At 38.9% G+C, this 115,343-nt stretch carries 108 protein-coding genes, 3 tRNA genes, 1 other RNA gene and 1 pseudogene (1 of these 113 running past the window's edge); 40 read left to right on the top strand and 73 right to left on the bottom strand.

Annotated features, from left to right (window positions below; translation table 11 throughout):
- Nucleotides 1-507, bottom strand: the start of a protein-coding gene (locus tag G626_RS0110465; RefSeq protein ID WP_022932737.1) for a methyl-accepting chemotaxis protein. 1,344 nt of this gene lie to the left of the window's left edge; 507 of the gene's 1,851 nt are visible here — the first part of the coding sequence; its start codon is at nucleotides 505-507; its stop codon lies off the left edge, out of view.
- A 155-nt stretch (nucleotides 508-662) separates the two neighbouring features.
- Nucleotides 663-2,264: a carboxylesterase/lipase family protein gene (locus tag G626_RS16250; protein WP_022932736.1), complete on the bottom strand. Its 1,602-nt coding sequence runs from the start codon at nucleotides 2,262-2,264 to the stop codon at nucleotides 663-665.
- Nucleotides 2,265-2,495: 231 nt separating this feature from the next.
- Here G626_RS16250 and G626_RS0110455 point away from each other — a divergent pair, with 231 nt between their 5' ends.
- Genes G626_RS0110455 through G626_RS0110440 form a run of 4 tightly spaced genes read left to right on the top strand, consistent with a single transcriptional unit; the run spans nucleotide 2,496 to nucleotide 6,539 of the window.
- Nucleotides 2,496-3,770 (top strand): ABC transporter substrate-binding protein, encoded by a 1,275-nt coding sequence (locus G626_RS0110455; RefSeq protein WP_022932735.1) that lies wholly within the window; start codon nucleotides 2,496-2,498, stop codon nucleotides 3,768-3,770.
- Nucleotides 3,770-4,783, top strand: coding sequence for an ABC transporter ATP-binding protein (locus G626_RS0110450; RefSeq protein WP_022932734.1), 1,014 nt, complete (start codon nucleotides 3,770-3,772; stop codon nucleotides 4,781-4,783). The genes G626_RS0110455 and G626_RS0110450 overlap by 1 nt, the downstream gene beginning before the upstream one ends.
- The gene (locus tag G626_RS0110445; RefSeq protein ID WP_022932733.1) at nucleotides 4,780-5,688 is read left to right on the top strand and encodes a carbohydrate ABC transporter permease; all 909 of its coding nucleotides are present in this window, start codon (nucleotides 4,780-4,782) and stop codon (nucleotides 5,686-5,688) included. The genes G626_RS0110450 and G626_RS0110445 overlap by 4 nt, the downstream gene beginning before the upstream one ends.
- Nucleotides 5,685-6,539 carry a carbohydrate ABC transporter permease gene (locus G626_RS0110440; RefSeq protein ID WP_022932732.1) on the top strand — a complete coding sequence of 285 codons (855 nt, stop codon included), beginning with the start codon at nucleotides 5,685-5,687 and terminating at the stop codon, nucleotides 6,537-6,539. The genes G626_RS0110445 and G626_RS0110440 overlap by 4 nt, the downstream gene beginning before the upstream one ends.
- Nucleotides 6,540-6,619: 80 nt before the next feature.
- Here G626_RS0110440 and G626_RS0110435 read toward each other — a convergent pair whose 3' ends face one another.
- The gene (locus tag G626_RS0110435; RefSeq protein WP_022932731.1) at nucleotides 6,620-8,476 is read right to left on the bottom strand and encodes a hypothetical protein; all 1,857 of its coding nucleotides are present in this window, start codon (nucleotides 8,474-8,476) and stop codon (nucleotides 6,620-6,622) included.
- Between the two features lie 143 nt (nucleotides 8,477-8,619).
- Between G626_RS0110435 and G626_RS0110430 the strand changes: the two genes are divergently transcribed.
- The 4 genes from G626_RS0110430 (at nucleotide 8,620) to G626_RS0110415 (ending at nucleotide 13,120) form a co-directional block, all read left to right on the top strand.
- Complete coding sequence (locus tag G626_RS0110430; RefSeq protein ID WP_022932730.1) at nucleotides 8,620-9,834, top strand: sensor histidine kinase; 1,215 nt, start codon at nucleotides 8,620-8,622, stop codon at nucleotides 9,832-9,834.
- Between the two features lie 10 nt (nucleotides 9,835-9,844).
- Nucleotides 9,845-10,459 carry a response regulator transcription factor gene (locus tag G626_RS0110425; protein WP_156003303.1) on the top strand — a complete coding sequence of 205 codons (615 nt, stop codon included), beginning with the start codon at nucleotides 9,845-9,847 and terminating at the stop codon, nucleotides 10,457-10,459.
- A gap of 113 nt (nucleotides 10,460-10,572) precedes the next feature.
- Nucleotides 10,573-12,435: a hypothetical protein gene (locus G626_RS0110420; protein ID WP_022932728.1), complete on the top strand. Its 1,863-nt coding sequence runs from the start codon at nucleotides 10,573-10,575 to the stop codon at nucleotides 12,433-12,435.
- Nucleotides 12,436-12,544: 109 nt separating this feature from the next.
- Nucleotides 12,545-13,120, top strand: coding sequence for a hypothetical protein (locus tag G626_RS0110415; RefSeq protein WP_022932727.1), 576 nt, complete (start codon nucleotides 12,545-12,547; stop codon nucleotides 13,118-13,120).
- Nucleotides 13,121-13,156: 36 nt separating this feature from the next.
- On the opposite strand, the gene G626_RS0110410 is transcribed toward G626_RS0110415, so the two are convergent.
- Nucleotides 13,157-13,714: a DUF2812 domain-containing protein gene (locus G626_RS0110410; protein WP_022932726.1), complete on the bottom strand. Its 558-nt coding sequence runs from the start codon at nucleotides 13,712-13,714 to the stop codon at nucleotides 13,157-13,159.
- 2 nt (nucleotides 13,715-13,716) lie between these two features.
- Entirely contained in the window at nucleotides 13,717-14,028 is a 312-nt protein-coding gene (locus G626_RS0110405; protein ID WP_022932725.1) for a PadR family transcriptional regulator, read from the bottom strand.
- Nucleotides 14,029-14,199: 171 nt separating this feature from the next.
- Between G626_RS0110405 and G626_RS0110400 the strand changes: the two genes are divergently transcribed.
- The 5 genes from G626_RS0110400 (at nucleotide 14,200) to G626_RS0110380 (ending at nucleotide 20,094) form a co-directional block, all read left to right on the top strand.
- Nucleotides 14,200-14,730 carry a GrpB family protein gene (locus tag G626_RS0110400; RefSeq protein WP_022932724.1) on the top strand — a complete coding sequence of 177 codons (531 nt, stop codon included), beginning with the start codon at nucleotides 14,200-14,202 and terminating at the stop codon, nucleotides 14,728-14,730.
- Nucleotides 14,731-14,793: 63 nt separating this feature from the next.
- Nucleotides 14,794-17,097: a methionine--tRNA ligase gene (metG, locus tag G626_RS0110395; protein ID WP_022932723.1), complete on the top strand. Its 2,304-nt coding sequence runs from the start codon at nucleotides 14,794-14,796 to the stop codon at nucleotides 17,095-17,097.
- Nucleotides 17,098-17,151: 54 nt separating this feature from the next.
- On the top strand, nucleotides 17,152-17,901 hold the full coding sequence (gene nadE, locus G626_RS0110390; RefSeq protein WP_022932722.1) for an NAD(+) synthase: 750 nt from the start codon (nucleotides 17,152-17,154) through the stop codon (nucleotides 17,899-17,901).
- Between the two features lie 52 nt (nucleotides 17,902-17,953).
- Nucleotides 17,954-19,222 carry a lipid II:glycine glycyltransferase FemX gene (locus tag G626_RS0110385; RefSeq protein ID WP_022932721.1) on the top strand — a complete coding sequence of 423 codons (1,269 nt, stop codon included), beginning with the start codon at nucleotides 17,954-17,956 and terminating at the stop codon, nucleotides 19,220-19,222.
- The gene (locus tag G626_RS0110380; protein WP_022932720.1) at nucleotides 19,222-20,094 is read left to right on the top strand and encodes a DUF5718 family protein; all 873 of its coding nucleotides are present in this window, start codon (nucleotides 19,222-19,224) and stop codon (nucleotides 20,092-20,094) included. The genes G626_RS0110385 and G626_RS0110380 overlap by 1 nt, the downstream gene beginning before the upstream one ends.
- 18 nt (nucleotides 20,095-20,112) lie before the next feature.
- On the opposite strand, the gene G626_RS0110375 is transcribed toward G626_RS0110380, so the two are convergent.
- Nucleotides 20,113-21,234: an alkaline phosphatase family protein gene (locus tag G626_RS0110375; protein ID WP_022932719.1), complete on the bottom strand. Its 1,122-nt coding sequence runs from the start codon at nucleotides 21,232-21,234 to the stop codon at nucleotides 20,113-20,115.
- Between the two features lie 11 nt (nucleotides 21,235-21,245).
- On the bottom strand, nucleotides 21,246-22,067 hold the full coding sequence (locus G626_RS17555; protein ID WP_022932718.1) for a class I SAM-dependent methyltransferase: 822 nt from the start codon (nucleotides 22,065-22,067) through the stop codon (nucleotides 21,246-21,248).
- Between the two features lie 357 nt (nucleotides 22,068-22,424).
- Here G626_RS17555 and G626_RS0110365 point away from each other — a divergent pair, with 357 nt between their 5' ends.
- Nucleotides 22,425-23,021 (top strand): helix-turn-helix domain-containing protein, encoded by a 597-nt coding sequence (locus G626_RS0110365; RefSeq protein WP_022932717.1) that lies wholly within the window; start codon nucleotides 22,425-22,427, stop codon nucleotides 23,019-23,021.
- 2 nt (nucleotides 23,022-23,023) lie between these two features.
- Here G626_RS0110365 and G626_RS0110360 read toward each other — a convergent pair whose 3' ends face one another.
- The 4 genes from G626_RS0110360 to G626_RS0110345 all read right to left on the bottom strand — a co-directional run bounded on the left by G626_RS0110360 (nucleotide 23,024) and on the right by G626_RS0110345 (nucleotide 27,885).
- On the bottom strand, nucleotides 23,024-24,241 hold the full coding sequence (locus G626_RS0110360) for an ATP-grasp domain-containing protein (RefSeq protein WP_027727115.1): 1,218 nt from the start codon (nucleotides 24,239-24,241) through the stop codon (nucleotides 23,024-23,026).
- A gap of 146 nt (nucleotides 24,242-24,387) precedes the next feature.
- Nucleotides 24,388-25,842 (bottom strand): hypothetical protein, encoded by a 1,455-nt coding sequence (locus G626_RS0110355; RefSeq protein WP_022932715.1) that lies wholly within the window; start codon nucleotides 25,840-25,842, stop codon nucleotides 24,388-24,390.
- Nucleotides 25,826-26,911, bottom strand: a complete 1,086-nt coding sequence (locus G626_RS0110350; RefSeq protein ID WP_022932714.1) for a DUF58 domain-containing protein — start codon at nucleotides 26,909-26,911, stop codon at nucleotides 25,826-25,828. The genes G626_RS0110355 and G626_RS0110350 overlap by 17 nt, the downstream gene beginning before the upstream one ends.
- Nucleotides 26,912-26,931: 20 nt before the next feature.
- Nucleotides 26,932-27,885 carry an AAA family ATPase gene (locus G626_RS0110345; protein ID WP_022932713.1) on the bottom strand — a complete coding sequence of 318 codons (954 nt, stop codon included), beginning with the start codon at nucleotides 27,883-27,885 and terminating at the stop codon, nucleotides 26,932-26,934.
- A 237-nt stretch (nucleotides 27,886-28,122) separates the two neighbouring features.
- Between G626_RS0110345 and G626_RS0110340 the strand changes: the two genes are divergently transcribed.
- The 6 genes from G626_RS0110340 (at nucleotide 28,123) to G626_RS0110315 (ending at nucleotide 34,626) form a co-directional block, all read left to right on the top strand.
- Entirely contained in the window at nucleotides 28,123-28,347 is a 225-nt protein-coding gene (locus G626_RS0110340; protein WP_022932712.1) for a hypothetical protein, read from the top strand.
- A complete protein-coding gene (locus tag G626_RS0110335) occupies nucleotides 28,347-29,693 on the top strand; it encodes an MATE family efflux transporter (RefSeq protein WP_022932711.1) in 1,347 nt (448 codons plus the stop codon). Before G626_RS0110340 ends, G626_RS0110335 begins: the two co-directional genes overlap by 1 nt.
- 35 nt (nucleotides 29,694-29,728) lie before the next feature.
- Nucleotides 29,729-30,655 carry a ribonuclease Z gene (locus G626_RS0110330; protein WP_022932710.1) on the top strand — a complete coding sequence of 309 codons (927 nt, stop codon included), beginning with the start codon at nucleotides 29,729-29,731 and terminating at the stop codon, nucleotides 30,653-30,655.
- Nucleotides 30,656-30,744: 89 nt separating this feature from the next.
- Nucleotides 30,745-31,488 (top strand): ABC transporter ATP-binding protein, encoded by a 744-nt coding sequence (locus tag G626_RS0110325; RefSeq protein ID WP_022932709.1) that lies wholly within the window; start codon nucleotides 30,745-30,747, stop codon nucleotides 31,486-31,488.
- Nucleotides 31,485-33,728 carry a GldG family protein gene (locus G626_RS0110320; RefSeq protein WP_022932708.1) on the top strand — a complete coding sequence of 748 codons (2,244 nt, stop codon included), beginning with the start codon at nucleotides 31,485-31,487 and terminating at the stop codon, nucleotides 33,726-33,728. Before G626_RS0110325 ends, G626_RS0110320 begins: the two co-directional genes overlap by 4 nt.
- Before the next feature lie 67 nt (nucleotides 33,729-33,795).
- Nucleotides 33,796-34,626: a DUF4340 domain-containing protein gene (locus G626_RS0110315; protein WP_196800482.1), complete on the top strand. Its 831-nt coding sequence runs from the start codon at nucleotides 33,796-33,798 to the stop codon at nucleotides 34,624-34,626.
- On the opposite strand, the gene G626_RS0110310 is transcribed toward G626_RS0110315, so the two are convergent.
- A complete protein-coding gene (locus G626_RS0110310) occupies nucleotides 34,596-35,309 on the bottom strand; it encodes a CPBP family intramembrane glutamic endopeptidase (RefSeq protein WP_081647528.1) in 714 nt (237 codons plus the stop codon). The genes G626_RS0110315 and G626_RS0110310 overlap by 31 nt on opposite strands.
- Nucleotides 35,310-35,349: 40 nt before the next feature.
- On the opposite strand from G626_RS0110310, the gene G626_RS0110305 reads away from it, so the two are divergent.
- The 8 genes and pseudogenes from G626_RS0110305 to G626_RS18390 all read left to right on the top strand — a co-directional run.
- Nucleotides 35,350-36,630, top strand: coding sequence for a flagellar brake protein (locus tag G626_RS0110305; RefSeq protein ID WP_022932705.1), 1,281 nt, complete (start codon nucleotides 35,350-35,352; stop codon nucleotides 36,628-36,630).
- Between the two features lie 21 nt (nucleotides 36,631-36,651).
- On the top strand, nucleotides 36,652-37,824 hold the full coding sequence (locus tag G626_RS0110300) for a hypothetical protein (protein ID WP_022932704.1): 1,173 nt from the start codon (nucleotides 36,652-36,654) through the stop codon (nucleotides 37,822-37,824).
- On the top strand, nucleotides 37,815-39,065 hold the full coding sequence (locus G626_RS17550) for a ComEC/Rec2 family competence protein (RefSeq protein WP_022932703.1): 1,251 nt from the start codon (nucleotides 37,815-37,817) through the stop codon (nucleotides 39,063-39,065). The genes G626_RS0110300 and G626_RS17550 overlap by 10 nt, the downstream gene beginning before the upstream one ends.
- Before the next feature lie 15 nt (nucleotides 39,066-39,080).
- Nucleotides 39,081-39,941, top strand: coding sequence for a 16S rRNA (adenine(1518)-N(6)/adenine(1519)-N(6))-dimethyltransferase RsmA (gene rsmA / locus G626_RS0110290; RefSeq protein ID WP_022932702.1), 861 nt, complete (start codon nucleotides 39,081-39,083; stop codon nucleotides 39,939-39,941).
- Nucleotides 39,938-40,657: a YggS family pyridoxal phosphate-dependent enzyme gene (locus tag G626_RS0110285; RefSeq protein WP_022932701.1), complete on the top strand. Its 720-nt coding sequence runs from the start codon at nucleotides 39,938-39,940 to the stop codon at nucleotides 40,655-40,657. Before rsmA ends, G626_RS0110285 begins: the two co-directional genes overlap by 4 nt.
- Nucleotides 40,654-41,163: a hypothetical protein gene (locus tag G626_RS16235; RefSeq protein ID WP_022932700.1), complete on the top strand. Its 510-nt coding sequence runs from the start codon at nucleotides 40,654-40,656 to the stop codon at nucleotides 41,161-41,163. Before G626_RS0110285 ends, G626_RS16235 begins: the two co-directional genes overlap by 4 nt.
- Complete coding sequence (locus G626_RS0110275; protein WP_022932699.1) at nucleotides 41,163-42,146, top strand: RluA family pseudouridine synthase; 984 nt, start codon at nucleotides 41,163-41,165, stop codon at nucleotides 42,144-42,146. The genes G626_RS16235 and G626_RS0110275 overlap by 1 nt, the downstream gene beginning before the upstream one ends.
- A 25-nt stretch (nucleotides 42,147-42,171) precedes the next feature.
- Nucleotides 42,172-42,795: pseudogene (locus G626_RS18390) on the top strand (pseudouridine synthase); the annotation flags it as partial.
- A 111-nt stretch (nucleotides 42,796-42,906) separates the two neighbouring features.
- Here the strand turns inward: G626_RS18390 and G626_RS0110270 are convergent.
- The 4 genes from G626_RS0110270 to G626_RS0110255 all read right to left on the bottom strand — a co-directional run bounded on the left by G626_RS0110270 (nucleotide 42,907) and on the right by G626_RS0110255 (nucleotide 45,051).
- Nucleotides 42,907-42,990, bottom strand: a tRNA-Leu gene (locus G626_RS0110270).
- A gap of 79 nt (nucleotides 42,991-43,069) precedes the next feature.
- The gene (locus G626_RS0110265) at nucleotides 43,070-43,486 is read right to left on the bottom strand and encodes a zinc ribbon domain-containing protein (RefSeq protein WP_022932698.1); all 417 of its coding nucleotides are present in this window, start codon (nucleotides 43,484-43,486) and stop codon (nucleotides 43,070-43,072) included.
- A 2-nt stretch (nucleotides 43,487-43,488) separates the two neighbouring features.
- Nucleotides 43,489-44,052: a hypothetical protein gene (locus tag G626_RS0110260; protein WP_022932697.1), complete on the bottom strand. Its 564-nt coding sequence runs from the start codon at nucleotides 44,050-44,052 to the stop codon at nucleotides 43,489-43,491.
- A gap of 15 nt (nucleotides 44,053-44,067) precedes the next feature.
- The gene (locus G626_RS0110255; RefSeq protein WP_022932696.1) at nucleotides 44,068-45,051 is read right to left on the bottom strand and encodes a hypothetical protein; all 984 of its coding nucleotides are present in this window, start codon (nucleotides 45,049-45,051) and stop codon (nucleotides 44,068-44,070) included.
- Between the two features lie 51 nt (nucleotides 45,052-45,102).
- On the opposite strand from G626_RS0110255, the gene mfd reads away from it, so the two are divergent.
- Complete coding sequence (gene mfd, locus G626_RS0110250; protein ID WP_022932695.1) at nucleotides 45,103-48,738, top strand: transcription-repair coupling factor; 3,636 nt, start codon at nucleotides 45,103-45,105, stop codon at nucleotides 48,736-48,738.
- Between the two features lie 159 nt (nucleotides 48,739-48,897).
- Here mfd and rodA read toward each other — a convergent pair whose 3' ends face one another.
- The 18 genes from rodA to G626_RS17545 form a co-directional block, all read right to left on the bottom strand.
- Complete coding sequence (rodA, locus tag G626_RS0110245) at nucleotides 48,898-50,211, bottom strand: rod shape-determining protein RodA (protein ID WP_022932694.1); 1,314 nt, start codon at nucleotides 50,209-50,211, stop codon at nucleotides 48,898-48,900.
- An 11-nt stretch (nucleotides 50,212-50,222) separates the two neighbouring features.
- Nucleotides 50,223-52,106: a penicillin-binding protein 2 gene (mrdA, locus tag G626_RS0110240; RefSeq protein WP_022932693.1), complete on the bottom strand. Its 1,884-nt coding sequence runs from the start codon at nucleotides 52,104-52,106 to the stop codon at nucleotides 50,223-50,225.
- Entirely contained in the window at nucleotides 52,099-52,623 is a 525-nt protein-coding gene (gene mreD / locus G626_RS0110235; protein WP_022932692.1) for a rod shape-determining protein MreD, read from the bottom strand. The genes mrdA and mreD overlap by 8 nt, the downstream gene beginning before the upstream one ends.
- A gap of 5 nt (nucleotides 52,624-52,628) precedes the next feature.
- Nucleotides 52,629-53,504, bottom strand: coding sequence for a rod shape-determining protein MreC (gene mreC / locus G626_RS0110230; RefSeq protein WP_022932691.1), 876 nt, complete (start codon nucleotides 53,502-53,504; stop codon nucleotides 52,629-52,631).
- A 26-nt stretch (nucleotides 53,505-53,530) separates the two neighbouring features.
- Entirely contained in the window at nucleotides 53,531-54,568 is a 1,038-nt protein-coding gene (locus tag G626_RS0110225; RefSeq protein WP_022932690.1) for a rod shape-determining protein, read from the bottom strand.
- Between the two features lie 30 nt (nucleotides 54,569-54,598).
- On the bottom strand, nucleotides 54,599-55,555 hold the full coding sequence (locus G626_RS0110220) for a tetratricopeptide repeat protein (RefSeq protein WP_022932689.1): 957 nt from the start codon (nucleotides 55,553-55,555) through the stop codon (nucleotides 54,599-54,601).
- Nucleotides 55,556-55,590: 35 nt separating this feature from the next.
- An RNA gene (gene rnpB / locus G626_RS17590) (RNase P RNA component class A) lies at nucleotides 55,591-56,020 on the bottom strand.
- A gap of 31 nt (nucleotides 56,021-56,051) precedes the next feature.
- Entirely contained in the window at nucleotides 56,052-57,023 is a 972-nt protein-coding gene (locus G626_RS0110215) for a zinc ribbon domain-containing protein (protein ID WP_022932688.1), read from the bottom strand.
- 47 nt (nucleotides 57,024-57,070) lie between these two features.
- A complete protein-coding gene (gene rpoD / locus G626_RS0110210; RefSeq protein WP_081647527.1) occupies nucleotides 57,071-58,930 on the bottom strand; it encodes an RNA polymerase sigma factor RpoD in 1,860 nt (619 codons plus the stop codon).
- A gap of 11 nt (nucleotides 58,931-58,941) precedes the next feature.
- Nucleotides 58,942-60,759 carry a DNA primase gene (dnaG, locus tag G626_RS0110205; RefSeq protein WP_022932686.1) on the bottom strand — a complete coding sequence of 606 codons (1,818 nt, stop codon included), beginning with the start codon at nucleotides 60,757-60,759 and terminating at the stop codon, nucleotides 58,942-58,944.
- 9 nt (nucleotides 60,760-60,768) lie between these two features.
- Nucleotides 60,769-61,836: an endolytic transglycosylase MltG gene (gene mltG / locus G626_RS0110200; RefSeq protein WP_022932685.1), complete on the bottom strand. Its 1,068-nt coding sequence runs from the start codon at nucleotides 61,834-61,836 to the stop codon at nucleotides 60,769-60,771.
- Nucleotides 61,833-62,024, bottom strand: a complete 192-nt coding sequence (locus G626_RS0110195; protein ID WP_022932684.1) for a hypothetical protein — start codon at nucleotides 62,022-62,024, stop codon at nucleotides 61,833-61,835. Before G626_RS0110195 ends, mltG begins: the two co-directional genes overlap by 4 nt.
- Nucleotides 62,021-62,953 carry an MBL fold metallo-hydrolase gene (locus G626_RS0110190; protein ID WP_027727110.1) on the bottom strand — a complete coding sequence of 311 codons (933 nt, stop codon included), beginning with the start codon at nucleotides 62,951-62,953 and terminating at the stop codon, nucleotides 62,021-62,023. Before G626_RS0110190 ends, G626_RS0110195 begins: the two co-directional genes overlap by 4 nt.
- Nucleotides 62,954-63,173: 220 nt before the next feature.
- Nucleotides 63,174-63,255, bottom strand: a tRNA-Tyr gene (locus G626_RS0110185).
- A gap of 6 nt (nucleotides 63,256-63,261) precedes the next feature.
- A tRNA-Thr gene (locus G626_RS0110180) sits at nucleotides 63,262-63,334 on the bottom strand.
- Nucleotides 63,335-63,405: 71 nt separating this feature from the next.
- Entirely contained in the window at nucleotides 63,406-64,977 is a 1,572-nt protein-coding gene (locus tag G626_RS16230) for a glycogen synthase (RefSeq protein ID WP_081647526.1), read from the bottom strand.
- Between the two features lie 9 nt (nucleotides 64,978-64,986).
- Nucleotides 64,987-65,406 (bottom strand): chorismate mutase, encoded by a 420-nt coding sequence (gene aroH, locus G626_RS16225; protein ID WP_022932681.1) that lies wholly within the window; start codon nucleotides 65,404-65,406, stop codon nucleotides 64,987-64,989.
- Nucleotides 65,407-66,123, bottom strand: a complete 717-nt coding sequence (locus G626_RS17545; protein ID WP_022932680.1) for a hypothetical protein — start codon at nucleotides 66,121-66,123, stop codon at nucleotides 65,407-65,409.
- A gap of 25 nt (nucleotides 66,124-66,148) precedes the next feature.
- On the opposite strand from G626_RS17545, the gene G626_RS0110160 reads away from it, so the two are divergent.
- Nucleotides 66,149-66,523 carry a hypothetical protein gene (locus tag G626_RS0110160; RefSeq protein WP_022932679.1) on the top strand — a complete coding sequence of 125 codons (375 nt, stop codon included), beginning with the start codon at nucleotides 66,149-66,151 and terminating at the stop codon, nucleotides 66,521-66,523.
- The gene (locus G626_RS0110155) at nucleotides 66,520-67,956 is read left to right on the top strand and encodes a CCA tRNA nucleotidyltransferase (protein ID WP_022932678.1); all 1,437 of its coding nucleotides are present in this window, start codon (nucleotides 66,520-66,522) and stop codon (nucleotides 67,954-67,956) included. Before G626_RS0110160 ends, G626_RS0110155 begins: the two co-directional genes overlap by 4 nt.
- Before the next feature lie 33 nt (nucleotides 67,957-67,989).
- On the opposite strand, the gene G626_RS0110150 is transcribed toward G626_RS0110155, so the two are convergent.
- From G626_RS0110150 to G626_RS16215, 3 genes are all read right to left on the bottom strand, one after another.
- Nucleotides 67,990-68,607 (bottom strand): response regulator transcription factor, encoded by a 618-nt coding sequence (locus G626_RS0110150; protein ID WP_022932677.1) that lies wholly within the window; start codon nucleotides 68,605-68,607, stop codon nucleotides 67,990-67,992.
- A gap of 108 nt (nucleotides 68,608-68,715) precedes the next feature.
- A complete protein-coding gene (locus tag G626_RS0110145) occupies nucleotides 68,716-69,519 on the bottom strand; it encodes a sensor histidine kinase (RefSeq protein WP_022932676.1) in 804 nt (267 codons plus the stop codon).
- A gap of 2 nt (nucleotides 69,520-69,521) precedes the next feature.
- Nucleotides 69,522-70,130: a hypothetical protein gene (locus G626_RS16215; protein WP_022932675.1), complete on the bottom strand. Its 609-nt coding sequence runs from the start codon at nucleotides 70,128-70,130 to the stop codon at nucleotides 69,522-69,524.
- A gap of 64 nt (nucleotides 70,131-70,194) precedes the next feature.
- On the opposite strand from G626_RS16215, the gene G626_RS16210 reads away from it, so the two are divergent.
- Complete coding sequence (locus G626_RS16210; protein ID WP_022932674.1) at nucleotides 70,195-71,202, top strand: ATP-dependent helicase; 1,008 nt, start codon at nucleotides 70,195-70,197, stop codon at nucleotides 71,200-71,202.
- 6 nt (nucleotides 71,203-71,208) lie between these two features.
- On the opposite strand, the gene G626_RS16205 is transcribed toward G626_RS16210, so the two are convergent.
- From G626_RS16205 to G626_RS0110035, 21 genes are all read right to left on the bottom strand, one after another.
- Entirely contained in the window at nucleotides 71,209-71,595 is a 387-nt protein-coding gene (locus tag G626_RS16205; RefSeq protein WP_022932673.1) for a hypothetical protein, read from the bottom strand.
- Nucleotides 71,595-72,158: a Panacea domain-containing protein gene (locus G626_RS0110125; RefSeq protein ID WP_022932672.1), complete on the bottom strand. Its 564-nt coding sequence runs from the start codon at nucleotides 72,156-72,158 to the stop codon at nucleotides 71,595-71,597. The genes G626_RS16205 and G626_RS0110125 overlap by 1 nt, the downstream gene beginning before the upstream one ends.
- Nucleotides 72,159-72,262: 104 nt before the next feature.
- Nucleotides 72,263-72,919: a glycosyltransferase gene (locus G626_RS17540; RefSeq protein ID WP_051142226.1), complete on the bottom strand. Its 657-nt coding sequence runs from the start codon at nucleotides 72,917-72,919 to the stop codon at nucleotides 72,263-72,265.
- On the bottom strand, nucleotides 72,894-73,364 hold the full coding sequence (locus G626_RS17535; RefSeq protein WP_051142225.1) for a glycosyltransferase: 471 nt from the start codon (nucleotides 73,362-73,364) through the stop codon (nucleotides 72,894-72,896). Before G626_RS17535 ends, G626_RS17540 begins: the two co-directional genes overlap by 26 nt.
- 22 nt (nucleotides 73,365-73,386) lie before the next feature.
- Nucleotides 73,387-74,157 carry a glycosyltransferase family 32 protein gene (locus G626_RS0110115; RefSeq protein WP_022932671.1) on the bottom strand — a complete coding sequence of 257 codons (771 nt, stop codon included), beginning with the start codon at nucleotides 74,155-74,157 and terminating at the stop codon, nucleotides 73,387-73,389.
- Nucleotides 74,154-74,951, bottom strand: a complete 798-nt coding sequence (locus tag G626_RS0110110) for a glycosyltransferase family A protein (RefSeq protein ID WP_022932670.1) — start codon at nucleotides 74,949-74,951, stop codon at nucleotides 74,154-74,156. Before G626_RS0110110 ends, G626_RS0110115 begins: the two co-directional genes overlap by 4 nt.
- Before the next feature lie 66 nt (nucleotides 74,952-75,017).
- Nucleotides 75,018-75,899, bottom strand: a complete 882-nt coding sequence (locus tag G626_RS0110105) for a glycosyltransferase family protein (protein ID WP_156003300.1) — start codon at nucleotides 75,897-75,899, stop codon at nucleotides 75,018-75,020.
- Between the two features lie 124 nt (nucleotides 75,900-76,023).
- Nucleotides 76,024-77,547, bottom strand: coding sequence for an IS3 family transposase (locus G626_RS0110100; protein WP_022932668.1), 1,524 nt, complete (start codon nucleotides 77,545-77,547; stop codon nucleotides 76,024-76,026).
- A 36-nt stretch (nucleotides 77,548-77,583) separates the two neighbouring features.
- Nucleotides 77,584-77,862, bottom strand: coding sequence for a hypothetical protein (locus tag G626_RS0110095; RefSeq protein WP_022932667.1), 279 nt, complete (start codon nucleotides 77,860-77,862; stop codon nucleotides 77,584-77,586).
- A gap of 20 nt (nucleotides 77,863-77,882) precedes the next feature.
- Nucleotides 77,883-78,977 carry an EpsG family protein gene (locus G626_RS0110090; protein WP_196800481.1) on the bottom strand — a complete coding sequence of 365 codons (1,095 nt, stop codon included), beginning with the start codon at nucleotides 78,975-78,977 and terminating at the stop codon, nucleotides 77,883-77,885.
- A gap of 51 nt (nucleotides 78,978-79,028) precedes the next feature.
- On the bottom strand, nucleotides 79,029-80,099 hold the full coding sequence (locus tag G626_RS0110085; protein ID WP_022932665.1) for a glycosyltransferase WbsX family protein: 1,071 nt from the start codon (nucleotides 80,097-80,099) through the stop codon (nucleotides 79,029-79,031).
- On the bottom strand, nucleotides 80,092-80,649 hold the full coding sequence (locus G626_RS18355; protein WP_022932664.1) for a CatB-related O-acetyltransferase: 558 nt from the start codon (nucleotides 80,647-80,649) through the stop codon (nucleotides 80,092-80,094). Before G626_RS18355 ends, G626_RS0110085 begins: the two co-directional genes overlap by 8 nt.
- A gap of 4 nt (nucleotides 80,650-80,653) precedes the next feature.
- Nucleotides 80,654-81,622, bottom strand: coding sequence for a glycosyltransferase family 92 protein (locus G626_RS16190; RefSeq protein WP_022932663.1), 969 nt, complete (start codon nucleotides 81,620-81,622; stop codon nucleotides 80,654-80,656).
- Nucleotides 81,623-81,646: 24 nt separating this feature from the next.
- A complete protein-coding gene (locus G626_RS16185) occupies nucleotides 81,647-82,822 on the bottom strand; it encodes a Coenzyme F420 hydrogenase/dehydrogenase, beta subunit C-terminal domain (RefSeq protein WP_081647524.1) in 1,176 nt (391 codons plus the stop codon).
- 3 nt (nucleotides 82,823-82,825) lie between these two features.
- The gene (locus tag G626_RS16180) at nucleotides 82,826-84,343 is read right to left on the bottom strand and encodes a lipopolysaccharide biosynthesis protein (protein ID WP_022932661.1); all 1,518 of its coding nucleotides are present in this window, start codon (nucleotides 84,341-84,343) and stop codon (nucleotides 82,826-82,828) included.
- The gene (locus tag G626_RS0110060) at nucleotides 84,343-85,440 is read right to left on the bottom strand and encodes a polysaccharide pyruvyl transferase family protein (RefSeq protein ID WP_022932660.1); all 1,098 of its coding nucleotides are present in this window, start codon (nucleotides 85,438-85,440) and stop codon (nucleotides 84,343-84,345) included. The genes G626_RS16180 and G626_RS0110060 overlap by 1 nt, the downstream gene beginning before the upstream one ends.
- Nucleotides 85,441-85,456: 16 nt before the next feature.
- Nucleotides 85,457-86,560 carry a DegT/DnrJ/EryC1/StrS family aminotransferase gene (locus G626_RS0110055; protein WP_022932659.1) on the bottom strand — a complete coding sequence of 368 codons (1,104 nt, stop codon included), beginning with the start codon at nucleotides 86,558-86,560 and terminating at the stop codon, nucleotides 85,457-85,459.
- A 4-nt stretch (nucleotides 86,561-86,564) separates the two neighbouring features.
- The gene (locus G626_RS0110050; protein WP_022932658.1) at nucleotides 86,565-87,512 is read right to left on the bottom strand and encodes a glycosyltransferase family A protein; all 948 of its coding nucleotides are present in this window, start codon (nucleotides 87,510-87,512) and stop codon (nucleotides 86,565-86,567) included.
- Nucleotides 87,512-87,919, bottom strand: coding sequence for a sugar 3,4-ketoisomerase (locus G626_RS0110045; protein ID WP_022932657.1), 408 nt, complete (start codon nucleotides 87,917-87,919; stop codon nucleotides 87,512-87,514). The genes G626_RS0110050 and G626_RS0110045 overlap by 1 nt, the downstream gene beginning before the upstream one ends.
- A gap of 400 nt (nucleotides 87,920-88,319) precedes the next feature.
- Nucleotides 88,320-88,838 (bottom strand): transcription termination/antitermination NusG family protein, encoded by a 519-nt coding sequence (locus G626_RS0110040; protein ID WP_022932656.1) that lies wholly within the window; start codon nucleotides 88,836-88,838, stop codon nucleotides 88,320-88,322.
- Nucleotides 88,825-89,172 carry a hypothetical protein gene (locus tag G626_RS0110035; RefSeq protein ID WP_156003297.1) on the bottom strand — a complete coding sequence of 116 codons (348 nt, stop codon included), beginning with the start codon at nucleotides 89,170-89,172 and terminating at the stop codon, nucleotides 88,825-88,827. Before G626_RS0110035 ends, G626_RS0110040 begins: the two co-directional genes overlap by 14 nt.
- Before the next feature lie 165 nt (nucleotides 89,173-89,337).
- Between G626_RS0110035 and G626_RS16175 the strand changes: the two genes are divergently transcribed.
- The gene (locus G626_RS16175) at nucleotides 89,338-89,676 is read left to right on the top strand and encodes a helix-turn-helix domain-containing protein (RefSeq protein ID WP_022932654.1); all 339 of its coding nucleotides are present in this window, start codon (nucleotides 89,338-89,340) and stop codon (nucleotides 89,674-89,676) included.
- 33 nt (nucleotides 89,677-89,709) lie between these two features.
- The gene (locus G626_RS16170) at nucleotides 89,710-90,954 is read left to right on the top strand and encodes an ATP-dependent helicase (protein WP_022932653.1); all 1,245 of its coding nucleotides are present in this window, start codon (nucleotides 89,710-89,712) and stop codon (nucleotides 90,952-90,954) included.
- Between the two features lie 97 nt (nucleotides 90,955-91,051).
- On the opposite strand, the gene G626_RS16165 is transcribed toward G626_RS16170, so the two are convergent.
- From G626_RS16165 to G626_RS0110005, 4 genes are all read right to left on the bottom strand, one after another.
- Nucleotides 91,052-92,890 (bottom strand): ABC transporter ATP-binding protein, encoded by a 1,839-nt coding sequence (locus tag G626_RS16165; protein ID WP_022932652.1) that lies wholly within the window; start codon nucleotides 92,888-92,890, stop codon nucleotides 91,052-91,054.
- Between the two features lie 42 nt (nucleotides 92,891-92,932).
- On the bottom strand, nucleotides 92,933-94,783 hold the full coding sequence (locus G626_RS16160) for an ABC transporter ATP-binding protein (RefSeq protein WP_022932651.1): 1,851 nt from the start codon (nucleotides 94,781-94,783) through the stop codon (nucleotides 92,933-92,935).
- A gap of 192 nt (nucleotides 94,784-94,975) precedes the next feature.
- On the bottom strand, nucleotides 94,976-95,704 hold the full coding sequence (locus tag G626_RS0110010; RefSeq protein WP_196800480.1) for a sensor histidine kinase: 729 nt from the start codon (nucleotides 95,702-95,704) through the stop codon (nucleotides 94,976-94,978).
- A gap of 79 nt (nucleotides 95,705-95,783) precedes the next feature.
- A complete protein-coding gene (locus G626_RS0110005) occupies nucleotides 95,784-96,557 on the bottom strand; it encodes a LytR/AlgR family response regulator transcription factor (protein ID WP_156003294.1) in 774 nt (257 codons plus the stop codon).
- A gap of 62 nt (nucleotides 96,558-96,619) precedes the next feature.
- Here G626_RS0110005 and G626_RS17530 point away from each other — a divergent pair, with 62 nt between their 5' ends.
- Nucleotides 96,620-97,825: a GGDEF domain-containing protein gene (locus G626_RS17530; RefSeq protein ID WP_022932648.1), complete on the top strand. Its 1,206-nt coding sequence runs from the start codon at nucleotides 96,620-96,622 to the stop codon at nucleotides 97,823-97,825.
- A gap of 136 nt (nucleotides 97,826-97,961) precedes the next feature.
- On the opposite strand, the gene trpS is transcribed toward G626_RS17530, so the two are convergent.
- Nucleotides 97,962-99,062: a tryptophan--tRNA ligase gene (gene trpS / locus G626_RS0109995; RefSeq protein ID WP_022932647.1), complete on the bottom strand. Its 1,101-nt coding sequence runs from the start codon at nucleotides 99,060-99,062 to the stop codon at nucleotides 97,962-97,964.
- A gap of 242 nt (nucleotides 99,063-99,304) precedes the next feature.
- Here trpS and G626_RS0109990 point away from each other — a divergent pair, with 242 nt between their 5' ends.
- Nucleotides 99,305-100,645, top strand: coding sequence for a bifunctional folylpolyglutamate synthase/dihydrofolate synthase (locus G626_RS0109990; protein WP_022932646.1), 1,341 nt, complete (start codon nucleotides 99,305-99,307; stop codon nucleotides 100,643-100,645).
- Between the two features lie 59 nt (nucleotides 100,646-100,704).
- Here the strand turns inward: G626_RS0109990 and G626_RS16150 are convergent, their stop codons facing one another.
- Both G626_RS16150 and alr read right to left on the bottom strand, forming a co-directional pair.
- Nucleotides 100,705-101,727, bottom strand: coding sequence for a DUF1566 domain-containing protein (locus G626_RS16150; protein ID WP_022932645.1), 1,023 nt, complete (start codon nucleotides 101,725-101,727; stop codon nucleotides 100,705-100,707).
- A gap of 52 nt (nucleotides 101,728-101,779) precedes the next feature.
- Nucleotides 101,780-102,928 (bottom strand): alanine racemase, encoded by a 1,149-nt coding sequence (gene alr, locus G626_RS0109980; RefSeq protein ID WP_022932644.1) that lies wholly within the window; start codon nucleotides 102,926-102,928, stop codon nucleotides 101,780-101,782.
- A 134-nt stretch (nucleotides 102,929-103,062) separates the two neighbouring features.
- Here alr and G626_RS0109975 point away from each other — a divergent pair, with 134 nt between their 5' ends.
- Nucleotides 103,063-104,025 (top strand): hypothetical protein, encoded by a 963-nt coding sequence (locus G626_RS0109975; RefSeq protein ID WP_022932643.1) that lies wholly within the window; start codon nucleotides 103,063-103,065, stop codon nucleotides 104,023-104,025.
- Between the two features lie 19 nt (nucleotides 104,026-104,044).
- Complete coding sequence (gene thrC / locus G626_RS0109970; RefSeq protein ID WP_022932642.1) at nucleotides 104,045-105,457, top strand: threonine synthase; 1,413 nt, start codon at nucleotides 104,045-104,047, stop codon at nucleotides 105,455-105,457.
- Here thrC and G626_RS0109965 read toward each other — a convergent pair.
- From G626_RS0109965 to G626_RS0109930, 7 genes are all read right to left on the bottom strand, one after another.
- Nucleotides 105,454-106,470 (bottom strand): glycoside hydrolase family 5 protein, encoded by a 1,017-nt coding sequence (locus G626_RS0109965; RefSeq protein ID WP_022932641.1) that lies wholly within the window; start codon nucleotides 106,468-106,470, stop codon nucleotides 105,454-105,456. The genes thrC and G626_RS0109965 overlap by 4 nt on opposite strands.
- A 39-nt stretch (nucleotides 106,471-106,509) precedes the next feature.
- Entirely contained in the window at nucleotides 106,510-107,055 is a 546-nt protein-coding gene (gene cmk, locus G626_RS0109960; protein WP_022932640.1) for a (d)CMP kinase, read from the bottom strand.
- Between the two features lie 110 nt (nucleotides 107,056-107,165).
- Nucleotides 107,166-108,038, bottom strand: a complete 873-nt coding sequence (locus G626_RS0109955; protein ID WP_022932639.1) for a YicC/YloC family endoribonuclease — start codon at nucleotides 108,036-108,038, stop codon at nucleotides 107,166-107,168.
- Between the two features lie 75 nt (nucleotides 108,039-108,113).
- On the bottom strand, nucleotides 108,114-109,691 hold the full coding sequence (locus tag G626_RS0109950) for a UDP-N-acetylmuramate--L-alanine ligase (RefSeq protein WP_022932638.1): 1,578 nt from the start codon (nucleotides 109,689-109,691) through the stop codon (nucleotides 108,114-108,116).
- 107 nt (nucleotides 109,692-109,798) lie between these two features.
- Nucleotides 109,799-110,506, bottom strand: a complete 708-nt coding sequence (locus G626_RS0109945) for a DUF3800 domain-containing protein (protein ID WP_022932637.1) — start codon at nucleotides 110,504-110,506, stop codon at nucleotides 109,799-109,801.
- A gap of 686 nt (nucleotides 110,507-111,192) precedes the next feature.
- Entirely contained in the window at nucleotides 111,193-111,756 is a 564-nt protein-coding gene (locus tag G626_RS0109935) for a hypothetical protein (protein WP_022932635.1), read from the bottom strand.
- Between the two features lie 91 nt (nucleotides 111,757-111,847).
- On the bottom strand, nucleotides 111,848-112,951 hold the full coding sequence (locus tag G626_RS0109930) for an Lcl domain-containing protein (RefSeq protein ID WP_022932634.1): 1,104 nt from the start codon (nucleotides 112,949-112,951) through the stop codon (nucleotides 111,848-111,850).
- A 190-nt stretch (nucleotides 112,952-113,141) separates the two neighbouring features.
- On the opposite strand from G626_RS0109930, the gene G626_RS0109925 reads away from it, so the two are divergent.
- A complete protein-coding gene (locus G626_RS0109925) occupies nucleotides 113,142-113,771 on the top strand; it encodes a response regulator transcription factor (protein ID WP_022932633.1) in 630 nt (209 codons plus the stop codon).
- Between the two features lie 18 nt (nucleotides 113,772-113,789).
- Nucleotides 113,790-115,013, top strand: coding sequence for a sensor histidine kinase (locus G626_RS0109920; protein ID WP_081647523.1), 1,224 nt, complete (start codon nucleotides 113,790-113,792; stop codon nucleotides 115,011-115,013).
- A 28-nt stretch (nucleotides 115,014-115,041) separates the two neighbouring features.
- Here G626_RS0109920 and G626_RS0109915 read toward each other — a convergent pair.
- Nucleotides 115,042-115,343: IS3 family transposase (locus G626_RS0109915; protein ID WP_027727106.1), on the bottom strand; the 302-nt coding region annotated here is incomplete at its 5' end.

Below are 115,343 nucleotides of genomic sequence, written 5' to 3'. Positions count from 1 at the left end.
ACAGAGCTTACCTGTATTTACATCAACATATGGAGTAGAGAAGGTTGTTTTTCCCTGATTTTTTACAGCTTCTTTAAACCATACTCTTTCTGTCGGCTCAAAGCCTTCTGGTGGAACCCAACCAATATTATTCAGGAATTTTCCGCCTTCAGAAAGTTTTTTTACCGGAGCAAAATAAAGCATTGAAGCATAGTCATCCAGTTTGCTTGAAAAAGCATTAAGCAGCAGGGTAAGTATTTCTTCATCATTATAATCTGCAGAAAAAGTAACAAAGTTATCTACATTAATGATTATTGGCTCCATGCTGTCTGAAACATTTGTATTGAGCTTTTCTACAGACAGTTCAAGCTGGCTTTTCATATATTCTTTCAGAATAGCATCTGAAACATAGTAGAAAAAGGAGCAGGCTGAAATCGTTACAATTAAAAGAGGTCCAAGCATTCCCCAGAAAAGTTTCTTAGCCTTTTTCTGCTTAAGCATTTTGCCAAAATTATTTAATCCTGACATATAAATCTCCAAAATACTAATAGTTTGTTATATTCTTATATTATCCATCAGTATTTTGGATTTGTAAAATTTAAAAAAAAAGCTCCCCGTTATTGCGAGGAGCCGTAAGCAAGCGTACCGTCATTGCGAGGAGCCGGAGGCGACGTGGCAATCCATTAATTCAAATAATCATAAATATAAGCAAATGGATCTTCTACCATACTGCAGCTGTCGCCGAATTCCATGAGAAGGCCGCCACTTTCTTTACTTGTCTGCCAGAGTGGAAGCTCTTTGCCGGCAGTGTCCTTACCATTCGGATTTCCGTATTTTACAAAGTTCAGCCAGTAAGAGCTCATGATTTCTTCAAGTTCGTAATCGCGGGCCTTGTAATTTTTTGTATGCGGCACATTCCTGTAAGCATAAATCATTTCGCCGGAATGATTGGTTCCAATTTCTCCATTTTCGCGGCTGAAGTAATATTCATAAACAGGCTTGCCCTGGGCCTGCAGTGTTTTTGTCCACTGGTCATGAGGGTAGGTAAAGCATACTGCAGAGAAGACATCGTTATACAATGACTTCAGCTCTTTTTTATTTTTACTGCCATATTTTTCGAGGAAGGCAGCAGACTTATCCTTCATACTAGGTTCAAGAAGGGATGCAATATTTTTTTTATCTACTTTTGTAAAGAAAGTAAAACCAAATGCTTCGCGTTTATTAAAACCGTTCATCAAAGCTTCTTCATGATTCAGGCCTTTCTGATAAATCTCATAAGGAGTTTCAGGCAGGGCATAGCCGTCTACTGTCATAGAAGAGTTTTTATATTTTGTTTTGATGAGTTTTGCGGCAGGAAGAGTACGGAGTTCTTCCATATTTTTACAGCCAAATTCCTTTTTAATATCATCTCCCATTTTTAAAGCGGCTTCCATTGTACGGAAGGTATGAGGAGGAGTCTGCTGAATTACTGATGAACTTTCACCGATTGCACGGCGGAAAAAGCCTTTTGTAAGAGGGCTGGCACAAAGTGCGTTTACAGAAGAAGAACCAGCTGATTCACCGGCGATTGTAACATTTCCTGCATCTCCGCCAAAGGCTGCAATATTATTGTGAACCCATTCAAGAGCCTTTATCTGATCCAAAAGTCCGTAGTTGCCGGTTGTTCCGTTTGGGGATTCTTTGGCAAGCTCTGCATCTGCAAAGTAACCAAATACACCAACGCGATATGCTATATTAACAACAATAATTCCATTGGCAGCAAGATTTTCTCCGTCGTATTTTTCATACCAGCTTTGTCCGGTAAGAAGGGTACCGCCATGAACATATACAAGTACAGGCCAGCCGCCTTGGGGAGCCTTTCCGACAGGTCGCCATACATTAAGGTAAAGGCAGTCTTCGCTCATAGGGCCGCCATAGGTTCGGCTTTTTTTAGAATGAGTATATGCATTGAAAAGAAAATTATAAACAGGTCCGTTTTCCAATTGCATTGCCATAGGAGCAAAATGATCTGCTTCAAGAATGCCTTTCCATGGAATTACATCTTGAGGTTCTTTCCAGCGCAGGTCTCCTACAGGAGGGGCAGCAAAAGGAAGTCCGGCAAATATTTCTACAGTACCATCTTTATTAACAATTCCGCGAACATCACCACCAGTAACGGTGATTACTTCTGTTCTGGTCTGTTCTTTTAATCCGGTTGGATTAGTTTTTTTGAGATTAGTTGATGCACAGGAAGATAAAATTAATAAAATTGATAGAAAAGTTATAAGTTTAATTCTTGTTTTCATGTTTATAATATAATAATTATTTTTGATTTTGTAAAATACAATTGTGTAATAGGTTGATATGGATTGCTTCAATTAATTGAATAATTAAACGATTAATGCTAATATGAGCCATCCCGCAGTGATGAACTCCACATCACTTTCCCTGCCTCACGACGGCAACGCGAATCAGATCCCCGGGTCAAGCCCGAGGATGACATTATTTCCGCAAAACGCGGACTCAGGAGTATCTCAATGAAAAAAATTACAACTCTCTTACTTTCAATGGTAATGGTATCTGGCCTTGTATTCGCAGCCGGTGCTAAAAAATCAAAAAACAAAATTACAACTGTTGAAATCTGGCACACTTACAATGGTAAGCAGGCAGCAGCCCTCAATGACGCTGCAGACCGCTTTAATGTAAGCCAGACAAAATACAAGGTAGAAGTAAAGAATCAGGATTATGCAGGCTTTGCTGACACAGTTTACAATGCTGTTGCAAACGGAATTGGCCCTAGTATCATTTTCAATTATGGAACTACAGCCGTAGATTATGCTAACGAAGGTCTTGCAATCGATATCCGCAAGTATATCAAAAAGGATCTTAAGAAAGGCGATAAGACAATGCAGAACATCATCGACTCATTGCCAGAAGCAATGAAAACTGATGTTCTCGGCTTTGAAGATGGTGGAATCTATTATCTTCCTGGTTGTACAACTGGTCCTGTTTTTTTCTATAATAAAACAATCTTTAAGGAACTTGGTCTTAATCCACCAACTAACTGGGATGAACTTGTTGCAGTTTCAAAGACAATCAAAGAGAAGAAGGGTATTCCAGGCTTCCATTCAGACGGTCTTGTAGACAACATTCAGGAGCTGATTATGCATAACGGCCTTGGCTATATTGATGTTGCTAACAAGCGTGTAAACTTCTGTGGTCCAAAGCTCGAAGAAATCTACCAGTGGTATGCTGATAACTGTAAAAAAGGTTATTTCTCTTTCAACACAATCGGCCGCTATTCTTCTGAGGATTTGGCAAATGGTGATATTGCTTCCTTCTCTGGTTCTTGTGTAAACGATCAGTACATTCAGATGGTTGAAGGTAAGGGTGAGTTAGGCATGGCTAAGTGGATTGCAGGTGATTTCTATACTGCATGGAACCGTGGTCCTATCTTCCTTCACAGAAATGATGCTGTAGATGAAGGTGCTTATGAATTTGTTAAGTTCTTCCTCAACCGTGAAAATGCCGCTAAGTGGGCTATTGCAAACTCTGCACTTTGTCCTTATGGTACATCAGCTGATTATCCTGAATATGTTGCTTATCTTAAGAATCTTCCTGCAACTTCCGCTCTTCCTTATGTTCAGGCTAACATGCCGGTATCAGGTTCTTTCCCTAACGTAACCGGTTCTGCTGCTGTTCGTAAGATTCTTGAAGAATACTTGAACTATGTAGTTGATGGTAAGATGTCAGCTAAGGAAGCCGTTGCTGCAATTGAAAAGCAGTGTAACGACGCTTTGAATGGTAGATAATGCGCGTTCGAATCGATAACGTAACAAAAACTTTTGGTCACACCACAGCGGTTAGTAACTTTTCCGCAGAGCTTGAAGACGGGCATTTGATTTGTCTGCTCGGACCTTCAGGCTGCGGAAAATCAACTTTGCTCAATATGCTTTGCGGAATTATTCCGGTTACTCAAGGTCAGATTTTTTTTGATGACAAGAATGTAACAAAGCTTCCTCCTGACCAGAGAAATATCGGCATGGTATTTCAGAACTATGCACTTTATCCTCATATGACGGTTGCCGAAAACATTGCTTTTCCACTGGAAGTTTTAAAAGTGAAAAAGGATGAGCGTAAGGCAAGGGTAGAGGAAATTGCAAAGCTTGTTCATGTTGATAATCTTTTGCGACGTTATCCTTCCGAACTCAGCGGTGGCCAGCAGCAGAGAGTTGCAATTGCCCGTGCAATGGTAAAAAAGCCTCAGCTGCTTTTGATGGACGAGCCGCTTTCAAATCTTGACGCCAGACTCCGCCTCGAAATGCGCGAAGAAATCCGCCGCATTCAGAAAGAGACTGGCGTTACTACTGTTTTTGTAACTCACGATCAGGAAGAGGCAATGTCTATTTCTGATTCAATTCTTTTGATGAAGGACGGACTTTTGATTCAGAGCGGCCTTTGTCAGGAATTGTATGTTAATCCTAACTGCCTTTTTGTAGCAGAGTTTTTGGGTAATCCTCCGGCAAACAAACTTCCGGCCTCGGTGGTTGAGTGCGAGCAAAGCGAGCGTATCGAAACCACCGCAACTACCGTCGCCATCCGCCCGGAAGCTTTTACTCTTGATCCAAACGGAATCGAAGCAGAAATCCAATTCATCAGCGAAATGGGAAAAGACCAGATTGTTACAATGACATATCTTGGAAATACCGTGCGCGCTATTTTGAATCTGGAAGATTCTGCCCTGGCCACCGGTTCAAAAATAAAGGTTAGCCTAAAGAAAAAAGGCGTCTTCACTTTTGATAAAGAAGGCAGGAGATTGTCTTGAGTTTTTCACCAAAACGTCGTGAGTTATTTTCCAAAATAGAGCCCTGGCTTTATCTTTCTCCCTTTTTAATTTTCATAATCATTTTTACCCTTTATCCTGTAATCAATGTTTTTACAATTTCTTTTAAGGAAAACTACAGCTATCTTCGAGGCACCTTCAAAGCTTGTAATTTTGAGAATTATAAATATGTTTTAACAGATGATAAGTTTACATCAGGCTTAAAAAATACAGCTCTTTACGTTTTATTCGTTGTTCCTGTCAGTACCGCAATCGCACTTTTCTTTGCAAATCTTTTGAACAAAAAGGTGAGGGGCTCCGCTATTTTTCAGACAGCTTTCTTCTTACCAATGGTAACTTCTGTAACTGCCGTTGGTCTTATCTGGCGCCTTATGTATAACCAGCAGTACGGAATTATCAACTGGCTGCTTTCTAAATTTGGAATTGAAAAAATCGGCTGGGTGACTGAATCACGCTGGTCACTTTTAGCTCTTATCATATTCGGTACCTGGAATATTCTTCCTTTTACAATTATCATTCTGCTCTCGGACATGCAGAATATCAACGAAACTTATTATACAGTAGCCCGCGTGGACGGTGCAAAGCCTGTGCGTATTTTTTTCCGCATTACAGTTCCGCTCCTTTCGCCTACAATCTTCTTAGTCTGCATTGTAAACACCATCAGCTGCTTTAAGGTTTTCAGCGAGCTTTATCCGCTCTTCTACGGAAAGCCTGGACCTTACTATAATCTCTATACCGTTGTTTATTACATCAGATACGCAATGATGGAAAAACGAAAGTACGGTTATGCCGCCGCCGCTGCCGTTATTCTTTTCCTCTGTATTTTTGTAGTTACTCTGCTTGAATTGTATCTCAAAAAGCGGATGGGAAGGAAGGGGCTCAAATGAAAAAAATCACTTCTGGAACAAAACCTGACTGGCGCGAAGTCCTTCGAAAAACACCAGTCTATCTCTTCCTCATCCTCGGCTCCCTCTTAATGATTTTCCCCTTCATCTGGATGATTCTCACATCCTTCAAAACTCACGCCGAAGCAATAATGTTTCCGCCGAAATTCTGGCCTGCAAGCTTTTCTTTTGTAAATTACCGCGAAGCCTTTTCTATGGCTCCCTTTGGAAAATATTTTATTAACTCTGTAATTGTAATGGTGCTTTCTGTTCTCACAACAACCACCACAACAATTCTTGCAGCCTTTGCCTTTTCAAAAATGAAGTTCCCGGGCCGCAGCCTTATCTTTTCAATTCTGCTCAGTCTGATGATGATTCCTTTTGAAATGTTAATCATCACTAACTATACCACAATCGTAAAGATAAAGCTCTACAACACAATTCCGGCTCTTGTAATGCCTTTTATTTCGAGCATCTTTTACACTTATATTTTGAAGAATTTCTTTGATACGATTTCTGACAGTCTTTATTATTCAGCCCGCATAGACGGGGCAAGCAACTGGATCTATTTGTGGCGCATTATGGTGCCGATTGCAAAGCCTTCGATTTTTACAATTATTCTTTTGAATGCACTTTCTTCATGGAACAGCTTTATGTGGCCTCTTTACGTAACATCTGATGCAAAGAGCCGCACGCTGCCTTACGGACTTCAGGTTTTTACAACCGAAGCCGCAAGTTATTCAGAATATTTAATGGCCGCCTCAACCATAGTCGTTCTGCCAATGATTATTCTTTTTATTCTTACAAGAAAATACATTGTAAACGGCGTAAGTACGGGCGGCCTGAAAGGCTAGTGGATTGCTTCGCCTTCGGCTCGCAATGACGGTTATGACCACGTCATTGCGAGGAGCGCAGCGACGTGGCAATCCATGGCTTACTCTACTTTAACATACTCAATAACAGTTTTCTTGCCTTCTTTGAAAACTCCGTTTGTAGGAAGAAGTAAAACTTCACCACCTTCTGAGAAATCAAATTTTTTGGTCTGACTTGTCCAGTTTGGCTCTTTTTTACTGCCATTAGCGCGTAGCATTTTCTTTGTTTTCAAATCAATGCGGAAGATATGAGAACCATCATCAGTCCATTCTGCCTCATTTTTCTTGTTATCACGTATTTTCAGATTTAAAGGAACATCTGTTGATGTTACTTTTACTTCGAGAATATCCCCTTCAAGTTTTTCAACTCTCCAGCCAAATTCTTCATACTTTTCTTTTGCCCAGTTAATTGCATAATCATCATCAAGCCATGAAGTAGAAGGCCATTTCCTTGAACCAAGCTTTGCACCATTCAAAAGAAGTCTATCCGGCAACTGTGGTCCTTCTCCAGCTTTTACTAAAGTAACAGATTTTACAATAGATTTCTGATTTTCAACACCAGATTTCTGCCACCACAAGCGGATTTGAATTTCATTAATACCTTTTGATGAATCCCATTTTGCTCCATCTGGCCAGGACCAGCTGTATCCGCTTCCATCAAGATTAGCTTCAATAACAGTTGGAGATGTAAAATTATATCCAATATGACAATCATCCTGTGTCATTCTGATTTCATAAGGAAGCTTTGCTGATTCAGGATCTAATTCAATTCGAATCTTTTCGTAACCAGTAAAGTCTATACCTCTAACATTCCAGCCGGCACATGCATCCCAGTCTTTCTTTGGTAAAATCCATTCAACCTTACCACCATCAGAAATATAAGCACTTCCACGACTTGATCCGAAATCAGAACCAAGCAATTTCAGATTTTCATTAATCTGTCTTTTACCTTTCAAAAGCTGAACGCTTTTTACAACAGTATGCATATCCTTTGTTCTTGGTTTTCCACCATTATATTGATGAATATATACATACAGTCCATCAGATTTATCCAAAGGAAGTGAATCATCATTTTTATATCCGGCACCTTCACCTGTTAAATCAGCTTCAAGAACATTTTGCTCCAGCTCATAGAAGGTATGGTAATTTTTCCAGTCTTTACTATTAAGTGAGAGTTCAATGTTAGTTGCGTCATTACTTTCTAGTTCAACACGGATTCTGTCATATTCAGAAAGGTCAACTTCTGTAAAATTCCAACCGGCATTACCATCAATTTCACCCTTTAACCAGGTTATTTCTTTTCCCATAATATGAGTTTGCCAGGATTGACTTCCAAATGGAACACCCATCAATTCAAGATCTGAAGCATCAGGAATATCTTCTTTATTTATAAGTTCAATACTTTTAATGACTGTTTTTGGCATATTTGCTTTTTTTGCTAAAAATCTAATCTCGTATCCTTCTTCAGGATCCGGATTTTTCATATCTCCATACCATCTGCCAGAACCATCAAAGAAAACATAACAGATACCGTCTTTTTCAAATGCAAATGTAGCGTCGCCTAAACTTGCAGGATTTGCCATTTCTACACGTAAATCTTCTCTATCAGTAAATGATGCAATTTCAATGCGGAGTGCACCATACTGACTCAAATCAGTACCGCGAAGATCCCATCCAAAATGAAGCCAATCGTCACTTTTATCCTTATTCCAGATAAGTTCCCCTTTAGCGGTAAGCTTTGCATCATCCTGACACCATTCAAGACTTCCCAGCTCCACGCCTTCAATGGCAAACTTCTTTTTTGGATCCAGTTTGACATAGTTTGTTTTTTTCTCATCAGCTTTTTCTTTCTTTGGTGCAGCGAAACTAAGTACAGCTAACGAAGAAAACAGCACAATTGTAAATAATAGTTTTTTCATTAAATTTCTCCTTAATTTTAGTTGACTAATTTTACTTCAAATTAATTGATTTGTAGTGAGAACAAAATAATCAAATTTTGATGAATTTATTCACCGTTTTTCGTAATGGCAATCTGTAAAATTCCATGATATAATTAAACGATATGAAAAAAAAATATCGTCGTGCTGAACTTATATTTTTACTTTTACCCTTATTTATTTTTTCGTCCTGCAGCAAGAATTCTTCATCCAGTAACAATCAGACTTCTTCTAATAAAATCACAGAACTCGGTACAACAGATTCAATTTTTCTCGAACAGATGTATATAACAGAAAGTCTTGATTTTGCACTTTATAATGCCTGGCTCCGCCTTGATCAGGTTCTCTCAAGTGATGCAGATCAGAAAATAATAGCTGCTGCACAAAAAGATTTCTTAAATGAACTTGAAAGAGAAAAGGGCCTCAAAACCTATAAAATTGCAAACTCAATGTTTGGAGTACATAATCAGATTTCCGATATGGAAGAAGCCTGTAAAAACCGCGATGCACAAGAACTATCCCGCCTTGTAACAGCCTTTTATATTTCTAAAGGTTTGATTTATCAAAAAAGCGGAACAGTTTTTATGCAGCTGATTATTTTGATGGGAGTTTTGATTCTTTTAGTAATGGCTCTCTTGTTTTTCTATCAGTTTACTTATGCAAGAAGAATTGAAGTTGAAAAAATTCTTAAGGCAACAAACAAAGGACAGGAAGAAGAACGCCGCCGCATTGCACTTGAGCTCCATGATTCTGTTGCCCAACAGATGCGTTATGTTTCAATTCTTGCAGAAAAAGTTTCGGATACTGAACTTGCAAAAGAGATTAAAACAAACCAGACCGAATGCATAGAAAATATCCGCAACACCTGTTACACACTTTCATCAATAAATATGGATAAGGGCAATTTTCCACAGGCTTTAAAAAATGCTATAGACAATTACCAGAAGCGAACCGGAATTGAAACTTCCCTTGTAATTACTCCAGATGCAGATTTTGATTCGCTGCCGCAGATAACCTTCCATCATCTTTTTAGAATAATTATGGAGCTGCTTACAAATATTGAAAAACACAGCGGAGCAGGTGAAGTAACGGTTTTAATTCGAGGTCCTTCTAATAGTGACAAACTTAAAGGCGGACTTTTGATTTTTATTTCTGATGATGGAAAAGGTCTTGATTCAAAGCTGCTCGAACAGATGAACTCTACAAAAATCACAAGTATAAAAAATCTTCATTTCGGCTTGCAGAATATTAAACTTCGTCTGAACGAAATTGGAGGAAGTATAAAATATCTTTCCGAACCTGGAGAGGGTACTGAAGTTCAAATCAAAATTGGGAAATAATGGTGAAAAAATGAATTATATAATGATTGAAGACCACAATCTTGTGCGACAGGGTGTAAGTAAAATTATCGAAGAAAAAAGTGATTTTCATTGTGTGGGAACTTTTGCAAGTGTTAGCGACACAAAGACTTTTCTTTCTGATTACTGCAAAACTGAATACCAGCCTCTTATCTGCATTGTCGATATCAACCTTGGAGATGAAGACGGACTTTCACTTATCCGCTTTATTAAAGAAAATTATAAGAATATTTACTGCATCTGCTATTCAATGTTCAAAGGAGCCGGAATTGTTGAGCAGGCGGTAAGGGCAGGTGCTGTTGGTTATGTTTCTAAAAATGCAGATTTAGAAGTTCTGCTGCAGGCGATGGAAAAGGCTAGTACTGGCACTTTCTTTATGGAAGAAAGCCTAACATCAGATTATGTAATTTACACAAATCTTTTTCAAAGTCTCACAAAACGCGAAAAAGAACTTGCAGGCTTATTTTTCCAGAATAAAAATGAAGAAGAAATTGCAAAGCAGATGGGAATTACAACACGCGCTGTAGATAATTATATGACACGTATTCTTTCAAAGCTTGCAGTAAGCAGTAAGAAAGAATTGATTAACAAATTTGGTGATCTATAAAAGACTTATATAATTGAAGATTTTTAAATGATGATTTTTTTCATCAATTTTTAATGAAAACTCTCTCACTACAAAATTTTTCTTTTGTTTTATAATTCCCTTTGGAGGAAAAAATGAAAAAATCTTTTTTAACGATTATTGCAGTTCTGGCATTTATGACAACTACCAGTATTTTTGCGGAAGAAGCAAAATTTATTAGAGATTACAATTATGGTGCTCGTTTCTATGAAAATGCGGAATATCTTAATGGTAACTACAGAAGCAATTTTGTTTCAATTCCACAAAACCGTATGTTGAATTATAAAGATGGTTTTGAAAGAAAGATTGGAGTTTTTGAACTGGAAGGCAATACTCTTTTTGTAGGTTATAGTGAAGATGGTAGTGGAGCCCTGCAGCTTTGCGATGAAAATGGCAAAATGTGGATTAGTAAAGAGTCCTACAGGGAAAGGGAAGAATCTTATTTTAAGTATCAGGGCGGTGGCTCTGGCGGAGTTATCACTCAGATAGAACTTAAAGGCAAAAAATACACATTAGTAATTGCAGGAATAAGCAGTAATAAGGCAGGAATATATTCTGATTATGACGGCTTTAGAATGTGGGTGGAAAATGAAGCTCCAAAGGATTCTGCTGCATCAAAAACTATTGACAAAGCTGTTTGTTATGATGCTGCTGACATTTGCGAAGGAATTTTTAAGCCAGGCTATACAAGACTTTGGGGAGAAGTAATAGAAAGACCTGAAAATGCAGGTTTTATCTATAAATATTCTTACAAAGGTACAGATTTTATTTTTAATGGAAATAGTAATGATGGCAGCAAATGGCTACAAAATACAGACGGAAGCCTTATACCTTTAAACATAGTTTCTGTTTTTTATATGTATACAGAAGCTAATGGAAAACCTAGTGGCAGACTTGGAGTTGGTGTTGAAGCAGATATTCAGCTTGGAAATAATAAAGTCAGAATTGTTTTTTCTCAGTATGATGGAGCTAAAAGAGTCTGGGTTAAAGATACAAGCAATTATCCTGTAATTCAGAATGAAAAATCTAGTAAGGCAAATTCAAAAACAAAAGCAAAAAAAACTGAAAAAACAAAGAAATCAGGAAAATCTGCGGCTTTTACCAGAGATTATGAAAACTACAGAAGAATTTATTCAGACTCAGATATTTCCAAAGGAATTTATAAATCAAACTATAAAAATATTCCACAAAACGGAAGTGAAGATGTTTCATTTACCGTTAATATGAAAGAAAAAGGAGAAGTAGAACTTTCCTGCAAGACAGGTATTTTTGACATTGATAATTATAAAATTTCGATTTTTTACAATCCAGAAAAAGGCTGGCAGATAATACCAAAGAGTGAAAATATAAAAAGTTTGAGTTATACGACTAACAACAGATTTGATCTTTCAAGTGCAAGTGAAAAAAATCGTATTGGAATGCAAGCAGAGGTAGAAGTAAGTATTAACAAGAATAAATATGATTTAACATTTGTCTGTTTGAATGCAGGTAAGGGAGATTATAGAGCTTTCATTAAAACCGGTCCAAACGAAGAAACTGCATTGTTTGAAAATGATAATTTTGGAATCGAATACTATGATATGGTTGATATTAGAGCTGGAGTTTATAAGCCAGGCTTTGAACCTGTTAATAGATATCTGTTTAAGGATGACTCAAATAAAGCTCTTTTTGAAAATGTGACAGAAGATGAACCTGTATATATTTTTGATTGGAATGGAAATAGATTCCTTATAGGAGCAACTCAGGATCCTGCAAATTATGTAAAGAAACTTGATGGGTCTGTAATTTATAATCCGGAAATTCAGATTCGTTGTAAAACAATTGGTAATGATGGTTCTTTCCATTGTTATCCTTGGCTAACATACGGTTGGGAAGGTAAAGTTCATCTTGGAGATAAAGATGTAACTCTGGCGTATTTTAAGTGGGGTGCTGGCGTTTTTGTTTTTGTAAAGGAATAATAAAGCAGGGTTTTAGGGGCTGCTAAAGCCCCTAGGCGAGAGGGTAGCGAGCAACGAAGTGCGAGCGCAGGGGGAGACTTCCCCCTCTTTTTTATTTATAATATATACAATGACCTTTCAAAAATATTCAATAAAAACACAAATTATTCTTGGACTCATTTTTACTGTATGTAATATTCTTGTTGCATATGTGGCACAAAGTTTTCAGTGGCCTTTTTTTATGGATATGATTTTTGTGTATGTTGGAAGTTTTTTTGGAATTCCTTGTGGTCTTATTGTTGGACTTGGACATTCATTCTGGACCATTTTTTATCATCATAATTTTCTATACATTTTCTACGGAATCTGTTGCATAACAGGCACTTTGCTGACAAAAGCTCTCGTAACACGACATGAAGATTTTTCCTGGATTCGGCTATCTATTTTATTCTTTCTTTCAACCGTTATTATAAGCTTTGAAGGTTCTATTATTTATTCAGTTTTCTTTGCAGAAAAAGTAGGAGATAATGAAAATACAACAATTATGTTTCTAACCTATACTCTGATTATGCAGAATCTTAGTGTGCAGTTGAGTGCCTTTCTTGCAAGACTGCCTGTAAATCTTATTGATAAGGCAATTGCAGTTTTCGGAGGCTTTGGAATATTTCATTTTTCAAGCAGATTACTATCAAAGCAGAAATATTAATAAAAGCCAAAGCCTCGTATTTTTACATATTATAACTTACTGCAACTTCTCTTTAAGCTTTTTTATCTTTATAAAACTCTTTATGAAAACATAAGTGTAAAGAATAAACATAATTCCAAAGAAAACTGTAATTACAATGTCACCGATTGTATTACCAAATTCCCCGCCGATTCCTTTAACAAAGTTTGGAAGAATTGCACAAAGGAAAATTGTAATAAGAGGCAGGAGTCTGCGCTGCTGGATTTTCTGAAGCATCTGAAGCTTTGATGCATTGTCAGTAAAGATTTCGTTATTGCCCTCACTGGCAGAAAAACCTTCTTTTCTAAAGATTGAAAAACCGTTTACAGACCAGAGGAACTCCCAGCCATTGTCTGCAAAGATTTGCTGGTATTCAGCATTCTTTGCTCCGTTTTCGTTTGTAAAATCAATTCTGTAAGTCATATCCTCAGGTTCGCATTTTTCAAATTTGTAAAAGCCTGGGAGTTTAAAGCCGGTAACCTTCCAGCCATTTTTATGCTGCTTCTCAAGAAAAGCTTCTTCTTCCTCATATTCAAAAAGTGTAAAAAATCTAAAAAGTGTTTTCGTATTTTTCATATTTATTTTCCCTCGATATTTCTATAAAGTCTTTTGATTCTTGCAATCTCTAACTGCAGAATTTCCTGGCCAAGAGGTGTGATTTTATAAAGCTTTCGTTTTTCTTCCTCGCGAACAAACTCAATCAAACCATCTTTTTCCATTTTTCCCAAAGAACCGTACATTGTACCCGGACCAATTTCGACTTGACCCTCAGTCATCTCTTTTACCTTTTGAGTTATATTGTAGCCATGCATTTCTTCCTGAAGGCAAAAGAGAATGTAAAAGCCTGTTTCTGTCATTGGAACATAAACACGCTTTATTTTTGCATCCATTTCAACTCCTTAGTAAGCGGGCAGGCCGAAGTCCGCTTTTAGTATTGCATTTCGATATATCGCACCTCGCTATAGCGAAGTTAGATATAATATATCGCAGTGTGATATATATGTCAAGTTTTTTTTTATAGGGAAATTGTTTATTTGTAATTTATATGAAATAATAAAAATATGAGTATTGTTGTAGTTGAATATGATAAAAAGTGGCCGGATGATTTTTTGAAGATAAAAGGCCAGTTGCAGAAGGTGCTTATAATGCCCTGCCAGGTACAGCATGTCGGCAGCACTTCAATTCCCGGAATGAAAGCAAAACCGATTATTGATATTGATGTGGGACTGGATAATTGGGCTGATTTTGAAACGGTAAAAAAGTCGCTTGCGTCAATCGGTTATGATCATGAAGGCGATAGGGGAATCAAAGGGCGGGAGGCATTTGGAAGAAATGGCCCGGTGCATAACGAAATTCTTGATTCGATTGATCATCATCTTTATGTGTGTTCCTTTGATAACGAAGAATACAAGCGCCATATTTTATTCCGCGATTATTTGAGAAGTCATGATGAAGCACGAGACAAGTATAATCAAATCAAAGAAGAAATTCTGAAAAAGGTTGGCTCAGACAACAGGGCTGGCTACGTACAGATGAAGGAAGAAGAATACAGGGATTTTTTTGAGGAGATTATTGAAAAAGCAAAACGGTGATGGAATATATTCTCAAAAAACACTATAATATTGTAATTATTTTTTAATGATTTTGAGGAAAAAATGAACAGACGACTTATCACAGCAGCTTTACCCTACGTTAATAACATTCCGCATTTGGGAAATATAATTCAGTCGCTTTCGGGCGATGTTTTTGCGCGCTTCTGCCGCAGCCGTGGTTACGACACTCTTTATGTTTGTGGTGTTGATGAATACGGTACTGCAACCGAAACTAAGGCTCTTGAAGAAAAGACTGAGCCTCGTGCACTCTGCGACCACTACTATGGTGAGCACACAAAAATCTATGAATGGTTTAAAATTGATTTTGATAAATTCGGCCGCACTTCTAACGAGCAGTGTACAGAAATTACACAGTCGCTTTTCAATGATTTGGACAAGGCTGGCCTCATTCACGAGCATGTAAACAAGCAGCTTTTCTGTCCTCACTGTAATATGTTCCTTGCAGACCGCTATGTTGACGGAACTTGTCCTAAGTGCGGTTACGAAAAGGCCCGCGGTGACCAGTGCGATAAGTGTGGTTCGCTCCTTGACCCGACTGAACTTAAAGAGCCTCGCTGTCATACCTGCGGCGGAACTCCAGAAGTTCGCGAAACAAAACACTTGTACATTGACCTTCCTGCAATGAGCGGCAAGCTCAACGAATGGATGGAAAAGGCTAGTGTAGAGGGACGTTGGGCAGACAATGCCATCAACATGACTAAGGCCTGGATCCGTGATGGTCTTCAGGAACGTGCAATTACCCGCGACCTTAAGTGGGGTATTCCTGTTCCAAAGCCTGGTTATGAAAACAAAGTATTCTACGTTTGGTTCAATGCACCAATCGGATATATTTCTATCACAAAGCAGTTGGCTGATGAGCTTGTAAAGGCCGGCAAGCAGAGTTTTGACTGGAAGAGCTGGTGGATTCCAAGTGAATCAGAAGAAGGTAAGAATAAGCCTAAGGTAGATCTCTTCCAGTTTATCGGAAAAGACAACATTCCTTTCCATACTGTAATTTTCCCTTCAACATTGTTAGGCTCACCTCACGAGTGGACAAAACTTCATCACATGTCTTCTACTGAGTTCCTTAATTATGAGGATGGAAAGTTCTCTAAGAGTCTTGGAATCGGTGTGTTTGGAAGCGACGCAATTGAGAGCGGAATCCCAGCTGATGCATGGCGTTTCTATATCTTCTATAACCGCCCGGAAAAGCAGGACTATCAGTTTACATGGAAAGACTTTATGGAAAAACTTAACGGCGAGCTGATTGGTAACCTCGGAAATCTTGTAAACCGCACACTCTTGTTTGTAAATAAATATTATGAAGGAAAGATTCCTGACGCACCAGTTGATGAAGAGCTCTGGACAAAGGTTCGCGAGCTTGAAGCTAAGGCAACTGCTAGCCTTGAATGGGCTGATTTGAAGGATGCTTTCCACACAATGTTTGAAATTTCTGATATCTGTAATAAGAAGTTCCAGGCAACTGAGCCTTGGAAGGCACGTACAGAAAATCCTGCAGTAGCAGAAAGCCTGATTCACAATCTCTGCTATGTAATTAAGGATTTGATGATTATGATGAATCCTTATATGCCACAGTATACTCAAAAAATTATGAGCTACTTTGGAAAGTCTATTCAGGTGAAGAAGGTTGGAATGGAAACTCAGCCTGGTTATACCTGGGAAGACCTTGGCAAGCTCGAAGGCCTTACAACTGTCGGACCAACAGAAGTTTACTTCAAGCCAATGGATCAGAAGACTATGCTTGCCTTCCGCGAGAAATTTGCAGGTAAGCAGCAGAAGGCTGAAAAGAAAGAAAAGAAAGCTGATAAGAAAAAGGCCGAGCCAACTGTATTGCCAGTAGACCAGCAGGCTGATTTCTTCAACAAAAATATCGAACTCACTGTAGCAAAGATTGTTGACGTAAAGCCAAATCCTGAAGGAGAAAAACTTTATATCGAAACTCTTGATGACGGAAGCGGTACACCTCGTACAATTCAGAGCGGCCTCCGCATGTACCTGAAAGAGAGTGACCTGCTTGGAAAGCATGTAATTATCGCAAGCAATCTCGCACCTCGCACAATGCGTGGTGTTGAAAGCCGCGGTATGCTTCTTGCCGGAGACTATAAAGATGCTGATGGCAAGGACTGCGTTGAAGTTCTTGATGCAGGCTGGGCTGCACCTGGTACAAAAGTAGTTCTCGAAGGCGCTGATGTAAATGCCGCAAAGAAGGAGCAGATTACAGGTGATGAGTTCTTTGCAGTTCAGATTGCCGCAAAAGACGGCCTTGTTCAGATTGCCGGAAAGAAGCTCCTCGCTGACGGAAAAGAAATTAAAACAGAGAAAGCACTTAATTCGGAGATAGGCTAAAAGTACGGTGGTTGAGTAGGCGAAGCCGTATCGAAACCACCGCAGAGGACAAATATGAGCATTAAAGACGAAGCAATTGCATGGGTACGCGACTATTTTGAAAAGAACGGCAATTCTCAAACCAAGGCCGTAATCGGAATCTCGGGTGGTAAGGACTCATCTACAGTTGCCGCTCTCTGTTGCGCCGCCCTTGGCAAAGACCGCGTTATCGGCGTGATGATGCCAAACGGCGTTCAGTCTGATATTGAAGATTCTAAAAAGCTCTGTGCTCACCTTGGAATCAAAAATTACACTGTAAACATTGCCGACGCCTATAACGGACTTACCCGCGCTATAAAAGATTCTGTCGGAGCTGATGAAGTTCCTCCTCAGTATAAAACAAACACCCCGGCACGCCTCCGCATGGCAACTCTCTACGGAATTGCGGCCCTGGAAGGAAATGCCCGTGTTTCAAATAACGGAAACCTGAGTGAACGCCTTGCAGGCTACTTTACCTTGTGGGGAGACGGAGCAGGAGACTTTGCAGCCCTTGCAAATCTTTATGTTGATGAAGTAGTGGAGCTTGGAAAATCGCTTGGCCTCCCAGCAGAGCTTTGTGATAAGGCTCCAAGCGACGGTATGTCAGGTAAGACTGATGAAGACAATCTTGGCTTTACTTATGCTGATTTGCGTGCAGTAGCAGAAAGCAAAACAGATGGCATGGACACTGCAAAAGTTGAAACTATCAAAAAAAGAATTGACGGAATGGCTTTTAAGAAGAAGCTGTTGAATCTTCCATGCTTCCTGCCGTCGATAAGAAAATAAATACAAATGTGTCATTCCCCGGCTTGACCGGGGAATCTAATATAAGGAACTTATGTTTAATATTCAAATCCGCAAAATAGAAAAATCTTCTCACGAAAACGACGGAACTTTTTTACAGACTCCCTTCTGGTGCGAGTTCAAAGCCCGCCACGGATGGACTTACCGCCGTTTTGAAATTGAGTATAACTTGCCGCCCTTGAATGCAGAAGAAGGGTGTGATAAATCGAAATCTGCGGTGGTTTCGACAGGCTCAACCACCGTATGTAGTGAAGTCGCAGTTCTCAACCGTAGCTTTGCAAAAGGAATATTTTCAATTGCATATATTCCTCTGTTTCCAAAACTGCCTTATGAGTGCACACCGGAAGAATTACTGGATAAGGCTTTTGATGATGAAGGGGATGCATCAGCTCTCGCAGGTCAGGAAATCATAACCCCTGAAACTCAGACAATCGAGTTCGCACACTTTTTAAGCGAGCTTGCAACAGCCCTCAAACCAGAGCTTCCATCAAATACAATCGCAATCCGCTTTGACCCGGATGTAAGCTTCAGCACACCAGAAGATCGCGACCTCTTTAATTACGGAATGAAAATGGTGTCTTATGCGGACCGTCTTAAACTCCGTAAGAACTCGGTAGACATCCAGCCCCCGGACAGCACTCTTGTAGACCTCACAGATACAGAAGAAGAAATCCTTGATAAGATGCATTCTAAGTGGCGCTATAATATCCGCCTTAGCGAAAGAAAGGGCGTTACCATTCACCGTTACCTAGGAAATGATATTAACTTGTCTGAAAAAATAGACAAGTTTTATGAGCTTACAAAGATTACAAATGCCCGCGACGGAAATGCAAGCCACGCAAAGGCATATTATGCGGATCTCATAAAATCCTCTGCAGAGAAAATCAGCAAGGGCCGCGATGTTCCTGTAATCAGTCTTTATATTGCAGAACACGAAGGTGAGGAAATTGCTTCAATCATGACACTTTTCAGCCATGACGAAGCAATCTATCTTTACGGAGCCAGCAGCAATAACAAGCGCAACCTTATGCCAAATCATCTTTTGCAATGGACAGCCATAAAGGATGCTAAGGCATACGGCAGTAAGTATTATGATATGTACGGAATGCCTCCGGAAGGCAAGGATGAAAATCATCCTATGCACGGCCTTTATATGTTCAAGGCAAACTTCGGCGGAAAGAATATCCATCGCACAGGAAGCTGGGACATTCCGCTCAAGGCAATTTACCGCCCATACAGCGCCGCAGAAAAACTCCGTGCCTTCTGGCATAAAAAAGTAATCAAGAAGTTGAAGGGTAGATAATGAACTTTTACGACACAAATGATATTCCATGCTTCGGTGTGGCTGGAAATTTTACAGGACACCTGGAGCAGGCAGGAGAAGCTTCTGACTTTAAAAACGTTAAGACGCTCGAGCAAAACGCCCCAAAGGCCATTTTTCCAACCTTTTTACCCAAAAAAGAGGCAAATTCGGCCTCAGACGCTTCAGTAATTCCGGATTTTCTTACAATCTTCCCCTTTGACCCTAAACGCATAATTTTCCCAAAGGGCGAAGAAAAACTTCAGATAGAGCCGGAATGTGCAATCATTTTTGATGCAAGCTGGCAAGGCGACCAGTTAGTAAAACTCAGGCCTGTAAGCTTTGGCGCCTCAAACGACTGCTCAATCAGAAAACAGGGCGCAAAGAAAATCAGCGAAAAGAAAAACTGGGGTGCTTGCACAAAAGGCTTTTCAGAAAATCAGATAGCCTTCGACTCAGAAAGTTTTACAGAAAAGAGCAATCTCAACGACTACCGCATTGCGAGCTTCCTTATCCGTAATGGTGAAGTTCACGACTACGGCGAAAACTCCGCAGTCCGCGACTACAGCTACATCTACAAAAAACTGACTGACTGGATGCTGGACAAATTCAACCACCAGCTCAACGAAGGTCCCGCAGAAGACATTCACAGCTACCTTGTAGCCGCAGGCCGCCCGTCACGCATACTAGTTTCAATCGGAGCAACACGCTACACAGCCTGGGGCGAATCAAACTTCCTTCAGAACGGCGACAAGGCTGTAGTAGTAGTTTACCCTGAATCAAAGTACAAGCCGGAAGAAATCAAAAAAATGGCAGAAAAAGGCGACTTTTCAGACCGCTCAATTTCTGCCTTAGTTCAGACTGTAGAAATGTAAATCGCTGACGTCACTGCGCTAAGGATACACAATCAGAGGAATCTCCATTTCATCCGGAGTAAGGCTTCCGTGCAGCGACACAAACTTTTGTCCATTTGCATAAATTGAAAGGTCACTGGTAGCAATCGCAATATAATCTCCCAGCATCGAGCGGAAAGTTTTATGATGTTTACCAGTCCCCATCAGATTTTTTGCAATCACTTCTTCAACCGGCATCAGAATGAATTTTTCACCAAAGAGGCGATTGAATTCCTTTTCGAAAAACTCCTTTTTACCATCTTTAATAAAGAGATTTAAAACACGAGGCTCAAGTGAAGGCTTACGAACAAGGCAATCAAAAAGCTTCGGGTAATCCTGAATATAAACATAATTTGTATCGATGTGTCCATGGTCTGCGGTTACGACGATAAGACTATCTTCAAGTTCTGCTGCGAGCTCCGCAACATCTTTCTCAAGAGTAACAATACACTCATGCGCCTCTTTAGACCCGCAGCCATAGGTGTGCAAAAGTCCGTCCGGCTGATTCCAGTAAGCGTAAATGTATCTTGGGCTATCCGATACGCCAGTTCCCTCAGCTTCCAATCTACATATATTTTTTATATGTTGGCAAATCTTATCAAAGCTGTCGATTTCAGAATCAAGAAAGGGAGCAAGGAGATAAGCTTCTTTTCCAGCTTTTTTGATTTTTTCGGTTACATTCTCGTATGGAGTCAAAGTCCAGGCAACATTGTAATCTGCAGCAGGCTTTTCTGTTCCCTGAATCTTATTGAGAAAAACAGTTACGTTTTCACCTACCTGAGGATAATAACAGTCCCAGCCAAGCCAGGCATGCTGGCAAGGCTGTAAGCCTGACATAACAGAAGTTGTCGCCGCAACCGTAGTTGAAAGAAAAGTAGAAGAATAGATTCCCGCAAGATGAGTCCTGAAACTTCCCTCAGCTTTAAGATGCCGCTCAAGAATTGCTTTTCCCATTCCGTCCAGAAGGATTACAACTATGTTCTTGTAATCCTTTTGAAGATATTTATCCAGAAGAGGAAGGGTATCTCCATTGGTCGTCAGCCCCAATTTTTTCAAAATTGAGTTAGGTAGGTTTGCAATACAGTTTTTATAATCCGGTAATACGATTTTATGTTTTTCCATGTTCAGTCCTTTTATTTTTTTCTTAAAATCCAGATCAGATTACTCTGATTTTTTGCGGCGCTCATAGGATCATTCAAATCTTCCTTGTCGCCCTTGTAGCCCCGGTAGATATCCACAACTTCAAAGCCGCAGAGCTCTGCAAGAAGAAAGATTTCCCAGCGGTAAGTCTGACGCATTTTGAGTGGGCGAATCCGCTCTCCAATCACTTTGCCGTCTTCATCATAAGTTTCAAACTTCCAGTTGCCGCTCATAATCTGTGTCCAGGGATTATAGGAAATCGCATTGTAGATTTTTTCGCGCTGCCCCTGGCTATTTACATATTCCAGACGGAAAGAGTAATCATCCGGCTTTGTATTCATCTGCTGAGCCTGTACGGCCGGCCAGGGGTCAAAAGTATTAAGTGTAAGAATGCCGCCAGGAACAAGATGCCGACCAAGATTTTTCAAAGCCGCAATCTGAGACTTCTGGTCCGGCAAATGCATAAAACCGCTTCTTGCAATTATGACAAGTGAATATTTTCTGCCCGTATCAAAATCAGTCATGTTACCAGGAAAGATTCTCAAGTCCAGATTTTTAGCTGCAGCCTTTTCTGAACAGACACGGCACATTTCCTCAGACAAATCAGTGCCGTCAGCAATTACACCATGCTCAGCAAGATAGAGCAGAACCGCGCCGGTACCACAAGCCACATCAATCACACCATTTTTGCCATACTTTTTTGCAAGCTCCAGATAAAAATTCTGAAAGCCTTCATGAGCGTCAAAATCTCTGTACATAACCTCAAGATACCTGTCGTAGTTTTCAGCTACATCCTTAAAATCGTGTAAGTCCATATAAAACCTCCTTTTGCATTTTGCTGCGGGCCCTGCGAGCAAAAAAAAGCCACTTACCCGAAGGCAAGTGGCCGATTATCCAGATTAAAAAATGTTCAATCTATCGAACTATCGCACTTTGTACCCCGGGCATACGCTAATCTCGCCATCATCATTTGTGGTGGTTGTGGTAAGAGAACGTGTATCCTGAGTCATAAAATTGAACATCATAAAGCCAACATACAGAAAAAGTTTAATTACGTCAAGTCTATTAATTTCTTTCTGTTCCACGAAGCGTAGGTTGTATCCAAGACTTTGCTGTGCTAATCTAAAATCACAATTTAATCTGTTGGCCGGCAGTTTTTTAAGGAGATTTTTATGGACAACTATGTAACAGGAGCGGTAATTAAAAGACTCCGCGAAAACAAGAAGATGACTCAGGAAGAACTTGCCCAGAAGATTTTTGTAACAAGCAAGGCCGTGAGTAAATGGGAAACAGGAAAAGGATTTCCGGATGTGGGACTGCTTGAAGCTCTTGGAAAGGCACTGGATGTTTCTGTGATTGAACTTCTTTCCGGCGAGGATATTACAAATCTGAATAAAGCCTGCAATATGGCAAAGGGAAAATTTTATGTCTGCCCGGTTTGCGGAAATGTGATTCAGACTACCGGCGAGGCTGTAATTTCCTGCTGTGGAATTACCTTGCCGCCACTGGAAGCCGAAAGCCCGGACGAGGAACATTCTCTGAAAGTCAAGATTGTCGAAGACGAATATTTTGTGACTCTCAATCATCCGATGACAAAGGAACATTATATTTCCTTTATTGCGGCTATTTCTGATCAGGGAGTGCAGCTGGTAAAACTTTACCCGGAAGGTAATGCAGAAGCACGCTTCAAAATCAACCGGGTACGCAAGCTTTACGCCTACTGCAACCGCCACGGGATTTTTGAAGCGGATAGAAAGGCTTTGCGTTAAACCTAACTAATGCAAAAGTCTTCTGATTCAATAATCTTCATAGCCTGAAGAATAATTGCATCGCCGGGAAAGAGTTCTTCGAACCTGGCGACTGCATTCTGTAGAATTGATTTTTCATCTGCAGCAATTATACACTCGCAGAATCCTTTTTCACGTTCCTGTTTTGCAGCAAGGTCGTTAGTTTGATTTAAGAGTTTGACACCTTCAAGTAGCAGGATTTCTTCCATTTGTTTTTCTGACATCAAAGGAAGCTTGAGGCTTAAAACAAAAGGTTTGAATCCTGCGGTGATTTCGACAGGCTCAATCACCGCCTTATACATCATCTCAAAAACAGAAAGCCCGCATGCAGCCGCATAGGTATAAGTCATTCCGCTAAGGCGTGGGTTTATTTCAATAATGTGCCATTTACCATCATCATCTAAAATCAAATCAACCTGAGCAGCCCCGCAAAGCCCAAGCCCATGGGCAAGCTTCAACATCATCTCCCGCAAAACCTCAGGTAGTTCACAAGGCCCGTATTTCACACTCTGTTTAGGACTGGTAATTCCATACTGATTTACACTGAATTCAAAAGGCGGCAGCACAGTGTAAGCCCCAGGCGCACCGTAAATCTCCAAACCGAACTGACGGCCCTTTATAAACTCTTCTATCAATCTGTTTGAATTATTTCTTTTAGAATTAAGATAACCTGCAACCTCGCCGTAGGTATGGGCAACCGTCATTCCATAAGAACTCAAGCCTGTTGTATCTTTTATGATAACAGGTAACTGCAGCCTCCGAATCTGAGCCAGCACACTTTCCTTATAAACATTGCGTAATACTTCTTTATTGCTTCCTGCGCAAAAATATAAATCATGATCGCAGAAAACTCCCGCCGCCACTTCAAAGCCCAGCCGCGCCAGCTGGTTATGGGTCCGCCATTTATCAAAGCAGATCAGCGCAGTCTGTACCGGATGACAGATTGTCCGAACCCCGGCAGCCTTCAATTTTTCACCCACAAGTGCATCACTAACAGGCAGCCAGTCGTAGGGCTCAATCCAGAAGGTCATGGCAATTGCAAGATCTGGCTTTAGTTCTAAAAGAGCATCGGTAAAAGTCTGACTGTCAGTCTCTAGTGGAAGATATCGGATATTGGAGTGCAAAGATGCCACCCCGTGTGAGCCTGAAGTTTTTGAGTTTTCTTCTGAAGCCCCCTGTGAGTTCTCAAATTGCTCAGGCATAAACATACCCGGCTTTTGCGTCAGACAGAAAAACTCATACTCGGGATGAGCTGCACAAAAATCCCCAAAAGACACCTCATTCCGCGGCATCACAGAAATCTTGAAAGTATTCTCATCAAAAACATTTGAATTAGTAGAGTAAAAAACTATTCGCATTGCAAAACCTTTTTAATTGATTCAATAAAAAGCTTTTCTTCTTCCGCCGTAAGAACTTCTTTATCATACAGTGCTTTTTCAAAAAGCTGTCCTGCATTTGAGGCAGCTTCTTTATTATCTTCAGTTTGAAAATATTGTTCAATGAGCTTTGTATATTCCGCCGGTGCCAGGTTTGCACGGTAATGGATTTTATGAGTCTCTCCCCAGTCAATAAGACGCATAAACTGCTTTGTGAGACGGTCAATTTCAGCAGTCTTTTCCTTACTGCGTTTTGCCTTTTTCAAAAAGTCCAGCATTGAATCCTGAAAGCTTTTTGCCTGAACCGTAGAGTAGGCCTGGCTGGAATCATCCTTTGAAAAAATAAATCTGAAAAAGCTTTTAATATCAGACCAGACATCCCGCAGGAATCTGATTAGTTTTCCTTCGCTCCAGAATACTCTCCAGTGTCTGGTAAAAAAAGGCTTTATGAAAAAGTAGAGAACCGCGCCGGCAATAGCCACAATTGCAGCATATTTAATGAATTCAAAAATTATTTCAAGAATAAGATTTGGTCTTACTTCTGGTCCAAAATCATCTCCCATATTTAATTCCGGAAGCGGAATATAACCAAAATCATCTTCGTGAACAGGCATATTATCATTCAACTGTTCGTCATATTCACTCAAAAAATAATTGATTTTGATAAGAGCCTTATTTGATGAAAGCAGAGCCGCAAATACAGAAGCAAGCAGTATAATCAAAAATACAGAACGTAAAATCTTCTTTTTGTCCGCGATGTAATTCTTAAAGCCAAGGAAGGCATAAAAAACATCATTCTTAAATAAGCCTAAAGTATAATAACAAAGCATAATACTCAGGTAAAATACAATAACCAGCATAGTAATAATCTGGTTAAAATAACCTTGAGAAAGCTTTCCAAAAACAAGAATTATAAACATTACAACAGAAAGTCCGAATAAAACTGCCTGCTGGCCTTTTGTTTTTTCTGTCAAATCGATTGCGACGAGGTTATTATGAAAAAGATAAGTTTCCAGTTCTTTCCCTTCAAAGCCTTCGCATTCATATATAAACCTGTCATGATAAATAAACATGTCATTAATTCCAACGCCGATAAAATATTCAACTAAAAGAGCCGGAATCAATATATAAGGAGCATAACCTTCGCCCAAAAGTGCCGCAAGCACAAGAACTGCAATCTCATAAAAAACTATGAAAACAACATGCATTGCGGACTTTATTTTTTCAATGGCAAAAATCTGAAGTACAAGAGAAAATATCAGGCCCGAAGCACCAAGAACAATGTAGACAAATAAATCAACAAAAACTTTATCAACTTCGTAATTATTAAGCACTGTAGAAAAGATTCCGGCTGCAGCCAGCATAAGAGAAGAGGAAGTTGTAAAAACTAAAATCCGTTCAAAGATTCTCTCAAAGTTTCCCTGCATAATTCTTCATTATTCCTACATTCTGAGTATTAATATCCTGCTTATTGGCTTCTACCTTTGCAAAATACTTATCAACTTCTTCAGGACCTATTTCAAAAAAGAGGGTTCCATGTGGCAGCTGATTTTTAAAACGGGTTCTTGGGTTATAATTTATCTTACCTTGTGCACTTTTTATGACAGATAATATATCCAGAATTGAATCTGCCTGATTTTGATGTGGCGGAAGGTATGGAAAACCTTCGGCATAAGCCGCAAATCCACAGCGCTGTCTGAGGAAACGAGACTTTTCAACAATATTTGCCGCTATTTCGATGGCTTTTTCCATATGAAAGGTTCGGGTGTGCAGGTCGTAATCCTCCAGAGCAAGATTCAAAAAGACAAAAAAGGGTGCGTCAAAAGAAGCTTCATATTGATTTGTAAAAAGAGCATCAAACTTAGCGCTTGCCCGCCAGTTAATCCGCTTCTGTTCGTCGCCATTCATATACTCACGGATAGAACGGCGCATGGTGATATCTTCGTAGCAGGGGTTATTGATTTTGATGTTGCCCTGAGGAAAGCCCGGAACAGCCTCAGTAATCAGCTTTATTCGGGCAGGACGCACAGTGATTTCCAGGGGAGCAGGAACTTCCATATCAATTAAAAAAAGTCCAAGCGGGTCACTAGTCCTGAAACGCACAGGTCCTGCATGAAAAAGCCCCCTGTCACGCGAAGTTACCTCGTAAGTAATTTTTTTGATTTCATGAGGCCTGAGCCTGGTAATTCCCCTGTTACCATCATTAAAAATCTGAAAATAGGGCACTTCATCAAAAAAATAGCAGACATGAGCTGTAAGAGGCGAAAAGTTTTTGATTGTAAACGATATTTCTGAGTGCTCTTTACAGGCAAGTTTAAGTTTTTGTGTATTTCTTTCAACCTTAATACTGTTTTTAAGTATCAGGGCATAGAAAAAAGAAATCAAAAAGACAAAAAGTATTCCAAGGCATATAAACTGCAGCAATTTATACGGACTTACCAGAAAAAAGATGAGGCTTATTGCAGTTGAAACATATACCAGGGACGAAACTTTCATAAATAACTGTCGCCCTGTAATTAAAGGTGGGCCTTAAAAGCCGGGAGCGGAACCTGTTCAATTAAATCTTTGATTATAGATTCTGCGTTGTAGCCTTTTAATAATGAATCACTTGTAAGTATAATTCGCTTTCTGAAAACAGGCAGGGCAAGCAGTTTTACATCTTCTGGAGTGATAAAAGTTCGTCCCTGAACAGCGGCATAAGCCTGGCAGACCTTGTAGAGTGCAATAGAACCGCGAGGAGAAATACCGGCTGCAATTCTAAGATCGTTGCGGGATGCACGGGAAAGAGCAATCAGATAGGCAAGAACAGCTTCATCTACATGGATTTCTACAGCTTCCTTCATGGCGTCCAGAATATCATCTTTTTCAACAACCGCTTTTACCTTTTCTACCGGATGAACAAGTGAACGCTGGGCAGTAATGATTTCTGCTTCCTGAACTTCATTTGGATAGCCCATAGAAAGAGTCATCATAAAGCGGTCTTTTTGAGCTTCCGGCAGAGGGAAGGTTCCTTCTGATTCCACAGGGTTTTCCGTAGCAAGCACAAAGAAAGGCTTTTCCAGTTCGTGGCGGCTACCGTCCACACTGACCTGACCTTCGGCCATACATTCAAGCAGGGCAGACTGGGTGCGGGGAGTTGCACGGTTAAGCTCATCTACAAGAACAATACTTGCCATCACAGGGCCGGCCCGGAATTCAAAGACCTTGGCATCCGGCAGCCAGACAGAAGATCCCGTAACATCCGAAGGCATAAGATCCGGTGTACACTGAATACGGCTGAAGGCAAGACCGGAAGCCTTTGCAACTGCTTTTGCGAGAACTGTTTTACCTGTACCCGGAACATCTTCCAAAAGAACGTGACCGCCCGCAAAAAGGCAGGCAAGCACCATATCTACAACGTCAGTATTCCCTTTGAAAACCTGACAAACTTCGTTTTTGATTTTATCTGCTGTTTCTTGTATTTTTGTCATAATCAAAGTATAGCATATTAAATATCAGTTGTCATTGAAAATGGATTGCTTCGCTGCGCTCGCAATGACGGTATTGTCACGTCATTGCGAGGAGCGTAGCGACGTGGCAATCCGAATGGTCAAGGCACGCTATCGCTTAAAGCCTTGACTCATTCGTTTTGCGACTTGATTTGGTATTATCAAGCCGCAATCCATTTTATATTGCGACTCATTAGAATTTTCAATAAAATACACTCAATGACTAAAGATGATTTCCTGTTTCTTGTAGAAACCGAGACTATTCACGACTTTCTCTATAAGGGTAAAACCTATACCATAACTTATGACAAAAGCCCGGATGGACGTAAATGGATTGTCTTTGGCGACATTGCAGACAAGCAGAAATATGACTCAGTAGGCGAGTTTCTCAACAAAGCAAAAATTGAAAATCATTTCTTTAAGGACATGCTGGATATCTTTTAATGACCCGTTCAAATCAAATAAACATGACCGAGGGGCCTATTTTTTCAAAGCTCCTCAAATTTTCAATTCCTCTTATTCTTTCGAGTGTACTGCAGCTGCTTTTTAATGCGGCTGATGTTGTCGTAGTCGGCCGCTTTGCCGGAGACAATTCACTGGCTGCCGTAGGCTCAACAGGCTCTCTTGTAAATCTTTTGATTAATCTTTTTATGGGCCTTTCTGTCGGAACTAACGTAGTTGCCGCAAACTATTTTGGAGCTAAAAAATTTCAGGAGCTCCAGGATACAGTTCATACGGCAATTCTGGTTTCGGTTTACAGCGGCCTTATTCTTACGGTTGTAGGTGTCCTGGGTGCAAAGCCGATTCTCACATTCATGCAGTCCCCGGCAGAGGTTTTGAACCTGGCAGCTCTTTATCTTCGCATTTACTTTGGCGGAATTACAGCCACAATGGTTTATAATTTTGGTTCCGCCTTGCTCCGCGCAAAAGGCGACACCCGTCGTCCACTTTACATTTTGCTTGCCGCCGGAATCATCAATCTGATTTTGAATCTGATTTTCGTAATCTGCTTTAAGATGGATGTAGCAGGAGTAGGGCTTGCAACAGTTATTTCTCAGGTCATTTCCGCAGTTGCCGTTCTAATCATTTTGATTAGAGAAAAGGATGATTTTAAGCTGAATCTTAGAAAACTTCACATAAACCGCATGATTTTCACAAAAATCGTAAAAATCGGCCTTCCAGCGGGCTTTCAGGGAATCATGTTCAGCTTTTCAAACGTAATCATTCAGAGCTCAGTAAACGGCTTTGGCGCCACCTTAATTGCCGGAAACGCCGCCGCAGTAAACCTTGAATCTTTTATCTATACCGCAATGAACGGCTTTTCCCAGGGCAGTCTTACCTTCTGTTCCCAGAACATGGGAGCCGGCCGCACCGACCGAATTAAAAAAATAGTCTGGATTTCACAAGGCTGCATAATCGTAATTGGCGGAATTCTCGGAGCAATCTTCCTTTACTTTGGAGACGAGCTTTTAGGAATCTTCTCTCCAAATCCTGAAGTTATAAAAGCGGGTATGGGCCGCCTCTGGATAATTTTTACAACCTATTACCTCTGCGGCATGATGGACGGAATGGCAAACTCCATCCGCGGAATCGGCCACTCACTTATGCCTGTAATTTCTTCACTAATCGGTGCCTGCATCTTCCGCATCATCTGGCTCTTTACAATTTTCCTGATTCCACAGTTCCACACACCGGCAACAATCTTCCTGTCATACCCAATCAGCTGGATACTGACCTTTGCGGCAAATGTGGTATTTTATAATAAGTATATGAGGAAAATTTCAAACTAGTTTTATTTTTCCACGATTTCTGCTATTATACCCTCATGAACATGGAAGCTTTTATTCTGGGTTGCGGGGGAATGCAGCCTTTACCATATAGACATTTGACATCTGTTTTGCTGCGACGCGAGGGTGACCTTTTTCTTTTTGATGGCGGCGAGGGCACACAGGTTAGCCTTAAGAGGCTGAATCTCAAATGGAAAAAAATCGACGCAATTTTTGTTTCTCATACACACGCAGATCACGTAACCGGGCTTCCGGGCATTCTTATGCTTTCCAGCCAGGTAGACAGAACTGAGCCTCTTTACATTTACGGTCCACCGAAAATCAAGGAATACATCGAAACCAGCCGCAAAGTGCTCGACATGTATATAAACTATCCGATTGTCGTAAAGGAAATCACCGCGCCTTGCATCGTTCATTCCGGAAAGGATTTTTACATCCGCGCCTTTCCGCTGGATCACACTAAGGTTTGCGTAGGTTATACTCTTGAGGAAGCAGACCGCCCAGGTGAGTTTCATCCGGATAAGGCGCGAGAGCTTGGTGTTCCCTGCGGACCTCTCTGGTCTGATTTGCAGAAGGGCTTTGAAGTAACAACCCCGGACGGCAAGGTTGTTAAGCCTGAAGATGTTATGGGCGAAAAACGCAGCGGACGAAAGTTTTCTTTTGTAACCGATACGCTTTTTAAGCCTTCTATTATTGATGAAGTTCGCGGTTCTGACCTTTTGATTTGCGAGGGAATGTTTGAAAAAGAACTCGAAGATCAGGCAAAAGAAAAAAAGCACATGACAGCCGTTCAGGCCGCAACAATTGCCCGCGATGCAAACGTTCGCCGTATGTGCATGATTCACTACAGCCCTCGCTACACCGACAAAGAGCTGCAGAAGCTTTTAGACGAGGCAAGGGAAGTGTGGCCAAAGGCCGAGCTTTCCAAGGACAGAATGCATATAGAGATTCCGTTCGTTGATTAACGGGTGAAAGGTGTCATTCCGAACTTGTTTCGGAATCTTTTACAATAGATGCTGAAACAAGTTCAGCATGACATGCTTATTGAGCTTTTATGATTGAATTAAGTAATTTTTCAAAATCTTACACCTCAAAATCTGCCCCGGCCGCAGCCGACGTATCTCTCACAATCTCAGACGGCTCCATCACCGGGCTGCTCGGCCCAAACGGATCCGGCAAAACAACAATCATGAAGGCTATCTGCGGTTTCCATTTTCCGACCTCAGGCAGTATTACAATCAGCCTGCCGGATGGCAACTCTTTTACAACAGACGAAAATCCCGAACTCTGCATGAAATATATCGGCTACGTGCCGGAAATCCCGCTGCTTCCAAAGGATATGAGGGTTCTTGATTTTCTGCGTTATGCGGCAGATACTCACGGAATCTCAAAAGAGAAAAGAGAAGAAGCCTGCGAACTTGTAATCAAAGAATGCTCAATAGAAAAACTGCTTTCTAAAAAAATCAAAACTCTTTCAAAAGGTCAGCAGCAGCGTGTAAGCTTTGCTCAGGCAATCATACATAATCCACCTAATCTGATTCTGGATGAGCCTGTAAGCGGGCTTGACCCGGCACAGATTTTGCAGATGCGAGATTTAATCAAAAAGCTTTCAAAAACAAAGGCAGTGTTAATGTCTACTCATATTCTGCAGGAAGTTCGCTCACTTTGCGATTCGCTTTATATTATGAGCAATGGAAAGATTACTGCCAGCGGTAGTGAAGAGGAGATTACAAAGCAGGCTGGAAGTAAGTCTCTGGAAGAGGCATTTATAAAATTGACACAAGGAGTTTCTGAATGAAAAATTTTCTCATTCATAATCTGAAAAACAGTCTCAGAACTCCTTCCTTTATTATCATTTCCATTCTTTATGAAGTCTTCGTCGCCATAAACTTTTTTATTCGCCAGCAGTTTTTTACCGGAAGTGGCACAACAGACCTCATTCTTTTTTTCTCTGCAGTTCCATATATCTGCATAATCAATATTCCGGCTCTTTGTTATAAGCAGAACTTTAGTATATATGATGATTTTATTCCGCTTTCGAGTCTCAAGCGGGAAACAGCAGTTTTCCTTACAAGACTGATTTTATACTGCATTCAGATAATCCTTCTTCTGCCTGCTATTCTTCTGGTAAATCTTTTTGGAACAACAGATGGCGGACAGATTTTTTCAAGCCTTATCTGCCTGCTTTTTTATGGAGCGGCAGTTATCTCACTTTGCGGCTTTATTCAGAATGCAATTTCAAACAAGGTTTCAAGCCTGATAATCAGCGCCCTTATACTTGGCATTTTCAACAGTGCCCATCTTTTTGCAGTCTACGTGAATCTCCCGGACTTTCTTACCAGCCTTGCCAGGAGCTTGAGTTTTGCCTGGCATTTTGATGCGGCTGGAAAAGGCATTTTAGATACACGGGACCTTCTCTGGCTGGCAGGTTCAGCAGCCTTCTTCCTCTTTTTGAGCGATACTCTTATTCAGATAAAAAAGGGCAGAAGGTTAAACAAGAATCTGAAACTGCGCCATATTCTTCTTCCTGTAATCAGTCTGCTAATTATGCTGAACGGAAGCCGCTGGTATACCCGCTTAGATTTTTCAAAAAACAAAACATATTCAATCTCAAAATATACAAAAGCTCTGATCAGCCGGATTGAAAGCCCTGTAAAAATAACTTACTACCGTTCGTCAGCCATTGCAAAGCTTTATCCTCAGATTCGGGATGTAGCAGATTTCCTTACAGAGTATGTTGACCAGAGCCGCAAAATCAGCCTTATTATTAAAGACCCGGATAAAGACGCCGGCGTACGTACAATGCTCGAAAATTACGGAATTGCAAGCCAGCAGCTACGCACTGTTTCAGGCACAAGCACAGAGTTCCTCACGGTTTATTCTGCAATCGTAATTGAACAGGAAGGAAACACAGAAACAATTCCTTTTACCATGGCGGCAAATACTCTCGAATACGACCTTGATGGTCGCCTGCACCATCTGCTTTCAGGACAGGCACGCACTGTAAATATCATTGTTGGAAATGGCCTCAGTCTTGCAGATGACTACAGCTACGTAATTCCCTGGCTGCAGTCCCAGGGCTTTATCTGTAATCCTCTTTATACTGAGGATCCGGCCTTTGCAGAAGAACTCGATAATTCACAGGGACCGCTTCTGGTCCTGGGTGACAGCGAAATCAATATTGAACAGGCTATTGCCATTGAAGCATATATTTTAAGCGGGCGGGGTGGTTCTCTTCTTGCTATCAGCCCTTATACAACAGACATTGAAAACTCCTGGTACATTACAGCAGCTCCCCATACAAACCTTATTGAAATGGCAGAGAACTGGGACATCAGATTCCTGCCTCAAATTACAGGCGATCTTTCCTGCGCCCGAATTACAATGTATGCAGATGATAATAATGAAACTCAGCTTTTAAATTATCCTCTCTGGCCAAGCCTTATGGCCCAGCAGAATGCTCCTCTGGGAATGACACTTTTCTGGGCAAGCCCTCTGGAAATCAATTCTGATGATTCCAAGCCTTTTACAATAACTCCATATTTACTGACTTCTCCAGCCGCCTATTCAATAGACGAAGATAAGGCTAGTCCAGAAAAGCTTTTTGAAACAAATCCGTTTCTCTTGAGCCAGCAGCAGGGTAAAAAGACCAGCTCTGAATATTCAACAAAAATTATCGGTGCAGAAATCAGGGGCTCTCTCCCAGGTCTGTACAATGCAGCCTCTTCTGAATACTCACACATAATCGTTATTCCAGACCAGTATTTTGTAAGCACCCTTATGAACGGCTATATAGGTGGTGATACAGGAGATTACCGCAACTTTGAGTTCCTTACAAATGCACTCTTAAAACTTAATGGAGAAGAAGAGCTGGCTGCCTTGCAGAGCCGGGCAAGCCGTGACACAAGCCTTTATAAGGTTACAGATGTACTCCAGTTCAATACATTACGTCTGGTTACCTTTATTATACTATTTGTAATTTTACCGCTTTTACTCATCGCTATAGGGGTAATTTTGAATGTTAAACGCGAAAAATAGCTCAAATTTCACTAAAAATACTAAAATACTCATCGGACTTACAGCATTTTTAAGCCTCCTGTATCTGATGTCATTTACAAAAAGCTGTACTTCAAAAGACAGTCGGGAAAGGTTAAAAACTTCACTTGTAAATCCTAAATACAAAGATTCAATTACAAGCTTTGAATTAGAAGATTCAGCAGGCACACTTACGATAAATAATAATGGACAATTCTGGACAGCAGGAAGTCTTCCCGCATCGCCAGAGCGTATTCAAAATCTTCTTGAAGACCTGACAACAATTCGTAACTTGTATAAAATTTCAGACAAAATAAGCCAAAAATCAACCTTTGGCCTTACAAACGGCACAGAATTCCATCTGAGGTATAACACAGAAGATTCTTTTCACGAGCTGATTTTTGGTAATCAGGATTTTTCTCTTTCATCCAGATATCTTATGACAGAGAAAAATACACAGGTTTACGAAATAGATAATACACTTGATAAATATCTTTCAACATCTCTACAAAGCTGGGCAGAGCCTTTTATCATCTCCCAGGTTGTTCTCGGGAAAATTAAAGCAGATGACATTCAGCGTACACAAGTCATAAACCATGAAGAAAATCATATCAGTTCTATATCAGACCCGCAGAAGCTTTTAGATTTGAGACACGGGGGCTATCCGGATTTTACCCCTGATGAACTAAATGAAGTTACATCAGAAAAGCCTCAGATCACAATCAATCTGGAGTTAGGAAATAAAAACGAAATTGAAATTCAGCTCTATAAATCAAAAAATGAAAATGACTTTATTGTTCTGACAGAATACAAAAGCCAAAAAGACACAAGACCAGTTTTCACATCAGCATCAAAAATCAGCAGCTGGACTTATAACAAAATCAAAGAAAATACATTGTAAATAAAATGAGCAGTAAAGCCCGGCCATATCTTACCGGTTTTTTTATAGCAGAGCCTGAGAAAAATATGGGCATAAGCCGCATTAATTACCGAAAGCCAGCCCAGATACAGATGAGCAAAAGAAAAGCACAGGAGACCAAGAAGCTCGCAAAGCAGGCCCAGCCACTTACCACTTTTATCCTTAAATCCAGAAGCGGGCAGATGATCAAGCAGATGCTTTAATTCATCAGTAAAGTAAAAACGATATAAAACCTCTTCATAAAAGGCGGCACATACAAAATTCAAAAGGCAAAAAAGCCACTGCAAGGCTCCCTGGGGATGATTAAAAGACACACCATCAGAAACAAGCCCAAAGGCAAGGCCAAAGTACTGGATAAAAAGAGAACCTGAAAAAAGCATCCCAAAAGTAAAAATCACGGGGAAAACTTTTAGTTTAGACCATAAAGCAAACATCCCTTGAGCAGACTCTTTTACATCATTTTTTTCGACACTCCGAAAATCATAATAAAAAAATAAAAGAGCAAATGAAAGAAGTGCAAGAACAAGAGGACGCCATGGAAAAGACCAGTCTGCAAAAAGTGAACTTCCGTCAAGAGGCACAGAAGAAAAGAAAGGAGGTACTATAAATAAGAAAATAATAAGCAAAAATACTGCTAAATCCGATAATAAAGTATGCTTTTTCATTCTAAATGTGTTATAATATTATAAACAAAAAGAGGGAATCTTGTACACAGTTACTTTTATAATCATTATATTAGTTATTCTTGCTGTAATGGGTGCTGTCTATACAGCCTTTAAGCCCAGAATAAATTTCTTTATAACAGGGCTTGATTCAGGCTTTTCATTTGCAGAAATTTCCCTTTTATGGACAGCCGCAGAACTATGCAGTCTTGAACAGCCGACAGCTCTCTTTTATTCTCTTCCGGCCCTTACAAAATGCATGACTCAAATTTCAAACATGACAAGCGCAGACAGCTCAGATAAAAATCAGCTTATCATGACAAAGCTTTTTAACTACCGCACAAAAATTCAGAATGAAGCAGATGATAAAAAGGGCATGACAACCACCCATTCTCTGGATAAGGGCCAGACTCTCCGAATCATTTTACCGGGTAAGGGAGTTTTTACTTCGGAAATTGTCGGTAACGGAAACTTTCTTGTAATTAATGTACCGCGCCAGAAAAATCTTATTCCATATTCAGGAGAAGACTGGGTAGGAAAAGTAATAAGTGTATACCTTTGGAAAAAGGGTGATGCCCGCTACGTTTTTGATACCACAGTAACTCAAAGCGGACTTTTCCTTGGAAAGTCTTCTTTGTTCCTTAAGCATTCTTCAAACCTTGTAAGAACTCAGAAAAGAAAATCAGTTCGCGTAAAATGCGAAATTTATGGAATGCTTTATATTATTAAAAAAGATAAAATTGATGTAAATGCAATTGAAACCCAGAACGGTTTCCGTTGTTTAATTGAAGACATCTCTGAATCTGGAGCACTTATCCGGATTGGAGGCAAGGGTGTTCAAAATGTAAAGCTTAAGCTTCAGTTTAATATTCATAACAAGTTGATTCTTATGGTTGGAGTAGTAAGAACAGTTGAATACAATGAGGAAAAGAACCAGTCACTCTTACATTTTGAATGTACACATATTGAAACACCAATGCGAAATGAGGTGCTTAAATTTGTTTATAATATGATGCCTGAAAATGAGAAGGAAGTTCTTGAAGCACTTGAGCAGACAGAAGATGATGAAAAGGCAGAAGAGGCTGTAACAGATGCAAATGGAGAGGCTGCTAAAGAAGCTGACGGAAATAATTCAGAATCTGCAGGGACTGATAAAAGTGAAAAATCAGAAGGAGATGCAATTGCACAGGATATTTCCGCTGCAAACGGCAAAGATAATGCTGCAACAGAATCTCCAGCCGCATCTTCTGAAAATACTTCAGGAAAAATTACAGATTCAAATGATAACATACCAAACAAAGCAGATGAAATAAATGTTTTTTAAGGACTTAATGAGGTAATGATTATGAAGAAAACACTTAACCTTATTTTTGTATTTTCAATGGCATTTCTGGCCTTTTCTCAAACAAGTAAAATCAAATTCATAAAGGGAAATTTAGCTGATAAAACTGCTGCCGTACGTGAAGCTGAAAATTCAGATTCTCAGTGGATCTCTGAACAGGCAGTTGCTTTTTGTCTCGAAAATAAAGAAGCCCTTGGAAATGACCGTGAACTGGATGGACTTGCAGTAGCCGCAATTCTTTCTTATTCTCCAGAAAACGTAAGAAAATTTAGTGATTCACAAAAGCAAAAACTGACGGAAAATCTTATTGCTTTATTTACTCAATTCAATAAGAGCAGCACAGTTCAAATTGCAGTTATTTCGAAAGCACTTGCCTTAAAGGACACAATTTCAAACGCACCTTTTACAGCCTTATTAAACAGCTACCTTAAAACCCAGGATGTAAAAGCAACAGATAGTGGAGTATTCAAGGCCAGCGTGAGTGCCCTTGAAGCAATTGGTAATGAAGAATCATTTACAATTTTATATGGATTTTTAAATGATAATTCCTATTCTTCTTATAAAAAAGAAATTGAAGCAACCACAATAGCACTTATTCCGAATGCAATGAATGAAGTAATTACTCTTATAAAAGGTGCTGATTTTAAGAAAATTTCTTCCATTTTTGCTTTAATGCAAAAAAATTCACAAATTTCGAAAAAAAATCTCTGTGAAATTGCCGAAAACATGCTAAGTGAGTCTATATTATTAGTAGACAATTCTACAGGCATTTCTGCAGAGAATATTAAGTTTCAGATTGATGTACTTTCTATTCTGAGTGAAAACAACTGGACCCGGGCATCAGCTGTTGCTCTTTCATACTTTGATCTTTCAAAAAAGCTGTATGAAAAAAAGGCCATGAACGAAGAGCAGTTTAAGACTGTAATCATCGCACTCAGAAACATTGCGCCACTTGATGCTGTAGCTCCGCTTATAAGTGTCCTGGAAGAATTGAACGACCGCACAGAAAAAGGAAGCAGAGTGTCTTCCGAAATTACGCTGGCCGTAATCAATACTTTAGGTGCTATCGGCGACAAAGCTGCCTTTGACTCACTGCTTGCTGTGACTTATCTTAACTACGAGGAATCGGTTCTGACTGCTGCCCGAGATGCACTGTCAGGACTCAGATGGCAGTAAAAGATTTTTTAAAACCAGTTTTTCTTTCAAGCTTAATCTGCATTTTCGTATTTTATTCAGGATTTTTTACAATCCCTGATAGAACAAGACCGCATAGTCTTTTAAATCCGCAGGATATTACCACTATTTCCGGCAAGCTGATTTCATCTCCTGCAAGAACAGGCAATGGCTCCTACTACACAGCCACTTTTTCACTCGATTCTGCTGCCGATACCCGCAACGTAAACTCAACTGCAAAGGGCAGGGTTAAAGTAATGATTCCCTCAGGTCTTGCAGAAGCCTATTCACCGGGTAAACTCTATTCATCTTCTAAACAAAATGCCTTCCTCTATGAATCGGGCGGTCACTGTACCTTCAAGGGCCGCCTTTCCCAAAGCGGCTTTTACGTCCGCGAATGCAGCGCGGCCTGGTGGCCTCCAACGTGCCGGGGCCGCCTCGCACACCTGCGCGCTCTATGCCGCTTACACTTCAAAAGACTTATGTACAGCTGGGGCAGTGGAGGCGGCCTCCTCCTGGCGCTTCTCTGCGGGGCCCGCGAATACACAGAGGCCGCCACCCAGGACTCTTTCCGCCGCGCCGGCCTCTCACACATCTTAGCACTTTCCGGCATGCATCTTTCAATGTTTTCCGCAATTGCAATGTTTTTTGGCAAAAGAGCCGGAATCAAAAAGCTCACTTTTATCCTCCGCATAGTTACATTGTTTGCTTTTGTATGGTTTGCAGGTTTTTCGCCGTCATTGACCCGAGCCTTTATCTGTGCCATGCTTATGATAGCCGCTGCCATAGCGGGGGCCCGTAAGCCAGACATGCTTTCTATTCTGGGCTTTTCATTTTTACTGCAAAGCGCAATCTGCCCTCAGGACATACACAGCGTAGCTTTTATTCTTTCTTACGGAGCACTTGCAGGCATTTTGCTTACCAGCCGCTTTTTCAATATATTTTATTCAAAGTTTTCACCGAGAATGATTGCTTCTTCGCTTTCTGCGGCCACAGGAGCCCAGACAGTAACAGCACCAATTTCCCTCAAAATCTTCGGGTCTTTCAGCCCTATTGGAATTGTTTCTTCTACCATAGTTTCTCCGTTTGTGACGGTATTTATCTACAGCGGCTTATTTCTGATTCTCCTCAGCCTTATATTTCCATTCCTGGCCAAACCTAGTGGAATTTTTATCAATTTGCAGTATACTGTAATTACTTACATCGTGAGTTTTTTCTCACTTGTACCAAACTGGCATTTATAAATTATGGAGTCAAAATTGAAGCATCCAGACTATAATTCTCCTGCAGAACTCAAACAGGTATTAGACGCAAAAGGCTTTTCAATGCAGAAAAAATTCGGTCAGAACTTTCTCATTAACGAAGATGCCCGCCGCCGTCTTGTAGATGCTCTTGAACTTACAGAAGGCATGAAGGTTTGGGAAGTAGGTCCCGGTCTTGGTGCCATGACAAACACAATTCTGGAGCGCGGTGCAGATCTTACTGTTTTTGAAATTGACCGCGGCTTTGCCTCTTTAATCAGTGAGTTTTTTGAAGACTATAATAAAAAGGGCAGTTTCCGGATTATAGAAGGCGATGTAATGAAAACCTGGAAAGGTCACTTTAAAGAAGCAGGCCAGCCAGACCGTTTCTTCGGAAATCTCCCTTATAACATTGCCGCAACCATAATTGCAGACACAATCGAAAACAACGTTCGCTTTGATAAATGCGTCTTTACAGTTCAAAAAGAAGTTGCCCAGCGTATGTGCGCAAAGCCAGGTACTTCAGACTATTCTTCTTTTTCGGCTCTCTGTCAGTGGGCTTATGATGTTAAGCCTCTGCTTGATTTAGCCGGTGGAAACTTCTGGCCAAAGCCAAATGTAGATTCACGAGCTGTTGTATTTACAAAGAAAGCTGATTTCCCATGCTGTAAAAATCCTGCTACCTTTGTAAAAGTACAGAGAGCTTTATTCAGTTCCCGCCGTAAAACTGTACGTAATAATCTTTCACAGTATCTTAAAAACAACGACCTTGCCGTTGCCTGTCTCGAAAAGGCAGGAATTGATATTATGAAAAGGGCAGAAGTTCTTACCTTACCAGAACTCCTGAAACTTTCTGATGTAATTGAGGATTCAAAATGAGCGTAGACATCAGTATAAAAAATAACCTTGAAAGAATAAAAAGCAGAATTGCTGCAGCTGAAAAAAAATCTGGCCGCCCACAGGGCTCTGTTAAACTAATGGCCGTTAGTAAGTTTCATCCGGCTGAGGCTGTAAGCCAGGCTTTCGAAGCAGGTCAGTTACTCTTTGGTGAAAACCGTGTCCAGGAAGCTTCAGAAAAGTTTCCGCCGCTTATCGCAGAAGCTCCAGAAATTGAAGTTCACATGATTGGTCAGCTGCAATCAAATAAAGTAAAGAAGGCTGTTACTTTTGCTTCCTGCATTCAGTCTGTAGACCGCCTTGAGCTTCTTCAGGAAATTGAAAAACAGTGTTCAAAACTTAACCGCAGTATAAAAGTTTTATTTGAATATCATACGGGCGAAGATTCAAAGTCCGGGTATACATCAGAAGTCGAACTTATAAAATCTCTTGAAGAGTGTGCAGAAGGTTCTTTTCCTCACATAATTCCCTGCGGCTTTATGACAATGGCACCTTTTACAAATGACGAAAAATTAATCCGCAAATCATTTATAACATTACGAGAGCTTTCCGAAAAACTTAAGCCACAATTCCCAGACCTTCCTCTTACAGAACTTTCAATGGGCATGTCCGGAGATTTTGAAATAGCAATTGAAGAGGGCTCAAGTCTTGTTCGTGTTGGAACTGCAATTTTTGGAGAGAGGGATTACACAAAATGAAAAAAAGAATCATTGCAAAAATCCTTCTGCTTTCTTTATTCATAAACTTTTCTTTACCGGCATTTTCAGAGGACACTAGTCCAAAGCCTTACGATGATGATGAATTTCCTCAGACATTAAAAGATATCCGCCGCTTTGAAATAATTACAATCGGTGCTTTACCTTTTGTAACTCTTGATACAACACTTGCTTATTCAACTTACAGATACGCAAAAAATGATTTTGATTCTGCCTATAAGCCTGACATTTTTTCATCTTCCTCATTTACCCAGGATGAACAGAAAGGAATAATTCTTACATCTGTAGGAATCTGTATTGGAATCGGTATCACAGATCTGATAGTGCAGCTTGTAAAGCGTTCTTCTAAAAAAAGACGTCCTCAGATTAATTATGATGATATTGCCGTAATTCCGATTTCAGAAGATCAGGATGCAAGTCAAATTCGATTACCGGAAGAAGAAGGATCTGATTCAAACAGTACTGAAGTTCAGGAGATTGAAGAATAATGCCTTTTTTCAGTGCAAAGGTTCCTGCTGATTTTCCTGACCAGCAGCGCCTCGACAAGTTTATTGCATCTCTCCCAAACGGAATGAACCGTTCAAAGCTTAAAAGCGGCGTAAATGAAATTCTTGTAAACGGAAAAAAGGTAAAGCTTTCTCAAAAAGTGAAGGCCGGAGATCAGATAGACATTCAATGGGAAGACAATATTCCTGATAACATAGATCCGGAAAACATTCCTCTCGATATAATTTATGAGGATGACAATGTTACAGTTGTAAACAAGCAGCAGGGAATGGTAACACATCCTGCATGCGGAAACTGGACAGGAACTCTCGTAAATGCTCTTTTGTATCACTGGGGCAGACAGTCAGTGGAACAGATAAAAGATGGAAGTGCTGCAGAAATTCTTGAGAGACGGAGACCTGGTATTGTTCACCGCCTGGATAAAGAAACCTCGGGCATTATTATCACTGCAAAAAACCGTGATGCTGAAGAATTCTTACAAAAACAGTTTAAAGATAAGTCCCTGCAGAAAGAATATATCTGTATCTGCTGCGGAAAACCAAAGCAGCGTACAGGTGATATTAGAACTCAGATAATCCGCGACCCTAAAAACCGCCATCGTTTTAAGGCCGTAACCGATACCGACGATGGTAAGTTTGCCCGTACACTTTATCACTGCATTGCAACTTACGGAAACTATTCGCTGATTCGTGTACGCCTTAAAACCGGCCGAACACATCAGATTCGTGTGCACATGAAATATCTTGGCTGCCCTATTCTTGGAGACCAGACTTACAACAAGCCTGATTCAAATTTTCCTGATGCCAGTCTGATGCTTCATTCCGTTCAGTTGAAAATAAAACTCCCTGGAGCCGGAGATTACAAAACCTTCCGTACCCGTGTACCAGGCCGTTTCCAGAAAATTGAAAAAAAACTACGTGCAAAATTTACACGCGAAATACCGCCTCAGATTCAGGTAAAGTAATCGTCATTGCGAGGAGCGAAGCGACGTGGCAATCAATATTGAAATTATAAAAGAGCCTACAGCAGCAAAACCCTTTCTCGTCATTTACAAGCCTAAGGAACTTGCATCTGCTCCTCTTACTACAGACGATAAAGATAATGCACTTTATCAAGCCATGGAAGCTTTTCCAGAACTTAGAAAGGTAAAGGGAAAAAAAGAAATTGAATACGGCTTATTACACCGTCTGGACACAGCTACAGATGGTCTTATGGTTATTGCTGCCACACAGGAAGCTTATGACTTTTTATGTAATGAACAGAGAGAAGGGCGCTTTATAAAAACTTATACTGCCCGGTGTGATCTTATTCCAGACAATGCAAAGCAGCTTGGAGGCTTTCCACCGCTTCCCTCAGAAGCTCAAGGCACGCCGTCATTGCGAGGCACACAAGCGACGAAGCAATCCATCACTCTAAGCTCCTTCTTTCGTCCTTACGGCGAAGGCAGAAAGGAAGTACGCCCGGTAACAGAAGAATCCGGAAAAGCCGCCCTTAATAAGATTGGTAAACAAAAGCTTTATACAACAGAAATTACAATTCTAAGTGAAGATAAAAGTTCCGCTACAGCAAAAGTTGAATGCCGCATTACAGAAGGTTACCGTCATCAGGTACGCTGTCATTTAGCCTGGGCTGGTCTTCCTGTTAGAGGAGACTTACTATATAATTCTCAGGACATAAAAAAAGCAGAAAACCTTATGTTCTCTGCTACAAAAATTTCTTTTGAGTACCCGAGAGGAGACTTGAACTCCTATGACCGTAAGGACACTTGGACCTGAACCAAGCGCGTCTACCAATTCCGCCACCCGGGCAAATGATTAATTAATAATAATGAAATAAGGGTTCTTAGTCAAGATAACCACACGGATTGGAAAGGTCTTGTGGAATCCTTTATAGACAACTATAAAGCCCAATCACTAAAACAACTAAAATTACAATCGAAACAAGATAAACCCACCATGGTAAACTTGATTCTACATATCCGCCCTTTACTGATGCAGATTTATTCCTTCCTAATCCAAGCAGTTTTCTGCTGCCATATCTGCCATTTCTACCACGACCAGCTGCAGCTCCCATAAATCCGCCTGAAGAACCATGACCAAAACCGTCATCAGGATTTACCGCGTAACCGCAGGTTGGACAGCCGTTTTTAAAATCATCGTTACTTCCGATTCTTCCACATTGAGGACAGCGTACAGAGGCAAAAAATTTTCCACAAGTCGGACATGTTTTTGAGTTTCTTGGTACTTCCGAACCGCAGCTTTCACAGAAAAATTTTGCTTCTTTTGATTTAGATTTTTTTTTCATAACTATTCAATCTGCAGACATGTAATTCCATCAGAAACATTTTCTACAGAAGCAGAAAATGATTTTGAATTATTACCATCATAAATGCTTACATATTTTAAATAACTAACGTTAGTTATTTCTTCATTAAGCTCAATTAATTTCTTTTCTTCAAAATATTTACCTGAAGAAAAATGGATTAAGCCTAAAGCTTCATTATAAATGACTTCAACACTGGTATATTCAGGTTCAGCTGCTTTTTTATTCTGCTCATAATATTCAGTAAACTGATGTACACCAAGTCCAAGGGCTTTTTTATTTTCTTCATCAGAAAGAGGGATAGTTTCATAAAGGTAAACCCCGACATTATTTCCACCGATACCGCTTTGCACAAAACCAGCCAGAGTTTTCCAGTGTCTTGGATATTCGACGGCACTAAGCACAATTACATCAGGCTGAATCTCTTCAATATTGTCCAGGGCTTTGATAATCCATTTATAATGAATAATATCAAAACCAAGTTCTTTCAGGCGTGGAGTAACAAAATCAACAATTTCTGATCTTTCTGAAATAACAAGTGCTTTCATTTAAGTGGCCGCCTGTTACTCAGTTCCAAGATTAACTACAGTATAATCGTAAATCTTCCAGATTCCTTCGCGCTGCCATACCTTGTATGTATAGCGTTTCTTTTCACTGAAGTTAGGATATTTAAACCATTCAATTACAGTAACGCTTCCTTCTGTTGGAGAATAAGTTGTTTTTTCAATCTGGAAGCTTTCCGGAACTGCAACAATATCATTTTCAATTCTTGCCTGCATCAAATCGCCCTTGAAAGACTGAATCATTCTTGTACGTTCTTCTGCAGAAACAGTAATATATTTTTTCTTAAGAGAAGGATTTCTCTGAATCAAAGATTCAACATCCATGTAGAGGAAGTACTGATCCCAGAGAGATTTCTGTCTTGCAATGATTGTCTGTTCAACAACCTTATCAGGAGAGATATCCTGTGGCTTCAAAAGTTCAACTGATTCATTTTTAACAGGAACGAAGTTAGAAGAAGCTGCAGATGGAGAAGGGCGAACTTCGAGTGTAAGTCTGTTTGATTTCAAAGTAAGATATTTTGATTTATAAAGTTCAGGGTAAAAGAAAAGTTCAAGATAATAAACAGAAGGTTCTTCAATCTTAAGGAAGTCCTTTACATTTTCAACAAAGGAATATTCTTCTCCCTGTTCAAGAGCAAGCTCTCTGAAATATACAGTCTGATTTGTAGTTCGCTTTTCAATTATATTTGCAGTCTGTTCAAGACGACTATTTTTTACAGTATAAGCATTAAAGTCCATACTGAAGGAACGATCATCTGCCAGCTTAAAACGTAATGTTTCTGCACCATTATTCTTGATTGTAATATGAACAAAAACAGGTGATTCATCTGCACTTCCCGGATAATAAACAGACCTGTTATAATATTTAATTGCCACAGAAGCATTAGAGTAATCAGGTACAGAAGACTGATCCTCAGCAAAGATTGCCATCTGTCCAAAAACAAAAAGAACTGATATAATTGAAAGCAGTTTACGAATTTTCAACGTATTCTCCTATTAATAATCTTTTACTATATATAATAATCGGAATAATAAATGAAATCATTAACTTCTATAGACGAAATATTACATAAACAAAGCAAAATCCGCGATACAAGCGCTGCTTTTTTCGACGAAAATTCAAAATTTCCGCTTAATATCGAAGGCCTTCACGGTTCACTTTTCAGCTATCTTACAGCAGAAATTTGCCGTTCTAATCATTTAAAAACCGTTCAGGCAATGCAGTATTCCAATTCAAGCAAGAGTACTCCTGCATATAAATACTTTTCTTCAGATCTCATTATTGTTGTTCCAACCGAAGCCGATGCCCGTGACATAGAAGAAGACCTGGCCGCCATTTTTGAAGAAGCAGAAGTTCATGTTTTCCCGGACTGGGGAACAGTTCCTTACCGTCCTGCAGCCCGAGGCTCAGTAACCTTTGGTAAAAGGGCAGGTGTTCTTTCTAAGTTGATTTCTAAAAAGGAAACAATAACCTTTAATTCAACTCCGCGTATTTTCATTTTCACCCAGCGGGCCTTTATGTCTCCGCTGCCAGCTCCAGATTATCTTAAAAGCAATTCTTTTAAGCTCAACAAAGGAGATAAACTGGATACTACCGGCATTGCTCAAAAGCTCAGTAATATGGGCTATACCCGGGTTCCAAAGGTAAATGTCCGCGGAGAATTCAGCCTTCGTGGTGAAGTACTGGATATCTTTTTACCATGCGATGAACATGCCAGCCGTGTTATTTTTGATTTTGATGAAATTGAATCCTTCAAGGAATTTGAAACTGATACTCAGACAACCATAGGCACAAAGCAGGACCTTCTGATTTATCCTACAAAAGAAGTACTTTGGACTGATGAATTGATTGAAAAAGCCCGAGTCCGCATGGCTGAATACCAGGAAACTGCGATTAAAGAGGATGGGGCAGGCACTGCAGAAAATGCCACAAACACCTTAAACGCCGCAATCTCCGACTTTTCCGTACACCTGCCACTTACAGAAACCGCTCAAAAATACCTTGATAATCTCCTTACAGGCCTTTCTGTAAGCAAAGAAGCCGAGGGAGAAGAGTTTTTATATCAGCTGATTTACGATAAAACCTATACTTTACTGGATTATATTGACGAAAACACCTTTGTTCTTTTTTACAATTACGACAAACAGGAAAACGCCAGACTTACAATAAACCGTGAGTATAACAAGCTTTACCGAACCTCAAGAGAAGAATATCCGGTTTTACCACCTGATATGGTGCTTTCTGATTATGAAAAACTGCTAGAAAACATCTCAAGATGTATACTTTTTAGAACACTTAACAAAGAAGATGGGGATAATTCTGTCTACCATTATCAGATAGGAGCTGAACCGGCTCGTTCTTTCTTCGGAAACATCAACTTTATGAAGGAGGAGCTGACTCAGCTTCAGAATGCCGGCTGGAATATCTTTATTTTCACTGATAATGAAAACCAGCAGCTCCGTATTCACGAGATTTTTAAGGATTTTACTGATATTGCAGATGATGGCTCAGTTCATCCGGTAATTCTGATTCCAAAGGCCATTTCTGCCGGCTTCAGACTGCCGGATGCAAAGCTTTTAGTTATTCAGGAAAACGAGATTTTTGGCCGCCGCCAGTATGTTGCAAAGTCTGTAAACAAGGCAAAATCTAAGGCTATAGACACCTTTGTAGAGCTTAATCCGGGTGATTATGTTGTTCACGTAAACTGGGGAATAGGGCTCTTTCACGGAATTGAACGTGTAAAGGCAATGGGAAACGAGCGCGATTATATCAAGCTTGAATATGCAGATAACGAAATTGCCTTTGTACCAATTGAACAGGTAAACCTTGTTCAGCGTTATATTGGAAACGAGGGTGACAAGCCCCGCCTGGACCGCATTGGAAGTAAGTCCTGGGAAAGCCGAAAGAACAAGGTAAAGCAGGCCGTAGAAGATATTGCCCAGAAGCTCATCGATTTGTATTCAAGACGTCAGGCTTCTGTGGGCTTTGCTTTCCCAAAAGAAACTGAATGGCAGGCTGCTTTTGAGGCCGCTTTCCCTTACGAAGATACTCCGGATCAGATTACAGTAACCGAAGAAATAAAAGCTGATATGGAAAAGCCGGTTCCGATGGACCGCCTGATTTGCGGCGACGTTGGTTATGGAAAGACAGAGATTGCCATGCGAGCAGCCTTTAAGGCTGTTATGGGTGGAAAACAGGTTGCCTTTCTGGCACCAACTACAATCTTAGCTGAACAGCATTATGAAACCTGCAAGGGCCGTTTTAAAAACTTCCCGGTAAAAATAGAAAGACTTTCTCGCTTTGTAGCACCTGCTGAGCAGAAAAAGATTCTGGCCAGGGTTGCAAGCGGTGATGTTGATATTCTCGTTGGAACTCACAGAATCATTCAGAAGGATGTAAGCTTCAAAAAGCTTGGGCTTATGATTATTGATGAAGAGCAGCGTTTTGGTGTAAAGGACAAGGAAAAACTCAAGGTGATGAAAAACAACATCGACTGTCTTACTATGTCTGCAACGCCGATTCCAAGAACACTTCATATGAGCCTCCTGAAAATCCGTGATATGAGCCTTTTAACAACGCCACCGCAGAACCGCCAGGCTATTGAAACTGTAGTTGATGAGTTTACAGACGAGCGTGTTGCCCAGGCAATAAGGCGGGAAATAGAGCGGGGCGGCCAGGTTTTCTATCTGCATAACAGGGTAGAGTCTCTTCAGGAAATTCAGCGCAAGATTGAAACTCTGGTACCTGAAGTTTTAGTTGATGTAGCACATGGTCAGATGACATCTACCCAGCTGGAAGAGATTTTCCACCGTTTTAAGATGGGCGGCTTCCACGTTCTGATTGCGACGACTATCATTGAAAATGGAATTGATATTCCAAACGTAAATACAATCATTATTGACCGAGCCGACATGTACGGCGTCTCACAGCTTTACCAGCTGCGTGGCCGCGTTGGACGAAGCGACCGTCAGGCTTACGCATATCTTTTGTATCCGGAGAATAAGGCACTTTCTGAAGTTGCCATGAAGCGTCTGCAGGTAATCAGCGACTTTACAGAGCTTGGTTCGGGCTTTAAGATTGCCATGAAGGATATGGAAATCCGAGGGGCTGGAAACCTGCTTGGCCGGGACCAGAGTGGTGATGTTTACTCAGTCGGCTTTGATATGTACGTAAGGCTTTTGAACGATGCTGTAAACAGACTAGCATTGCAGAAGGACTACAAGGAAGAATCCGAAGTTCTTATGGAAATGGAATACACAGGCTTTATTCCGGATACCTATATCATCAATCCTCAGATTAAGATGGAAATCTACAAAAAGATTGCAGCCGTTACAGACGATGCAGAATTCGATGCAGTTCTTGCAGAGCTTGCCGACCGCTTTGGACCGATTCCGGAAGAAGTTTCAAGCTTACTGGCTCTTGCCGAAATCCGTATTATCTGTCGTAAACTCTCAATAAAATCTATCAAGGAAAGACAGGGAGAAGTTGCGGTTGAGTTTAATCAGGTATCAAATATCTCAATTGATAAAATCCTTAAACTCATTAAAGACAACCCTGGAACTGTACGGCTCAATGCAAAGCTTCCTAATTACATCTATATCAAACTTGGAAAAATCGGCTTAAAAGAAAAGTCAGAGTTCATACGCGAAAAACTCAGCCAGCTGGCATAGAGATGCTGAAACAAGTTCAGCATGACAGAGACGTCAGCACGGGTCACAATTATTGGTCATCCCGAACTTGTTTCGGGATTTATATTTCTGCTTTTGCAACTTACTATAATGTATATTCTGTCTACCATTAACTATCTTTTTAATATATGATTTCTATCCCTACTTCAATTCTGCTTTACGGTAATTAACATTCATTACAAGGCCTATACACATCATTGCAGTAAGCAGTGATGAACCGCCGTAAGACAGGAACTGCAAAGGAATACCTGTAATAGGCATTATACCCATAACCATTCCAACATTAATAAAGAAATGAAATGAGAACATTCCGAATATTCCTGCACAGATATATGAACCATATCTGTTTACGCATTTACGGATTATATAAAGAATCTTAAGAAGAATAATTAAATACAGAGAGAATACAAGTATACCACCCAGGAAACCGAATTCCTCAGATAAGATACTGAAGATAAAGTCTGTACTCTGCTGAGGCAAAAAGCGGTAATGACTCTGGGTTCCCATCAGATAACCTTGTCCGATAAGACCGCCGGCACCAATTGCAACCTTAGACTGAATGATATTCCATCCGGCTCCCAGAGGGTCTTTATTTGGATTCATAAAGATAATGAGACGTTTAATCTGATAATCTTTAAGTACCTTACCAAGTATAAGTGAAAAAATTAAAGCAAGCCCGATAATTGATGTAAAATAGATAATCCAGTGGATATAGCGTGGGCCATGCAGATATCGGCGGATTACCCAGCCCAGAAGAGTAATAATTAAAAAGGCAAAAATCAAAATCATGCGGAGACGCATATTGGTTAAAATGGAAATTACGGCAAGGGGAGTCACAGCAATTTCTGCATTCCATACCGGAAGAATGGCAAAGAAAATTGTAAAGACACCAAAGAGGAATACATAACCAATATAGCGAATTGGTACACCTGCAATAAAACACATGATAAAGTAAATAGGAAGGTATACAGAAGCAGTTCCCAGGTCCGGTTGTAAAAGAATTAGTCCCATTGGAAGCAGCAATACTCCGGTTGCAAGGAAGAAGCGGCGAAGCTGATCTCCATTTGCAGTATTATCAAGTATTCTTGCAAGATAAAGAATATAAAAAACTTTTCCAAACTCCGAAGGCTGAATACCGAACTCACCTATTCCGATCCAGCTTTTTGCACCGTTTACATAACGTCCGAAAATACGTGTGTAAACTAAAAGCAGAAGCAGACCTATGAATCCATAAATTGAAAGAGATTCTGTTCGTCTGTAATCATAAATTGTAATTGCAATCATGATTACAAAACCTATTGAAGCCCAGATTATCTGTTTTATATATTCATTTGTAACACGAACACCTTCTGAGTTGATGCTTGAAGAATAAATAAACATTACTCCAAGAGAAACCAGAGTGAGTACAACAAGAATCAGAAGATAATCGAACATTGAAAAGAATTTATTCTTCATACTCCCCTCTCCTATTCCTGCCTTCCGCGGTTCTGTGTAAGATATGAGAAACCGAGAGCCTTTGTTGCTTCTTCACAGGTCTGGTTTGCAAATATTCCCTGAATAATAATATTGGTACAGTAAGGAGCCCACCATTCCCATTTATTGCAGGCTTCTACGATTGTTGCGACGCAGACACGGTCTTCCGGTGGTGCATCATAAGGAGCATAAGCAACAAGCCAGGAGTGCCAGCTCTGTTCATCTTTTCTGTTAGGATTACTGTAAGGCTCAACTTCGGCAGTACCAGTTTTACAGGCAATCTGTACAATCTTATTATGCATCGGATACTGAGGTGTACCGTCTGTAACTGTATAACGCATTGCTTCCTGAATCTGTTTCCATACATCTTTATCGATTGTAGATTCTGTAAGCACCTGTGGTTTTACTGAATCAATAACTTCTCCTGTAACAGGATCCCTTACTTCTTTTAAGATATGAGGTTTATAAATTACTCCTTCATTAGAAACCATGGCAACCATATTAGCAAGCTGCAGAGGAGTTGCTTCCATATAGCCCTGACCGATAGAACATGACATTGTATCTCCACCAAGCCACTTTTCATGATACTTCTTTTCCTTCCATTCTGCAGTTGGTACAAGACCAGCAACCTGGCTTGGAAGGTCTATTTGTGCGCTCTTACCAAAGCCAAACTCACGGGCATAAGATGCAATTTTTTCAATACCAAGAGAATCACGTCCTACAGTCCAGTAATAAACGTCGCAGGATTGAGCCATAGCATTTTTAAGGTCAAGCCAGCCGTGTCCAGGTTCATGAACGTGACAATGGAAGCGGCGGCCACCATAAATCATTACACCCTTACACTCAATTTTTTTGCTTGCCGGGAAGGCATTTTCCTGAAGCATGGCAGCAGACATAATGATTTTGAAAGTCGATGCCGGAGGATAAGAAACCTGTACCGCACGATTCAAAAGAGGTTTTGATTTATCATTTACAAGTTTTGAATATTCAATTCCTGCATCATCTGAACTGAAAATATTTGAATCAAAATAAGGGTAAGAAACCATTGCAAGTACTTCGCCGGTAGCAGGCTTTAAAACTACAGAAGCGCCTACTCTATTTCCCAATGCTTCTTCTACCAGCTTCTGGATATCAGAATCAATTGTAAGAACAAGACTCTTTCCCATCTCAGGAGGCTCAACAATCGGAGTATCTGAAATGATTCGGCCGTGTACATCAACTGTAGACATTTCTCGACCTTCTTTACCCTGAAGCAGAGAATCGTACTGTTTTTCAATTCCGGTTTTACCGACAATACTTGTTTTTTTATATCCCTGATTATAAAGAACCGTCATTTCGTCCTGGTTAATATCACCTACATAACCTACGATATGCGACATTGAACCAGTATGCTGATAGTTTCTTATTGGCTTTGAAACCCAGGAAACACCAGGGAGATCTATTTTATTTTCCGCAATATTTGAAATTACGGTAAAAGGCACGTTTGATTTTATCTGAACGGTTGAATAAGAACGGCGCATATTCTTAGGAATCTTTCTGTCTATTTCTGTTTTACTGATTCCCAGATACTGGGCAAGCTTAAGCATAACAGTATCATAACGGTCTTTCGGAATTTCACCAGGCGTAACGTCTACCGCAAAAGAGTCTGTATTAATTACAATTGGCAGAAGGGCATTCCGGTCAAAAATTTCACCACGCTGAGCAGAAATGACAGTAATCTGACTTGAAATACGCTGTGACTGTGAACGGTAGTGCTCTCCCTGAACAATCTGCATTGAAAAGAGACGATAGGCATAAAAGATGAAAAAAAGAACAAGCACTATGAGGAGAATGAAGATTTTTGCACCTTTGGTCAGCCTGTCTTCTGAATTAATCATTATCTATGCTATCCTTTACTGAGCGTACAGCAAGAGATTTTCTGAAGAAGCTCAAAAACTTGAAAACAAATGGAGCAAGTAAAACATTCTCTATGAATTCAAAAAGAAAATCATAAGAAATTATACCTGCAATATAAATATGTACATTCGGGAAGAGCAGGCCCAGAAGTTCTACCATAAGAGTTTTTGCAATAGTTCCGATTCCGACACAAAGCATAGGAAGAATAAAGCCGGAAATAATTACGTTTTTTGCAAAAATTCCTGCAACGTATCCTATAATAGTTCTGAAAAGGCAATTAAAACCAAAAGGAATACCTGTTATAAAATCGAGAAGGATTCCAGAAATAAAACCTGTTGTTTCACCAACAATTTTTCCATTGAGGAGAGAAAAATAAATTGAACAGATTAAAACTAAATCAGGAACAATATAAATTACACTGATATTGGAAAGTATGGAAGATTCCAGAATTACAGCACACAAAAGAATAAAAGTACTTACAAGAATTGATTTTGCCATTTCCCCTACTCCTTGTCTGCCTTTCGGTCGTTCAGTTCTTTCTGATTTACAACAACAACATTTTCGAGTCTTGCAAAGTCAATAATCGGTATAAGCTCTATATTGAGGGAAGAGTTATAATCAAGTGTTGTAATTTTTGAAATTGAGCCGATTGCTATATCACGCATGTAATTATCATTTTCTCCGGAGGTAACAACTATATCTCCGTAACTGAGTTCGTCTACAACAGACTTTCGGATGTACTGCATTAAAAGCGGCTGATCCTGACTTCCTAAGCCGTTTACAAGACCTAAATCACGGGAATTCTGTATACGGGCAGAAACCATGTTATTAATGTTATAAATCGGCATAATCTGGCTGGTAAAGGTTCCTACCTGAACTACCTTACCAACAAGTCCCTGATTACCATTCTGGAAAGCAATAACCGGCATGTTTTTTCTGATTCCGTTTACACTTCCCTTGTTGATTGTAAGATAGGTAAAGGCGTTATCGAGATCTCTGGCAATGATCTGGGCAGGAATATTTTTTTCATCAAGTGAAATTGCAAAATCAAGCTGCTCTTTAAGACGGGCATTTTCCTTTCTGATATCAGCATTTGAGCGCTGCATTTCCTCGTAATTTTCCAGTTTAATTACAAGATCATTGTAGTCTTTTTTAAGTTTTCGAAGTTCACCGACTGCATTAAAGGTATCTGCAATTCCATCTACAATAAAATGAACACCCTTATCCAGCGATGAAAATAGAGAAAAACCAATCTGCTTAAAATTTACAACAAAGCCACCTGTATGAAATGCCAGAGATATACCTCCGGCAAGAAGATAAATAACGAGAAGGAATTCTGCAAATTTTATTCTGAAAGAAAAATTAGGCTTTCTTCGCATATGCACCCACCCGGAGAAAGCTTTATTTAGTCGTTCAGACTGTCGTAAATTGTTCTTTCTGAGTACATATCCTTAAAGAGACCAAAGGCCTTTCCGGCTCCAAGAGCAACACACTCAAGAGGCTTTTCTACGAGGATAACAGGAACACCTGTTTCCTTTGAAACAAGCTTTGGAAGCTCACGAAGCATAGAACCACCACCGGTCATTACAATACCACGTTCAATGATGTCTGAAGCAAGCTCCGGAGGAGTTTCTGAAAGTACAGATTTTATTTCTTCAACGATTTTTGTTACAGGCTCTTTGAGGGCTTCACGTACCTCTACGCTGTCAATTTCAAGGCGGCGAGGAAGACCTGTGATGGCGTCAGTTCCCTTAAGCTCCATCTTTTCGATTGTCTTTTCCGGAGCGGCATTACCAATCTGAATCTTAAGACGTTCAGCAGCCGGCTGACCGATAATCAGGTTATGAACAGACTTTACGTGCTTTACAATTGCTTCATCGAACTTGTCGCCACCAACGCGGATTGAGTGAGTTACAACCATACCGCCGAGGGAAATTACAGAAATTTCAGCAGTACCACCACCAATATCGCAGATCATATGTCCGGCAGGTTCGAAAATAGGAATGTCGGCACCAATAGCAGCGGCGCGGCTTTCCTCAATAACTTCAACTTCCTTTGCACCGGCCTTCATTGCCGCTTCAATAACTGCGCGGCGCTCTACATCAGTTACACAGGAAGGAATACCAATCTTCATTCTTACTGATTTAAAAATCTGATGGCGTGGAATGATTTTTGAGATGAAGTATTTAATCATCTTTTCAGTAGAATCAATATCAGCAATAACACCGTCAGCAAGAGGACGGATAGCCATAATGTTTCCAGGAGTTTTGTCGAGCATTCTTTTAGCTTCGGCACCTACAGCAACAATTCTTTTTGTTCCCTTTTCAACAGCGATTACAGAAGGCTCGTCGATTACGATTCCCTTGTCGCGTACATAAATTAAGGTATTACAAGTTCCTAAATCAATACCAATATCTGTTGAAAAACTATCAAAAAAACCCATCTATTTCCTCCCGGATCTCTTTTTTACAAATTAATTTTCTGACATTTTCTGCAGGGCTCCAGGGTGATTAACCTGAATCTTAAGTGCCTTACGCCACTCAGAACGAGCCTTCACTATATTACCCTGCTTCTCATATATTACACCAATTCCATAATGTGCGTCAGCAGAATTTTCGTTTTTTTTCAAAACATTATCAAATTCTTCCAGCGCAGCATCATAATCTTCTTTATCAATATAGATATTTCCAAGAAGATTTTCACTTTTTAATACTATATCTTCATTATCGCTGTTTTTTATGATTCTGAATAGATATTGTTCAGAAGCATTCAATTCATTTGCTTTATAATATTGTTCAGCAATTGCAAGCAGTAATGAATCTGACTCTCTAACCAGCAAAGCTTCTGTAAAAGCAGCAATGCTTTCCATTGTCATTCCCAGGGAAGCATAACTAAGACCAAGATACTCTGCTATATCATCTGCTTTGTAACCATTTTCTTTTGCAAGAAGAAGATACTTTATAGCCAGATCTGCGTAGTAATGTGTTGTAATTGTATTTTTAGAAAAGTATGCCCGGCCAAGCATATATTGAAGCTGAGGGACAAGAGATTTATCAGCCTCATAAAGAGCTACACGAATATTATTTATGCATTCATCAAGATAAGATTGAGCCTGCTGGGTATCTGTCTGTGCCTGTGCAAGAAAAAAACAGGCGTAACTGTAATATGTTAGGGCTGTATTATTATAGGTATTGTCCTGAAGAAAAACTTTACAAAGCTCATAAACCTTCTGATAGTCGTAAACTGCCCAGGCTTCTTTTATTGTTTTGATTGAAATTCTTCCAGACTGATATTTTCTGATTCCGAAATATGTGGAGAATGCAGCAGCAGATACTAATACAAGCACAACTGCAAGACGTATCAGATTACGCAGCAGATGGCTCTTCTTTTTTGCGAAACTGCTGTTTTCAATATTGTAATTAGTCTTCAATTCCCCACCACTTTTACAATACTTTATAAAAAAAAACAGATGGAACAGTAAGCCGGGTTCTGCTCACCACTTTCCTGTAAAAACAGAAAAGCAGGCATAACCATCTATCCGCACTGAATGTTGCCATTCAGCTCCAGCGATTTACCCGCAGTATTGCCCGGAAAACATAACTGCTGCTTAATCTTGCTCCGAATGAGGTTTACAAGCCAGCCCTGTTACCAGAACTGCGGTAGTCTCTTACACTGCCTTTTCACCCTTACCTGATCGTACAATAAAGCAAAATCAGGCGGTACATTTTCTGTTGCACTCTCTGTCACTCACTGGGCTTTGCAGAACTACAATAAGTAAGAACTGCAGCTGCCAGTTTGTGCCCGGTTATTACCCGGCATTCTTTCCGGTGGAGCCCGGACTTTCGCTCACAGCCGTCCGCTATCATCAGCAGGCGGCCGCACGGTTATATTCCATCTGAAATTATAAACAAATTAAAGAAGACAGATTACTCTTCGTCCTCGTCTTCGTCAGAGTCATCATCAGAATCTTCATCTTCGTCTTCAGAATCTTCTGACTCTTCGTCAAATTCTTCTTCATCATCGAATTCTGATCTTTCCTCTTTTTCTTCGTCGTCACCGTATTCTGAATCTTCGTCTTCGAATTCATCGTCGAGACCAGCAAGACTTCCGGCAGCACCAATGTCAAAGTAATCTTCTGCCTGATCTTCGCTTACTTCTTCGTAGTAAAGAATGCGGCTGCAGTATGGACAGAAGTTGATGTCTTCACCTTCGCGAACTTCATTAGCAAAGTTTGCAGGAAGAATCATGTGACAACCTGAACAAACTCCGTTTCTTACAGATACAATACCTTCAGAATTGCGCTGAATGATTCTCTGGAACTTGAAAAGAATTTCCTGAGCCTTAAGCTCTGCATTCTCTTCACCAGCATAAATCATATTGATATTTTTTGTTACTTTATCTTCTTCAACTTTAAGTTTTGCAAGCTTGTTGTCATAAGAAGAAAGCTCTTTATTGAGTGATTCGCGGCTAGAGTTAAGCTCGCTTTCCTGAAATTTAATAAGCTCTTCTGAATTCTTAAGACGCTCGTTGAGTTCTGCAAGGTCTTTTTCTTCGTGCTGAAGATCTTTACGAACCTGCTCTTCAAGAGTTTTTGCTTCTGTAATCTGTTTTTCGAGAGCTTCGTACTCGCGGTGAGTTGTTGAATTTGCAACTCCCTTTTCACCTTCTTCGCGAGACTTTACTGCCTCTTCAAGCTGAGCCTTAAGCTGTGTTACCTTTTCCTGAGTTGCATCGTAGTTAGACTTCTGCTCAATGAATTCTTTCTGAGTTTTAGCAAGCAGATCTTCCTGATTGCTGAGCTGTTTTGGAGCATCGCTCTTTTTTCCTTCCAGCTCGTATTTCTGTACGAGAATCTCCTGCAAAGATTTAAGATTCTCAAAAACTTCTGTTGTTACCATTATGGTTCCTCAATAAAAAATATCTAGTTATATTATAACAATTTTTGTTAAGTTTCAATATAATCACGCAGACCATTAGCACGGCGTGGGTGACGTAGACGACGCAAAGCCTTTGCTTCAATCTGACGGATACGTTCACGAGTTACGTCAAAGTAAAGACCAACCTCTTCGAGGGTAAGTGAATAACCGTCTTCCAGGCCAAAGCGCATCTTAAGCACCTCCTGCTCACGTGGTGGCAGAGTGTTCAAAACTGTGCGCAGCTGCTCCTGAAGTAAAGTAAAGGCAGTCTGTGTTGCTGGATTCTCCACTTCCTTATCTTCAATGAAGTCTCCAAGGATTGAATCTTCTTCCTCACCGATTGGAGTTTCAAGAGAAATAGGCTCGCGGGCAACATTCTTAACCTGCTTTACACGGGCTAATGGCCAGCCAAGCTGCTGTGCAATCTCGTCATCGGTTGGTTCACGGCCAAGCTTCTGCATAAGCTGACGGCTTTCGCGTACAACCTTGTTAATCTGCTCAATCATATGAACAGGAACGCGGATTGTACGAGCCTGATCAGAGATAGAACGTGTGATTGCCTGACGAATCCACCAGGTAGCATATGTAGAGAACTTAAAGCCCTTGCGGTATTCAAACTTTTCTACAGCCTTAATAAGACCGATGTTTCCTTCCTGAACAAGGTCAAAGAAGTGAAGACCACGGTTTGTATATTTTTTAGCAATAGAAACTACAAGACGAAGGTTTGCGTTGATAAGGCGGTTCTTTGCCTTTTCCATCATCAGGCGGCCGTACTCAATGTCTTTAGCCATTTTTAGAATCTGCTCAACGTCGTTTTCGAACTCGTATTCCAGGCGGTGAAGCTTACGTTCGATTTTCTGAATCTGAGTGTAAATCTCGCGGATTTCATCAGCACTCATATTGAGTTCCTGCTCAAGCTTTGCAGCCTGTGAGCGGATTGAAATCTTACGACCAAGACTTCGAAGCTCTGAAGGGTTAGAAATTCTAAGCTCCTTCATCTTCTTTTCCTGCTTCTGATGATATTCTTCAATCTTAATTGTAGCTTCACGATATTTCTGAGTGAACTTTTCAAGCTCTTCTGTCTGAATATCTACTTTCTGAAGTTCAGGTATGATTTTTTTGCGGAGTTCAACAAGCTGAGGGTTATCAAAAATTGCAGAGGACTGATCTGCTTCAAAAAGCTGCTTTTTGAGAGCCATGTACTGCTTCATTTCAGGAAGAACAGGCTTAATATGTTCGCCGTAGAAGCTCTTGAGGCGGCGCTTGTCTGCCATTTCCTCGTTGATTTCCTTACGGGTTTTTCCAGGCTCATGAATATCAATTCTTGTAAAGGCTTTCTGTGCAATTGCAAAGAACTCTGGAATCATAATTCCTGAGTTTTTGATTACATCTTTTATAATATTGTTGCCCTGCTCCATTGTCTTAGAAAGCTCAACTTCCTGCTCTGCAGTAAGAAGGTTTTCTTTACCAATTTCACGGAGATAAAGGCGGATAGGATCGTCTACACTTGAGTCCTTGTCGGAATTTACGAGACGGTTTTTAGATGCTGCAAGCTTTTTCTCTGCCTGTTCAATTTCGGCAGTTTCGTCGTCGCCGCCAACTTCATCATCCTCATCATCGAGCATGATTCCGTCGTCTTCATCATCGTCTACCAGTTCATCTTCCGGAACATCGTCTGTTCCAATGATGTCTGTTTCGACAGGCTCACGGTTTATGTCTTTTAACTGTTTAAGGACCGGCTCCATTAATTCATCTGAATTAACAAATTCCTGTCCAAGATATTCAATTACATCATCCCATGTAATGAACCGTTTTGATTTTGCAAACTCAACCAGTTTAGCTATTGCAGGGTTGCTCATTACAAGAGCTTCACTGCTTTTTTCGTCCATAGAAGTATTCACTACTTTTTCCCTAAGCTTTGCACTTGCTTATCAAGTTCCAGTTTTTCGGCCAGAAGCGCATTTAATTGATTCTGATCTTCTTGAGTAACTACAGTATATTCTCGGATTCTTTGTAATAATTTATTTCGCTGGGCATCAAGTTTATTTCTTTTAATTAAATTTACCGTGTCCTGAACTATGACACTTACTTTTTCACTCTGATAGACTCCAGACGAAATTGATCCAGTAATCAGCTGAACCAGCTTTTCATCATCACAACGACCAAGGATATCCCTTATAGTAAAGATTTTCTCAACAAAGCATTCTTCCAGTACCTTGTACAACTTTCTGGCTGCCGGATTTGTAAAATCTTGTTCGGTGAGCTTAGTGCGAAGAACCTCGAATTGGTTCAAGTCGGCGGTAACAGCAATTAACCCTCTCAATTCAGCATCGAGCTTAACTTGTGTTCCTTCTTCTGTTTGATTATTATTTTGCCGGATATTCGCGCGTTCGCGGGCCTGACTACGATTATTAAAATCCCTTTTTACAGCCTCCGGTTTGAGATTAAATGCCTGACATAACTGTTCGAGGCATGATTCTTTTTGAATATCAGACTGAAGCGAGTCTACATACTGAAAATATTCCAGAGCAGCCTTTGTTTTACCCTCAGGAGTGTCCACAGGGTATTTTTCACCTAGTCTAAATATCAAATAATCACTATCTAATATAGCATTTTTAACCTGTGCCGTCAAGTTTTCAGCACCGAATTTAAGCATAATTTCTGCAGGGTCTTTTCCACCCTTCAATCTGATGATTTTTACAGTAAGATCGTGCTCGCGGCAAAGCTTTATAGCCTTCCAGGTAGCATTCTCACCTGCACCATCCGAATCAAAGGAAAGATATACAGTTCCACCCGCAACAAAACCCGAAATCATTTTAATATGCTCTTCGGTAAGGGCTGTTCCAAGGGTTGCAACAGCGTAATCAAGCCCGCATTGATGATAGGCAATTACATCCATATTTCCTTCGCAGAAAATTATAGACTTTTTTTCGCGGATAGAGTTCTTTGCAAAGCTGAAGCCAAATAAAGTTTCACGCTTTTTAAACTGAGGAAGATCACCCGAGTTCAAATACTTTCTCTGAGACTCATCTGCCGGAGGAATTACACGGCCGCCAAAGGCAACCACCTGCCCCCTGCGGTTAAAAATCGGGAACATGAGGCGGTCTGAGAAAAATGAAAAATCAGGATATTTCTGGCTGAAAAGACCGGACTTTGCTAAAAATTCTTTACTGAAGTTCTTGCCTAAAAGAAATTTATGAAGCCATTTACGGTCCGCAGGTGCATAGCCCAGACGAAATTTCTCCAGAGTTTCCTTTGTCAGGCCTCGTTTTGTAACATATTCAAGAGCCTTCTGCCCCTGTGGAGTTTCCATGAGAAAATAATGAAACATTGAAGCTGTTCTTTCATAAAGCTCTATATACTGTTCTGCTTCGTTATTTTTCTGGCGGTTTGGGTCCGGCTTATATCCATCCTGATATTTTATTGGAATACCTGCTTTTTTTGCCAGAGCTTCAAGTGTATCCGGATAGGAAAGCTTTTCCATTTCCATTATAAAATTGACTACATTTCCGCCTTTGTGACAGCCAAAGCAATGGTAAAACTTTTTATCTGCGTCTACATGAAAGGAAGCTGTTTTTTCTCCATGAAAAGGACAACAACCCCACCAGTCATTTGCTCCACGACGTTCAAGCTTGGTATATTCGCCTATAGTAGCAACGATATCAGTTGTATTGAGGATTGCGTCTATTGTTTCATTAGAAATAAATCCGCCAGCCACACTCTTCTCCTACTTCCCGGATTTTTTTGTATAAAGACTGTGGCTTTCAATATGTTCTTCAAAATTTGTAGTAAAGACATGACGGCCGGCTGCAGGATCTACAACCTGGAAGAAATAATAATTTGTTTTAGGAGTATCAGCAGAAGCACGAAGTGCAACTAAGCCTGGATTAGAAATTGGTCCCGGAGGAAGACCTGCCCATTTATAGGTATTATAGGGATTATCAATTTTTGTATCTTCGATAAGGATTCTGTCCGGATGAGGACGACCTTCAATTTCTGTGAGGATATATTCTACAGTAGCACAGGAATAAAGCCCGATATTGCGGCGAAGACGATTTTTGAAAACACTTGCAATAAGCGGGGCTTCATCTTCTACACGGTATTCACGTTCAACGATTGAAGCAAGAGTTACTGTCTGAAAAAGGTCTGCACTATTCATTTGCGCCAGAGCCGGTATCTCTTTAATTTTTGCAAAAAAGTTATCAACCATAAGCTGGGCTACAGTCTGGGCCTCCATACCGGCAGTAAGGAAATAAGTATCCGGAAAAAGAAAACCTTCTGCACTTTCGCCCGAAATATTATTTTTTGCAGCAAAGTCAGGGCTTTTACAAACCTTTATAAAATCAGCTGCATTACAGATACGGTTTTCTTCGAGTTCTGCAGCAATCTTTGAAATTGTAAGGCCTTCCGGTAAAGAAACCTTTATATATTCCTGCTGGCCGGAAGAAAGCAGCTCTTGAATTTCTGCTATATTCATAGCAGGACTCACATAATAAATTCCGCTTCTTAAAACAAAGGCAGACTGGCCTGCTTCCTTTCCATAAAGAAAGCCTTTAAGCTGAGGATAACGGGCCGCATAATAAAATATCTTTTCATTTCGGATAAGCTGATTTTCTGCAAGAAGGCTTGCCGCCCCATTTACAGACATTCCGCTTGGAATTTCAATTCTTACTTTTGTACCATCATCTTCTGCAGAAACCGGGGAAGCCATATTTTTTACAAGGCAAAATGCAGCAAGGGCTCCACCTGCTATCAAAAGTAAAAAAATCAAAAGAATAATCAGTATTTTTTTCATGAGTAAAATCTTTTAACCTCTTCCAGTGAAAGACAATTGTAGATGGAATCTTCGAGTGTTTTATAAAAAATTTCAAGCCCTTCTGGAAGCTCTTCCTGTTTACTACGCAGATATTTTGCGAGAAGAAAAAGTTCCTTTTTGGAAAAGTTATATTCCAAAATGCTTATATCTTCATTATCAACTATCATAAAATAATCTCTTGTGATTCCTTTGCCAGATAAATCTCAATATCAGAATGATTTATATACTGGGCATACCATCTTGCTGCCTCAAGAATTGAGTTAAGCTTTTTGTCATCATAAACTGGCTCGTGATGGAAAAGATATACCTTTTTAATATTCCAGTAAACAGCAAAATCAATTGCATAACAGAAAGAAGAATGTCCCCAGTTTTCTTTACGGTAAACTTCTTCAACAGTATATTGAGAATCAATTACCAGAATATCAGCATTCCGGAAAACACCTTCGCCGGCAAAGTCTCCGATATAATCTGTTGTTTTTAATTCTACATCTGTGGCGTAAACAAACTTTTTTCCTTCATATTCAAAAGAAAAGGCATATGAATCGCCGGGGTGCCGCATTTTATGTGAATTGATTTTCATGTCATCAAGCATAAATTCTTCATCTTCATAAATGCGGTTGAAGTTTATATTTTTGGCAATTGTTTTTCCTACAGAAGGAGGACTATAAGGCTCTGCTACCTGATCCCAGAAATATTTTTCTGCATCATCATAATGTGAATAAACCTCGAAACGGCAGTTAGGATTATAGGCATGATCAAAAAATGGAAAGCCCTGAATATGATCCCAGTGAAAATGTGAAAAGAAAAGATAATACTTATCCGGACAGGCACGAGCTTTTCCCAAGGCCCGAATTCCTGTTCCTGCATCAAGAATTACATGTGTATTATTATTTACGAGTTCAACGCAGGCTGTATTACCACCTGCAGTACCAAAAATCCATGAAGGGAGTGATGAAACAAACTTTGCTCTGGTTTCCGCATTGAGTAAATCTTCCGGCTTAGCACGCTGAATTGCTGCCATGATTTTTGACTGAACCTGCTGCGGTGATATTGGTGTAGGAACAGATCCCCTTACACCCCAGAAATGGATATTCACTTTTCCCCCTCTTACCATTTTGTAAATATTATTTAATTTTACTCCATAAAGGGATTTTTTGTCAAAGATTATAGGGGGAATTTAAAAAAATAATTGTCATTCCCTGGCTTGACCAGGGAATCTAGACATTACGGTGTTTTCTGGATCCCCGGGTCAAGCCCGAGGATGACAGTTATAGTTAAATAAAAAAGTCCTCCACTTGGAGAACTCAATAAGAAACTGGGGAGTAGAGGACTCGAACCTCTGGAGACGTTAGTCGAGGGATTTACAGTCCCTTGCAATTGCCGCTATGCGAACTCCCCATTTAAAGCTGCTTGTAGGATTTGGACCCACGACCCCGAGATTACAAATCACGTGCTCTACCAGCTGAGCTAAAGCAGCATATTTAGGTGTTCAACGTTGTGCGTCGAACGTGAGTCTTATATTATAGATTTATGACATTTTAGTCAATATCATTCCTTACTATTTTTTAAAATTTCTTTAAAAAATGGAAGATATTTTTTCTGGATTACAGTCTTCCAAAGGTATTCATGGTGAACGCTGTAAGCACCACTCTTTACCATACGTGCAATCTGGCTTGGGCGCAGGGTTTTGAGCATTATGATTTCTGAAAGTTTTGCAATAAGCACTCCTGCAGTATTACTGTCATAAAGGAAGCCTGTACGTCCATCATCAATTTTATTGAGACCGCCGGTTCTGTGAGCGATTGGAACTGTACCGTAAACCTGGGCAATAAAGTCTTCGAGTCCGCATGGTTCAAAATAGCTTGGAAGAACAATAAAGTCTGCTACAGCAGTTGCAAGACGAACAACTGTCTGATTATAGCCGTTCATAAAACAAACCCGTCCAGGATACTTTTCGCAGAGGCGGACAATATCAATTTCAAGTCGAGGTTCACCCTGCCCTGCAAAAATAAAACGGGCATCCGGGTAGTTTTCGAGGATTGCAGGAACTGCGGCTGTAAGAACAGCGAGCCCCTTCTGAGTTGTTATGCGGCCATGGTAAGCAAAAAATATTTCTTTTGTATACTCACTTGAGCATTCAAGCTTGCCGTATTTTTTGATTCCTTCTGCCTTAAAGTTATCTGTATTTACAATATTCTGAATAAAGAACTTGCGGCACTTGAGTTTTCCTTCAAGGTCATTTTTTTCAGGCTCAAACTCAAATGGCAGTTTTGAAGCGTCTTTTGAGGTCGGATTATAACGGTCAAAATCAAAGCCGTTTGTAATTCCCTTTATTTCTATATGGCGGGCTGCAAAAATCGGGGCAAGACCTTCTGTTGCTTCTGCATTTGCAGGATCTGTAAGTTCGCGGGCATAATCTTCTGAAACTGTTGTAAGGTATGCGCCGGAATTAGCAGCAATCAGGAATGGCTCTACGGCTCTACCATTCATAGATTTTTCCAGAACAGGAGTTGAAAGCCCTGTATACCATGCAGCCTCACCAATACTTGTAAAGCTGTGGTGATAGAAAGGTCCCGCATTATGGATTGTAACTACAGAGTTAGTTTTCTTGAAGTTTTTAGAGTTTGCAATAAAGGCCGGCAGCATTGCAGTTGATGCATCCTGACAGTGAAGGATTTCCGGAATATCAGAACGTGGAATTAATGAACCATAAGCGCAGACTGCCTTCTGGAAAAGTACATCAAGGAAAAGTCCATCCAGATGACCGCAGCCTTTTTTATGATTAGGATTCTGTTTTTCTTCGTTTTCTGTGTAAGTATAAACGGCTTCTTTTTCTGCAAAAAGCGGATGATTTATAAGCACAACATCAAAATTTGAAGTGCTTTTTGCGGTTGTATAGGTGATTTTTTCTTTTCTGCCGCAAAGCTCTACTTCTGCAGCAGTTTCTACTGTATTGAATTCAAAAAGTGAATCCAGACAGGTACATTTATACACCGGAATAAAAAGAGTGACTTTGTGTTTTAAGTCTGAAAATTCCTTACAAAGGGAAAAAGATACATTCTTGACACCGCCGGCTTCTGCAATTCCGGCACATTCCATGCTGACAATCCAAATCTTCATAATTAAATATTATCCCCCGAAAAAGCGGTTAAGTCTAGTTTTTTTAGATTTGAGAAAAACGTCCGGCCTTAATTTTTCTGCACCGTTCAGGTAGACATTGTGACGCTGAGTGCCGGCATCAACATAAGCAGTAAGCAGGGCGCGCACCACAAGAGGCATTCCGCCCTCAATTTTTGCTTCCTGGGAGCAGAAAAGTGGCACTGCACTTACATCCAGCCCCGGATTTCCCTTGCGCAGGGCCGTTGCCGGATTTAATACTGTAATATCATCTGTAATTGTAAACTGAAGGGAAACTATATCTTCGGCTTTAATATTGTTGCGCGAAAAAAGTTCGCGGCACATAAGGCATACATTTTCTGTAATACTTTCTGCAGTATTTTCTACACAAACTGCACCTCGGAAGGCTGCAAGTCTATTATTCTGGCTCATTTATAATACCTCCGGCATTTCTGCCTCTTCCTGTTCTGCCTGGAGTGCTTCACTTCCATACTTGTAAGAAGGATTCAACTCATCCGGCTGCATATTTGAAATCTTTTTATACATATTGTAATCAGGTAGTTTTGAAGATGTAATTGCAAAAACAGAAACATCAATCTCTGGAAAATCTTTATAAATCTGAATGCCGCGGAGGATTTCTTCGCGTTTCAGGGATTCTGGTCTGAAAGAAGAATTTCCCTCTGCCCGGCTTAAAATATAATTTGCGGCTTTTTGTGCAAGAGTAGCTGCAGCCCCCTCAAGATATTCTGTAAGGTCTTTATCATCAGTTACCTTATTCTGTTGCATAAGTTCTACTACAGCTTCGGGAGAAAGGGTAAGCAAAATATCAAAAGTAAAGGAATAATCAAAAAGCCCCTGGGCTCCATAAATTGAAGCATAGGCTTCGCCGGAAGGAAGTGTGCCATTCACAGTTTTCTGCAGGCTTACCGGCTTAATCTGAAAGATTTTAAGGGTAGCATTTGTAGGAAGGAGAAACTGCCAGTGCCAGGCAAACACTCCGTTTAAAACAGGCTTGCTGTCTACTCCGCTGGTTTTAGAAACTACGACACCCATTGTGTCAGGCTTAACGCGAAACTGAGTCCAGCCTATATAAAAAACAGCACCTGTAAATACAGCGAGAATGAAAAGGCATGCTAGAAATTTCTTCATATTCCGTTTAGTATATCAATATCACATGAAAAATAAAATAGGTTTCAAATATTCAAAAAAACTCTTCTCAAATACGCTAACCTATAACGTTTCCATTACTCTGAATCTTGCAATAACTGTTTTCTGTATAATTCTTATAACTCTTTATATTATTGGTAATTATCAGAATTTTCAGGATGAAAACCAGCAGTGGCTTCTTACATTACTTTCCTACGCTGCTATTTTCAACAGTCTTTTTTCCATCGTGCTTGCAGTTGAAACAGCAATCAAAATTTTTACCGAAAAACAGAAAATCAAAAACCTTATAAATCTGATTGGACTGATTGCCTCTGCCGTATTCTGCATTTTCTGCACGGGTACATCCAATATAATCAGCTATATTTCAGGAGGAATAAAATGAGTGATAAAAAAATTAAGCTTCCTCCCCTTTTAATTGACTTTGGAAAAATTTTCTCAAGTGCCGGCTTTAAGGCTTATCTTGTTGGCGGCGCGGTTCGCGATATGTTTATGAAAAAGCCTGCCCATGACTGGGATGTCGCTACAAACGCAAGTCCCCAGGATGTAATAAAGCTTTTTAAGTTTGTTGTGCCGACAGGAATTGAACACGGAACCGTAACCGTTCACTATAAGGGCGTTGAAATTGAAGTAACAACCTTCCGCACCGAAACAGGCTATTCAGACGGCCGCCATCCTGACAGTGTAAATTATGCTGCCACAATTGAAGAAGATCTGGCCCGCCGCGATTTTACAATGAACGCAATTGCCGCCTCTCTGGAAGACGGCCTTATTGTAGACCCTTATGGTGGACAGGAAGATATTAAAAACAAAGTGATTCGGACTGTCGGCCTACCACACGAACGCTTTATGGAAGATGGTCTAAGGCCTGTACGTGCCCTTCGATTTGCTTCAAAGCTTGGTTTTAGTATAGAAAAAGATACATATTCAGAAATCTTCAAGAAAGAAATTCAGGAAAAAGTTGTTTCGATTTCTATTGAGCGCTTCCGCGATGAATTTGAAAAAATCATGGCCTCGCCAAAGCCTTCTGTTGGAATGAAGCTGCTTGAAGAAACCGGACTGCTTTCTATTTTTATTCCCGAGTTTGGAGTTTGCCGTGGCTGCGTTCAGAGCGACTACAGGGCTTTCCATAAGTTTGATGTAATGGATCATCTTTTATATGCCTGCGATGGTGCCCCGGCTGCAAAGCTGAATGTTCGCCTTGCAGCCCTCTTTCACGATATAGGCAAACCTGCTGCAAAAAAAATCATGACAGAGACTGTACTTGACGGTGACAAAAATGATGGCAGCACAAAAGAAATTGAAACAATCACTTTTTATAATCACGAAGCTCTTGGCGAAAAAATTACCCGCCAGCTTATGATCCGCCTTAAGTTTTCAAACGACATGACAGACAGCGTGTGCCACCTTGTAAAAGAACATATGTTCCATTATGAAAGCAGCTGGAGCGATACGGCAGTACGTCGTTTTATTATGAGGGTAAAGGCAGAATGTCTTGAAGATCTTTACGACCTGCGTCTTGCCGACATGTATGGAATGTATAATGAGCCGGTTGATGTACGTTATAGTGCAAGTGTAGCCCTGCTTCTGGAGCTGAAGGAACGTGTTGCAAAAGAGCTTGAAAAGAAAACTGCCTTGTCACTCAAGTCTCTGGCTGTAAACGGCCGCGACCTTATGGCTCTGGGAATTCCGGCAGGCAAAGAGCTGGGCCGTATTTTGAATGAACTTTTGGATTGCGTTATTGAAGATCCACAGATGAATGAAAAGTCACGGCTTTTAGAAGTTGCAGCTAGATTGTCGGGTCAAGCCCGACAATGACAAAAAAGTCAAGCCCGACAATGACATTAAAAATCAGCCGAACTTAGCAATTAATTCTTCGTGACCACGACAGCCTGTTTTACCGTATATGCGGGAAAGATAATTTTCCACACTTCTGATTGTAAGATTTAATTCAGAAGCAATCTGATCGTTCTGTTTTCGTTCAATAATCTTTTTTAAGATATTCTGTTCCTGTTTAGTAAGACTGTCTAAAAGACTTCTGTATGTAAAAAGCGAAGTAACCAGAGTCTGCTGAACATAACTGCCACCGTGAACAACTTCCGTTACCGCTCGTAAAAGCTCCCCTTCCATACTGTCTTTAGAAACAAAGCCTAAAGCACCATTATCCAGGGCAAGGCTTAAAATACCAGGATTTGTATACATTGAATAAACAACAACTTTGATTGAAGAATACTTTTCCTTTACAACCTTAAGTACATCAAGGCCTGAATACTGGCCAAGATTCATATCAAGAATGAGAATATCCGGCAGGCTGTTTTTAAAATCAAGCTCAGCAAGTTTTTCTAAAGCTTCGTCTTTTTCCGAAGCAAAGCCACAGCATTCATATTCAGGTTTTTCTGTAAAAAATTGACGTATTCCAAGGTTTGTCAGAGAATGATCTTCTACCACAAAAAATTTTACATTTTTCATTTATTCACCTTATGCACATTCTAGCAAACTCAATAACTTTTGTAGTCTGTAAAAGTACACAAATATTTGTGATTTTTTCACAAGTATTTTTTCTTCTGTTTTATCCCATCATTTATTTTTTAACTTAATGATAGTAATCTGCGTACCTTCATCAGGATGAGAATCAAATTCCAGTTTTGCCCCGATAAAATCAGCTCGCTCATACATACCTACAATACCAAGATGCTTTCCGTCCGTGCCTCTGGTATTTATCTTTTCATTTATATCAAAGCCCTTTCCATCATCACAAATAAAAATATAAAGACCTTCAGGTTCATCTCCGTTTGCATTTCTTACAAGCAGAGTTACTTCAGAAGCCTCTGCGTGTTTTATGATGTTTGTTAAAGACTCCTGAACAATTCTGTATAAATTAAGATTGTCTTCTTCTGTTAAAAAGTTAGAATCAAGAATATCCGGCATTGTAAGACGGAATTCAATATTTGAGTGTTCCTTAAAATTCTGAGCCAGGTTCAGGAGATTGGCAGTAATATCATTTCTTATTACATCAGGAGGAGCCAGGTTATAGCTCATATTTCTTACATGGGAAAGAGATTTTTCAAGCAGTTCAGAAATCTGTGGGCCATAACCATTTTCAATTTTATCTGAAAGGTTTCTGCAATAGCGGAGATCCTGGGCAATAGTATCGTGGAGCTCTCGTGCAATTCTTGCTCTTTCTTCTTCCTGACCCTTGATTGTAAAACGCAGATACCTGTTTGAATTTCTCAGCTGCTTTTTGGACTTTAGAACCTGAATTGCAAAAAGAATTATAAAAACAATTGCAATAAAAAATACAATATCAAAAATTATAAAAAAGGTTGTGTATTGATGAATTATACTCTGCAGCCTTTCAATTTCCTGTGTGTTAGAATTCATTTTTACAATTCCTCGGCTGGTCCAAAAAACTTAACTAATAATTTATAAACGCCAAAACCGGCAAAGGTTGCAATGAGACGGTCTGTAATGGAAATAGGAATCTGGCCCAGAATGCAGGAAGCAAAAAGACTGAAACGCTGGGAAACAAAGCTTTCTGTAAACTGTCTGATTGGAGCCATTGAATCCGGAATATCAAGATAAGTAAAGCGGATAAAATCTATAGTTCCACCAATCAAAATTGTAACGAAAGAAGACAGAACCGAAATCAAAAGCAAATACAAAATAGTTACCATAGGACTTATTTTGAACTCTTCTTTTCTTCTTGCGAATGCCCAGGTTACCAGAGTAATTGCAACACCACAAAGAGAAAAGAAAATGTTTGTAGGAGAAAAAATACCACGGACTAAATAATTAAAAAGAACATCAATAAAATTATAAAAAAAGCCAACTGCTAAGCCCGGGAAAAGTCCCAGATAAAATACAATTGCAACAGTAAAAATTGTATCCAGAAATAAAGGAATATGCAGAACATCAAAAATCAAAAGAGAGGTTCCAAGATTCAAAAAGATTGAAATAAAAATAAATAAAAAGATTTTTACCTTACGATTCATGCTTCTATTATAGTCTATTTTGCATAAATCTCCTATAATTATTTTGTGGGTTTGGGAGAATTTAATGATAAACAAAAATAAAGACTATACCAGAGAAGTTTTTAATTTAGAAAGCCTTAATGAAGAACAGAGAGAAGCCGTTACTACAACCGAAGGCTATGTACGCGTAATTGCCGGAGCAGGTTCGGGTAAAACACGTGCCCTTACCTACCGCTTTGCCTACCTTGTAAACGAAATTGGAATCCTTCCCTCTCACATTCTCTGCGTTACCTTTACCAACAAAGCCGCAGCCGAAATGCGAAACCGAATCCGTGCCCTCACCGGTGACAACGACACCGGCTACATTTCTACCTTCCACGGTTTTTGTGTAAGTGTACTGCAGGAAGATTCAAACGCAGTCTCCTATCCTAAAAGCTTTCTCGTCCTCGACAATTCCGACATCAACGCCATGCTGCAGATTATCTACGAGGAACGCGGACTTACCCTTCGCCAGATGACCTTTGGCAATGCCCGCGACATGATTGAAATCCGCAAAATATTTAAAGAGCCTCATTATTACGAAGACCTTATCTGCATGAGCCTGGACGAGATTCACCAGAAGTACCTTGCCGCCACCCGTGCCGATGACATAATCTTTTACGGCTATCTTTATCAGCAGAAAAAATGCTTCGGTCTGGACTACAACGACCTGCTTAAGTTCGTTCTCTACATCTTTCAGACAAACGAAGCCATCCGCCTAAAATGGCAGGAGCGGCTTGAATACATAATGATAGACGAGTTTCAGGATATAGACTGGATTCAGTATGAGGTGATGAAAGCCCTCTGTCCTTACCACAATAATCTTTTTGTTGTGGGCGATCCTGACCAGACCATTTACACCTGGCGCGGTGCTGATATCCGCTACCTGCTGGAGTTTGACAAGAACTTCCCCGGTGTCCGCACAATCGTGATGAATAAGAACTACCGAAGCACTGCAGAGATTTTGGATGTGGCTAACAGTTTAATTGGGAAAAATAAGGATAGGATTAAGAAAAATTTGGTGGCAGGAGTGAAAAATAAGAAAGATGAGTAAAATTATTTAGTTATCTTTTTCAAAGAAGTATTTATACTTAGATGGCAAACGATCTGAGATTTCAGTTTTTGCCTGAATATATGCGAGTAAGTCTGGTCGTAAATCTTCTTTTCGAATTAACAACCCGTTTAATAAACCTTGTAAAATTTCAATTGAAGGTTTAGCCTGAGCGAAGCGAAAATCTAACCAGGATTTGTGTTTAATAAAACTATGGTCACCGACATTCAGAATACAACTGTCATCTTGGATACCTGCTGGTAATTTTTCATTCCATGTAGTTGCTGGAACAATAAGATATTCACCAGCCTTCTCCTCAACTACAATCATAAGATGACGTTTATCGCCAGTTTTAGTTTTAGTTTCTTCACTTAAAAAGGTTTGACCTTTGCCCACTAAAAATCCTCCAGATGAGCAAGCAGTTCCTTTTCATAATTATAGGTTCTTTCTTCTTCTGCAAAGTGTTTTATTGAATCTTCATCAAAGCCTATACTTCGCATAATATCTTCTTTTGTTAATGGAGAAGAAGAACCATGGGGATCTTTCCATTCAGGACAAATATTTTTGTTATGAACAACATCAATCATTTTTGAATATGAATAAGAATGATATTGCTGATCAATTTCATCCAGAATATTTTTTTCCATTTGAGAAAGCTCACCATCTGGTATAATGGAAACCTTTGCTTTAAGGTCTTTTGAATCTGTAAGAAAATTTGAATCCCATTTAGATTGCATTCTTACATCAGGATGTTTTCCCTGAATTAAAGAATAAAGGTTTACCAGAACTGGACCATAAGGCAGATTTTTATATAAGTCATCACTTATACTCCAACCTGTTTTTTTTATACACTCACGGTCTGCAAGATAAAGCTCTTTTATAAGCTTTGTATAATTCAGAGAAAAATCATATTTTTTCAGCAAATAATTTGTAAGCTGAATTAATTTATCAATTTCCAAAAGATACCTCTATATACAAATATAGATAAGTTAGAATCAAAGGTCAAGGATTTGTGTGATTAGTTTATTTATTTAGTAAACAATTATTTGTTATAGTAAAAAAATTACATAACCTTTTTATAAATTCCTGCCATTGAGTTTACAGAAATATCTACGGAATATTTTTTTGCTTCCTCAATAGATCTAGCGCCAAGTTCTCTTCGAAATAAAGGATTTTTGTAAAGTAAGATAATTGCATCAAGCATTTCTTTTTTGGATTTAGGACTAAATATAAATCCTGTTTCCATATTTTTTATTAAAGAACGATGTCCTCGGTTATCACTGGCAACAACAGGAATTCCACAGGCCATAGCTTCAATTATATTTACCGGTAATCCCTCTCGCAAACTAGCAGAAAAAGCCAGATCACTTATCATTGTAAGTTTATTGACATCATTTCTGTATCCTAATAATTTTACAGTATCATTCAAGTTTTCACTTAAAACAAAATCTCGAACTAAAGGGAGAGTTTCTTTGCCTATTAAAAGAATTTTTAAATTTGGTATAACATTTTTTAATTCCGGTACACACTTTACAAGCATAAGCTGATTTTTGTTTTTATTTAATTCTGCTACTACAGTAATGATAAAATCTTTATTATCATACCCTAATTCAGTTCTAAGCTTTGATTTTTCTTCCTGAGATACAGCATGAAAACTCGAAAAATTTACACCAACCCCATCAATTTTGTAAATTTTAGAATTTGTTTTTTGCAATTTCATAATCTTCCTCATTAATCGTAATGATTTCATCTGTAAAGCGTGCAAGGTATTTTTCCATTGGATAATACAAAAGCCAATTTAAAAGTGGAGCCCCTTTATAAAAATGGAATCCATGAGCTGTATAAATGACTTTTATTTTATGTTCTTTCCAAAGTTTTTTTGCTGCAATTCTTCCAATAACACCTCCCATTGGAGTATGACAATGAAGAATATCATAGTGCTGTTCTTGTAGAAGTTTTTTTAATTCTTTCAAAGCTTTAATATTTTTTAAACTGAAGGGGCTTCTAGCAATACTAATTGAATATTGATTATCACAGTTTAAAACCTGTTCTTCACCAGCTGAACAATAATCTACTTGCCAGCCTTGTTCCTTGAACCAGCGCATAAAAGGTCGGTTAAATTTCGAAAAATTTGCAGTGTTTGAGAGAAATAAAATTTTTTTCATAAGGCATTCGTTTAGAATTTATTTAGATTTTTTTAAGAAAAGATTTGAGTCCTACTTCTTTAATAATACAAATTGCTTGCATAGGGAGCAGAAGAATTTTTGCAAATTTAATACCTACTTTCGAAGCAAATTTTGTTCGTAGTGTCATATATTTTTTACGAAGAGGAATTGTCCAGGTTGCAGCGTAATGATGAATAGTTAAAGACTTATCTGTTATTTTTAATATACCCGTTTTCGGATCAAGTGGACAAAAGTATTCAGCAGGATATATCGTTACATCTTTAAACTTTTGAATACTATCATTGTCTGTAAAACCATGTCTTTTAAAAATACCTGTAACTCGGTCCACTACAGTAGTAAGATTCATTACACCATTCTTGTAAATAAATTCTGATTTTTCATACGATTCCAGAATTTCTTTATATATTTCGAGCCCCGCTGGACTTGCTATACCAAGTCCAGTTGCTATTTTTCCAGGAGATTCAAGTCCAGCAAAAGCACCTTCAGATAAAACTTTATCTAGAGATTTTATCACTTCTACATCGGTATCAAAATAGATTCCTCCATACTGATAAAGAATATCAAATCGAGCATAATCACTTACGAAAGCATATTTTTTTGCATTATAAGCTTGCGATATATAAGGAATCTTGTGAACATCATAATTGTTTTCATTCCATTCCTTAATTTCATAATCAGGTAGAAACACTTTCCAGGAAGCAATACATTTTTGAGCAAGCTCTGGTAATGAATTACCACCGAACCAGCAGTAGTGAATAATTTTGGGAATCATATTTTCATCTCATACAATTTACACTGTAAAAAGCGAACTAGATATTTTACTTTAATAAACAAAGGAATTTCTTGATATTTTAGACATTCCTTATAAAATAACGCAAACCCTCTACAGTTTTTTTTAAGATTAGATTTGAAGTTTTTTGTATAACCATCAGCAATATAGTCACATTGATAAATAGCTTCGTCTATAATAATTAGCTTATAACCATTTGCAGCAATATGATACCAAACAAGTGCTTCTGGTACAAATTTATTATTAGGTATATCAGGAAATGGAAACTGTCTTAGAATATCCGTATAAAAAACTTCTGCCTTGTCACCTACAAATCCATATTTAAATGATAATTCTAACGAAGAAGCTGTAGTCGGAAGAGTTTTTCGAGAAAATCCAATTAACTCCCCAGTGCGGTAATTCTTTCTTCTATAGCAAAACCCTGCTACTGGAAAAGAATAATTCTGAATTTTTTTTTTTCTCTCTGCTGAAACAAGCTTTTCTACGGCATCTACAGTAAGAAAATCATCGCTATCTACAATAAAAAAAAGATTTCCTTTGGCATTCTGTACTCCAAGATTTATTGCAGTGGACTTTCCTCCATTTGTCCGATATAAAACATTTATCCTAATTTTATTTTCTGTTTTCCATTTCTCAAAAAGAGTAGATGTTTCATCTGTACTACCATCATCAACAACTAGCCATTCAAAATCTTTGCAAATCTGATTGCAAAGACTTTCATATAATTTTTGTAATGTATATGCCCGATTATATGTTGGTGTAAATACAGTAATCATTTTTAAATCTCCATCTACAATTAACACTTCTCTTATAAATCTATTTTTTGGACAATTTTCAAATATTTATTTCATTGAATTTATCATCCATACATCTTTTTTATTCATTATCTCTTTCACATTTTCCCGGGAAAAGAACAATTGAGCTTTATTAAAGTTTTGACTGAACAAATCTAATTGATTTTTTAATTCTTTCTTTGATATTCTAATTACTATATCTACAAGTTCTTCAAACGTCTCACATAAAAAACCAATATCTCCTACAGTCTCAAAAACCCATTGTAAATATGAAGTTTTTATTGCAATTATTGGTTTTCTATGTGCGATTGCATCCAACACTGCGCCACTTGCTGTCATTTTATAACTGTCATTAGGCCAAAAAAATAAAATGTAATCTAATAATTTTATTCCTGAATTATATTCTTTTTCATCCAGTTTATTTGTACCATTTCCCCATATTTTCACATTTGTTTCTGCATGGGTTTCTAGATTATTTTGAGTCGCCCCCACTAATAATAATTCTAGATTCTGAATTCGTTCTTGTTTAATTCTATTTTCTAATTCATAAATTAATTCACTTCGTTTTTCATTACTGAAAGACCCAATCATTCCCATTACTATTTTTGGACTTAATTTTTTTTCAATTTTAGTAGAAATCATTTGATATGGATGAGGAATTGAAATCAAGTCATTTTTTATAAAATTTATATATTTTAAAACTTCCGTTCTTATAGATTCACCTAATACAAGAAACTTTTGATTTTCACGTTTACGTTTATAAAAAAATGCCGGCTTAATCCAATAACCAGCATGATATATTTTTTTCTTTTTTCTTAACTCTTCTAGATTTCCATGCAGCATAAAAATAATAGGAATCTTTTTTGGGGTATATTTTTTAACAAAGAACATTGTATGTGGGAAAGTATTTAATATAAATAACAGTCTCATGTTTTTGTTATGTTTAACTATTTTTATTATGTTTTGTTAGCGCCGGGTGAAATCAACCATTTGGGGGTGGCGACATTTTTCTGCACTCAATTTTATATTTTTATAGCTAATTTCATAAGCAATATCAAGCAACAAATCCTAATTCTTTTCTGAATTCCAGAGGACTCTTTCCTCCTAAAGAATGTTTTATACGTACTTCATTGTACCAATGAATATAGTCATCAAGATAATATACAAAATCATCTACTGAAACATGATTCCAATCATGTCCATAAAACATTTCATTTTTTAATCTACCAAAGAAGCCTTCACAAGCAGAATTATCAGGAGAATATCCCTTCTTAGACATAGACCGTCTTAATTTTGCTTTTTTCATTCTTTTTATCCAACCCGGCCATCTATAATGGGAACCTCGATCAGAATGAACGATAGGCCGTTCATTTGGCTTCAACTTAGAAATTGCTATATCAAGCATTGTATTGACCAATTCTGCAGATGGTGACCTGCCTATAGTCCAGGAAACAACCATTCCATCAAAGCAATCAATAATTGGTGATAGATATACTTTTCCAGAAGGTATTATAAACTCAGTAATATCAGTTAACCATTTCTGATTAGGTTGAGAAGCATGAAAGTTTCGTTTCAAAAGATTCGGAACTGCAGGAGAAATTTCACCGGCATATGAACTATATTTTTTCATTCTAGGTTGTATAACCTTAATTTGTTCTTCATGCATCAAATGTAGAACAACTTTTTCAGATAGTGTAATGCCATATTTTTTTAATGAATCATAAATTCTGCGATATCCATAACAGCAACGGTTTATTTCGAAAATCTTATGTATAAGAGGACGTATTGTCTTATATTTATCATATCCTTTCTTAGATTCTTGATAAAAATAGCTGCTCTTTGATATTTCTAATGCAATTAATAATTTTTTTAGTGGATACTGAGTTCTCAGGGCATCAATTACCACCATTTTCTCTTTGTTTGAAAGATTACTTATTTTGATGCCCTGATCTTTTTTTATTATTTCTGCTGCCTTTTCAAGAATATCTCTTTCCAGTCGAAGTTTTTTAACTTCTTCGCGGAGTTTTGAAGCTTCGCTTCTTAATTCCTCAATTTCGAGCTCTTGTTTATCAGATATGTCAAAATCTTTATGCACTAATTTATCCTTCCAATAATACAGGCTAGTTCGGTTGACTTTATTTCTCTTTGCAACTGCAGTAACAGAATCATCTGTTGTTAATAAGTCAATGATAGCCTGTTCTTTTTGTTTTTGAGGATATTTTAATATATTTTCAGAGACCTTTACTATCCGCAATTCAGATGGAGCTAATTCTTTTATCCAGTCATGTAGTGTATGAATCTTTTTAGGATAGCCTAATGACTTAATTGTATCTTTCATACACTTTCCATTCTTAATATAAAAATCAACTGCTATTTGTTTCTGTGTTTTCGTATAATGAGAAGTTCCAGTACGATTTGGTCGGAAATATTCACCTGTAGATTCATAGTAATCTACCCATTTTTTTAAGGTATGTCGGTCTGGATACCCAAGTTCACGTCTGACTTTTTCGATTTTTGAATTGTATTTAAAATACAAATCCACAGCATTCTTAATTTGTTCATTTGAAAACGAAGACATATTGTACCTCACAAATTTAGGTCCAAAAAAATGTCTTCACCCTGACATGGCTTTTTTCGCCTGACCCGAACAGTTTTTCCTTTCATTAATAACACTATTAATTCTACCTTGTGAAATATTTACAATATCTATATTACAATAATTAATTAAAAGAGAAGGATTATTAATCCTATCTCGAACATGTTTTAAATGATCTTGCTCTCCATAAAAGAATATTTCATCATTTGGAAATCTTTCAGAAATAATTAATATAAGATCTGAATTAATAGGTACATGGTTCCAACCTTTACAAAATGGTTCATAGACCACAATCATTTAAAAACAACTCCTTATAACTAAAAAATCGTTCTGTATGGAATAATAAAATTACCGCCAATAATACGAGAAACGAATTTTCCAATAAAAAATAACACAATCATTAATTTGACATACATTCGAATATATTTTTTTTTGCAATAGACAAGGACTTCACTAAATATCAAAAATTGAGATACATCTTCAAAATAGTAACACAGCCGTATAAAAGCCACAGAAATTCTAGAAAATGAAATATATAAAAGTATACACAATAGATACATATTAACTATAAAATTAATTCTATTATTGTTTCTTCTTTTCCATAAACAAAGAAATATTAATAATACAACAAACCCTCTAGTAATAATTCGAACGGATTCTCCTACATTAAGTCCATACGTTTCATTTCTATGATTAAAATATGTAACAATACGATTAGAATACGATACAGGAAGAATATTCGAAGCAATGCCAAGAAGTATTTTTTCTGTAAAGAATGAAAAGAAAAGTGCACAACATATTAGAATTAATAATTCTACATTAGTTAGTTTTATTTTATTTAATAATGGGAATAATAAAATTACAATAGCAGTGTTGTGAAATAATGTTGCAAGCAGGACTAACCAAAAGAAAATCTTATTTTTCTTTTCCAACAATGCTTCAAAAGCCCTAAAGCTTAATGCCAGTGCGAAGCCACTCCGAGCAACTGAAAAAGCATAACAAAAACTGTAGGCAAAAAAGCCTAAGAAGGAAAATAATGGATATTCAGAGTATTTATATATAACAGGAAATACGCAGATTACAATAAAGATAATTTGGAATGTTAGATAAACAGAATAATTTCCAACATATTTTGCGAATAAAAATGCAGTAAACACATACCCACGTTCATATGTAACTCCATATACACTATGTAGAATTTCATTCCATGTTGAAGATTTAAAATAATTAAAATCGTTTAAAAATGCGGGCCAATCAGTCCCCACTTCCCATCGAATACCGGCCATTAATATTATTATTAAACTAAAAAAGAAAACAAAATAATAACTAATAATATTCTTTTTTAGTAGAATTGATGATTTATAAGAAGTCTTTATAATCTTTTTTTTCTTTTCATTTAATGCTGCTAACATTAAAAATACAAAGATAATAAGATAAAATTTCAAAATATTTTCCTACTACATTTATTTTTTTATAATATCTTTGAGGGCATTTATATATTCTTTTCCATATTTTAAATCTGGTTCTATATAATTGCCTTCAGCCCATTCATTCCAACTTTTGATGAATATAAAAGGTCCTTTTGTATTTTCAATTACTCTTCTTGCATAATTCTGGAATTTTAATGGAGTTTCTCCCTTTAATACTAATCCTTTTCTACCACTTCTTGGAGTATGATCCCAACCTGTTATAATTGATGGACAAATATCATTTTTAGAATCTATTTTGTTATCAAAGAAAAATTTACTTGCTTTTGAAAAATCAAAAATATATGGTCGCTTAAACAAATGAACCCAAATGTAGGATAGAAGTCTATTGATAAAAAATCTTTCTCGTAAAAAGTCTGTAATACAACAAGTATTTATCGAATCCAAGTCAAGTTTTTTATATTTTTCGATATTTTTTCTATCACTTATACAGTGTCCAATAAAGAAAATTCCGTTTAAGTCATTTTCAACAGCTAATTTTCTCCAAGTCCTTATAAATACAGATATTTCAGGAGAGGCCAATGGCTTATAAATTACAAAAACAGGTTTTCCGTCAACTTTTATATATCTTTCATCCTTAAATGCTGGAAGAACATCATAGAAGTGTTTTGTATATTGTTCTGTCCCTTTGTATGTTTGTTCAATCAAAAGCTTATCTTTTCTTACATCTTTATCCCAGAGTTTTGCATACCAACTTTCATTTGCCCATGCTAAACAGAATGGAAAACTTGGCTTTCCTGTTGATAAAACTTCATTAAAAGGACGTTCCAAAAGTTGCTTATCATTATCAAACCAATAATGCCAATAACAAAATCCTTCAATACCAGCTTCTTTAGCTAAAGTTGCCTGTGCTTCTCTAGTTTCAGGAACTCTTAAATCATAATAACCTAAATCAGCTGGCACACGAGGTTGATAATGACCAGGATAATATTTTTTCGCCTTTCCGACATTTGTCCATTCAGTGAAACCTTTTCCCCACCATTCATCATTTTCCGGTATGGGATGAAACTGAGGAAGATAAAAAGCAAGTATTCGAGGTTTAGCCATTAGATTTCTCCAAAAGTTTAATTAAGATATCTTCTGTTAAATCTTCATACATAAAAGGTAAATCTTCTCTCACAAAATTATCGAATAATTTTACAATCTCTATCTCACAAAGCTGTTTTCGAATTTGTTCATCAAAACGCCATTTGATAAATCGTGCAGGATTTCCACCGACTATTGCATATGGTTCAACATTTTTCGTAATGACGGCACCAGCTGCAATAACTGCTCCCTGCCCTATATTCACACCGCTACATATAATTGCCCCATCGCCAATCCAGACATCATCTTTTACAACTATATCGCCCTTGCTTCCAGCTTCTCGTGATTCACCAAAGAACTGAACCTTAAATGGATATGTACTGATACTATTCAATTGATGTTCTCCACCAAGAAGAAAGCGAACATTTGGTGCAATAGAGCAATAACTTCCAATGTAAAGTTTTGTGTCTGCTGGACTCCAGTCTGTTACATGAATTTCTCCATATGTTTTTTTAATTCGCCGGTATTTCTTACGAAATAGATAAAATTTAAGATATGAAATTAGAAACATAATTTTATTTTTTTAGTGCTAGTTCCAGTTTCACAAGATATTTATATATCTTATAGTCAACACTTTGATTTTTCATTTCATGTTCGTAAAAATATTCTTCGTCATGTGGATTTATCTTAAAATAAACATCACCTTTTGCTTTTTTTTGCAAATATTCGTCATAAGTTTTTGTAAAATAGTGATTGATTTGAAGCGGAAAAATTGAAGAATCTGTGCCAAGTGGAATTGGATTTTTTCCCAAAATACATATTTTTCCAAATATATTTACTGGGGGCAAGTTTAACTTTCCTTTTTTTCCCCAACAGTAATGATGTAAAATTCCATTTCGTTTATCATATTTGTTAAAATTAAAAGCTGTATTAAAGAATACTTTACCAATATCAGTATATTTATTCCAACTGACAGTTAAATCTTTTGTAACAAGGCCATTTGTATCTCTGGAAAGCATTCCGCCCGTTCCAAACATTTTCCAATATGCAATTACAACTGGGAATTTCTTCTGGAAAGGTTTCAGGAATTCATAGATGTTGTCGGTTGAATTGGGAACAATAAATTCATCAATATCAATAAAAGACAACCATTCTGTCTCATTCTTGAATCGCTCTATTCCATCATGATAACACTGCATTTGAGCCTGATTCTGAGGCCATTGTATAAGCGTTACGGTACCATCAGAAATATATGGTGCAAGTACAGTTTCATAATTATCTTCAGAATTATTGTTATAAAGATAAAAGTGTTCTACTCCAACAATCTTATGATATTCTATCCATTCTTTTAGATATAAGGCTTCATTCTTGAAAATTGCGCAGATAGATATTTTATATTTTTTTTCTTCTGGCATAACATGACAAAAAGCAAATTTAAGACTATAAAAGATGTTTACCGGTCCAATTAAAACATCTTTTATAAGCCTTTTTAATCCAATTTTATGTGGATTATCAAAGATGAAGTATTTATTCTCTTTTTGCATAATTATAAATTCCAAGTAATATAATTAAGAAGATTTTTTTACTGAGAAAGAAAGAATTTTTCTTAAAAACTTATAAATTATTTGTTTTATTTTGTTATGTAGCATAACTGAATTTATTAAATATTTTTTCATTATATGTTCAAAGCCATATTCAAGATATTCATTCCAATATGTATCTATGAAAGTCTCTTTCTCTCTTGGAGATTTAAGTCTTGGTTGTAAACAATCCTCAACTGGAACCTCTTTGTATAAAACAAAATCTTTTATAGAATCAAATATCTTTTCTGCTTTTTCTGAATGTAATAGTACTAAAGAACAACCATGCTTATAATCAGTAAATTCCGGAGCAGCTTTTTCACTTCCCCAAAAATCAGCAAATGTTATATCGCTGTTTCTGTACGGAGTTGTATATTTACAGTTATAACAACTTGAGCGAATAAAGAAATCAAACAATGAACCAGTAAAATAATCCTGATACTTTACTATCCCATTCGCAAAAGTCAGTTTTTCAATACCCTCTTCCCAGGAATATTTCTGCTTATCACGAAACTTAAAGTCTTTTACAGCCGCATGATATTTTTTCTCATTCCATTGCAAATACTCTTTGAACATTTTTGGTGAAGGAACACCATGACAAACAATATCTGCAAGAATAAGTTTTTCAGTACTAATTTTTGTGTATTTCAAGAAAGCTCTCAAGCCATCACACTGACAACCAGTGCCTGTGAACATAACAAATTTTCCATCGTTCAAGTCTTCTGCTACGTTCTTAAATACTCCATCAAGGTCAGATTGAACATATTTTGATTCTCTGAAAGTATCCCTCTCTTTTTTATTCAATGCCTTGTGATGTCGGACAACAAAATCAGAATCAAGTTTTGCACCATAAACAACGCCGCCTTTATCCAATATATAATCAGAAAATGCGGTAAAAGCACCTGCAGAACGGCTTGCACTGATTACAGAAAAATCTTTGTGTTTTAATGCAAAACACCTAACATTTTTATATAAATCTTCAATAACAGTTTTTCCGAACTGACAAGTTTTCTGACATAGTCCACAATTTATGCAGAGTTCTGAATTAATTACTGGATAACTAAATCCATTATTCATCTTCATAAAAATTGCGTTCTTTGTACATACATTTAAGCAAGCTGTACACCCACAGCAATTTACTTGTAATTTATATACGCTATCCATAAATTATCTTGTAACTTTCTTTATGAATGGAACACATGAAAACAATATTTTTCGTTCAGTTTTACTCAGCCCAATAAATACTATAAGACCACCACAGAAACATACTTCAATAAGTACGTTTACAACAAGTTTTAAGAATGAATCAGCACAATTCAAGACTATATAATCAAAAGCACAAACAACACTAGCGATTAAGACAACAGGCAGCAGGACTTTGATTATGTATTTTTTGATTGAAACTTGTCCCAGTACCTTAAAAAAAACAATCTTTACTAACAACATAATTAATGAAATCACTATTCCTACAAAAAATGGAATTAATGGATTTTCTACAATTTTCAAAAGTAAATAAGCACATGGAAGATTTAAAAGGAAAATTCCGCCAACGACAATTTGATACCATTTCAATCTGCCAATTGCTTGTGCTGCAGTACTAATGGGATCAGTTACAGACATAATAAGAGCATCTATAAGTGCCAATTTTGCAAATATTATAGTATATTCCGGAACTTCTTTGAGCCATAGTTCTATAACAAATTTCATATTTGTTATCAAAGGCATTGCAATTATAAAAAGTAGAAAAAAAGAAATTTTTGATGCAATGCAAGTAATTTCAAAAAACTTATTCTTATCACCAGCTGCATAACTTTTTGTAATTTGGGGGTCTATTGCTTTCATAAAGTTTAAGGAGAATGAAGATACTACACTGTTTATTTGAAAGGCTATTCCTCTTGCTGCATTTATAACAGTTCCAAAGAATAGATTAATAACAATATTTATTCCTTGAGCTTTACATACATTTGCAACAGCACCAATCATATTCCAGTTCAAAAATGCGAACACTTCTTGATAAGCAGGCTTGTCTTTTACAAACTTAATTTTGAGTTGTTTATACCTTATTAATCCATAAATAACATAAAAACCATTTATTAGGAGAGAAGCTATAAGTAGTAGTAAGCCATAAATAATCAGTCTGTCACCAGTTGTAATATAAAGCAGATAGGCAACAAGGAGTTTTAGCCCAGCTTCTACAATAGATATAATTGAATAAATTCCCAAGTTTTCATCTGCAATAAGCAATGCCAAAAATGGAGATACAACTAAACCTATTACAAAGTTTAGAATTGAAAACTGATAAACAATAACAGCTGCAGACAAACGATCAGGATCAATTATCATTTTATTATTTATAAACCATAGGCCTGCACTTTCAGCAAACAGAATTACAATTCCACAAAGTCCTATATACAAAAATAAATTAATTGAAAAATACTTACTTACTTCCTTCCAGTCGTTTCTTCCTATGCCAATTGCAAAAAATCGTTGCGATGCCACCGTAAGAGTTCCAGAAAGAAAACTAAACATCGAAACAAAACCGGCAACTACATTATAAAGACCGTAATCTGCGGCACCAAGAGAACTTAAATTTACACGAACAGTGAAGAGAGAAACTATAGTAAGAATAATCATCCTTACATATAGAGATAGTGTATTTTTCATTACTCTAGAAGAATTACTCATTAAAGGGTATCCTTCAAAAACTGCAAAGATGATTGTCTTAAAGTATCAATTTTTGTATTAATTTTATTATAATCCCATTTCCAATCTGCCTTTTCTTCAAACGTATTGAAATCCACAAGAACAGATTTTAAATCTAGATAATCAATAAGAGAAGAAGCTTTGTCCATAATAAAATGTGTTGGGCTGAAAACTGTTTTTTTATTAAAAATCAAGCTAAACATAAGTCCATGATAAGTACAGGTAAAAATTCTCTCTGCATATTTAAAATATGCAAGCCACAGGAACGGATTCAGTTCATTCTGCTTAATATTCTTATCGCACCAGTCAAAGGTATCATCAAGAGAATCAAGACAGATTATTTGCAGATTATTCTTTTTAGCATAATTCACACAACCTTTTATAAATTCAGGTTTGAATTCGCTTCCATATACAATAATATACTTTGATTCATTTACATTCGGAATATTCTCGTCATTCATAAAATCCCATAATATTGTAGGATCGCAAACAATAGTAGATTCTCTTCCCGCATACTTATTTACGAGATTTTTGCTGTTTTCATCACGAACAGAAATTGCAGAAAGTTTTTTCAAATTATTTTTCACATATTCTGGACAAACTGTTTCTGACTTTACAGTCCCAAAACTAGCCGCATAAGAAATAATATTTTTTGAGTTTAGATTATCGCCGAATAAGAACTTATCATTGTTAAAGAATCTGATTGAATAATCCCAAATAATATCACTGCCCAAAACCACAGAATCAAAATACTTAGCTGGCAAATCAGCTTTTGTAAGTGGTTCAGTACAAGGAATGAAATCTTTGTAATAACCTAAGAACGGCTTAAGCTCTTTAATCTTGCTAGAAAACAGTCTTTTAGCAATATTCAAATATGTTCTCGGATCAATAATTCCATAATGAAATTTAATATTATTTATTGCATAGTACTGTCGATAATGAACTGGTTCAAGATATGCAATCTGTTTTACATCATAATCTTCATCAAGAGCAGCTATTGTTTTCTGTAACGCATACGCCTGTAAAAATGTCCCATAATTAGGCACATTCCAAAAAGTAAGAATCCCAATCTCTTTCATATTTAGTTTTCCCTAATTATTTCCATTCATTCAAGCACTCAATTACCCACTGAACTTGTTCATCAGACAAAGTTGGACTCATAGGTAAACTAAGCTCTTGTTCATGAATCTTTTCTGTCACAGGGAAAGATAGATTATTCCATTCTTTGTAAGCTTCCTGCTTGTGTGGCGGAATTGGGTAATGAATAATTGTTCCAATTTCATTTTCTTTTAGATAAGACTGTAATTCATCACGTTTCTTTGTAAAAATCGGAAATATATGGAATACATTTTTCTCAGCTGAAAGAATAGAAGGCATTTTAATTGCAGGATTTTTAATGCCTTTATAATACATTTTAGCAATCTGCTTACGACGGTTATTATCATCCTCTAAATGGCGAAGTTTTACATCAAGCACAGCTGCCGACATTTCATCAAGACGGCTATTTTCTCCGATATAGTCAAACACATATTTCTTAGATGAACCATAATTACCTAGGACTCTAACAAGATCAGCTATCTCCTTGTCATTTGTTGTAATAGCACCTGCATCACCAAATGCTCCAAGATTTTTTCCTGGGTAGAAACTGTGAGCGGCAACAGTTCCTAATGAACCGGTTCTGTTACCGTTGTAACAACAGCCATGAGACTGGGCATTGTCTTCAAAAAGCTTAAGATTGTGATTGTTACAGATTTCGTCAATTTTTTCGTTGTACAAACAGCGCCCGTAAAGGTGAACTAGCATTACGCCACGAGTTTTATCGGTAATTGCTTTTTCAATTGTTTCTGGTTCAAGCTCCAGTGTTTCAGAATTTGGGTCAAGCAATATAGGTTTTAAGTTATTTTGTGAAATAGAAAGAATTGTTGCAATGTAAGTATTTGCCTGGACAATAATTTCGTCACCATCATTCCAACCATACAGCATTTTACAGGCACGAATCATCAGTTCCAGAGCCTGCAAGCCGTTTGCAACGCCTACACAATATTTAGTACCAATATATTTCGCATAATTATCTTCAAAAACTTTATTTTCGTTTCCCTGCAAATACCAGCCGCTATCTGTAACCCGAATCACAGCCTCGTGTAGTTCATCTTTATATTTTGCAGTTATATCTTTTAATGAAAGAAATGGGACGTTCATTTTTCTACCCTCTTCTTATTATTCTTTTTACACAACGGAATGGAAATTTTAAGACTCGACCACATAAATGAATAATTGCAAAAGCTTTAATCTTATTGTAGTTATAAAATACATTTAGACTTTCTTTTCTTTCTGATAAATCATAAGAACAAGGATGCTTTAAAATTACAAAATCAAGATATAAGCCTATCAGAAATTTTTGATTTTCCTTTTTTACACTTAAAAAAGTTTTTTTAGATATAGAATTAGAACGAAGAAGATCACTCAATATTCCAGGATATTCTATACCAAAGGCATAAAATAAATTATATCGTCCTTTATTAGCATGACTTACAGGTATTTCATCCAACAATACAGTGTTATCGATTATATATTTTGATTTCTTTTTTTCATTAAATAAAATTGTTGTATGAGGATAGAGTTCATTAAATTCAGCATCTTTTGGGATTCTGTCAAAATCTTCTTTCCAAAACCCCATACCTGTAGACCAACTGGACCACACACGAAGATTTTTTACATATGAATCAAAATCAGAATATTCAGCGACACCTTTTATTTGTTTAATTACTCCATTAGAAAAATACACACAAGGTTTTTCAGTCTCATTATTGCGTATAAAGTCGATAAAATATTGAATAGCACCGGGAAATAATTTTGTACGATGATTTATAAACTTTATAAAAATTCCCTGAGCAACTTTATAACTTTCTGACTCATTCAAGAACCCCTTATAATCCGTTTCTTTATAAACAAGGTTAGAATGTTTATTTGCAAAATCCTTTATCTTAGTTTTAAACTCAGAATTCTCACCATTATCCATTACAACAACTTCAAAAAGATTCTGTTCAACATCATTTTGAGCATATATACTGTCTAGAACAGGAAATATAAGTTCAATTATCCCGTTTGTTGGAATACAGATAGAAAGAAGAGGAGTTGTATTGTCACTCATTACTTCTTTACTCCCATTACTTTTAAGTATTCGTCGTAGTCTCGAATATATTCTTTTCCGTCATAATGAGTATTTGTAATAACTAGTAAAACTGAATCCTCTGAAAAATCATACATATCTTTCCAAATCATTTTTGGAATATAAATTGCCTGCATAGGTTTATTTAATTCAACAATATGTTCTCCTACACCATCAGTTACACGTACTTTTGACTTTCCAGCAACATTTACAAGAACAAACTCACTCTCTTTATTTGCATGCTGTCCGCGTATAACAGTTGTATCTGAACCATAGATATAAAAAACACGTTTTATATCAAAAGGAATATCTCGAGAGCCTTCTATTACAACAAGTTTTCCACGCTCATCACCAAGATCTTTAAAGTCTAATAGTCTACAAAGTTCCATTTTTACCACTTTAAAAGTTATAGATTTACAAATTTAGTTGTTACTTAAGTATATGAAGGAGGTATGAAAGGAATTAATTTAAGGTATTTAATATATTTCTTAAATCAAATATGAAAATACAAATTTCTAGATTAAAACAAAAACAAAGGTTTAGTAAAAATCTTTTTGCTTTAAAATAAAAAAAGCTGCCGCCGTTTACAACAATGTCTATAGCATCTCCCTTTTTGACGGTCGTTTTTGGACCTCATAGTGGTGCAGTTTTCCCCACTGCAACCTGGAGATTTAGACATTGCACTTATTTATGCACCAAACGTGCCTCGTAAACAGTTGCAACTGATTTTTACATTATTATATATCTATTTAATAAACTTTTCAATCTTACAATAAAGATTTAACATTATTAAACGACTTCTGCATCTTCATATAGCAAATCAAAGCGCTTTCCGTCCAGAGTGAGTGACGATTGTACGGTAATCTGTTTTTTCTTTTTGTTTATGGCAACAATGTGACCTTCCAAGCCTACAAGAGGACCTGCAATTGCTTTTATTTTTTGCCCTGGAAGGAATTGAACTTTTGATATACCCCAGTGTTCACCGTTATGAATGAAAATACGAAGTTCTTCTAATGCTTCTCCCATTATACATTCCGGATTCTTATTATCGCGAAGAATCCGGCAAAAGCCTTTTATCTGTCGAAGAGCCTTAAAAAAATCTGCACTTAATTCTTCAACACCAAAGAAAACATAACCTGGAAATAGAGGGGCTTCAAACCAGCCCCTGCGTTTTGTATAAAGCTTTCGTTCAAAAGAAAAAAACTGGGCAGAAGGAAAATATTCTTTTAAGGCTTCTGTAGCTGCATCTCTAAAGGCTTTTCTTCTCCCGTCATAACCATTACACAGTAGTAATTCATGGCTTTTCATAGCCTCGAGCTTCGTCGCTTACATAATCTGCGCAAACGTCATATATAACCTGAAAGTCAATGCCTTCTATTTCTAAATTTACAAAATGATTGATGACTTCTTTTTGAAGCTCTTCTCCACCAAGCCAGACAGTAGGCTTGCTTTCTTTTACAGGCCTTTCAGTGCAGATATAAAGAAATATTCTACAAGAAGACTTTTCACCCTCACAGCTTCCCATCTCAATAGCACCGTTTAAGGCACATTCAAGCAAAAATTCACTGACTCCGTTTGGAAACTCTGCAATTTCTTTTTCGTTCCAGGATCCACCGGCCTCAGAAATGAGAAAATCATGCATTTCAACTAATTTTTTTTGATTGAAATTTTCAGGTGCAGAGCCGCACAAAAAGGCAAACCGGATCAAAACAACTCCTATCGTAATTACGCTATTTCAGAGTTATTTTATATCGTATTTACGTTTGTTTCAACCGAATTTATATCGTAAAAACGACATTATAAAAGTATGGAAACTTTTGCAGATAGACTTAGAGAAGAGATTGAATATCTGGGAATAACCAGAAAGGAATTGGCTTACAAGGCAGATGTAAAGATCCGTGCACTCGATATGTATTTAGGCACACAAGGCTCTATGCCACCTGCAGATGTTGCAGTTAGAATTGCAAAAGCTTTAAATACAAGTGTAGAATATTTGGTAACTGGTATTAGAAATAATACACAGAACACTGCGGAAATTTCACCTTCACCTACAGAATTAAATCTTTCTAAAGTTTCACCAAACACCCGGCAATTTCTTGAAACTGCCATAAGTCTTTTTGCAGAACATGAAAATCCTAAACCTTGAAGATTAGTTAAAAGAATGATAACCTTTTTCTAAATGAATCTTAAACCGACATATTATCACGCCAAATCCGCAGAAGATGAGGCAGAATATATCTTAAAGAAAATCCGCGAGCTTACGGAAACTCCGGTGGTTGAGTGTCCTCAAAGCGGGCGTATCGAAACCACCGGAAAGTTCGCCCTTTCCGACATCGCAATACTTTACCGGGCCCACTACATCAGCCGCAGCATAGAAGAGGTCTTCCAGAGGGAAAAACTCCCTTACACATTAAACTCCGGCGTACCCTTTTTCGACCGGGCAGAAATTAAAGACGCTCTTTCCTATCTCCGCATGATAGCCTACAAAGACGACCTTTCATTTTTACGAACCGTAAATCAGCCAAAGCGCAACGTAGGTGAACGCCGCATAAAGGCCCTCAAAGAGTTTGTTGAAGCTAACGGAGGTTCTCTTTACCAGGCCCTTAAACTTATGGTAAACGATCCGCTTTTTGCAAACACAACTGCGCAAAAATATATTGATCTGATTGAACGCTTTTCTACCACCTACCCGGGCCGCCAGATTTCCGAAGTTTTCAGTCACCTTATGAACGAAAGCGGCTACGAGCTTGCCTTACGAACGGAAGGTAGTCAGGAACGACTTGATAATCTTGCAGAGCTCAAGCAGTCAATTTACGAATACGAAACTTCCTGCGGCGAAGAATGTACACTGGAAAATTACCTGGCCCATGCTGCCCTTTATACAAATGCAGATATTGAATCCAGCAAAAAAGCCGTGCGCCTCATGACAATTCACACGGCAAAGGGCCTTGAGTTCCCGATAGTTTTTATTGCGGGCATGAACGAGAATATGTTCCCCAGCAAAAAAGTTGATTCGCTAAAAGCAATGGAAGAAGAGCGCCGCCTTGCCTTTGTAGCAGTAACCCGTGCCCAGAAAGAGCTTTACCTTACCGAAGCCGAAGGCTTTTCCCAGCACGCAGGTGGCCGCTATCCTTCACGTTTTATTTTTGATATCGACCGGCCCCTTCTTAATTACGAGGTAGAACTGCCGCCTCAGCTTGTCGCAAAAACCAAGCTATACATTCAGGAATCAGATTCCATCCTCGCAAAAAAAGCCGAACTTGCAGACCTTGCCGTGGGCGACACTGTTGAGCATAAAATTCTTGGCCGCGGTACAATCATTGAAATTGATCAGACTGCCGCTACCTACACAGTGCAGTTTGAAAAAGTAGCGACGCCAAGAAAAATGTCTTTCAAGGCGCCGTTAACAAAAGCCGGTGGTTGAGTAGACACGAAGTGTCGTATCGAAACCACCGCGAAACTCTGAATGTGGTTTCGATACGGTAGGTGCATCAGCACCGTACTACTCCAACCACCGGAGCTTATGCGTAATACTGGGCCTGGGCATTCCAGAGCTCGCTGTAAAGTCCGCCTGTCTCCATCAGTTTTTCGTGGCTGCCCTGCTCTACAACTTTGCCTTCATCAAATACAATTATGTTATCGCAGAAACGGCAGCTGGACATTCGGTGGCTGATGTAAATTGAAGTTTTGTCTTTAACCATGTTGTCAAAGTTCTGATAGATTTCAAACTCAGCTACCGGGTCAAGCGCAGAGGTCGGTTCATCAAGAATTACAAAAGGAGCATCCTTATAAAGAGCTCTGGCAATTGCAAGTTTCTGTGCCTCACCACCGGAAATCTCAACTCCATTTTCATCACTGTACTGATAGAGGTTTGTTTCAAGACCTTTTTCAAGACGGTTGAGACGGTCTGTGAATCCGGCCTTATCAATACATTCAAGAACACGCTTTTTATCATACTCAGCACCAGCCGCAACATTTTCACCCAACGGGAATGAGAAGAGATTAAAATCCTGAAATACAATAGCAAAGAGCTTTGCATAATCCTTGTAATCGTAATAACGGATATCAACACCATTTAAAAGAATCTGGCCTTCAGTAGGTTCATAAAGACGGCAGAGCAGTTTTATAAAGGTTGTTTTCCCCGCACCATTTTTTCCGACTACAGCATTCTTTGTTCCCAGTGTAATTTTCTGATTTACATGACGCAAAGCCCAGGTTTCTGAATTGGCATACTTAAAGGAAACATCACGGAACTCAATTTCAAAAACATTGTCATCGCGTTTTTCTGTTGGAATTGTTCCTTCATATCGCTTGTTTTCAATCTGCATGTAATCATAGAAGAAGGAAAGATATTTACTCTCAACATTCAGCTGAACAAAGGTATCAGAAATTCCTGTTATAGACTCCACGAGAATTTTATAGGCTGTAACGTATTTCAAAGAGCTTCCCACACTAATCAGATTGCATACAGCCTTTAAGCCGACATAAGCATAACAGGTAAGCTGAAGTACAAATTCTGTCAAAACCGGAATCAGGGTAATTTTAAGATTGTCATTCAGATAAGAGGTAAACTCCTCTTCCAGGGTATCGTTTGTCTGCTGAACGCGGGAAAGAACAACTTTCTGCATTTTGTAAAGACGGATATATTTTCCGATAGAGTAATCAAATACCAGATTAAACCAGTAAGAAAAATATCTGTTGTAAGAAACGTTGCGTTCAAAAAACTTCATCTGAAGAGCAGCAGATTTTTTATTTACAAAGAATGAAATTACAAGATGAAGAATCATAACGGCGGCCATAATAAAGAGGCTGTACCATTTATTCAGAATCAGGGCAATTCCTTCGCCACTGGCATTAGGATTTGGAATAAAAAGATAAACAAGAATTCCAACTGAATAAACAATTCTTATGATTTTTTCAAGAAGGCTTGCAAGATTATCGCAGAACTGTCTCATACCGCCGGAAGAATTTGTTCCATCCTTTGCCTTTTTGATCATGTCGAGAGTTTCGTGTTTTTCGAGTACGTCATAATCAATATCAAAGGTTTTATCACAAATCATCTGACTGATTTTATGAGAGAGTTCAAACTTCTTTACCCAGTTTGCGGCTTCAAGCCCCCAGCGAATCAGAACAAGAGAACTTCCAATTGCAATCATAATAAGAGCATTTTTCATGATTACTTCAAAGCTTTCACGTGCAACAAGCTGATCAAGAATTATGCTCGAAAAGATAATTCCGACAAATGGGAACGAAGCAGCAAGTACACGGATAATTATAAGCAGTGTAAGATAGCCCGGAACCAGTTTATGTACAAGTGACAGAACCTTTTTAATCGTGCCTTTTTCATTTTTATTTTTCATTGTTTTTCTCCATCATTGATAGTGGTTTCGATACGGCTTCGCCTACTCAACCACCGGTTCAGAATAATAGTGACTCTGAATGTCGAAAATCTCGCGGTACTTTCCGCCCTTCTTAATCAACTCGTCATGACTTCCACTTTCTACAATCTGACCATTGTCCAGGAACATAATCTTGTCGCAGAACTTTGTACTTGCAAGACGGTGCGAAATGAACACTGAAGTTTTGTCAGATGCCATGCTGTTGTATTCTTCATAAATCTTACTTTCAGCAATCGGATCGAGGGCTGAAGTTGGTTCATCAAGAATCAGGAAAGAGCCGTCCTTATACATTGCCTTTGCAAGCAGAAGCTTTTGAGTTTCACCACCAGAAAGAAGAATTCCATCTTCTTCAAGAGTCTGGGTAATATAAGATTTTTCTTTTTTCGGAAGAGTCTGGATTTTGTCATAAATACCTGCAGCCTTAAGGCACTTGTCAAGCCGCGCTTTATCAATCTGATTCAAATCGCAGCCGCAGACATTTTCTGCAATCGAAAAAGAAATTGGAGTTGTGTCCTGGAACAATACGCTGATTTTATCCTGATATTTATCAATACCAATTTCATCAATTGTTTTTCCATCAACAAGAATTTCGCCTTCTGTCGGAGGATAAAGACCGCATAAAAGCTTAACGATTGTTGTTTTACCCGCCCCATTGTTTCCAACAAGGGCAATTTTTTCTCCCGCCTTTATTTTGAAATTGAGATTTTTCAAAACAGGCTTGTCACTGCCTTCATAAGTAAAGCCGACATTACGGAACTCAATTTCCGGAGCATCATCTTTACATACGGTGGTTGAGTAGTCCGAAGGACGTATCGAAACCACTTCATCCTTATGCTCAAAGAAATCCTTCTGAGCCATAAATTCATTGTACATATTAAAGTTGTGACTCGATTCCTTAAGGTAAGCCATGTTTTCAGAAACGCTGTAAATCCATTCACTGAAGCCCGAAACAATTCCAATGTAAAGAGTAAACTCCGCAATCGAAATCTGGCCGGCAAGCACCTGACGAATCAAAAGTGAATAGGCAATAATATCGCGCAGAGAATTAAAGAATGTATCAGAAACTGTAGGCCAGTACCACTTAAGCTGATACTTCCAGCGGAAGCATTTGCTTGCCTTAATCAGAGAATCAAACTTGGAATGAAACCAGTCCTTCATCTGATAGATTCTGATATCTTTACCGGCACTTACGCTGAGACTGTTTGTTTCAAGATAATTTATTTTACGGTATACCTCTGTAAAATCTTCGCGGTGATCATCACCAAATTTAATCGCATGATTTCTTAAAAGAATATCTCCTGCAAACATAAAAACCATAACCAGAAGAATCTTCCAGTCCAGCATAAAAATAGCAGTACCGTAAACAGTTATTCCAAAAAGAATGATTATCATCTCAAGACCAAGACGGGAAAGATTCTGAGCTCCTTCCCAATCCGAGTTTACAGCATTTACAGCCTTACCCATCAGCTTCTGTTTCGGCTGAGGCTCAATATTCAGATAATCAGTAAGAATTGTCTTTTTGAAAAAGTTCATCATAAAATAACCGATTCTGGTGTAGGTATGCTTAGCCATCATCTTTGCGTTACAAAAGCCTTTAAGAGCAGTAAGCACACAATAGGAAGTAACTGCAGCAGCACTGTAAATCAAAAAGGTTTTGATACTGCCGCTTGAAATTCCAGCGATCGCCAGAGACGGAGTAAGCGTTGTCAAAAAGGGCATTGCAACAGAAACCACAATGTACAAAGCTACAAGCCAGGGTGCCGAACGGTATCTTTTGAACATAGCAGAATAAACGATGCAGATGTTTTTGATTACACCATTCTGCTTTTTCTTTTCTTTTTTCGCGTTTTTCATAGAGGACCCCCTCAATTTTTAAGATACCCTGACTATATATTTAATTTTTATTGTTTTAGTAAAAAGTTCACGAAATGCAAAAATTGGTGCATGAATTGTACCGGTGATTGAGTGCGAAGCGTATCGAAATCACCGGTACATTTCTAGAATGTGGTTTCGATACGCCCTACGGGCTACTCAACCACCGTTACATCACAGCGGCAGCATAACCTCAGTCGCGAAAATCCCAGGCTCATTTTTTCGGTTCACGTAGCCGTCATACTTTTCTGCCAGCTTATCAATTCGGCGGAGGCCGAAACCGTGTTCGCCAAGCTTCGAAGTAACCAGCTCACTTAAGCGGCGGCGGTGCTTTTCGCAAGTTGCGTTAGAAACAGAAATGTAAAGCTGACTCTTAAAGAGGCCAATATAAATGCGGATAAATCTTGGAGCCGCTCCCTCAGTAATTTTCTCACAGGCTTCGATAGCGTTATCCAAAAGGTTTCCCACGATGGCACAGAGATGCACATCGCTCACTTTCAGGTCTTGTGGCACTTTTGCCGTACAGTTCACTTCAATATTATTTTTTCTGGCAATGCTAACCTTGGAACTTAAAATTGCATCCAGGCCAACGTTACCGGTTCTTATGGCAATATCAATAGAATCAAGATCTTTTTCCAAATTGTCTAAATATTCAGACAGTTCTTCTTTCTTCCCCATGGAAAGAAGAGCCTTTATTGCCTGCATGTGATTGTGATAATCATGACGCCAGGCCCTCATTGTCTGATATATATTCTGAACCTCATCACGCTGCTTTTTAAGAACTGAATCCTGAAAATCTGACAGTCGTTTGTCATATTTATTTTTGAGAATAAGAATTGTAAGAATTACAGAAATGACAGCAGCTCCAAAAGCCACCAGTAAAAACATTATTAAATTATTCACAAGAATTATTATACACTAAGAATTGTAAGATTTCATTAAAAAAAGACCATCATTGCGAGGAGCGGAGCGACGTGGCAATCTACTTCCTGAAGAACTCAATAAACGCCTCATTCAAATCCTTATAAACCCCGCGGGCAACCGGCAGTGTCTCACCACCGTCGAGTATACAATCCGTGCGGGTAATGCGGGTAACATGTGCCAGATTTACTAAAAGTCCTCGTCTCAGACAGAAAAATCCCTTCCCATCAAACGCAGCCGCAGTCTCCGCAAATCCCGCCTTCCACTCGCGCTCAAAATCCACACCCTTCAAAAAAACATAATGCCCGCGCGCCTCAATATAAAGGATTTTCTTAAAGCTGATTTTTTCAACATCTGCCCCCTGACCCAGCACAAAAAAATCCTCAGCCATTTTCTGCCTCTCCGCCAGAGCCCCGTCCAAAAGCCCCTCAAGAACCTCTTCCTTAACCGGCTTCAAGATATAGCGCACTGCCCCAACCTCATAGCCTTCAATTGCATAGTCAGGAACGCCTGTCACAAAAATAATAACCGCATCATAGCCCCGGGCACGCAGCTTTTTTGCCAGCTCCATGCCGTTCATATTTTTCATCTGAATATCAAAAATCAGAACATCATAAGGAGCCTTGTCTTCACTCTCAAAAAGAAACTGCTCGGCAGAAATGTAGGCATCCAATTCAAGCAAGCAGCCACGACCGGCCGCCCACTTATTAACAAGAGAAGCTTCAAAATCCAATACAACTTTTTCATCTTCGCAGATTGCAACGCGGAACATAATCTGATTATAAAAACTGAATGACAATCTTTCAACTTTTTTTATATACATTTTTACTTTCAAAAGCCCTTTATATTATGGTATAATATAAAGGTATTCTTTTATTAGAATTGAGGAGTTTATATTTGTATTATTCGAGCTTTGGTATACTGGCACTATTAATACTGCTTATTACAAATTATGACATTCTGAAAAAATCAAATAAAAATACCCTTTCATCGCCTGCAATTCTCTACAGGCAGTTCCTCTTCAGTGTAATGGCATATTATATCACTGATATTTTATGGGGCTTTCTCGCTTCCTTTAAAATAAAAACATTTGCCTACATTGATACCCAGATTTATTTTGCAGTAATGGTTCTTTCGGTTTTCCTATGGGGCCGTTATGTAATTGCCTATCTTGAAGAGAAGAACCTTTTTACAAGAATTCTTTATTATACCAGTCTGACCATCTTTATTTTAGTTCTTGTTGTTTTAGTAATCAATTTATTTATTCCTATTGTTTTTTATTTTGATGAAGAGGGAAACTATCACACAAGCCCTGCCCGCTATATAAATCTGACCGTTCAGCTCCTGCTTTTCTTTATAATGACAGTTTACACAATTTATATTTCAACAAAGAGAGACAGGCCCGTAAAGTCCAGATACAGAACGATCGGGCTTTTTGGCCTCGCAATGACTATTTTTATTGCCCTGCAGGCCATGTATCCTTTTTTGCCTTTTTATGCAATGGGGTTCATGCTTGGAACCTGTCTTCTGCATACCTTTGTTCTTGAGGATGAAAAGGAAGAACACCGCCGACTGCTTGAAGAGCTGATTCAAAAAGGCAACCTGCAGGAAAAGGAGCTGGGAGCAGCCCGTCACATGGCTTACACAGACTCTCTTACCGGAATTAAAAATAAGGCTGCCTACATTGAAGATATCAGCATAATTGAACAGAAGATTAACGAAGGAAAGCTGGATAAGATTGGAGTTGTCGTTTTTGATTTGAACAGCCTGAAAAAAATAAATGATACGAAAGGTCACGATGTAGGAGACGAATACATAAAAGCCGCCTGCCACATTATCTGCGAGCGTTTTAAGCACAGTCCTGTTTACCGCATTGGCGGCGACGAATTTGTTGCAATTCTTGAAGGTGAAGATTACGAAAACCGCAGGCAGCTGCTTGAAGAGTTTTCAAAAATGGTTGACGAAGAAAAAAAGCATGACGGACTTGTTATTGCCAGCGGCTCTTCTACCCTTCACCGGAACAAGGACAAAAGCTATATGCGCGTTTTTGAGCGTGCTGACCGGCAGATGTACAAGCGTAAAAAGTTGCTTAAAGAAAAATAGATTGCTTCGATTTGCGGTGATTGAGTAGCCCGAAGGGCGTATCGAAATCACCATCAATCACCAGCCCATCAGGTGGTTTCGATACACTTCGCTTCGCGAAGCACTCAACCACCGAATATCTCCATCATTGTCCAGATTAGATTTCCATATTCATCACAGTACGTACTTCATTCAAAGTCTTAATACCAATCTCGCGGGCCTTAGCAGCACCGTCCAGCAATACCTTTCTGATATAGTCAGGTGATGCTTCGAGGCGGGCACGCTCTTCGCGTAATGGGCGAAGCTTTTCGTTGAGTGCTTCTGTAAGAGTTGCCTTGAGCATTCCACCACCGCCGTCACCAATACGTGCAGCAATTGCAGACGGCTCTTCACCTGTACAAAGGCTAATCAGCATAAGAAGGTTTGCAACCTCCGGACGGTTTACAGGATCATAAGTGATATTGCGGTCCTGGTCTGTCTTTGCCTTTTTAATCAGTTTTGCAGTTTCGTCTTCTGTTGCGCTCAGCATTACTGCATTTCCGCGGCTCTTAGACATTTTCTGTCCGCCGTCCAATCCAAGAATCATTGGAGTCTTAGAAAGCAATGCCTGTGGCTCTGGGAATACAGGCTCTTTACCCATATCTGTACAGAACTTCTTGTTGAAGCGGCTTGCGATTGTACGTGTCATCTCCAGGTGTGGCAGCTGATCTTTTCCTACAGGAACAACGTTTCCCTTGCAGAAAAGAATATCGCAGGCCTGGTGAACAGGATATGTATACATTCCTGCATTTACATTTTTAAGGCCGGCAGATTCAATTTCTTCTTTTACAGTCGGGTTACGGCTAAGTTCTGCGTTACTAACGAGCGTTAGGAAAGGAATCATCAGCTGGTTGCACTCAGGAACATAGCTGTGTGGGTAAATAATAACATCCTGTTTTTCAGGATTGATTCCGGCAGCAAGATAGTCGATTACCAGCTGCTTTGTATTCTGGCTGATTTTATCAAAAGCATCGTGGTCTGTAAGAACCTGGTAGTCCGCAATAAGAATCATTGTAGGAACACCCATATTTGCAAGGCGAACACGATTCTGCAATGAGCCAAAATAGTGGCCGATATGAAGGAGTCCTGTAGGACGGTCACCAGTAAGTACGCGATATTTTTTAGGATTTTTGATTAAGTCTTCTTCGATTTTGCGGCTGCGCTCAACAGCAGCTTCAAAGCTCTTATTTATGTCTGTGTACTGAATTTCTTCACTCATTTTTTATTCCTCGATTTTTTTTAGATTATCGGGTCAAGCCCGATAATGACAAAGCTGTCATTCCCAATAATGACAAAGCTGTCATTCCCAATAATGACAAAACTGTCATTCCCCGTCTTGACCGGGGAATCTTATAGTTATTATAAAGAGAAACACTCTTTATATCAATAAAGACCTTATATAACAAAGTGTTCTTTTTTTTTATAATGACAGAAGTCCATAAAATAACTATAATATAATTCGTGAATGCAATAGACGTTTTTCAGGACTGGCTCAACGACTACCTGAATTTTGAACATAATCCAAAAAAAGAAATCTTCTGGCTCGACACCATCGATTACCTATGCAAGCGCTTTGATAACCCGCAGGATTATGCCCCTTGTATTCACGTTGCAGGCTCCAAAGGCAAAGGCTCTGTTTCCCGCCTCATTTCCTGCATTCTCGACGAGGCCGGTTACAAGGTTGGACTTTACACTTCCCCTCACATTACAGACTTCCGTGAGCGCATCTGTACACCTACAGGCTTTTTCTCAGAAGAGATTTACGAAAAAACCGTAAAAGAGCTCATGCCGAATATCGACTCAATCATTCCGGAAAATCTACCGGCAGAGCGCCCTCTTACCTGGTTTGAGCTTGTTACCCTTTATGCCTTCCTTACCTTCCGAAATGCTCAGGTAGACTGGTCTGTTTTTGAAGTAGGACTCGGCGGCCGCTTAGACGCTACAAACGTAATCCGTCCAAAACTTTGCTGTATCACTCCTATTGAGCTTGAGCACACAGAGTTCCTTGGTAACACACTCGAAAAAATCGCCGCAGAAAAGGCAGGAATCATCAAAAACTGTACGCCGGTAATTTTTTCTCCTCAGCAGACTGAATCTGTAAAAATCGTACTGCGGGAAAAGGCAATTACCCGCCATGCGCCATATTATTTTGTAGATGATTTAATTACCAGCTCCTTTTATCATTTTAATGGAGCTGATAAGCGCATGACCGTGCATTTTGAAAGCGAATTATTTAACCGCCCAGTAGAAACAAATATGCAGCTGCTGGGAAAAATGCAGGCCCAGAATGCCGCCATGGCTGCAATTGCAATCAAAAAACTCCTGCCAAATCTTGATGAAGGAATTATTGAACGCGGTCTTGCTAAAGCAAAGCTGCCGGGCCGTTTTGAAATCCTTGAAAAGGTAAAGGGCTATACAGAAATCCCGGCTGTAATTCTCGACGGTGCCCATACCTTAAACAGCATCCGCCTTACAATTGATACTCTGAACAAACTTTTCGGCGAACGTAAAGTTTCCCTGCTTTTTGCCTGCGCCGCAGACAAAGATGTAAAAGATATTTCCATGCTCTTCCGCTACCGTTTTGAGCACGTTTACGTTACCCGCCCGGGCGAGAAAAAAGAATCAAATCTCGCCGGTGAAATTGAAGCCTTCACCCACGCAGAAATCAAGTTCACCGCAGACGCAGACTATAAAATGATGATAAAAAAAGCCTTCGAAGAGTCTGCCGCAAACGGCAACATCCTCCTCGTAACAGGCTCTTTCTATCTTGTCTCTGAAGTTAAGCAGTTCCTTTTCAGTTAAATAAAAAAAGCGGCTTCCATTTAGAAAACCGCTTTCTGTAGCTTTTTGGTTACCTTCCGCTAGTTGAAAGCCCGAACCGCACACACATAACCGTAGTTGAAGTTCTTGCCGTAGCGCTTCCAGTCCCCACTGTTGAAATCGAGTAAGCATGCATTATCATAGTAGGAAGACTGGGACGACGACCAGTACCATGAGACAAACTTATTTCCGCCTAGAGCATAACTTGCAGCGTCTATGTCAAACACCTTGTTTGTTCCCTTTCCGTTCGCATAAATTTGGAAAAGTTCTGCAATGCTTGGCAAGTACCAGCCGCTTGCATAGGCTGTTCCAAGGTTAGTTGCAGTAGTACTATAGTTCTTTGCAAAATAAAATGCTGGATAGTTCGCAGCGGTTCCTGTATCGTCTGTTGTCCCACTACCTTCAGCAGAAAGGAATGTTTTAATCTGCTCAAGGTTGTTACTACCATCCTTATCCCCAGTAAAGGTTAATGCACCTGCACTTTCATCATGAGGACATTGTATTGTTGTTATATTTTTACTGTAGGCATTTGCATAATCACTATTGATTGTCCACCAACACCATGCAAGTCCGCTTCTGTTATGCTTCAAGCCCACGCCTAGAGTACGGCTAGTTGTTGTGTCAGGTGTACCGTCGGCAGCGTCGCTGTTCAAGCCAGTTCCCTTATAGAAAATAAGAGCAATAGCAGCAGCTTTTTTTGCAGTTTTCGCATCATCATCATCAAGAGCAGCAAAATCAGCATAAGCCATTGCACTACCATCGTTAAAGACAATGTCGCCAACTTCTTTTGCCACGTCTGGAGCTTTTGTTCCTATGTAAGTTACAGTAGATGTATTGTCTCCACCTGTTTCATTTCCACTATTTTCAGCTTCCCCTGAATCATTCTGTTCTGTACTTCCTGTTCCGCCAGAACCATTTTGTTCTGAACCAGTACTTCCAGTTTGTTCTGTTCCAGTTTCACTAGTTACTGGAGCTTCTGCCGGTTCATCAGAAGTATTGTTCCCATTTGAACACGAAGCAAAAATAAATACACTTGCTAATAAAAGAATTACAATTTTTTTCATTACTGTTCTCCTAATTTTTGGTTAAAAGAACTATACAAAAAAAAGCACTTTTTCAACGTATCTCTCGGCGCACACGCTTGCTAAGTGCCGTCAACACTTCATACGAAATCGTATTTCCAAGCTTTGCCAGGTCTTCCGCAGTATTCAACGCACCGCTTTCTTTTGGTCCAAAAATAACTGCTGTATCAAAAACCTTTACATCAGGATTATCCTTACCAATTTCTACCATGCACTGGTCCATGCAGATTCTACCGCGAACCGGGTAATTTTTGCCGTTAATCGTAACTTCAAGGCCTGGAGAAAAACGACGCAAGAGACCATCAGCATAACCGATTGGAAGAACAGCAATGTCCGTTTCTTCCGGTGCTACCCAGGTGCGTCCATAAGAAACAGATTTACCTGCCGGGAAACGTCTTATAGCCACAACCTTTGTTTCCAGCGACAAAACAGGCTTTATATCAAAATCGCGGCCAGTACTCTTCAAATAGTCCTTTGTAATTTCATCAGGATAGTAGCCGTAGGTAATGATTCCAGGCCTTACCATATCAAACTGCATTTCTTCATCATTCAAAAGAGCAGCACTTGCACCGCAGGAACAGATTCCTGGTTCAATACCACGAGCTTTTACGCCTGCAACAGCCTGCTTAAAAGCCTCAAACTGTTCCTTTGTAAACTCAATATTTTCAGGGCTCAGGCTGTCAGAAACTGCAAAATGAGTACACATACCGCCAAGCTTAAGTCCACAGGCCTCAATAAAAGCTGCCTGCTCCCCCGCTTCTTCCGGATAACAGCCTATGCGGCCCATACCGGTATCAACAGCAAGATGAACCTTATAATCAGCATAATCTTCCCGCCTGGCCGCATCAGCAATCAACTGAATATAGTCCTTTCCAAAAACAAGAGGAGTAATTTTATATTCAAAAAGAGCCGGCATCTCAGGCGGAGTACAAAGACTCAAAAGAAGAATTCCGCATTTAATTCCGCCATCACGAAGCTCAATTCCTTCTTCTACAGTAGCAACGGCAACAAATTCAGCACCAACTTTTTCTGCAATCTGAGCGGTAAGAACGGCATTATGACCATATCCGTCTGCCTTTACAGCAACGCAGAGCTTTACATCCTTTTTTACATATTTTCTGATTTGATTTAAATTATATTCAAGATTATCTTTGTAGATAGTAGCTTTAGTACAGCGTTCCATAATCCCACCATTTATCCTTATAACGCATAATTATACAATTTATAGTAAATTTTCGGCAATATGTTATTGTAAAAAAAGGCTTTTAATAATACAATAAACTATTAAATTAAAATCAAAGAGAGTAAAATTTTAAAATGAAAAAAAACAAAATCGTTTTATCAGCTTTAATTACCAGTATAATTCTGACTTCTTGTGCTACTACACCAGAAGCAGCAGAAAATCAGGATTCTGCAAATAATTCAAAAGACAAGGCTCCAAAGGCCATAGTTGTGCAGGAAAGCCCGGAAGATATCTTTATAAAATCTTTAGAAGGCATTTCTGTTCAAAAAGTCTCTTCTCCAAAAGAGATTTCTAAAGGACGTAATTTTGCCGCCCCATTTGTTTTTTCAGTAACAAAAGCAGATGGCACTCCTGCAGAAGGCTTTGCCCTTACTCTTGAATATCCGGCTTCAAAATCAGAAGGTCAGATTTCTTTCAATAAAACAGAATTAATTACAGATGCCGAAGGTAAAATCAGCTTTACCGCAGAACAGCCTTCTTTCGCTGCTAAAACTACAGTAAAAGTATACCCTAGCCCAGTTAGCGAAGATCCTTCCCTCGCAGAACGCTTAAAGCCATACACTGCAGAAGCAGACTGGAAGGTAAAATCTGATTTGGCATCTAAAGGTGCTGTACTTTTCGTATGGGATTTCAACGAAAAAGACCGCCCAGTAAACAATTCATACAATATTCAGGCAGAATTCCGCAGTCGTGGAATCACAATGGTGGGAAACGGCCCTATCGGCGAAACTTCATACATCGGTAAGCCAAAAGCACTTTATAAAGACACTTACGATATTATTGGTGGAAATGCTTACGGTTATATGATTTACGGTACAATCAAATTTGAACAGCCGGTAACAGCCCTTGAAGATGAATCAGGCTATTACTGCATCTTAAAGGCAGAAATTGAAGCCGTAGGTATGAAAAAAGGTGATGTAGTTTATTCTTCAGTTATAAGCTACGAATCGAAGGGCAAAAACTGGAATGAATGCGTTTCAAAAGGAAAAGAAAAACTTGCAGAACTCGTTGTAAGCGACATTATTTACGGCTTATAAGGTTCTTAAGGATGGATATATGATTTATACAGATACAAGAGACAGCAGTGTAAAAGCTGATTTTAAAACTGCCGTAATGGGCGGAATGAACCAGGCAACAGGTGGACTTTATATTCCTGTTGAATTCCCTAAGCTGGATAAGGCTCTTTTGAACAAGGATCCTGCTCCAAGCTTCCGCGATGTTGCCTTTAATATGGCAAAGCCTTATGTTGAAGGCGAAATTCCTGATAATGACCTGGCTGCCATCATTGCAGATGCATATCCTTTCCAGCCTAAGGTTGTTCCTGCTGATGCTATTTCTTACATCATGGAGCTCTTCCATGGTCCAACCTGTGCTTTTAAGGACTTTGGTGCCCGCTTTATGGCCCGCACAATGTCTTATTTCAACCGTAACGAAGACACACCACTCCACATTTTGGTTGCAACTTCGGGTGATACCGGTTCTGCTGTAGGTTCTGCTTTCCACGGAGTTCCAGGCCTCGACGTTACAATTCTTTATCCGGATGGAAAAATCTCTCCTCTTCAGGAAAAACAGCTTTCTACCTTCACAGGAAACGTTCGTGCCCTCAAGGTAAAAGGTACTTTTGATGACTGTCAGAAGCTGGTAAAAACAGCCTTTACTGATACAGAACTCCGCGGTAAACTCCGCCTTTCTTCTGCAAACTCAATCAATATTGCACGTCTTTTGCCACAGAGTTTCTATTATATGTACTCTGCTCTTACAGTACGCAACCGCTCTGCAATGGACAATAAGATTCAGGATCCTGCAATCATTATGGTTGTTCCATCTGGAAACTTCGGTAACCTTACTTCAGGTCTCATTGCCCGTGAAATGGGTGCTCCAATTGCAGGTTTTGTTGCCGCTACTAACACAAATAAGACAATTCCAGACTGGATTGCAACAGGCGACTACAATGCCCGCCCTTCTGTTGAAACATATGCTAATGCTATGGACGTAGGTGCTCCAAGCAACTATGAACGCATTAAGGCTATGTACACTCTGGATCAGGTTCGTGAGCTTTTTGCTTCTTACTGGCTTGATAATGATGGAATTAAGGCTGCTATCCGTTCCTGCAACGACAAGACCGGATATATTATTGATCCTCACGGAGCAATCGGCTGGCAGGCTTGGGATGATATCCGCAGCGGTGCTATGGAAGCTCTTATTGCGGGTCAGAAAAATGACTGGAATAAACCTGGTCTTACACCAAACCTTCCAAAATGGGCTGGCGAAGTTGCCGCAAAGAAGGCTGTGGGCGTAATCCTCGAAACAGCATCACCTGCTAAGTTTGGTCAGATTGTAACTGATGCAATCGGCAAGGAACCACCTATGCCGGATCGCCTCGAAGCAGTTATGCGTCTTCCTGACAACGCTATTCCAATGGAAAATGATTATAATCAGTTTAAGGATTGGTTGATCGCTAATCTTTAAGCTTTCATAGACTGGATAAAAAGTTCGTATAAATCACGGTCAAAGGTGATTCCCTTACGAACTTCCCAGTTTGTGCCCTTTCTGCGGTGTTCTGCAATTCCAAAGGGGCCGCGGAAATTCCACAGGGCAAATCCAAAATCAAGTTCATTTAATACAGAAAAGAAATCCTTATACCAGGCAAGGGCTGTTTCATTATCTACCTTGTCATAACATCCACATTCACCAATATGAACGCTGGCTCCCGCCTCTGCAAGCTCTTTCCATGGCTTATAAAAATCTAAGAGGGCCTGGCGGCTCCATTCTACTCCATCACACTTCATTCCGGGCCATTTCGGGTATTCCCAGTCATAAGAGCCTGAGTTTTTCATCCATTCTGCCTGCCAGTGAGTAAGGCGCATAGGCATATAACCGCGGCCGCTGAGAACTACATCAAGGTCTTTAAGCTCAGGGCAAGCCATGTGACCGCCCGCAAGACCATCGCAAATTATAGTTCTGTCGGGGGAGATTTTTCTGATTTGGCTGACTACCCGGCTCATAATTGCTTTGTGATTTTCCCGGGTAAGACCGTACTGGCCGGGACTTGGAGGCTCGTTTAAGAGGTCAAAGCTGAGCTGGTCTTTGGAATATGAATTGTAACGCTGGGCAAAAAGCTTCCACAAATTTGTAAAAGCATCCTGGGCAATTTTATCTGTCCAGAGGTTGTCTCGCTCCAGGTTATTTCCGTTAATGCAGTAGCCGGGAGCCCGGTGCACGTTCAAAGAGCAATGAAGCCCTCTTGAAATGATTGTATCAAGGCAGCGGTCCAGTACCTTAAGCATCTTCTCATCCGGCTGGTCATAATTGAAATCATGCAGGATGTAGCGGTAATCTAAAGGAAGGCGGATAAAATTACAGCCCATATCAGCTATAAAATCGACATCATTTTCATCAATATGGATGCTTGCTGGATTTTTTGAACCTTCCTTCCCGTCAGAAGAAAAGGTCCAGAGCATGTTAAAGCCGTACCATTTCATAGTGCACCTTTATTCGGTTGATTTTATCAGAAGATAATTTTAGCGGGAAATAAAACCGCGTTTTTCAAGCTCTCTCAGAATTATTTCTTCGATTTCTTCCGGAGTTTTTTCGTTTACGTCAATAATCAGGTCGCAGAAGGCGTAGTCGTTGTTGTCTATGCCGTAGAATTCCTTGTAGCGGCGGGTGTCTTCGCTGTCGCGCATTGCTGTAAAGTCTTTGATTGCCTGCAGGTCGCCGCCTTCGCGGTTGTATACACGGCGGGCACGAGTGTCGTCACTGGCAAGAAGATAAACCTTGAGGTCAGCTTCTTTCAGCATCCAGATTGCAAGGCGGCTGCCGAGTACGCAAGGCTCAGCAAGGGCCAGCTCAACCTGATGCTTGTCTACGTATTTGTCGTAGGAGTCGTCTGTTTTGGCGGCTTCAATAACTTCTGCAAGTGTCATGCCTTTTTCGGCAGCCAGCTGGCGGAAGGTATAATTAATAAGTGTAACTCCCAGTGTTTTTGCAAGCATGCCGCTCACAGTTGTATTTCCGCAGCCGGATTTTCCGCTGATGGCCACTCTTAAATCTTTGTTTAGTTTCATATTTCCCCCAATACGGTGGTTTCGATACACTCGCTTCGCGAGCATTCAACCACCAACAGTTCACACCGGTGGTTGAGTAGCCCGAAGGGCGTATCGAAACCACCTTTTTATCATTCCACGTTTTTGCTTTGTTCTCTAATATTTTCCAGACTATCCTTAGCCGTAATTACCATTGCGCCGACCTCGGCAAACTGATTTTTGCTGCCGATGGTGTTGATTTCGCGGTTCATTTCCTGGCAGATAAAGTCCAGTTTTTTGCCAGGTGTCGGATTATTTGCAAGTTCTGAGCGCATTGCTTCAATGTGGCTCTTCAGGCGCACAATTTCTTCGTTGATTGTATATTTTACCAGCATTGCCGCAGTTTCTGTCATAATGCGGTTTTCATCTGCCTTATCTTCCAAAAGCTCGCGGAACTTTGTAGTAATCTGTTCCTTGAACATATCTTCCATTTTTGGCTGCCATTCTGTAAAAAATTGTGCACACTTTGAGAGTTTTTCTAACTTTTCCTGCAGATCGCGCTTCATATTTTCGCCTTCGCGAACCCGGTCTGCATTGAACTTCTCAAGTACAGAATCAAAAACAGGCTCAATCAAGGCCTTATATTTATCCATATCATAAGAGCGGTTAGAAACAATAACTCCCGGTTGACTCAGAATAAAGTCCAAGGCAGATTTAGAATCAGTTCCAAAACCAGAAGCCTTAATTACCTTTTTTACAGCCTCAGAGTAAGCCTTTACAGCCCCCTCATCAACTGTAATATCAGGATTACTTTCCAACTCTTTTACGCGGATATAAACATCAACCTTACCGCGGGCAACATTTTCTGTAATCTTGCTGCGAAAGTAAGCTTCCAGAGGGTTCAGATATGGCGGAAGATTGATTGTAAGGTCTAAAAAACGTGAATTTACCGATTTTATTTCCACAGAAACGATTGCTGTTTCCAGGGATTTTTCTTCATAAGAGTATCCAGTCATCGATGTCATATATACCTCATCATCATTGTCATTATCCGGCTTGACCGGATAATCTAGATCCCCGGGTCAAGCCCGAGGATGACATTATTTGTTTAATATTTCCTTACCTAATTTCCAGTTATCGCCGGCGCCCATTGTAATAAAAAGGTAGCCATCCGGATATTCAGGGCCAAGCGGTTTTTCGATTTCTGCCTTAGCAAAATCTGCCGCATCTAAAATCTCTTCGTAATAATGAACATTCTTTTGGCCAGTTGCAAGAACTGCCTCATAAAGTGTGCGGCCGGTAATATCAAAATCAGCAGGATTTTCACGGGCAGAAGAATAGATTTTATGCAGGATTACCTCGTCTGCGGCAGTAAAACAGCGGGCAAATTCCGGCAGTAAAGCCTGAGTGCGCGAATAAGTATGGCTCATAAAATCAACTATGATTTTGCGGCCTTTATAAAATTCTCGGTAGCCTTCAAGAGTTGTCTTTACGGCAGTCGGATGATGACCATAATCATCAAGCACAAGAACATCTGCGCCATTTTTATTTTTGAAGCGCCCTACTATTTCACTGCGGCGTTTTCCACCGCTGAAGTTCAAAAGCCCGCGGCGAATGTTTTCATAGTAGTCCAGAGGATTCTTGCCAAACTCGCGCAGCAATTGACACACTAAAGCCACTGCCGCAGCCGCGTCCAGAACCTCGTGGCGGCCTGGCATTGCAAGTGCGAAATCGCCCTTGGAAGCAAAAAGACCGAGAGCAAAAGAATTGCGCTCATTTTCTACTTTGCCGAAGGTAACGGCAAAATCACCGTCCGCTTTTTCTCCATAAGGCAGTGCAACAATATCCGGGCGAAGACCATGCACAAGCCCAATTGTATCACAAGCGCCCTTATCATCAGCGCAGTAAATAACCTCACCGCCCTCCGGCAGCTTGCAGACATAATCAATAAAGGCCTGACGGATATCTTCATAAGTCGGGTAATAATCCTCATGGTCCGGTTCAACCGAAGTCAAAATAATTTTCTGCGGACAGAAGCTCATAAAGTGCCGCTGATACTCGCAGGTTTCGGCAACGAAGATAGACTTACGGTGGTTGAGTAGCCCATCGGGCGTATCGAAACCACCATTAATCTCAGTACCGGTGGTTTCGATACGTTCGCTTCGCGAACACTCAACCACCGATGATGACGTATAAGTACAAGTTCCGCCAAAAGAGTTTATAACACTGCCCGCCAGCACCTGGCTCGGCAAATCAATTTCTTTTAAGATTGTTCCAACAAGGCCTGTTGTAGAAGTTTTTCCGTGAACCCCACAAACACCGCAAGAATAAGCCCGCTCGCTGTAAGCACCAAGCGCCTGAGTGTAAAGCAAACAAGGCAAGCCGCGGCGCACAGCCTCAATCAAATCAGGATTTTTATCAAGCTTATAGGCAGAAGAATAAATTACATACTGAACATCATCAGTAATATTTTCAGCCGCAAATGGAAGAGCGTGCAGCCCAAGCCGCTCGAGCACTTCATCAGTATAAAAGCGCTCGCTGACATCAGAACCGGTAATCACAGCTCCCTTATGAAAAAGAATCTCCACAAGAGCTGCCATTCCGGTTCCCTTAATTCCAACAAAATGTATATGAAGGCCGCGAAAATCTTCGGGCAAAGAAGCAACATTATTTGACATAAAATCATTTTATCACAATGAGACTTTTAAGACAATGAAATCAACATATTAGCAATAATGACATTAAAGGCAATGCTAATCTGCAATACGTATTGCAATCCAGCTATTTATCTAGAAGGAAAAGAAAACTCGGATATTAAAATTTTTCTATCTTTTAGTTTTCTCATTTCATCTTCATAATTCAAAGTGTTTAAGTGTGAATAATAAACATTTGCAAGTATATCTGCAATTTGAATGAATGGATTATCTGAAGAATCAAGATATTTTACAGTAAAATGCTTTTCAGTTATATTATTCAAGCATAACTCAGTATTCAGATAATTTTCCAGAAAAAACCTGGCTTCAGTTCTTTCATTACGTTCATCCAACTGAATTAAACAGTTTTCATCACAAATGAGTTTATGTGATATAAAGTAAGATAGAGCCAGTTTTAAGGTATAGTTAAAAGCTCTTGCAGTATTTTCACATATTTTATCCGTCAATAATTTGTTATCAATTTTCAAATAATAAAGTTCAAAATACTTTTTCTTTGTAATGAACTCAACAAAATCTTTTTTCATTTCCTTATCAAACTGAGAACCTTTTAGTTCCTTAAATTTTCCATTATGAAACATTTGATTTCCAGTTTTTGTAAGTTTGCCATATGAATTGTAAAAATCTTGATCAAGCTCTTTAAGTTTTTTAAAACGAGAAGTTACAAATCTTTTTATCACAGTATTTAATTTTTTAAAATCAAGAACATTTACAATCGCAATAACAAATGGAGTTTCAAGCTTATTATTTATTGAACCTGATTCATCAATAAAAAGATTCATAATCTCTCCCTAAAAAAAAATCCCTCATGAAGAGGGATTGTAAAGTCAATCGCATGGGAGTGGCGTTAACACATAACGCTTACCTAGACAACGGCACTTTTCCATGACTTACTGTTGACAAATATAATTTAACCGGTTTTTTACTAATCGTCAAGAAAAATTCTTAAAAAGGAACAGAAGGGAAAAACACCCGAAAATCATCGAAATATAAATCAAAAAAATGTACCAAGTTATTATTTATCCGCCATTATTCTGACCATCTCAGAAACAGCATTTTTTTCATGATTTTGAAGTTTTGGAAAACTTTTTATAATCTTCTGCAATTGTATATCAGTCTCTGATTCTTCGTCTGGTAATGAATTATCAATAAGGCATTCATAGGAAACATTAAAAAGTTTTGAGAGCTGCCTGTCCACAGACAAAGGCAAAAAAGAAACCTATAGCATTTGTTCGTTCTATCCATGTTTTTACAGACAGGACAAAATTATTGCTTCCTGCTATATTTCTAATTGTACCGAATTCGGTACAATTAAAATTAGGATTATACAGTAATTCCCATTCTCCAAGATATTCAATTGTGCTTTTGAGACTTAACCAGCGAAAAATAATATGCTCCTGCAGATTATTTCGAGCCAGCCTTTTTTTTCAAGTTTTTTCTAATGCGCCAAAATCAGCCTGCCATTCTTTTAAGGAGCAGAAAACAAAACTTCAATTTCCTTGCACTTCTTCATGTTTTTTCTAATTGCATGTAGTTCTGATCTTATATTTTCAAGGCGTTTCCCTACATATAAATTTGGAAGGGAATCGTATAATGCAGGAGAGTTTGCCACAGTTTTTAAGGATTCAACCTTTCTTATAACAAATATTATTGAATGGAATAGATTTTTATTTTCTTCTTCAGGATTTTCTTTTTCAAGAGCAGAAACATTAATTTTTTCTAATTTTGATAAAACCTTTAAGGCTTTCTGGAAGGACCTCGCGTTTCCTTTTAAGCCTGCACCATAAAAAATAGATGTTGCAATTTCAACATGGAGATTTTGCATAATTGTACAGAACTTTTCTTTTCCAATAGACTCAAGAGTACGTTCTTTTTCATTTAAAATTAAATTATCCAGAAGATCTATATTCAAAAGTACTTCCATATAAAAAGCACGTAGAATTGAATCTTTGCTGAATTTTAAATCATTTAATTTTTGAATCTGGTCAATTGTCCCAAAAATTAAATTTGTAACATCTAAACTATTTTCCATACTGATTCCTTTAATTTATGACTTTACCGGTAGCCAAAAGCTACCGGTGGGACTTACGAACTTCGCATCTTACAGGGCAAAATCGCTACCACTAATCAAAAGCCCGGATACAACAAATACAATTCCCTTGATCCTTGTTGGTTTCGGCGACGCGTCCTGTGGAGAAATTGAGAATCCATGATCTTGTTAGAAAGCTGCTGTCCTGGGACGACGACCAGTACAATGAGTTTTCAAACTTATCTCCGCCAAGAGCTTCGCTTGCAGCATCTATGTCAAAACCGTTTGTTGTATCTGATCGGCAGGCATAAATCTGGTAAAGCTCCGCAATACTTGGAAGATACCAGCCTCCTGCAAATCCTGAATCTGCAGGAATGTTTGTTACAGTGGTTGTTGCATAAGGTTGAGAAAAGCAGAAGGCAGGATATTTTTCTCGATTTCCCTCCCAACTAAAAACGTCAAGCCTGTTGTCGCTGCCGTTTTTGTCACGGGTAAAGGTGTATGAACCTGTGTTTTCGTTTGGATTACACTGGATTGTAATAATATCATGGTTGTAAAGATATGCGTCATTTGTACACCATGCAAGTCCGCTTTTATTGTGCTTAAGGCCAACTCCAAGTGTACGGCTTGTTGTTGATGTATTAGTAGTCCAAGTTGCAGTTTCATAATTGGTCAAAATATCACTATTCAAACCTGTTCCTCTATAGAAAATCAATGCTATTGCCTTTGCTTTCTTTTCATTTTTTGCACTTGTATCAAGAGAGGTAAAAGTTGTATATGGCATTGCAGAACCATCGTTGAATACAATATCACCAACTTCTTTCTGTTCAGAATTAGCTTTAGTTCCAATAAAAGAATTGTTCCACTGCCACTGTGCGGTAAGAGTAACATTTGCACTACCCATTGTAAAAGTTGTAGTTCCGCTGCTTGTGTAGGTTGTGCTTCCATCACTCCAGCCGGCAAAGGTATAATATTCACGATTACCTGAATCTGTAAACTTTACAGTTACAGAATCTCCTGCCTTATACCGGTTAGTATCACTAGGAACAGCAATTTCAGCTCCATCAACACCGTCTACGTAGGTTACGGTGTAAGTTGCATCAGGTGCGTCAGTTGCGTCAGACGAAGACTGACTACAGGCAGTACAGAATAAAACTACCATAAAACTTAAAGATAATAAGCATTTGAAATACTTCATTTATTTCCTCCGAATAATTACATAAAATATAAAAACTCATATTTCAGTAAAAAATAAGATAATACAATATTAAGCCACTTAATATCTTTCCGATAGTATGCAAACTCTATGAATATGCATGAGTTAACTCATATTTTTTTTATGAGTAAAATTGATTGCGCAGGGGCTTGGCTGTGTTATACTAAAATTAATGAAAAAACTGATTTTGATTGATGATCATAAAATGCTTCGTAAGGGAATCTCGGCTTTTTTTACAGAAAATTCGGACTGGACTATTCTGGCCGAAGCCGAAAGCATAGAAGAGATTTCTTCTTTTCTTAAGAAAAAACCACTTACTCCAGAAGATACTATTATTGCCATTGTTGATATTCAATTAAAAACCACCGGCGAAAGCGGTATTAACGGCGGTTTTGATGTGGTAAAGCTTCTGACTTCTCATCATATCCCAAGTGTAGTTTTTTCCAGTCATGACACCGGCTCCTGTATTGAACGCGCCATGAGTGCTGAGGTTGGAGCAAAGGGCTTTGTTTCAAAGCTTAGTGACGAAAAAATGCTTCTGGATGCGGTAAATACGGTTGCCCAGGGAAAAACCTTTGTTCAGCCGGATTTAGTTTCTTCTCTTTTAGAAAATCGCAGTCTTTTTATGACACTCACAAAACGAGAGCAGCAGGTTGTAAATCTTATTTCTGATGGTTTTACAAACGAAGAAATTGCCGACCGGCTTGAGATAAAGCTTTCTACCCTGGAGAACTACATAAGCGTAATTTATGATAAGCTTGGCTGCCGCGACCGCTCTGCCTTGCTTGAAAAACTACGCTAAATAATAGAAAATATCTGCATGAGAAAAATCATGCACAAAAGAACAAACCTCAAGGGCCTTTTATTTCTCTTCATTTTCTTTTCTCAAAATCTTTTTGCCATAGAGAATTCAGTAAAAAATCTTTTAACTACCTGGAATGATTTCTGGTCTGCATATTCCGAAATTGATTTTAATGCGGCAAACAAGACTCCCGCACCCCCTGCCATCACCCCTCTTCTAAACAATCTGATTTTTCAACTGGAAGATTTTTCAAAATCTGATGCCTACATTACAGAAACAAACGGCAAAAAATCTGAAAGTGCCCTTTACATAGACAAGGCTATTGAACACGCCCTCAATGCACAAACAATTTTGCTTCAGACTAATCAAGATAATCAAAATAATTTTTCTGATTTCCAGAAGGAAGTTTCTCTTCTTACAATTCAGATGAACCAGTTTATGAAGAGTGAAATTGATTCTGACAGAAATTTTATGATTCTCTTTGTTGAGCTTTTATGTCTGATTTCCTTTTTGAGTATTGCCGTTGTTCTTGGTGCTGCCAAATATATTAAAAATAATCAGAAAATTGCCTTCTTAAATGAAAAGAATAAAGCCGAAGAGCTTGTTACAAAAACAATCACCCGGGTACAGGAAAGCGAACGCAGTCGTATTTCTCACGACCTTCACGATACGGTTCTTCAGGATATGAGGACTGCCCTTTTATTTGTGCACAAGCTTGAAGAATCAGAAAAACTTGCACCGGAAGAAAAAGATATTCTGAATAAAGTAAACAACCTGGAAAAGCAGAATATGAAAAATATCCGGAACATAATCCGCAATCTTACTCCTCCGGAAATTGAAACTGCTGATTTTGCCCTGCTCTTAAATGAGTATGCCTTAAACACAGAAGAAAACTCCGGCCTTCCCTGTAAGTTTTACGCAGCAGAAAGCGAACTGTACAAAAAGCTTTCTCCAATTCAAAAGCTCCACATATTCAGAATTGTGCAGGAAAGCCTGACAAATGCAATCAAACATTCCGGAGCAAGCGAGTTAAGCCTTATTGTCCGCGAAGAAAATGGCAGCCTTATCTTTTTGATTAGTGATGACGGCAGGGGCTTTTCTGAAAATGATAAAAAAGACAATTTCTCTGAAGAAAGCACTCACCTTGGCTTAAAGGGTATGAAGAGCCGTGCTGAAATTCTTGGAGCAGAATTAATCGTCAACAGTAATTCCGAAAGCGGAACCCAGGTAAGGCTTACTTGAAGTGCACCCAAGAAATTGGACACTTTAACTAGGCTGATTTTAAGGACTGATTCCTAAATTGTAAAGGGGTCAGTCCTTTGAATTTAACCTTAATTCTTTTTTCGTTGTACCAAGTAAGATACTCTATTAGTTCTTTCTTGAAATGCTCTACAGATTCAAACTCCTGCAAATATAAAAGTTCTGATTTTAATAGTCCAAAGAAATTTTCCATTACAGAATTATCAAGACAGTTTCCTTTTCTGGACATACTTTGTCTTATTCCTTTCTTTTTCAAACGTTCCCTGTAATTGTACATCTGGTACTGCCATCCTTGATCTGAATGTAAAATCA

The sequence above is a fragment of the Treponema bryantii NK4A124 genome (assembly GCF_000421345.1).
Classification (GTDB): Bacteria; Spirochaetota; Spirochaetia; order Treponematales; family Treponemataceae; genus Treponema_D; species Treponema_D bryantii_B.
The sequence above is the reverse complement of the archived record's forward strand: the minus strand, read 5'-3'. Positions and strand labels throughout refer to the sequence as shown.

Bases quoted from the DNA above. Each gene is read 5' to 3' on its own strand.
- G626_RS16250 (WP_022932736.1), bottom strand. From the start codon at position 2,264: ATGAAAACAAGAATTAAACTTATAACTTTTCTATCAATTTTATTAATT.
- G626_RS0110455 (WP_022932735.1), top strand. From the start codon at position 2,496: ATGAAAAAAATTACAACTCTCTTACTTTCAATGGTAATGGTATCTGGC.
- G626_RS0110450 (WP_022932734.1), top strand. From the start codon at position 3,770: ATGCGCGTTCGAATCGATAACGTAACAAAAACTTTTGGTCACACCACA.
- G626_RS0110440 (WP_022932732.1), top strand. From the start codon at position 5,685: ATGAAAAAAATCACTTCTGGAACAAAACCTGACTGGCGCGAAGTCCTT.
- G626_RS0110435 (WP_022932731.1), bottom strand. From the start codon at position 8,476: ATGAAAAAACTATTATTTACAATTGTGCTGTTTTCTTCGTTAGCTGTA.
- G626_RS0110430 (WP_022932730.1), top strand. From the start codon at position 8,620: ATGAAAAAAAAATATCGTCGTGCTGAACTTATATTTTTACTTTTACCC.
- G626_RS0110425 (WP_156003303.1), top strand. From the start codon at position 9,845: ATGAATTATATAATGATTGAAGACCACAATCTTGTGCGACAGGGTGTA.
- G626_RS0110420 (WP_022932728.1), top strand. From the start codon at position 10,573: ATGAAAAAATCTTTTTTAACGATTATTGCAGTTCTGGCATTTATGACA.
- G626_RS0110415 (WP_022932727.1), top strand. From the start codon at position 12,545: ATGACCTTTCAAAAATATTCAATAAAAACACAAATTATTCTTGGACTC.
- G626_RS0110410 (WP_022932726.1), bottom strand. From the start codon at position 13,714: ATGAAAAATACGAAAACACTTTTTAGATTTTTTACACTTTTTGAATAT.
- G626_RS0110405 (WP_022932725.1), bottom strand. From the start codon at position 14,028: ATGGATGCAAAAATAAAGCGTGTTTATGTTCCAATGACAGAAACAGGC.
- G626_RS0110400 (WP_022932724.1), top strand. From the start codon at position 14,200: ATGAGTATTGTTGTAGTTGAATATGATAAAAAGTGGCCGGATGATTTT.
- metG (WP_022932723.1), top strand. From the start codon at position 14,794: ATGAACAGACGACTTATCACAGCAGCTTTACCCTACGTTAATAACATT.
- nadE (WP_022932722.1), top strand. From the start codon at position 17,152: ATGAGCATTAAAGACGAAGCAATTGCATGGGTACGCGACTATTTTGAA.
- G626_RS0110385 (WP_022932721.1), top strand. From the start codon at position 17,954: ATGTTTAATATTCAAATCCGCAAAATAGAAAAATCTTCTCACGAAAAC.
- G626_RS0110380 (WP_022932720.1), top strand. From the start codon at position 19,222: ATGAACTTTTACGACACAAATGATATTCCATGCTTCGGTGTGGCTGGA.
- G626_RS0110375 (WP_022932719.1), bottom strand. From the start codon at position 21,234: ATGGAAAAACATAAAATCGTATTACCGGATTATAAAAACTGTATTGCA.
- G626_RS17555 (WP_022932718.1), bottom strand. From the start codon at position 22,067: ATGGACTTACACGATTTTAAGGATGTAGCTGAAAACTACGACAGGTAT.
- G626_RS0110365 (WP_022932717.1), top strand. From the start codon at position 22,425: ATGGACAACTATGTAACAGGAGCGGTAATTAAAAGACTCCGCGAAAAC.
- G626_RS0110360 (WP_027727115.1), bottom strand. From the start codon at position 24,241: ATGCCTGAGCAATTTGAGAACTCACAGGGGGCTTCAGAAGAAAACTCA.
- G626_RS0110355 (WP_022932715.1), bottom strand. From the start codon at position 25,842: ATGCAGGGAAACTTTGAGAGAATCTTTGAACGGATTTTAGTTTTTACA.
- G626_RS0110350 (WP_022932714.1), bottom strand. From the start codon at position 26,911: ATGAAAGTTTCGTCCCTGGTATATGTTTCAACTGCAATAAGCCTCATC.
- G626_RS0110345 (WP_022932713.1), bottom strand. From the start codon at position 27,885: ATGACAAAAATACAAGAAACAGCAGATAAAATCAAAAACGAAGTTTGT.
- G626_RS0110340 (WP_022932712.1), top strand. From the start codon at position 28,123: ATGACTAAAGATGATTTCCTGTTTCTTGTAGAAACCGAGACTATTCAC.
- G626_RS0110335 (WP_022932711.1), top strand. From the start codon at position 28,347: ATGACCCGTTCAAATCAAATAAACATGACCGAGGGGCCTATTTTTTCA.
- G626_RS0110330 (WP_022932710.1), top strand. From the start codon at position 29,729: ATGAACATGGAAGCTTTTATTCTGGGTTGCGGGGGAATGCAGCCTTTA.
- G626_RS0110325 (WP_022932709.1), top strand. From the start codon at position 30,745: ATGATTGAATTAAGTAATTTTTCAAAATCTTACACCTCAAAATCTGCC.
- G626_RS0110320 (WP_022932708.1), top strand. From the start codon at position 31,485: ATGAAAAATTTTCTCATTCATAATCTGAAAAACAGTCTCAGAACTCCT.
- G626_RS0110315 (WP_196800482.1), top strand. From the start codon at position 33,796: ATGTCATTTACAAAAAGCTGTACTTCAAAAGACAGTCGGGAAAGGTTA.
- G626_RS0110310 (WP_081647528.1), bottom strand. From the start codon at position 35,309: ATGAAAAAGCATACTTTATTATCGGATTTAGCAGTATTTTTGCTTATT.
- G626_RS0110300 (WP_022932704.1), top strand. From the start codon at position 36,652: ATGAAGAAAACACTTAACCTTATTTTTGTATTTTCAATGGCATTTCTG.
- G626_RS17550 (WP_022932703.1), top strand. From the start codon at position 37,815: ATGGCAGTAAAAGATTTTTTAAAACCAGTTTTTCTTTCAAGCTTAATC.
- G626_RS0110285 (WP_022932701.1), top strand. From the start codon at position 39,938: ATGAGCGTAGACATCAGTATAAAAAATAACCTTGAAAGAATAAAAAGC.
- G626_RS16235 (WP_022932700.1), top strand. From the start codon at position 40,654: ATGAAAAAAAGAATCATTGCAAAAATCCTTCTGCTTTCTTTATTCATA.
- G626_RS0110275 (WP_022932699.1), top strand. From the start codon at position 41,163: ATGCCTTTTTTCAGTGCAAAGGTTCCTGCTGATTTTCCTGACCAGCAG.
- G626_RS0110265 (WP_022932698.1), bottom strand. From the start codon at position 43,486: ATGAAAAAAAAATCTAAATCAAAAGAAGCAAAATTTTTCTGTGAAAGC.
- G626_RS0110260 (WP_022932697.1), bottom strand. From the start codon at position 44,052: ATGAAAGCACTTGTTATTTCAGAAAGATCAGAAATTGTTGATTTTGTT.
- mfd (WP_022932695.1), top strand. From the start codon at position 45,103: ATGAAATCATTAACTTCTATAGACGAAATATTACATAAACAAAGCAAA.
- rodA (WP_022932694.1), bottom strand. From the start codon at position 50,211: ATGAAGAATAAATTCTTTTCAATGTTCGATTATCTTCTGATTCTTGTT.
- mrdA (WP_022932693.1), bottom strand. From the start codon at position 52,106: ATGATTAATTCAGAAGACAGGCTGACCAAAGGTGCAAAAATCTTCATT.
- mreD (WP_022932692.1), bottom strand. From the start codon at position 52,623: ATGGCAAAATCAATTCTTGTAAGTACTTTTATTCTTTTGTGTGCTGTA.
- mreC (WP_022932691.1), bottom strand. From the start codon at position 53,504: ATGCGAAGAAAGCCTAATTTTTCTTTCAGAATAAAATTTGCAGAATTC.
- G626_RS0110225 (WP_022932690.1), bottom strand. From the start codon at position 54,568: ATGGGTTTTTTTGATAGTTTTTCAACAGATATTGGTATTGATTTAGGA.
- G626_RS0110215 (WP_022932688.1), bottom strand. From the start codon at position 57,023: ATGGTAACAACAGAAGTTTTTGAGAATCTTAAATCTTTGCAGGAGATT.
- rpoD (WP_081647527.1), bottom strand. From the start codon at position 58,930: ATGGACGAAAAAAGCAGTGAAGCTCTTGTAATGAGCAACCCTGCAATA.
- mltG (WP_022932685.1), bottom strand. From the start codon at position 61,836: ATGAAAAAAATACTGATTATTCTTTTGATTTTTTTACTTTTGATAGCA.
- G626_RS0110195 (WP_022932684.1), bottom strand. From the start codon at position 62,024: ATGATAGTTGATAATGAAGATATAAGCATTTTGGAATATAACTTTTCC.
- G626_RS16230 (WP_081647526.1), bottom strand. From the start codon at position 64,977: ATGAAGATTTGGATTGTCAGCATGGAATGTGCCGGAATTGCAGAAGCC.
- aroH (WP_022932681.1), bottom strand. From the start codon at position 65,406: ATGAGCCAGAATAATAGACTTGCAGCCTTCCGAGGTGCAGTTTGTGTA.
- G626_RS17545 (WP_022932680.1), bottom strand. From the start codon at position 66,123: ATGAAGAAATTTCTAGCATGCCTTTTCATTCTCGCTGTATTTACAGGT.
- G626_RS0110160 (WP_022932679.1), top strand. From the start codon at position 66,149: ATGAAAAATAAAATAGGTTTCAAATATTCAAAAAAACTCTTCTCAAAT.
- G626_RS0110155 (WP_022932678.1), top strand. From the start codon at position 66,520: ATGAGTGATAAAAAAATTAAGCTTCCTCCCCTTTTAATTGACTTTGGA.
- G626_RS0110150 (WP_022932677.1), bottom strand. From the start codon at position 68,607: ATGAAAAATGTAAAATTTTTTGTGGTAGAAGATCATTCTCTGACAAAC.
- G626_RS0110145 (WP_022932676.1), bottom strand. From the start codon at position 69,519: ATGAATTCTAACACACAGGAAATTGAAAGGCTGCAGAGTATAATTCAT.
- G626_RS16215 (WP_022932675.1), bottom strand. From the start codon at position 70,130: ATGAATCGTAAGGTAAAAATCTTTTTATTTATTTTTATTTCAATCTTT.
- G626_RS16210 (WP_022932674.1), top strand. From the start codon at position 70,195: ATGATAAACAAAAATAAAGACTATACCAGAGAAGTTTTTAATTTAGAA.
- G626_RS17540 (WP_051142226.1), bottom strand. From the start codon at position 72,919: ATGAAATTGCAAAAAACAAATTCTAAAATTTACAAAATTGATGGGGTT.
- G626_RS17535 (WP_051142225.1), bottom strand. From the start codon at position 73,364: ATGAAAAAAATTTTATTTCTCTCAAACACTGCAAATTTTTCGAAATTT.
- G626_RS0110115 (WP_022932671.1), bottom strand. From the start codon at position 74,157: ATGATTCCCAAAATTATTCACTACTGCTGGTTCGGTGGTAATTCATTA.
- G626_RS0110110 (WP_022932670.1), bottom strand. From the start codon at position 74,951: ATGATTACTGTATTTACACCAACATATAATCGGGCATATACATTACAA.
- G626_RS0110105 (WP_156003300.1), bottom strand. From the start codon at position 75,899: ATGAGACTGTTATTTATATTAAATACTTTCCCACATACAATGTTCTTT.
- G626_RS0110100 (WP_022932668.1), bottom strand. From the start codon at position 77,547: ATGTCTTCGTTTTCAAATGAACAAATTAAGAATGCTGTGGATTTGTAT.
- G626_RS0110095 (WP_022932667.1), bottom strand. From the start codon at position 77,862: ATGATTGTGGTCTATGAACCATTTTGTAAAGGTTGGAACCATGTACCT.
- G626_RS0110090 (WP_196800481.1), bottom strand. From the start codon at position 78,977: ATGTTAGCAGCATTAAATGAAAAGAAAAAAAAGATTATAAAGACTTCT.
- G626_RS0110085 (WP_022932665.1), bottom strand. From the start codon at position 80,099: ATGGCTAAACCTCGAATACTTGCTTTTTATCTTCCTCAGTTTCATCCC.
- G626_RS18355 (WP_022932664.1), bottom strand. From the start codon at position 80,649: ATGTTTCTAATTTCATATCTTAAATTTTATCTATTTCGTAAGAAATAC.
- G626_RS16190 (WP_022932663.1), bottom strand. From the start codon at position 81,622: ATGCAAAAAGAGAATAAATACTTCATCTTTGATAATCCACATAAAATT.
- G626_RS16185 (WP_081647524.1), bottom strand. From the start codon at position 82,822: ATGGATAGCGTATATAAATTACAAGTAAATTGCTGTGGGTGTACAGCT.
- G626_RS16180 (WP_022932661.1), bottom strand. From the start codon at position 84,343: ATGAGTAATTCTTCTAGAGTAATGAAAAATACACTATCTCTATATGTA.
- G626_RS0110060 (WP_022932660.1), bottom strand. From the start codon at position 85,440: ATGAAAGAGATTGGGATTCTTACTTTTTGGAATGTGCCTAATTATGGG.
- G626_RS0110055 (WP_022932659.1), bottom strand. From the start codon at position 86,560: ATGAACGTCCCATTTCTTTCATTAAAAGATATAACTGCAAAATATAAA.
- G626_RS0110050 (WP_022932658.1), bottom strand. From the start codon at position 87,512: ATGAGTGACAATACAACTCCTCTTCTTTCTATCTGTATTCCAACAAAC.
- G626_RS0110045 (WP_022932657.1), bottom strand. From the start codon at position 87,919: ATGGAACTTTGTAGACTATTAGACTTTAAAGATCTTGGTGATGAGCGT.
- G626_RS0110040 (WP_022932656.1), bottom strand. From the start codon at position 88,838: ATGAAAAGCCATGAATTACTACTGTGTAATGGTTATGACGGGAGAAGA.
- G626_RS0110035 (WP_156003297.1), bottom strand. From the start codon at position 89,172: ATGCATGATTTTCTCATTTCTGAGGCCGGTGGATCCTGGAACGAAAAA.
- G626_RS16175 (WP_022932654.1), top strand. From the start codon at position 89,338: ATGGAAACTTTTGCAGATAGACTTAGAGAAGAGATTGAATATCTGGGA.
- G626_RS16170 (WP_022932653.1), top strand. From the start codon at position 89,710: ATGAATCTTAAACCGACATATTATCACGCCAAATCCGCAGAAGATGAG.
- G626_RS16165 (WP_022932652.1), bottom strand. From the start codon at position 92,890: ATGAAAAATAAAAATGAAAAAGGCACGATTAAAAAGGTTCTGTCACTT.
- G626_RS16160 (WP_022932651.1), bottom strand. From the start codon at position 94,783: ATGAAAAACGCGAAAAAAGAAAAGAAAAAGCAGAATGGTGTAATCAAA.
- trpS (WP_022932647.1), bottom strand. From the start codon at position 99,062: ATGAGTGAAGAAATTCAGTACACAGACATAAATAAGAGCTTTGAAGCT.
- G626_RS16150 (WP_022932645.1), bottom strand. From the start codon at position 101,727: ATGAAAAAAATTGTAATTCTTTTATTAGCAAGTGTATTTATTTTTGCT.
- alr (WP_022932644.1), bottom strand. From the start codon at position 102,928: ATGGAACGCTGTACTAAAGCTACTATCTACAAAGATAATCTTGAATAT.
- G626_RS0109975 (WP_022932643.1), top strand. From the start codon at position 103,063: ATGAAAAAAAACAAAATCGTTTTATCAGCTTTAATTACCAGTATAATT.
- thrC (WP_022932642.1), top strand. From the start codon at position 104,045: ATGATTTATACAGATACAAGAGACAGCAGTGTAAAAGCTGATTTTAAA.
- G626_RS0109965 (WP_022932641.1), bottom strand. From the start codon at position 106,470: ATGAAATGGTACGGCTTTAACATGCTCTGGACCTTTTCTTCTGACGGG.
- cmk (WP_022932640.1), bottom strand. From the start codon at position 107,055: ATGAAACTAAACAAAGATTTAAGAGTGGCCATCAGCGGAAAATCCGGC.
- G626_RS0109955 (WP_022932639.1), bottom strand. From the start codon at position 108,038: ATGACATCGATGACTGGATACTCTTATGAAGAAAAATCCCTGGAAACA.
- G626_RS0109950 (WP_022932638.1), bottom strand. From the start codon at position 109,691: ATGTCAAATAATGTTGCTTCTTTGCCCGAAGATTTTCGCGGCCTTCAT.
- G626_RS0109945 (WP_022932637.1), bottom strand. From the start codon at position 110,506: ATGAATCTTTTTATTGATGAATCAGGTTCAATAAATAATAAGCTTGAA.
- G626_RS0109935 (WP_022932635.1), bottom strand. From the start codon at position 111,756: ATGGAAAATAGTTTAGATGTTACAAATTTAATTTTTGGGACAATTGAC.
- G626_RS0109930 (WP_022932634.1), bottom strand. From the start codon at position 112,951: ATGAAGTATTTCAAATGCTTATTATCTTTAAGTTTTATGGTAGTTTTA.
- G626_RS0109925 (WP_022932633.1), top strand. From the start codon at position 113,142: ATGAAAAAACTGATTTTGATTGATGATCATAAAATGCTTCGTAAGGGA.
- G626_RS0109920 (WP_081647523.1), top strand. From the start codon at position 113,790: ATGAGAAAAATCATGCACAAAAGAACAAACCTCAAGGGCCTTTTATTT.